Below are 115343 nucleotides of genomic sequence, written 5' to 3'. Positions count from 1 at the left end.
CAATATCGTTTAGAATACAACGTGTCGGAGGAATTAGAGGATGCCCCATATTAACAGCTGACAGTACGGGATGATCGTCTTCAATAAGTTCTGGAAATGTATAATTGGAATGATTATAATGAAAGGTTGCTAAAGAACTTATGGCATCGAATTCTGCTAAAGCAGAGAGCCATTGATCCAATTGTCCTGCGTTTTCATCAAGCCATTTTCCTATTGCTGTTAATTGTCTGAAATCCCAGAGTAAAAAACCATTAAGTATAGCAAAACCGATAGCATTATATCGTTGGTCGAGATTGCCGAGAAGTTTGGCCAATCTTTTTATTCGTTCAGAAACAGGCGTACCATCAATATTGATTTCTTGTTTAAGCTCTTGTAAGAGTTGACTTTTAAACTGAGTTTTCTCTAATGATTCGATAAGTTTGGTATATGAATTTAAGGACTGTAGCCCTTCGTTCAATTGTTTTTGTAATGTAGAAACTTTTTTACTTTTAATAGTTGCGTAGGTGAAACAAATAATGAATAAATACAAAATCCATGTACCAGTAGATATTCCGGCTATCCATAATAGAAGTAATATCGTGAATAATACGGGAATAATATATAGACTACATATTTGTATATATTTTGCCGGAATTACATTTTTTAAAGATGCTGTGTTGCGGATAGTATTTATATCTGATTTTTTTTCATTTGAAGTTAACCCATGTGCGAGAAAATCGATTCGTAATTCTGTCAGTTTAGATAATTCTTCAATAGCTTTTTGTCGCTTCAAAATATAATGTGTATCTTTTAAAGGCTTTTGTAATATTTCAGCCAGTCGGTTTCTTCCTAACAAAGATGCACTGCGATTGATATATGAGAAAAGAGATTTATGGCCGAATAAATCTAAGTCATTACTGAAATCATGTTCCGTATTTATAAATTCGTTTCCTTCATCAGTTTCATCGAATTGATATTGTAAAAGTTGGAGTTCTTTTTTGGCGATTGATATACGAGCCTCTTGGAGGCTTTTTTTTATAAAAAATCGATTGTGTACTTTTAATAATATGAGAAATAGTATGATACCGAATAGGCAAATAGGGATAAGGATATAAAGAGGAGAATCCCATAAAAAATATAATAGACCCAAGGTTATTAAGACAATAAGTAGCCGGAGGGTTCCGATACTGTATATCTTTTTCTGTGTTTTATTTAATTGTATATTCGTATCGCGGAGTATCGAATGATAATAATTTTCAGGTGTAATCACAAGAATTCATTTTTATGGTGAAAGTACAAATATACATTAAAAAATTGCGATAAATCAGGGTTCAATAACTAAAATATTATATTTAATAAATATTCTTTTTTTTGCAAAAAAAGAAAAAGATAAAAGTTTTCGAATGTAAATTATCATTGTTAATTTCGCACGCAATTAATAATCCTAAAATGTGAATTTATTAAAAAATAGAACTATGAAAAATGTATTCGTTGTTATTCTACTGGTGTCAAGTGTTTTTTCTTATGGCCGTAATCCGCAAAAGGAGATGGAGAAGAAATTAATAGGAACTTGGTGCAATCCATATACCTATGAATATAGTGGGGAATTAAAAGGTTTTACTTTTAAAAAAGGGGGTAGATGTGAAGCTGTGAATGTCCCTTCTTTAGATTTAAAGTCATGGGAAATTAAAGATGGAGCCTTAATTATAAAAGGTTTTATGACTGATGAGACTGGAGAGAAAGAAGAATATGAAACTATAGAAAGAATATTAAAATTAAATGATGATACTTTGCGGGTAGTAAGTAAGGAATCGAGTCCTCGTGTAACGTTTATGTATATGAATGCTAAGGTTATTAAAGAACGAATAACTCCTCAAGTTCAAAAGAGAAAAGAAAAGTAAATATATAACATTTTTTTTGCGGTTTACTCGATGAATTTAACTAACAAAGAGTAAACCGTTTTCTATTAGATGTAATGATGGCTATAGAAGAAGGATTGTTTCACATAAAAGTTTTATTTGTGATAAACTTTGTAAAGATAGGGTGGTTTAAGATATAAAAATTTGTATTTTTGTTTTCAGTTGAAATCATAAAAAAGTTATTTATGAAAAAGTCAATATTATTTCTGATTATGGTCATGATAAGTACCACTTCGGTTTTTGCTCAAAAGACAGCGAAGGTAGAATTCAGTGAAACCGTTTTTAATTTTGGGAATATAGCTGAAGTTGATGGAGATGCGACTTGTAAATTTGTTTTTAAGAATACAGGAAAGGTTCCGTTGATTATTACTCGGGCTTCGGCTTCATGCGGATGCACTAAACCTGAATATCCCGAAGCTCCTATAGCTCCGGGTAAAACTGGAGAGATAAGAGTGACTTATCATGCTAAAGGCCGTCCGGGAGCTTTTCAAAAGAATGTGTATATATATACAAATGCTAATCCAGAGAAATATACTTTATTGATTAAAGGAACAGTTATTCCTGAAAGTAAAAAGAAATAATTAATGATCAACAGGAAAAATATGAAACGTACAGGAAGTGTTTTATTGTTTGCTGTATTGTTTTGGCCGATGTTGGTATTGGCCGAGGGGAAGCCTGCAATAACATTTGAAAAAGAAGAACACGATTTTGGAAGTTTCGCTGAAAGTTTAGGAATGGTAACTTGTACATTTACTTTTACAAATACAGGTAATGCCCCGCTACTGATAACAAATGCTTCGGCTTCATGTGGATGTACTCGGCCAGTATTCCCCAAAGAACCTGTGGCTCCGGGTAAATCAGCAGAGATAACAGTAACTTTTAATCCTAAAGGCCGTCCGGGCGCATTCCGTAAAAATGTGTATATATACAGTAATACAGAGCCCTCTAAAACAACATTATATATTAAAGGTATCGTAATTCCTGAAGAGAAAAAGGAACACCCTGAATTTGCTTATGCTATGGGAAGAATAGCATTGAAAGTAAGGCATTTACCTTTTTTTGAAGTTTATACCGATGACCCTAAAAAACTTTCTGTTGAGTTTGTAAATAATTCACGTTCTCCTCTTACTTTATCGTTTGACCGAGTTCCTCGGCATCTTTCGGTAAAACAGATTCCGGAGAGTGTTGCACCAGGTCAGATTGGACTTATTGAGGTTACTTATAACGCCTCTAAAGCTAAGGATTGGGGAATACGTAGAGATGAATTTTATATTAGATTTCCGGGAGAACCTAACATAATTCCTGGGAATACAATCTCTGTTTCTGCAGATATAAGAGAGGACTATAGTAAGATGTCTTCAGAGCAAAAAGAAAGAGCTCCGAAAGCGTTATTAAGTGAGAACCGTATCGATTTTGAAAAAGTTCAAGGAACTACCCCTGTTGAGAAAATAATAAAAATACAAAATGACGGGAAAACGAATCTTCAGATACGGAAAGTAAGTAATGAATCAAATGTTGTTACTGCAGAAGTTTCTCGTATGAGTGTTCAATCTGGGAAAGCTGTTGACCTTAAAATAACTGTTTATCCGGCTAAAACTAAAAGTAAAGTTTTAAATCATCGTATTTTTATTATTACGAATGATCCTGATCATCCAACACTATCTATTCCTGTATTTGCGCGATTCGAATGACGTTTATTTCTTAAAATTGTAATATGGAACATATTGAGAATGATAAGCAATATGCCGGATTGGCTGTTAATAAAGGAATTGAGCAACCTCCTACAGTCAATCCTTATTTGAAAAGAATACGAACGGTAAAACGTCGTCATTATACGTCTGACGAATATGTTGAAGGTATATTAAAGGGAGATATTTCTATATTAAGTCAGGCCGTTACTCTTGTCGAAAGTAATTTATATGAGCATCAGATATTAGCTCAGGAGGTTATAGCAAAATGTTTGCCTTATTCGGGGCAATCTGTTCGCATTGGTATAACAGGAGTTCCTGGGGCGGGTAAAAGTACATCAATAGATGTGTTTGGACTTCATGTATTAAAACAGGGACATAAGTTAGCTGTGCTTGCAATAGACCCGAGTAGTGAGCGTTCGAAAGGAAGTATATTAGGGGACAAAACCCGTATGGAGAAATTATCTGTGCAGAATGATGTTTTTATTCGTCCTTCGCCTTCGGCGGGTTCTTTAGGAGGAGTGGCTCGTAAGACCCGGGAAACTATTGTATTATGTGAAGCAGCAGGTTTTGATACGATATTTGTAGAAACGGTGGGAGTTGGACAGTCAGAGACAGCTGTTCATTCTATGGTAGATTTCTTCTTATTGATACAGTTGGCTGGAACGGGCGATGAATTACAAGGAATAAAGAGAGGAATTATGGAAATGGCCGATGGTATCGTAATCAATAAAGCCGATGGGGATAATATAGAAAGGGCAAAATTGGCTCAGGCACAGTTTAGAAATGCTTTGCATCTATTTCCTCCGACACTTTCTGGTTGGCAACCTCAAGTCTTGACCTATTCGGGGTATTATGAAATAGGCATCTTTGAGGTTTGGAAAATGATTGATGATTATATCGATTTTGTTAAAAAGAGTGGATATTTTGAGTATAAACGTCAGGAACAGTCAAAATATTGGATGTTTGAGACTATAAACGAACGTTTGAAAGAGCACTTTTATCGAAATCCTGATATTGAAAAAATGTTATTTGATAAGGAACGGAAGGTTTTGAAATCGGAAGAAAGTTCTTTTATTGCGGCCAAAGAAGTTTTGGATTATTATTTCTCTTTACTGTCAAAACAGAAGTAAATTTATGTGAAACAGAAGAGCCCCAAAATGTTATTTGTTTTTATTTTGATGAAAAAAAACATAAATTCAAGGCTTCTTCTGGAAAATTAATTTTCAAATAATTTGTGTGCCTTTTATTAATTGTGTTACTTTGACGTCGCATAGTGCGAATCCTCTTATTTTGTGTTCTGATTTTCTTTTTTGGGAATATTAAGGCTCGAATTAAGTGTGAGATTAAGTAATATTTTATAACTTTGGCGTGCTAACTGATTAACTATGAATTCTGTGTTTCGAATTTTCGTCATATTGCTGTTTTGCTTGACTTTCACAATGTATCATTGTGAAAATAATACTTGGGCATACGGAGTCGATGAAGAGCAATGCTTGGAACAGGGTTTACAAGGTAGTAAGAGAGAGGCTTCAGGTAGAAATTTAATTGTTTTGTTAGGTTCTTTTGCAACGTATTTATTAACTGTTAATAATATAAATGTTCAACCGTCGGATACTGATAGGGAAATATCGGGTTCCGACGTTGTTTTTTTCTCATATGGAGAAAAATTTGATTTAAATATTTTTCATAACAGATACGTTAAAGTATCGTCTGCATATAGGCAAATGCCCCTTTTTTCTCAGAGATATCAGAGCCATTACTATATTTATGGTTTAAAAAAGATTGTAGTCTGATGATCTGATGAAGAGAGTAGTTTTAGATAAGATACCCGAATTCTATTATGATCTACTCTTTATTTTGAAGAAACAAACAATTAATAATTATATGTTATAACCTAAAATATGAATTCTGCATTATTTGTTGTTGTATTTATTACGGGGCTGGCTTTGGTAGCAGCTGCTTTGTGGATAGCCGGATTAATATCTCCACGTTCATTTAACCCGCAGAAAGGAGAGGCATATGAGTGTGGTATACCTACTCGGGGGACGTCTTGGATGCAATTTAAAGTCGGTTATTATTTGTTTGCCATTCTTTTCTTAATGTTTGATGTTGAAACTGTATTTTTGTTTCCGTGGGCAGTTATTGTTAGAGATTTAGGAGTGAGCGGACTGATTAACATTTTATTTTTCATGATAATCCTTGTATTGGGATTAGCTTATGCATGGAAGAAAGGAGCGCTGGAATGGAAGTGAAAATTAAATCAATGAAGTATGAAGACTTCAAAGATAATGAGTATATTGAACAGCTTATTAAACAGCTTCAAGAGTCTGGCACAAATGTCGTGGTGGGATCTCTTGATGAACTTATCAATTGGGGGCGTTCTAATTCGCTTTGGCCTCTTACGTTTGCAACCAGCTGTTGCGGTATTGAGTTTATGTCAGTGGGGGCAGCCCGCTATGACATGGCCCGTTTCGGCTTTGAAGTAGCTCGTGCTTCACCTCGTCAGGCAGACTTTATTATGGTGGCTGGTACTATTGTGCATAAAATGGCTCCGGTGCTTAAACGGTTGTATGACCAAATGGCTGAGCCTAAATATGTGATTGCAGTAGGTGGTTGTGCTGTGTCAGGTGGTCCTTTTAAGAATTCGTATCATGTACTTAAGGGGGTAGGTGAAATATTGCCGGTAGATGTATATATCCCCGGGTGTCCTCCTCGTCCTGAAGCCTTACTTTATGGAATGATGCAATTGCAGCGTAAAGTAAAAGCCGAACGTTATTTCGGTGATGTAAACCGACAAGAAAAGAAGCCAAAAGAGTTAGATAAATAAAAAAATATCGAGTTCGATTCATGGGAAAAATACAAGAAAAAATAGCCAGCTTTTTACCTGAAGCTGTTTTTGAAGAAGGACAATATCTTACAGTGACCGTTGCACCGCGTAAATGGCATGGTTTAGCTCGTTTTTTACATGATGATCCAGAATTACAATTTGATTATCTGGCATCGTTGATAGGTGTAGATTGGGGTGAAACGTTGGGTGTGGTTTATTACCTTAATTCTACGAAATATAATCATTGGGTTATCATAAAGACTGAAACTTCCGATAGGGAAAATCCTTTGTTGTATAGTGTCTCTGATGTTTGGGAGAGTGCTAATCTGAATGAGCGTGAGGTATATGACTTTTATGGTATCCGTTTTATAAATCATCCTGATATGCGTCGTCTTTTCTTGAGAGAAGATTGGGTAGGATATCCTTTCCGTAAAGATTATGATGCTAATCCCGATATAAATCCTATTCCGGTTTCTAATGAAGAGGCAAATGATAAAACTGTTGTTCTTGAAGAAACAGAAGAGGGTACAATTGTAGAAAAAGAGAAAATTCTTTTTGAGAAAGATGAATATGTGGTGAATATAGGACCGCAGCATCCTGCTACTCATGGGGTTTTGCGTTTCAAAACATCATTGAATGGTGAAAATATAAAAAAGATTGACGTTCATTGTGGGTATGTTCATCGTGGTATTGAAAAGTTATGGGAAAGCATGACTTATCCACAGACATTGCACATGACCGACCGTTTAGATTATTTATCAGCTCATAATAATCGACATGCATTGTGCCTTTGTATTGAGAAGGGGTTGCAACTTGAGGTCCCAGAACGTGCTGTTTATATTCGTACGATGATGGATGAGCTGATGCGTATATCTTCTCATTTGCTCTTCTTTGCAACTATGTGTATGGACTTGGGAGGGCTGACTGCGTTTTTCTATGGATTCAGAGATCGGGAGAAGATTTTGGATATTTTTGAAGAAACTTGTGGGGCGCGTATGACTATGAACTATAATGTGATAGGTGGAGTTATGGCTGATATACATCCGGACTTTCAACGCAAAGTAAAAGAGTTTATAGCTTATATGCCTGATAAGTTGAAGGAATATCATCAAATATTTACGGGGAATGTCATAGCACAGCAGCGTATGAAGGGGGTAGGGATACTTTCTTATGAAGATGCTATCAATTTTGATGTTACCGGACCGTCAGGTCGTGGTTCAGGATGGGCATGTGATGTACGTAAACGTACTCCTTATGCAGCTTATGATAAAGTCCAATTTAAGGAAGTATTACGCACAGAAGGAGATACCTTTGCACGTTATATGGTTCGTATGGATGAAATTAAAGAATCATTATATATTCTTGAGCAGCTGGTAGATAATATCCCGGCAGGAGATTATGCTGTTAAGACCAAGCCCGTAATTAAAGTTCCTGAAGGTCGATATTTCCAGCAAGTAGAAGCTGCTCGTGGAGCTTTTGGAGTTTATCTTGAAAGTCGGGGCGATAAGTTCCCATACCGATTAAAAGTCACGTCTCCGGGATTAACTTTGGTAGGAGCTGTAGACCATTTGACAAGAGGTGCAAAAATTGCCGACTTGATAGCTATTGGAGCCTCTTTAGATTATGTAGTACCCGATATTGATAGATAATTGTAGTTACAAACCAATATAATTGAAATATATCATGTTCGATTTTTCTATAATCACTCATTGGATAGATAATCTGTTGCGGTCTTGGATGCCTGAAAACGCAGCTCTTTTTGTCGAATTTGTACTGGTGGGTGTCGTTTTATTATTGACTTATGCAGTCATAGCTTTGGCGTTGATTTATATAGAACGTAAAGTGTGTGCCTTTTTCCAGTGTCGTCTTGGACCGAATCGCGTAGGACCTTATGGGCTTTTGCAGAGTGTTGCCGATATGTTTAAGATGTTGATAAAAGAGCTTATTGAAATCAAACATACTGATAAATTCCTTTTTAATTTAGCTCCCTATATTGTTATTGTATCGTCAATGTTGGCATTTGGATGTTTACCTTTTGGCAGAGGTCTTATAGCTATCGATTTTAATATTGGGATATTCTTTATTATGGCTGTTTCTTCGATTGGGGTATTAGGAATTTTACTCGCAGGGTGGGCAAGTAACAATAAATTTACATTGATTGGAGCAATGCGAAGTGGTTCTCAGATGATTAGTTATGAATTGTCTATCGGACTTTCATTTTTAACAATGGTTGTATTTGCAGGAACTATGCAGACCTCAGGAATTGTAGAAGCTCAAAGTTCTGGATGGTTTATTTTCCGGGGGCATATTCCTGCTATAATAGCTTTCTTGATATATCTTGTAGCTGGTACAGCAGAGACGAATCGTGGTCCGTTTGACTTACCTGAGGCTGAGTCAGAGTTGACTGCAGGTTATCATACCGAATATTCTGGTATTCATTTTGGCTTTTTTTATTTGGCAGAATATTTGAATCTTTTTATTGTTTCAGGTATTGCTACCTTATTATTTTTAGGAGGGTGGATGCCTTTTCATATAGGAGGCTGGGAAGGTTTTAACCAGATTATGGATTATATACCTTCTGTAATTTGGTTTTTTGGTAAAGTATTTGTGGTAATGTTTATTATTATGTGGTTCAAATGGACATTCCCCCGTTTACGAATAGACCAATTGCTTCGTCTCGAATGGAAATATTTGGTACCCATTAGTCTTGTCAATTTGTTGTTGATGGTATTAGTGGTTATTTTCAAATTGCATTTTTAAACCGATAACGGTTTGTCATCATATAGTATAAACAGTTTTAAACGATAAATTATGACGGATAAATTTGGATATATAACTCAGGTTATCGGTCCTGTTGTCGATGTGATTTTCGAAGGTGAGGGTAATGAATTGCCCCCGATTTATGCTGCATTGAAAATTGAGCGAGGCAATGGAACAGATCTTATCGTTGAAGTAGAACAGCACATTGGTGAAAATACCGTACGATGTGTGGCTATGGATACAACAGATGGTTTGAGAAGAGGCATGAAGGTAATAGACTTACAACGTTCGTTAGCTATGCCTACAGGTACACAAATTAAGGGTCGTCTGATGAATGTTATTGGTGATGCTATCGATCATCTGCCTGCATTAGATTATAGTAATGTACAATCTATTCATCGTCCTTCACCTAAGTTTGAGGATCTATCTATTAACACAGAATTCTTATTCACAGGTATTAAAGTAATCGATTTGCTGGAGCCTTATTCTAAAGGTGGTAAAATTGGATTATTTGGTGGCGCGGGCGTAGGCAAAACTGTGTTGATTATGGAAATGATCAATAATATAGCCAAAGGTCATAATGGATTTTCTGTTTTTGCCGGAGTGGGAGAGCGTACTCGTGAAGGTAATGACCTGTTACGTGAAATGATTGAATCTGGCGTTATCAATTATGGTGACGAATTTAAGAAAGAAATGGATGAAGGAAAGTGGGATCTTAGTAAAGTTGACATGGAAAAACTAAGTACCTCACAGGCAACTTTAGTCTTTGGTCAGATGAATGAACCTCCTGGAGCTCGTTTGCGTGTTGCTCTTTCTGGGTTGACTGTTGCCGAGCAATTCCGTGATTCGAATGAAGGTGGTAAGGAGATATTATTCTTTATCGATAATATATTCCGTTTTACGCAGGCTGGTTCAGAAGTGTCTGCACTTTTAGGTCGTATGCCTTCAGCTGTAGGTTATCAGCCTACATTGGCTTCGGAGATGGGTGCATTACAAGAACGTATTACTTCTACTAAGTATGGTTCTATTACTTCTGTTCAGGCGATTTATGTGCCGGCTGATGACTTGACCGACCCTGCTCCTGCAACGACATTTAGCTTCTTGGATGCGACGACTGTACTTAGTCGAAAGATTGCAGAGCTGGGTATTTATCCGGCTGTAGATCCGTTGGAATCTACCTCACGTATTCTTGATCCTCTGATTATTGGTGAAGACCATTATAATACAGCTCAGGCAGTAAAACAATTACTTCAGCATTATAATGAGTTGCAGGATATTATTGCGATTCTAGGAGTTGATGAATTGTCTGATGAAGATAAATTAGTTGTAGCTCGTGCTCGTAGAGCACAACGCTTTTTGTCACAACCATTCCATGTGGCAGAACAATTTACTGGTATACCGGGAGTTATGGTACCATTGGAAGAGACCATCCGTGGGTTCAAGATGATTTTGAGTGGAGAAATGGATGGTTACCCAGAACAGGCATTTATGAATGTCGGTACGATAGATGAAGCTATCGCCAAAGGAGAAAAGATGATGCAGCAAGCTAAGGAAAATAAATAATAAGAGCTATGAATCTAGAAATTATTTCTTCAGAAAAAGTTCTATTTAGAGGGGAAGCTAAAAGGGTTACGATGCCAGGAGCGTTAGGGTCTTTTACAGTTCTTGACGACCATGCTTCGTTAATGTCTACTCTGACAACAGGAGTTGTGGAATATGAAACTGAAGGAGAAGTAAAAACTATGCCTATTGAGGGAGGATTCGTAGATGTGAATAATAATCGTGTAGCAATATGCATTCAGTAGCTTGGATTATCAGGTAATGACCAAAAAGGAATGAGATGAAAAAGTTAATAATTTGTTGTATTGGGATACTCTTTTTTATTGTAGGTACGACATTTACCGCTGTTGCAAGTGAAGAGGAGAAGCCGTTTGATGCCAAGGAAGCAATTTTTGAACACTTACTTGACAATTACGGATGGGAAGTCCCTTTCTCTCATAGCACACGTATACCGTTACCGGTAATTATTCGAGACAATGAAGGAAGCTGGCATGTTTTCAGCTCTAAGAAGTTAGAACATGGAGGTAATTATAATGGTTTCTACATTGCTTCAGAAGGAGATAATAAGGGGAAAATAGAAAGTCTTGATGCTGATGGTAATAAATATCGTCCTTTGGATATCTCTATCACAAAGAATGTATTTGCTTTGTTAATAGCAGCATTGGTGGTTTGTATATGTATTTTTCCTTTAGCTCGGTTTTATAGGAGAAACAAATTTAAAGCTCCTCGTAAGGGATTGGGTGCTATCGAGTTTGTTATAGATATGGTCTATAGTGATGTGATACGCCCTATATTAGGTGTTGAAGCCCGGCGTTTTGCTCCTTATTTATTAACTTTGTTTTTCTTTATTCTGGCGATTAATATTTTGGGGATGATTGTAGTGTTCCCTGGAGGAGCGAATCTGTCAGGAAATATTTCGATAACTTTAGTTTTGGCATTATGTACTTTCCTTGTTGTTAACTTTATGGGTACGAAGCATTATTGGAAAGATTTATTTTGGCCGGAAGTCCCTATGTGGATGAAATGTCCGGTTCCGATTATGCCAGTTATTGAGGTTTTTGGGGCGATTACAAAGCCTGTGGCTCTTATGATTCGTCTTTTTGCAAATATGTTGGGAGGCCATCTTATAGTTTTGGTGCTTATTTCCCTTATATTTATTTTTGGAACAATGGGAGCAGCAGTTTTGGCAGGAACAACCGTCTTATCAGTGTTGTTTTCTGTGTTTATGAATCTGTTGCATTTTCTGATATGTTTTATTCAGGCTTATGTATTTACAATGCTTTCAGCGCTCTTTATAAGTTTGGCAAGAGTGAAGGGAGAAAAAGAGATAAAAGAATAAAATTGATGTGTAACTTAAAAAAACAAACACTATGTTAGGAATGATTTTATTACAGGCAGCAGCCGGTGCAGGTTTGGCAAAAATCGGGGCATGTATAGGTGCAGGTATCGTAGCAATTGGTGCAGGTATAGGTATCGGTAAAATCGGATCTTCAGCGATGGAGTCAATTGCTCGTCAACCAGAGTCTACTAATGACATCAGAACCAATATGATTGTGATTGCAGCTCTTGTGGAAGGTGTAGCGTTGTTTGCTATAATTGTTTGTCTGTTGGCTATTTTCTTATAATAAGCAACCATGGAACTGTTTAAGCCTGAATTTGGGTTGGTTTTTTGGATGTTTTTTGTCTTTGTGGTATTATTTGCCATACTGGCTAAATATGCATGGCCTTTTATTATCCGTAATATTGATGAACGTGCGGAATTTATAGATAAAGGGGTTGCTTATTCTCAGGAGGCAAAAATGCAACTGGATCATGCAACTGAAAATGCCCAAGCCCTTTTGGCTGATGCGCATAAACAGCAAATGGAAATTCTTAGGGAAGCTGCTCAGATGAAATCTCAAATTGTTGAAGAAGCTAAGAAGGCAGCCTCAGAAGAAGCTAAAAAAGTAATGGATGCCGCAGCCGTGTCGATAGAGCAGGCTCGGAAAGAGTCTGAGCAGCAATTCCGTAATGAAGTTAGTGCTTTTGCATTACAAATTGCGGAAAAGCTGATGCGTAAAGAGTTGTCGAATGACAAAACTCAGCTTGAGATGATCGACAAACTATTGAATGATATAGAGACTAAAAACTAAAATGACATGAACGAAGGATTAGTTTCACGCAGATATGCTAAGGCTTTGCTTAAATATGCACAAGACCAGCATTCTGCCGATCAGATTTATGAAAAGATGAAAGTCCTTGAAGTGAATTTTCTGTCTCATCCAGAATTGGAAAAATCGCTTCAGAATCCTGTGCTTTCTGCTCGGGATAAAGAGGCTCTTCTCTCAGCTGCCGTCGGTGATGCTGCAGGAGAAGAGTTCCTTCGCTTCATTCGTTTAGTAATCAAAAACCGACGCGAATCTTTTATGCGCTCTATCGGACTGATGTATCAGAAGTTATATCGGGAATTGAATAATATATCTTTGGCTCAGATAATTACTGCCATTCCAGTGGCAGGTGAAATTCTGGATAAGATAAAACAATTAGTATCTCAGAAAGCCGATCAAACAGTAGAGTTTACCTATCGGGTGGACCCTTCTATTATTGGAGGCTTTGTACTTAAAATCGATTCGATGCAACTCGATGCTTCAGTAAATAAAGAGTTAAAATTATTGCGTTTAAAATTACTGAACAGCAAGAAAAGATTATGATAAAACCTAACGAAATATCTGATATATTAAAACAACAGCTTGAGGAAGTAGACACTAAAGTCAATTTCGAAGAAGTGGGTACCGTGTTAGGGGTCGGTGACGGTGTTGCACACGTCTTTGGTCTCGATAATGTACAAGCCAGTGAGCTTCTCGAATTTGAAAATGGTGTGAGAGGTGTTGCAATGAACCTTGAGGAGAGTAATGTTGGAGTTATTTTATTGAGCTCTTCAGATAAGGTGAAAGAGAATATGAGTGTACGCCGTACCGGAACTATTGCGTCTATACCTGTGGGAGAAGGACTTATTGGTCGTGTTATTAATACGTTGGGGGATCCTATCGATGGAGCCGGACCATTAGGAGGAAATATGATTCCTTTACCGCTCGATCGTAAAGCTCCTGGTGTAATTTTTCGTCAGCCGGTAAATCAACCTTTACAGACTGGTATCAAGGCTGTAGATTCTATGGTGCCTATAGGGCGGGGACAACGGGAGTTGATTATTGGTGACCGTCAGATAGGTAAGACGTCTATAGCAATTGATACAATTATCAATCAGCGTAAGAATTTTTTGGCAGGTGACCCTGTATATTGTATATATGTAGCAATTGGCCAGAAAGCTTCATCGGTGGCTACTTTAGTAAATACTTTGCGTGAACATGGAGCTTTGGATTACACTATTGTTTTAGCTGCTAATGCTTCAGATTCGGCAGCGATGCGTTATTATGCTCCGTTTGCAGGTGCTGCTATTGGCGAGTATTTTCGGGATAGTGGTCGCCATGCATTGGTGGTATATGATGATTTGTCAAAACAGGCTGTAGCTTATCGTGAAATTTCCTTAATTTTACGTCGTCCATCAGGTCGTGAAGCATATCCGGGTGATATTTTCTATTTGCATTCCCGTTTATTGGAGCGTGCAGCAAAAATTATAGATAATGATGAAGTTGCCTCTACAATGAATGACCTCCCTGACGAATTGAAGCCTATGGTTAAAGGTGGAGGTTCATTGACTGCTTTACCTATTATTGAGACTCAGGCAGGGGATGTTTCGGCATATATTCCAACCAATGTAATATCAATTACTGATGGTCAGATATTTCTTGAAACAGGATTATTCAATGAGGGTACACGTCCGGCAATTAATGTGGGTATTTCTGTGTCTCGTGTGGGAGGTAATGCTCAATTAAAAGCAATGAAAAAGATTGCTGGTACATTGAAAATTGATCAGGCCCAATATCGAGAGTTAGAGTCATTTACTAAGTTTGGTGGTGACTTGGATCCCGTGACTGCAATGGTGATTGACAAAGGTCGTAAAAATGCTAAAGTTTTGGTACAGCCTCAATATTCACCTATGGCAGTTGAGGATGAGATGGCAATTATTTATTGTGGGACAAAGGGATTGTTACAACAAGTACCTTTGGATAAAGTTGCTGAGTTTGAGAAATTATTTTTACAAATGCTAAAATCCAAATATCAGAAAGAAGTCTTGGATGAATTAAAGGCCGGTCATCTTGATGATAAAGTAGAAGCTCTATTAAAAGAAGTAGCAGCAGATGTAGCAAACAGATTTAAGGCTTAATGAATTATGGCATCAATGCGCGAATTGAAGGGAAGAATCGGATCTGTTAACTCTTCCCAAAAGATTACCGGTGCGATGAAAATGATTTCATCAGCTAAGTTGCGGAAAGTCCAATCGGCTTTAGAGCATCTTATGCCTTTCCGCAACCAGTTGCAGAACACCATAAATAATTTGCTGGGGGCCGATAGTGAATATCAATCGCCATTGACCGAGCAACGCCCGGTTCACCGTGTTGCATTTGTCGTATTCGGGTCGGATGAAGGTTTATGTGGAGCTTTTAATGTATCGTTGTTCAAGTTTTTATTAGAAGCAATAAACCGTACAAATAATGAGTTGGGAACTAAAACTGAGTATATTGTTTATCCTGTAGGTAAGAAAATACTATCATCGGTTTCCAAGATGAAGGATGTTGAGATTGCTGATGTTTCTTATCTCAATTCAAAGAGTGGAGCAGATGCAGTGAAGCGTCTGACCGATGAGCTGACCAATCGTTTTTTGTCTCATGAAATCGACAGGGTAGAGTTGTTATATTTTCATTTTAAAAGCATTGGTTCTCAAGCATTGGATTCGAGAATATTATTACCTGTAAGTGTTGCCGATTTGGCGGGTGGAGAACTTCTCTCTCATGCAAAACCATATATTTATGAGCCTGATAGTGAAACAATTTTTCGAACGGTGATTCCTCTTTATGTAAGGTCCAATTTGCATGAAACTTGGTTGGAAAGTCGGACTTCAGAGCAGGCTGCACGTATAATGGCAATGCAGATGGCAAATGATAACGCAAAAAAGTTGCTTGACAGCTTACAATTAGAATATAATAAATTAAGACAGCAAAACATTACAGCTGAGCTGCTTGATATATTGGGCGGATCGGTCCAGTAAAAAGAATCTTCATGATAAAAGAGGGCTTCCGGAGCCGGAAGCTCTTTGTCATGAATTTGAAAGTAGAAAATAATTTAATATTCATCATAAATATAGATAGTATCAAATAACAATTTATGGAAAGTTTTAAAAATTACTTTGTCTCTTTCTGGAAAGGCTTGTGGAGCCTGTTGGTGGGCATGAAAGTGACAGGGACTGAATTTGTCACAAAAAAAGTGACAGAACAGTATCCCGAAAATCGGGCGACGTTAAAAGTTGCCGACCGGTTCCGGGGCGAACTCAAACTGGTATATGAAAATGGCGAACATAAATGTGTAGCTTGTGGAATTTGCCAGATGAATTGTCCTAACGGTACCATCCAAGTGATTGCCAACAAGGTGACTACAGAAGACGGTAAAACAAAACGTGTGTTGGATAAGTATATGTATGACTTAGGTAGTTGTACTTTTTGTCAACTTTGTGTGGTAACGTGTCCGCATGATGCTTTGGAGTTCGATAATGCATTCGAACATGCCGTGTTTACTCGGGAGAAATTAGTGAAACAACTCAATCATGCTACAGATAAATCTGTAGAAAATAAATAGTATTATGGAACAAGTAGCTAATCAAGTAATCTTTTATTTACTTTCGGCGGCAATAATTATATTTTCCGTACTAACGGTAACGACGCGTCGTATTTTGCGGGCCGCCACATTCCTCCTTTTTGTTTTATTTGCAACAGCCGGGTTATATTTCCAACTTGATTATCATTTTCTGGGTGCTGTTCAGTTAGCTGTATATGCAGGAGGTATCGTCGTATTATTTGTATTCTCTATATTATTAACAAGTGGTCCGGGCGAAAAATCTGAACGCCTTACCAATAAGAAAAGAGCATGGGGGCTTATAGCTTCAATTTCTGGAGCGGCTTTATGTCTATATGCCTTACTTACACATGTATTTCCGGTATCACAGTTTCAAAACGGTGGAGCTCTTGATATGAAGCAAGTAGGGCATACGCTTATGGGAATGGAAAAATATCAATATATTCTTCCTTTTGAGGCGCTTAGTGTGTTGTTATTGGCTTGTATAATCGGTGGCATCATGATTGCCCGTAAAAGATAAAAAGTATGGAAATACCTATGATTTATTATTTGGTAGTAAGTGCCATTATGTTTTTTGCCGGAGTATATGGATTTGTGACTCGTCGTAATCTGCTGGCAGTACTTATTTCTTTGGAATTGATGCTGAATGCTGTAGATATTAATTTTGTGGTGTTCAATCGTTATCTTTTCCCGGGTCAGCTTGAAGGGTTTATGTTTACGTTATTCGCTATCGGTATAGCAGCTGCAGAAACTGCTGTCGCTATTGCGATTATTATAAATATTTACCGGAGCATACACAATGTGCAGGCAAAGAACCTCGACGATATGAAATATTGATTATTGCTTTAAACAACAAACTATGGAATATTCTTTGATTATACTCTTATTGCCGATGGTCATGTTTCTTGTACTTGGCTTGTTCGGACATAAAATGTCGCACCGTGTAGCTGGTCTTTTAGGGACTACAGGGTTGGCCGTTATTACGGCATTGGCTTATACGGTAGCTGTACAATATTTTTCGATGCCGCGAATTGATGGTAAATTTACAACGTTAATTCCAGTGAATTTTGAGTGGTTGCGATTTACTGATGCATTACATATTGATCTCGGCATCCTTTTAGACCCGATTTCAGTGATGATGCTTGTTGTCATTACGACAGTATCTCTTATGGTTCATATTTATAGTATGGGCTACATGCATGGAGAAGTAGGTTTTCAACGTTATTTTGCATTTTTGTCGCTATTTAGTTTTTCAATGTTAGGATTGGTTGTCGCTACCAATATTTTCCAGATGTATATTTTTTGGGAGCTGGTGGGTGCATCATCCTATTTGCTTATCGGGTTCTATTATACAAAGCCTTCAGCTGTGTCAGCTTCGAAAAAGGCATTTATTGTGACTCGTTTTGCCGATTTAGGATTCTTGATAGGAATTCTTATTTTGTCTTATTTTGCACAAACTTTCGATTTCAATACGCTTACCACGGGAAATGCTTTGAGTTCAATGGCTGGTAAGACGTTTATGGGGTTGTCTGTTGGGGTTTGGGCTATGTCTCTTATATTTATGGGAGGTGCTGGGAAATCTGCTATGTTCCCATTACATATTTGGTTGCCTGATGCAATGGAAGGGCCTACTCCAGTATCGGCTCTTATACATGCTGCTACTATGGTGGTCGCAGGTGTTTATTTGGTGGCTCGATTGTTCCCAGTATATTGCCAAGTACCGGAAGTCTTGGATTTAATAACTTATGTGGGAGCGTTTACTGCATTGTATGCAGCTGTAGTTGCTTGTGTACAAACTGATATTAAAAGAGTGTTGGCTTTTTCTACGATTTCTCAGATTGCATTTATGATGGTAGCGTTAGGTGTCGCAAGTGCTGACCACGGGTTAGGATATATGGCTTCAATGTTCCATCTATTTACACATGCAATGTTCAAAGCTCTATTATTCTTGGGTGCTGGAGCTATTATCCATGCAGTGCATTCGAATGAAATGTCTCATATGGGTGGACTTCGTAAATATATGCCTGTGACACATATAACATTCTTGATCGCTTGTTTGGCTATTGCAGGTATACCTCCGTTTTCAGGTTTTTTTAGTAAAGATGAAATTCTTGCTGCAACATTCCAGAAAAGTGCATTTTGGGGTATTTGGATGACGGTAGTTGCTGGCCTCACTGCATTTTATATGTTTAGGCTGTATTATAATATATTTTGGGGGAAAGAAGCTAATCATGAGCATACACCTCATGAAGCTCCGAAGTCAATGTATTTCCCTCTGATTTTTTTGGCTTTAGTAACTTGTTTGGCAGGATTTATTCCTTTTGGGGAGTTCGTAACAAGCGATGGGCTACCATACCATATACATATTGAGATGTCTGTTGCTGTTACTAGTGTCATTGTTGCCCTTATTGGTATAGCGATTGCAACATGGTTGTATAAGGATCCGAACGATAAGCCTGATCGTATGGCTACTGCCATGAGTGGTTTGTATAAATGGGCTTATCATCGTTTTTATATTGATGAAGTATACCAGTTTATTACTCATAAGATTATTTTTAACGGCATTTGTACGCCAATTGCATGGTTTGACCGCCACGTGGTTGACGGAACAATGAATATGTTTGCATGGTTGACTCAGACTGTTTCTTACAAGATTCGAGGTTTACAGTCAGGACAATTGCAGTCTTATGCATGGATATTCTTAATGGGAGCTTTGGTAATTGCATTACTGGTAATTTGCTTATAAATACAATTGGTTGCAAGATATTAAAATAAAGTAATTATGAATTTTTTATCATTATTTGTGCTTATACCCCTGTTGATGATGGTCGGATTGGCTTTGTCAAAAGGGATGAAACAGATACGGTGGGTAGCTGTTGTAGGCTCCTCCATTCAGTTATTACTGGCAATAAGCTTGGTTTTTCTTTATTTGCAGGAACGAGCTTCTGGTAATACTGCAGAGATGTTATTTACTGCAAGTTCTATGTGGTATGCTCCACTAAATATTCATTATGCTGTGGGAGTGGATGGAGTATCCGTTGCAATGCTTTTGTTGTCGGCAATAATTGTTTTTGCAGGGGTTTTTGCCTCGTGGAAAATATCCCCGTTGCCTAAAGAATTTTTCCTTTGGTTGATTCTTTTGTCAATTGGAGTATTTGGATTCTTTATTTCTATCGACCTTTTTACCATGTTTATGTTCTATGAGGTCGCTCTTATCCCGATGTATTTGTTGATTGGAGTTTGGGGGAGTGGAAATAAAAATTATTCGGCGATGAAATTGACATTAATGTTGATGGGTGGTTCAGCTTTCCTATTAGTCGGAATTTTAGGAATCTATTTCCATTCTTCAGCTGATGGACATTTTACAATGAATATTCTTGAAATAGCAAAGAACCATGCTATTCCGATGAGTGCTCAATATCTGTTTTTCCCTCTTACTTTTGTTGGATTTGGAGTTTTAGGAGCTATGTTCCCATTCCATACATGGTCTCCTGATGGTCATGCATCGGCTCCGACCGCAGTGTCTATGCTACATGCTGGAGTGTTAATGAAACTTGGAGGGTATGGATGCTTTCGAGTAGCTATCTATTTGATGCCAGAAGCTGCGAATGAATTGGCTTGGATTTTCCTTATTTTGACCGGTATTAGCGTCGTTTATGGGGCATTCAGTGCTTGTGTACAGAAAGACTTAAAATACATTAATGCTTATTCATCTGTAAGTCACTGTGGTTTAGTTTTATTTGCTATATTGATGCTAAATACTACGGCAATGACGGGAGCGGTTTTGCAAATGTTGTCACACGGTTTAATGACAGCTTTGTTCTTTGCCCTTATTGGTATGATATACGGCCGTACGCATACTCGTGATATTCGTGAGATGGGAGGATTGATGAAAATTATGCCGTTTTTGTCTGTATGTTATGTGATTGCTGGTTTTGCTTCATTAGGGCTTCCGGGATTAAGTGGATTTATTGCCGAAATGACAGTATTTGTTGGCTCATTCCAGCATACAGATACTTTCCATCGCGTATTTACGATTGTAGCTTGTACTTCGATTGTAATTACAGCGGTATATATACTACGAGTAGTAGGAAAGTTGCTGTATGGACCTGTACAGAACGAAGCACATCGTCAGTTGACAGATGCTTCTTGGTTTGAACGTCTTTCAGCAATAACACTGATTGCTGCAGTTGCAGGATTGGGGATGATGCCGTCGTGGGTATCCGATATGATTAGCCAAAGTATAAACACGATTATTGAACGCTTATAATATATAGAGTATGGATTATTCAAATTTCTTATTGATGCGCGGGGAGCTGTCGTTGATAGCGGTTATTGTGCTGCTGTTTTTTTACGATACATTCGGCTCAAAGAAAAGCCAAAAACTTTTTTCCGTGACAGCTTGTGTCTTATTGGCTGCGCAGACTATTTTTAATATAATACCTTCCGTGTCAGATTCATCTTTTGCTGGAATGTATCAGATATCTCCTATTATTTCGATTGTAAAAACCATACTCAATATAGGTACATTATTGGTATTTATCCAATCGATTGCGTGGACCAAGCTGGAACATGTCGTTGTGCGTAGAGGTGAATTTTATATATTGACCCTGATGACACTATTAGGAATGTACTTGATGATTTCGTCAGGGAATTTCCTTTTATTCTTTGTTGGGCTTGAGACAGCTTCTCTTCCTATTGCTACATTGGTCGCAATGGAAAAGTTCCGTCATGACTCTTATGAGGCTGCAGCAAAATATGTATTTATAGCTGTGTTCTCTTCAGCTCTTATGTTATTGGGACTTTCTTATGTTTATGGGGTTACTGGAACATTATATTTTGAAGATATTGCAGCTCGGATAGGAGATACTCCATTGGCAATGGTAGGATTGGTATTCTTTTTGGCTGGTATGGGATTCAAAATTTCTTTGGTTCCATTTCATCTTTGGACAGCAGATGTATATGAAGGTGCGCCGACACAGGTTACATCCTATTTATCAGTCATATCAAAAGGTGCGGCAGTATTTGCTTTAGCATTGGTTTTGTTTAAGGTATTTCCTGCAGTAGAGTCCGTATGGCAACCAATCTTGTATGGTCTGATAATAGTTACTATTACAATTGGTAACTTGTTTGCTATTCGTCAGAAAAATCTAAAACGTTTTTTAGCTTTTTCTTCTATTTCTCAGGCTGGTTATATTATGTTAGGTATTATTGCGGGCAGTGCAGCAGGTATGGGATCTCTAGTATATTATGTATTGGTATATGTATTCTCTAATTTAGCAGCCTTCGGAGTTATTTCTGCAATAGAAAATAAAACAGATAGGGTATCTATGGACGATTATAATGGGCTCTATCGGACTAATCCGAAATTGAGTTTGGCTATGATGTTGGCAATGTTTTCTTTAGCAGGTATCCCTCCCTTTGCCGGATTTTTTAGTAAATTCTTTATTTTTGCTGCTGCTGCTGAACAAGGATTTTATATTTTAGTATTGATAGCCCTCATTAATACAATCATTTCGTTGTATTATTATTTGTTAGTTGTTAAGGCGATGTTTATACATCAAGATGATTGTGTAATTCCTTCTTTTCAATCTTCAGGAGCTTTGAGATTGAGTATCTCGGTTTGTGTATTGGGTATTGTATTGTTAGGAATTATTAGTGTTATCTATACCCAGATATATCAAGTAAGTTTTGGCGTATTTGGTTTATAATTAGGTAATTTTGAGAGAGTTTTTTAAATAAATATTTTTTGTTGACGACGTATCGGATATCCGATACGTCGTCAATTTTTTTGAAAGTACAGTCATGGATGTTTTAGAAAATCTTACAAAAGAACAATTGGTAGATTACGTGCGTATAATGGCTAAAAACATGTCAGCATTGGATGGAGTGTGGTTTCAGTCATTGGAAAGAAAGAAGGGAATGGATGATGCTATGTGGCATGATTGTGATGTTTGGCAACGATTTACACAAGCGGAGGCTCGTCGAATAAAAAAGTTTTTGAAATTACCGGAATATCCCGGATTGGAGGGTTTATCTCAAGCATTGAATTTTCATTTTAATTCATTGCTAAATCATACAGAGACGACGATAAATGGAAATAAATTGATATACCGTATTGTTGATTGTCATGTACAAAATGCGCGTTCGAGAAAAGGTATGTTGTATCATCCCTGTTTAGCTGCAGGTTTTATGGAGTATAAATATTTTGCATCTACTATTGATTCTCGTATAAATTGTGAAGTTATAAGCTGTTTCCCAGAAGTGAAAGATCCTACTTGTGCTTGTGCTTGGGAATTTACATTGAAAGAAGATGTATGAATCTCTTCGTTTATTGGGATAATAAACTAATATGAGATAGGCTTTTAGTAGATGTATAGTTCGAGAGATGATTTGCTGAAGAGTATAAAATCTTATTTTTTCAATATAGCCTTTCTCTGTTTTATTTAATAAAATTATATACAGTATGATTAAAAAAAACTATATTTTGTCTATAAGTTATTGAAAATAAGATATATAAAAATAAAACATTCATTTGAAGTACAAAGTGGAATATTTGCATATTAACATAATTTGTTTTTAATCGGATGTTTTATTAACATTTATGTCTGTATTTTATCTCTATATTTGTCATGTAAATGAGAATAGAAATTTAAAATGGGAATATATATAATATTTATTGTATTTGCTTTGATCAGTTTTGCCGTACAGAAAATGTTACAGGCAAAGTTTGATAACTATTCTAAAGTTCCTATTCCGAATGGTCTTACGGGAAAAGATATTGCCGAAAAGATGTTGCGAGATAATGGAATAAATGATGTAAAAGTGATTTCGGTAGAAGGACGCCTTACCGATCATTATAATCCGGAAACTCATACTGTAAATTTGAGTCAGGATGTATATTATAGCAATAGTATAGCAGCTGCAGCAGTTGCTGCCCATGAATGTGGACATGCTGTTCAGCACGCACGGGCATATTCTTTTTTGACAATGCGCTCCAAATTAGTACCTGTTGTGAGTTTTGCATCACAATGGATGCAATGGGTATTATTAGCTGGGATACTGACATTACAAGTATTCCCCCAATTGATGTTATTTGGTATTATATTATTTGCATTGACTACCTTATTTAGTTTTGTAACGCTTCCAGTAGAAATAAATGCTAGCCAGAGGGCTTTAGCATGGCTTGAGAGTGCAGGTATAACAAATATGAATACCCATGATAAAGCAAAAGATGCTTTAAGGTGGGCTGCTTATACTTATGTGGTAGCAGCATTGAGTTCATTGGCGACTTTGGTGTATTACATTCTCATATTTTTGGGAGGAAGAAGAGATGACTGACTAGCTTTTTATATATTTTCTTTGAATAAAACGAATCAGGCTGCTTGTGTAAGCAGCCTTTTTTGTATTATAGAAGAAAAGACTTATGACTGTGTTGTAATAAAGAATGTAATAGTTACTATGTGAGTAGTACAAAGGAGTGGAAAATTGATATGATTTCAGAAAAAGTATTCAGTATAGCATTTGACATATAGTATTTTCTTTTTTCAATCATCAATTTATTAAAAATATGAGGCTGCCTAACAATGAAAAAGTTAGATAATTTCGTTTTTGTTGTTAGGCAGCCTCATATTATCTTTTATAAAATTTGATTTAGACTTTAGTTGTCGTTTTTGAAGAAACCGTAGCTTTTGTATTTTTATTGGCTGTGACTTTTGCTTTAGATTTCGAAGTTTCGACCTTGGTTTTAGCCTGTTGTTTCTCAAGCTTTGCAGATTTTAGCTCTTTTTGTAAGATTTCTATCTCCGAAGCCTGGTTTTTAATCGTTGTAATTAAAGCATTTAATTCTTCGTTTTCTATTTCTGCTGGATATTGGGCTTCTACTCTGACAATAAAATCACTCAATACATTCATGTAATTGGTGAATGCTTCGTAGGGAGTTTCGTATGGGCTATAGTGACTATGTACAGCTCCATCATTGAAGTGTTTAGTACACATATAATAAAAGTGGTCACTGGTTTGTAAATAGTTCCAGTCTTGTTTTAGTCGGCGATCGTCACATAATCGAACACGTTCTGCAACTGAATAAAGTTTTTCGAAAGCTTCGTTTTGAAGAACATTTCCCAGCCAGGCACTCGTATCTCTTTCTTCATCGGCCCAAGAAATCGGATATGGCATAGATAAAGAGTCTACGGGTTTTACTTTTGATATAATCTCTGTTGGAGTTGCAAAGCCGATTCCTTTTTCTTCGGCAAAACGAGGGAGGGCTTTCATAAACTCGAATATACCTGTTTCACGAGGCTGTAGTTCTCCTAATGTTTCATAATTCATGAAGAGATTTACAATCTGTTCAGATTCAGGGGTGTTAGCAATCCATCCAATAAATTTGTCTGCTGTAAGAGGGTATTCACTCCATTCATAGTTAGAAAAACGAAAGGATATGTCGTCACTTACTTTATAGTTTTTCAATAATAGTTTTAGTTTGGGAGCTGCAGCTGAATTGTATAGGTAATTGGGACTTTTCCACCCGAGAATATGTTTTGCACCTTCAGTGATACAACCTTTAAATCCCATATCTGCTATTTGACAAGCTATATCGTCAGAGTAGATTAGCTCAGTATTGCGAAAGACTTTGGGGCGTTGTCCAAACAAAGCTTCTATCTTGTCATCATGCATTTTTACTTGATTAGCAAATTCTATAGGATCCTTTAGTGAAGCCAATGAGTGGGCATATGTTTCAGATAGAAATTCGACGCAACCAGTTTTGGCCAATTCTTTCATGCTATCAATAAATTCTGGAACATAAATTTCTAGTTGTTCAAGTGCTATTCCTGAAATAGAAAATGCTACCTTAAATTTGCCATTTGAGTTTTTAATCATCTCTAGCAAAGTATAGTTGGCTGGTATATAAGATCGTTGTGCAATACGGTGCATGATTTCTTCATTGTTGAAATCATCATAATAATAATGGTCGTTACCGATGTCGAAAAAGCGATAACGTTTCAGGCGGAATGGCTGATGGATTTGAAAATAAAAACAGATAGTTTTCATATATTTATAGCATTTAATTCATTAATAAAAGAGTTATTTTTTTTGTATCACTTTGTGATAGATGTCGATGACTTTTTGTCCGGCATATTTCCATTTGATTTCGTCAACTTCGAGTTTCCCTTGGACTTTAAGCTGTTGATACATTGCAGGATAAGTTATGATAGAATATATAGCATCGGCCATAGCATCAATATCCCAATAATCAGTTTTGATGACATTTGTTAAGATTTCGGCGCATCCTGATTGCTTAGAAATAATAGATGGTACACCCACTTGCATAGCCTCTAGAGGTGAAATTCCAAAAGGCTCTGAAACCGATGGCATGATATACACATCACTGGCTTTCAACATTTCGTATACTTGTTTCCCTTTTAAAAAGCCTGTAAAATGGAATCTATCTGAGATATTTCTTTGTGCTGCTAAACGTATCATTTTATTCATCATATCACCGCTTCCTGCCATGACGAAACGTACATTATTACTCTTTTTTAGAACTCGAGCAGCAGCTTCGACAAAATATTCTGGGCCTTTTTGCATTGTAATACGGCCCAAAAATGTCACAACCTTTTCTTTAGTATTTTTAGGTACTTGTATGGCCATAATGTCTTCGCTCAATGGTTCGACGGCATTATGTACAGTTGTAACTTTGGCTGGGTCAATGTGATATTTTTCTATAACTGTTTGCCTTGTTAAATTGCTTACAGTAATGATATGGTCAGCTTGATCCATCCCATCTTTTTCAATTCCGTAGACCGTCGGATTTACATTCCCGCGACTTCGGTCGAAATCAGTTGCATGCACATGTATAACTAATGGTTTGCCAGTTACCTGTTTTGCATGGATTCCGGCTGGATAAGTAAGCCAGTCATGGGAATGTATGATATCACAAGGATAAGTTCGAGCGATGACTCCGGCAACGATTGAGTAATTATTTATTTCTTCAAGCAAGTTATCGGGGTAACGTCCGGAAAATTCAATACATCCCAAATCATTAGTATGCATATAGCTAAAGTCTGCATATATATGGTCTCTCAAGCTGTAATATTCTTGAGGATTCATGCAGTAGCTGAGACGTTCACAAGCTGTCTCCCAAGGAATGTCGCGCCAAACAACCGGAGTATTACCAGCGCCTACGATATGTGCAAAACTTTTATCTTCGTCTCCCCATGGTTTAGGAATAACAAATGTAATTTCCATATCACCGCATTCGGCCATACCTTTAGTAAGGCCGTAACTTGCAGTGCCCAAACCTCCGAGGATATGTGGAGGAAATTCCCATCCAAACATCAGTGCTTTCATACAGCGTGGTTTTTATATGTGGTTGTACTTTTTCAATAAATTAAGAACTCTCAATATTTCACCGACATTCGCCGCGAAACTTATGGCGCCACGCCCTGTGAAAGGCGGATTACCGTCGAATAATTCAGATATACTACCAATACAGTTATTCGACATTTCTTCTTCAAATCCTATCAGCATTCTTTCTAAAAAAGAGACTCCACTAAATCCAAACACTTTCAGGTAGGCATCGGTGTAGGCTCCCATCAGCCATGGGCGTGAAGTTCCTTGATGATATGCGTTTTCTCTTTCTTCTTGTGAACCTACGTATGTAGGATTGTAACCATGACTTTTCGGGCTCAGAGTTCGAATGCCTTTGGGCGTCAATAACTCTCTGGTAACGACTTCAAGAGCGATTTTCCGCTCTTTTTTATCTAAAGGTGAATAATCGAGAGATAGGGCAAATAACATATTAGGACGTACGCTCCAATCTGCATAGTTCCCGTCTACATAATCATATAAATAACCGCAGTCATTTAAAAACATGTCTTTAAATGAAATAGCACATTTATCAGCCAATTCGTTCAATATATCTGCTTTGACATCGTGAGCTTCATCTGCATCGATAGATGCTGCAAATCGCAATGCGTTATACCATAGAGCGTTAAATTCAACTAAATATCCACTGCGTGGTATAATAGGGTGACCATAGCGAGCAGAATTCATCCAAGAGATAACTTTTTCTTTTCCGTTGCTGTATAGTAGACCATTTTCATGTAAAAACAGGTTTGGATGCTTGCCTTTTCGGATATACTCGATTATAGATTCAATGAATTTTCCATATTTGGCAGTACATGTGTTTAGAGATGTCTCTTTGGCATACTGCTGTAAAGCCCATATGCACCAAAGCAATGTATCTGGTGTATCTATTTCCTGTATTACGGCATCTGATTCTCCAGTTGCCATGAAATGTTTGAGAGCTTTTTCTGCCGTATTCATAATGGACTCAAACATATTCTGGTCTCCAATTGCCAATGTACATCCTGGGAGAGCGATGAAACTGTCTCGTGCTCTGACTTTGAACCAAGGATAACCTGCCAATAAATAATTGTCTTTGCCTCGTTTTAGATAAAATTGTTGTGCAGAGTTTTTTAGACAATTAAAGAAACTGGTACGGCAAGTACGCATTCCGATTTCTTTGTTATACATTGAGGCTAAAGAACGAGGCTTTATTTCTCCCACACCTGCTGAAAAGATGATGCTTTCTCCTTTTTTTATCGGCAATTCGAAATATCCGGGAACATAGAGATCTTCTTTGTATTCAAATCCACGTTCTTGATCTTTAATGTACTCTATACCTTTATTCCAATTAGGTTGATATGTAAAAGATACTTGTTTGTTGAATTGCATGTATAACCGAGGATATCCGGGGTATAAGCAACAACTGATGCCATTTTCTGCAATTTCGTAACTCTTATTAATTTGGTCGTTTTCTATACATAAAGAGTTGGCGTTGCGGAAAGCCAGAAAAGGTCTAAATTGTAAGGTCGTTTCTGAATGTGCGTCTACCAAAGTATACTTAATGAGTATTCTATTTTCATGAGAAATAAATACTTTTTCTTTGGTCAGAATCACACCTCCTACTCGATAGACTGTTTGTGGAACTGATTCGCAATTGAATTCGCGGATATACTTATGTCCGTTGGGACTGTAGCAATCACCTTGGTATTTGTGTAATCCCAAGTTGAAAGGTGCACCGTGTTGAATTACGGTTTCGTCTAATGAGGATAACAATACATGATTATCATTGTCCAACTCAGGAATCGGTATTACCAATAACCCGTGTTGCTTACGGGTATTGCAATCGACAATTGTTGTACAATGATAAGCTCCCGATTTGTTTGTACGTAACATCTCTTTTGGAAGAGATTGTTCCAGATTGATCATTAAACTTTTGTCAAACTTCAGATAGCTCATATTTATTAATTGATAAAATGTCGGTTAACAAAATAATGTATTAGATTTTACATTTCTTACCGACGAATATATGTATTGTAATTAAATAATCAAAATTTTTAGAGTGCTTATTTTAAGAAAATGAAACATTTTTCATATAAATTATTTTTACCGTTTTTTTTATTGTTTCTTTATAAAAAAATTAGTATATTTGAGAATCTATATGTTATAGAAAATGAAAATATTTTGGTGACATTTGTGGTTTCAGAACCTAAAAAAATGATTTTAGCCTTTGTCCCTCCTTTTCTCTATCTCTTTATACTTTGGATGTTTACTTTTTTGGAGTGGGGGATGGGATGGAATTTTTACCATTTAGGGATAAAACCTCGAAAAGCGGAAGGTCTCTTTGGTATTGTTACTCATATATTTATCCATTCAGATTTTTATCATTTATTGGCAAATACTATTCCCCTTTTGGTTTTGGGTTGGCTGCTATTTTATTTTTATTCTGATATAGCACCTAAAGTCTTTATATGGATATGGTTTTTGTCTGGGATTTTTATTTGGGTAGCTGGACGTCCAGGTTGGCATGTCGGAGCTAGCTCATTGATATATGGATTTATCTTCTTTCTTTTTTTGAGTGGGATAATTCGAAGGCATGCTCCGGTTATTGCAGTTTCTTTAGTGGTTATATTTTTATACGGAAGTATTATTTGGAATATGTTTCCTATTGCGGAGTTGGTTAATGTGGAGACATCATGGGAAGGACATTTAGGCGGAGCTTTATCCGGAGCTATTTTGGCTGTTGCTTACCGAAAGCATGGCCCGCAGAGAAAGAAATATATTGATGATGATGAAAAATGTGATGAAGATGGGCCGGAAAATGTAGATTCGGATTTGTGTTCAAATACAAATAAGCCATCATCTCCCGAATGGGAAAATAATAATGATTGAAGTTTGTGGTAAAGTGGAAATATAGAAAATTACTGTTTTTAAGAAAGAGTAGCCAATAATTTTGCCAGATTATCAATAAACATTCTTACAGAAATAGCGAGAAGAATGATACCAAAGAATTTTCTTAGTACATATACTCCGCTTTTACCTAATAATTTTTCAAGAATATGTACATTACGTATAACAATATATATGATAATAATATTTAGAACTAATGCAATAAGGATATTGGCCAAGCCGTAGAGTGCTCGTAATGATAATAATGTCGTAAAAGAGCCGGCTCCGGCGATAAGAGGAAATACTATAGGTACAAGCGTTGTACTTCCTGCAGGCCCGTCCATTTTAAAAATTTCCACACCGAAAATCATTTCAATAGCCATTACAAATATAACTAACGAACCAGCTATGGCAAAAGATGAAATATCTACGTGAAATAGTTGTAAAATCACATTACCCATGAATAGAAAAGCTATAAATGTTGCTAAAGAGTAAAAAGCCGCTTTTCCTGCATTTATATCGTTCCCTTTCTCTTTCAGACTAATGATTATTGGGACCAGTCCTGTAATATCAATGACAGCAAACAATACAATGAAAGCACTTGCAATTTCTTGAAAATTAAAGTTTAAGCTAGGCATAGGTCTATTGTTTTTTATTAATGGCTACAAAGTTAACGAAAAAAAAATAAATCAATAGTTTCTAAACAATTAAGATGATTTTATGTTTAGTTGAGTAAGGATATGATTATTATTTATAAATTTGGCTTACTAAAACGATGAATATAATGGATAGTATGTACGAAGTACTTATGCAGTTGCCCTTATTCCAAGGAGTAAGTAGAACTAGCATTTCGGGGATAATCGAAAAAACTAAATTTCACTTCCTCAAATATAAACCTGGAGAAGTAGTAGTTTCTAGAGGTGAAGAATGTACACATCTTAAATTCTTGATATCTGGGAGTGTACGTTCCGAGATGGTTAATAGAAATGGAAAAATCCGAGTATCAGAAGTCTTACATGCACCCAATGTGTTAGCTCCGAATCATATGTTTGGACGTAATACTTATTATCCTGCTGATATTTATGCAGTAGAAGATACAGGGATTATGCAGTTGGATAAACAAACATTTGTAAATATCTTACAATCTGAGTCGATTGTTTTAATTAATTTGTTAAATATAATATCTCGACGTTCACAAAAAAGTATCGAGACATTTCTATCTTTGTCTTCGGGTAGTGTGAAGGAGAAACTGGCATTTTGGGTACTTTGTTTTACTCAACGGAGGTCAACAGATATCAAAGTTATTTGTAAACAGAAGGATTTGTATTCTTTCTTTGGAGTGCAGCGTTCAGTTTTCGTCAGTGCCTTGAATGAACTGAAAGATGAGGGAATCATTGATTATACTACTCGTGAGATTATGATTCTGGATAGAGATAGGTTGAAGGCTTTGTTGAGTGAGGATACTGTAGACGAAGATGTAGAAGAGTAAATACACTAAATTAAATAAGGACAAAAAAGAGGCTGAAATTCTAAAATTTCAGCCTCTTTTTTGTCCTTATTTATTGCTTCGTTTGCGTTCAGTTTCATCTAAAATAATTTTACGTATACGCAAGTGATGAGGAGTCACTTCGACGTACTCATCTTCTTTGATATATTCTAGAGCCTCTTCTAGACTAAATACAATTGGTGGGATAATTTTAGCTTTGTCATCAGCCCCTGAAGCTCGCATATTGGTTAGTTTCTTTGATTTGGTAACATTTACAACAATATCACCTTCTTTTGCATTTTCTCCGACAACCTGACCGGCATATACTTCTTCTTGTGGGAAAATAAAGAATTTACCTCTGTCTTGTAATTTGTCTATAGCGTATGCATATGCAGTACCGGCTTCCATGGCAATAAGAGAACCGTTTGTCCGGCGTTCTATATCTCCTTTCCAAGGCTGGTACTCAAGAAAGCGATGGGCCATAATGGCCTCTCCAGCTGATGCTGTAAGAACATTATTTCTTAAACCGATGATTCCACGGGAAGGAATGGTAAATTCCATATGTATACGGTCATTCTGTGTTTCCATTGATTGTAGCTCTCCTTTTCGGCGAGTAACCATATCGATGATTTTACTGGCATATTCTTCGGGAAGATTAACTGTTAGTTGCTCTACAGGTTCACATTTTACACCATCTATTTCTCTGATGATTACTTGAGGTTGTCCTACTTGAAGCTCATACCCCTCACGTCGCATAGTTTCTATAAGAACGGATAAGTGTAGGACACCTCGTCCATATACTGTCCATACATCTGCGTTTTCTGCTTTTTCAACGCGTAATGCTAAGTTGCGGTCGAGTTCCTTAGTTAGGCGTTCTGCGATATGGCGGGAAGTGACAAATTTACCATCTTTTCCGAAGAAAGGAGAGTCGTTATTGGTAAAGGTCATTGACATCGTAGGTTCATCAATTGCTATACGGGGCAAAGGTTCTGGGTTTTGCAGGTCGGTGATTGTGTCTCCAATTTCAAATCCTTCAATTCCAACTAAAGCACATATATCACCAGAACTGGCTTTTTCAACTTTTGTTCGTCCTAAGCCTTCAAATAAGTGCAATTCTTTGATACGGCTTTTGGTGAAAGACCCGTCCTTTTTGCATAATGCTACATCCATGCCTTCTCGAAGTTCTCCTCGGTGAATACGGCCAATGGCAATACGTCCTACATAAGATGAGAAATCGAGAGAGGTAATTAGCATTTGAGGTGCCCCTTCAAGATATTTGGGTTCTGGGATATATTCAATAATAGCGTCTAATAAAGGAGTGATATTATTCGTTGGTTTTCTCCAATCTGTTGACATCCAGTTTTGTTTAGCAGAACCATAAATAGTAGGGAAATCGAGCTGTTCTTCTGTTGCGTCAAGGCTGAACATCAGATCGAATACCATTTCATTTACTTCATCAGGACGACAGTTGGGTTTGTCTACTTTATTGATAACGACTACAGGCTTTAATCCCATTTGTATAGCTTTTTGTAAAACAAACCGGGTTTGAGGCATAGGGCCTTCGAAAGCGTCAACTAGTAGCAGACAACCATCAGCCATATTGAGAACTCTTTCTACTTCTCCTCCGAAATCTGCATGCCCAGGAGTATCTATAATATTGATTTTATAGTCTTTATATCTGATTGAAACGTTTTTGGACAGGATTGTGATTCCTCGTTCACGTTCAAGATCATTATTGTCGAGAATTAACTCGCCGGAGTTCTGGTTCTCTCGAAATAACTGTCCGGCCAAAAGCATTTTGTCAACCAGTGTTGTTTTACCGTGATCGACATGAGCAATAATTGCAATATTCCTAATTTTCTGCATATAATTTATTTTGAGTCGCGCAAAGGTAGTATAATTTTTTTTAGAATGCGTTTAATAATCAGTAGTTTTAAAAGATTGAAATCATTATTTAATACATTTATCAAACAAAATTTCTTGTTTAGGAATAAAAATAGCAATAAAATATTGTTTTTCAAAAACAAATATATACCTTTGTGCCCTCAAAGAATTTATTAACAAAAAAATCAGCAGAAAATGTATTTAACTTCTGAGAAAAAACGAGAAATCTTTGAGAAATACGGAAAGTCCAATACTGATACTGGCTCACCTGAAGCACAGATAGCATTATTCTCATACCGTATCTCTCATTTGACTGAACATTTAAAGTCAAATCACAAAGATTATAGCACAGAAAGAGCTCTTAAAATGTTAGTAGGTAAACGTCGTCGTTTGCTTGACTATTTAATCAAAGTGGATATCAATAGATATCGTGCTATTATCAAGGAGCTTGGAATCAGAAAGTAAGAAATTGCTTTTTTAAGCGAAAAAGGACATCTTTCAAAGATGTCCTTTTTTATTGCTTTAAAATTTTTTATACTTATAAAAAGTGTTCATTTTTTTTTATAAAATATAATTAAAGAAGATATGCTGGTTCACGATGGAAAATTAGTGGAAATCGTATTTAGACTTCGGGCAAAGTTTTGTATTTTTGTAAAAATTTGCCGTTTTATGTTTTTATTTTTCTGCTATTATTGTAAAATGTAGAATAGAAGGTAGGCATAATATATAGTTTTCCAATAAGATAAATAATTTTATTGCACATGAATATATTGGACTTAAGTGAACAGGAGATAATTAGACGTAATAGTTTGCAGGAATTACGGAATCTCGGTATAGAGCCATATCCGGCCGCAGAGTATAAAGTGGATGCTTATACAGATGAAATAAAATCTTCGTTTAAAGATGATGCAGAACCTCGTCAAGTGTCTGTTGCTGGACGTATTATGAGTCGCCGTATTATGGGAAAAGCTTCGTTTATGGAGTTACAAGATTCCAAAGGTCGTATACAGGTTTATATTTCAAGAGATGATTTATGCCCGGAAGAGAATAAGGAAATGTATAATACTGTATTTAAGAAATTGCTTGATATTGGAGACTTTGTAGGTATAAGAGGATATGTGTTCCGTACACAAATGGGTGAAATTTCTGTTCATGCTCAAGAGCTGACTGTCTTATCTAAATCGCTACGGCCATTACCTATCGTAAAGATGAAAGATGGTGTAGCATATGATGCTTTTGAAGATCCAGAATTACGATATCGCCAAAGGTATGTCGATTTAGTAGTAAATGAAGGAATTAAAGATATATTTATCAAGCGAAACAAAGTGTACAACTCGATGCGTGAGTATTTTAACGCACAAGGGTATATGGAGGTAGAAACTCCTATTTTGCAATCGATTCCTGGTGGAGCTGCTGCTCGTCCGTTTATTACTCATCATAACGCTTTAGACATACCCTTGTATTTGCGTATAGCAGATGAGCTTTACTTAAAGCGTCTTATTGTGGGAGGCTTTGAGGGAGTCTATGAATTTTCAAAAAATTTCCGGAATGAAGGCATGGACCGTACACATAATCCAGAATTTACTTGTATGGAAATTTATGTTTCATATAAGGACTATAATTGGATGATGGATTTTACAGAGAAGATGCTTGAGAAGATTTGCTTAGATGTAAATGGTTCCACAGAAGTCAAAGTTGGTGATAATGTTATTAGTTTTAAGACGCCTTTCAAGAGAGTAACGATGATTGATTCCATTAAGGAATTTACAGGAATTGATATTTCTGGTATGGATGAGGCTCAATTACGTGAAGTTTGTAAAAAAATAGGAGTTGAGGTAGATGATACTATGGGCAAGGGAAAACTGATTGATGAGATTTTTGGTGAGAAATGTGAGGGTAATTACATACAACCGACCTTTATTACCGATTATCCGATTGAGATGTCTCCTTTAACCAAAAAGCATAGAAATAATCCCGAACTGACTGAGCGTTTTGAATTGATGGTTAATGGTAAAGAACTCTGTAATGCTTACTCTGAGTTGAATGATCCGATAGACCAACGATTTCGCTTTGAGGAACAGCTTCGTTTGTCTGAGAAAGGAGATGATGAAGCTATGTTTATTGATAACGATTTTATTCGTGCTTTGGAATATGGTATGCCTCCGACTTCTGGGATGGGTATCGGTATGGACCGTTTAGTTATGTTGATGACAGGGCAAACCACAATACAAGAAGTTCTATTTTTTCCGCAAATGCGTCCGGAAAAGACAAAGAAGAAAGATCCTGAATCAAAGTATGTAGCTGTTGGGATACCTCAAGAATGGGTAGCACCTTTACAAAAAGCGGGCTATTTGACTGTTGATATGCTTGTGGAAGCTAATCCGAACAAATTGCATCAAGAAATTTGTGGCGTAAATAAAAAATATAAACTTGAGTTATCCAACCCGACTATTGATGAGGTAAGGGCTTGGGTCGAGAATGCAAAATAAAAAGCTTCAGAGACATGAGTTTTCCCGGAAGAGTCGCTATATTAGGTGGTGGAACGTGGGCCACGGCTATTGCAAAATTGGTATTGTATAATGCCGAATCGATAAATTGGTATATGCGTCGGCGCGACCGAATAGATGATTTTAAAAGATTAGGGCATAATCCGGTTTATTTGTCGAGTGTAAAATTCGATATAAGTCGTATAAATTTTACTACTAATTTAAATAAAGTAGTAAAAGAATCAGATACACTTATTTTAGTTACTCCATCTCCTTATTTAAAACAGCACCTGAAGAAGTTAAAAGAGCCGTTGGATAAGAAGTTTGTAGTATCAGCTATAAAGGGTATTGTCCCGGACGAAAATATGATTGTTACGGATTATTTGAAAAAGTTTTATAATATACCCGATAGCAATCTGGCTGTTATAGGGGGGCCGTGTCATGCTGAAGAAGTTGCATTGGAAAGACTTTCATATTTGACAATTGGATGTCCTGATACTCTAAAAGCAAGAAAGATAACAGAATTGTTGGGTAACCATTTTTTGAAAGCTAGTACATCAAAAGATGTTGAAGGAATAGAGTATGGGTCGGTTTTGAAAAACGTTTATGCAATTGCTGCGGGTATCTGTTATGGATTGAAGTACGGAGATAATTTTCAGGCTGTTTTGATATCGAATGCTATACAGGAATTGGATCGTTTTTTGAAAGCTGTACATCCCATGAGACGGAATATCTGTGAGTCGGCATATTTGGGTGACTTATTGGTGACTGCATATTCTCGTTTTAGCCGTAACCATACCTTTGGAACTATGATAGGAAAGGGATATTCAGTAAAGACAGCCCAGATAGAGATGGAAATGGTTGCAGAGGGGTATTATGGGACAAAATGTATCAAGGAAATAAATGAGCAGTATCATGTAGATATGCCGATTCTTGATACAGTATATAATATTTTGTATAATAAGATGTCATCATTTGCTGAAATAAAGCGGTTGACAGAAACATTTAGATAAAAGAGTTTAAAGGAGATATTGAATAACAATATCTCTTTTGTTTTTATAAAGAATAATATCTAATTTTGATATCGGTAAATAACCGAACAATAACAACTAAAAATAATCTTTGCATGGAGACGATTCAATTAAACATTGACAAAGCATTAAGTTCTGTTACTAAAGAGCAGGTTTTCGCTTATGAGAAAGAGGTAGCAGAAAGTATGGAAAAATTACATAAAGGTACTGGAAAAGGGAATGATTTTCTGGGATGGTTACATTTGCCGTCATCTATTACAGACGCTCATCTTTCAGAAATTGAGGCTGCAGCTAAGCAATTGAGAGAGCGGTGCGAGATTGTGGTTGTAATTGGCATTGGTGGAAGCTATTTGGGTGCTAAAGCTGTAATTGAAGCTCTTTCTGATACATTTGCTCAAATAAAAGGAAATGGAAACAATCCTCAAGTTCTTTTTGCTGGACAGAATATAGGAGAAGATTATTTATATGAGTTACAGCAAGTATTAGCTGGGAAGCAATTCGGATTGATAAATATCTCAAAATCAGGAACAACGACAGAGCCAGCTATTGCATTTCGTTTGTTGAAAAAGCAATTGGAAGCACAGGTAGGAAAAGAAGAAGCAAAACATCGTATTATTGCTGTGACTGATGCTGCTCGTGGTGCATTACGTAAACTAGCTGATATGGAAGGTTACAAANCCTATTGCTGTTGCTGGATTTGATATACGTTCATTGGTGTCTGGTGCAGCGTCGATGGAGCAGTTATGTGGAGCAGAGGTCCCTTTTGAAAAAAATCCGGCTGCTATATATGCTGCAACTCGAAATGCCCTTTATAAGATAGGCAAGAAAATTGAAATCTTAGTGAATTTCAATCCTAAACTTCATTTTTTTGCAGAATGGTGGAAACAACTTTATGGCGAAAGTGAGGGCAAAGATCATAAAGGTATTTTCCCGGCCTCAGTTGATTTTACTACCGATTTGCATTCGATGGGACAGTGGATACAAGATGGGGAACGTTCTATTTTTGAGACTGTTTTGTCGGTAAATAAAATGAAATATAATGTAACTATTCCGACTGATGAAGATAATTTGGACGGTCTGAATTTTTTGGCGGGAAAGAGAGTTGACCAAGTAAATAAAATGGCTGAATTAGGTACACAAATTGCGCATGTAGATGGAGGGGTTCCAAATCTAAGAATTGAGATGCCGGAAATTACTGAAAAGTATTTGGGGGAACTTATCTATTTCTTTGAAAAGGCATGTGGCATTAGTGGTTATTTGTTAGGTGTGAATCCGTTTGACCAACCAGGTGTGGAAGCCTATAAGAAAAATATGTTTGCTTTGCTTGAGAAACCGGGGTATGAGGAAGAGACAAAGGCTATTAAAGCTAAGCTCTGATAATAAATGAAATCCTTATAAAATCATGTGTCTTTTTGAATTTATCGGAAGGACACATGATTTTTTTTATATTTTTTGTTGTTAAAATATTCTTATATTCTATATAAAATCTTTTTATTGAAAGAGATAAGAAATTTAATTACTAGTATAAATGTATATTATGAAATATAAAAAAAATTATTTTAATATATAATTTAATAATGAAATATTTTATCAAATGTGTGGCTATTAATTTAAGTCAGCAAACTAATATATTTTTAATTATAAACATATGCAATAAATGAAGAGAGTTTTCGTTAATATTATATATTGAATTCTCTTTGTTATAAGAAGTAGGAGCTCAATTTATATTTTTACTGATTAATATCTTATGATGTAAATTAATAAGATTGTATTTATTTGATAATCATTTATTTTGATTAATAAAATATTTTATTAATCTTTTTGGGTCGATAAATAATTGTTATCTTTGCGCATAGTAGTACATCTGAAACAAATATAAATATGAATGGAAAATTATTGTCAGAACTCGAAAAAGGGTCGAAGAATGCTCAAATAAAAAAGCGTATTATTAATTATTATATAGAGAATGGAGATGCTACTATAGCAGACTTGTCAAAGGAATTGGATTTAAGTGTGCCTACGACAACTAAAATTATTGCTGAAATGACCGATGATGGTTTTGTCATAGATTATGGTAAGATGGAGACTAGTGGTGGTCGTAAGCCTTTTATATATGGTTTGAATCCAGCATCCGGTTATTTTGTTGGAGTGGATATTCGGCGAACTTTTCTGAATATTGGTTTGATAAACTTCAAAGGAGAGGTTATGGAGTTGAGAATGAATGTCCCGTATTTATTTGAAAATACTCCTGCCGCATTGGACGAGTTGTGCAGTATTGTATCGTCTTTTATAGCTGAACAAGGTAAGAAGAGCGATAATATATTGAATATTACAATTAATATTTCAGGTAGAGTAAATTCTGAAACAGGATATTGCTATAGTGCATTTTATTTTGAAGAAAGACCTTTATCTGAAATTTTGTCAGACCGTTTAGGGTATATGGTATCTGTCGAGAATGATACACGTGCAATGACATTTGGTGAATTTATGTGTGGTATTGCTCGGGAAGAAAGGAATATTATTTTTGTCAATATCAGTTGGGGAGTTGGTATTGGGATTATTATTGACGGAAAAGTATATTATGGGGAGTCTGGATACTCCGGAGAATTTGGTCATGTCAGTGTTTTTGATAATGAAATTTTATGTCATTGTGGTAAAAAAGGCTGTTTAGAAACCGAGGCTTCTGGCTCGGCTATCTATCGGATATTTATGGAACGTTATAAAAATGGAGAAAATTCTATCTTGTCTAAAGAGCTGGATAAAGGGAAGACAATAAATTTAGGGGATATAATTAATGCAGCTAACAATGAAGATATTCTTTCTATTGAAATTATAGAAGAAGTTGGCGACAAAATCGGAAAGTATATTGCTGGACTTATCAATATATTTAATCCTGGGATGTTGGTAATTGGAGGTTCTTTAGCTGCTACAGGAGATTATATAGCTTTACCCATAAAAAGTGCTATTCGTAAATATTCTTTGAATCTGGTGAATAAAGATTCCCGTATTGTAATTTCTAAATTGAAAGAAAAAGCGGGAGTGATTGGTGCTTGTATGCTGGCTCGGAAAAAGGTACTTGAACTTTCCCGTTAAGATTAGGAGCATAAAAATAAAGAAGTTATCTCAAAATAAAAAAATAAAACAGCTTTGCTTATAATTTGCAAATTGGATTGCAAAAATCCCTTATTTAACCCCATTCTTTTAAACAAGAGAGGGGAAAATAAGGGGATTTTATTTGGAAAGGGACCAATCTATAAGTTTCTCATTTCTGAAATTTTATTTGGGACAACCTCTTTTTTTATTGTGTTATTTTATAAGGAAATTTTATTTAAAACAATATCATCCATGCAGAAATAAGCAGCTGTGTTCATACCGAATTCTCCGGTATCACTTGACGTGAGAGAGAACTGTATCTTGACAGCAGCCATTAAAGGGGACATGTCAAACCATATCCACTCGGTAACAGGTTTATCGTTATCACTTTTATAATTTGCCAGATAAATTTCGGCTGTTCCGGTTACATTATTATTTGCATCGAAACCGGTTGCTGTCAATTTGAAATAACTATCTTTTTTGAATGCAGTAGCATAACTGTCTCCTATAGTCATTGAATTGTAAGCATAAGTACTGTTGGTGACCCATGCTCCATTTATGGTATAAATAGACGGATTGTTGATCGTCATAATGGCAGGACTATAATCACTTGGATTTACGGCTAAATATACTTTTCCTGTTTTAGCTTTTTTGCAGTAGGGTACAGGACTGTTTGATGCAGAGTTGTCGGTTTTATTCATATAAGTGAAGGCTGAAAATGAATATCCTGACCCCCAGTCTGCAAAATAGTGATCAAAAGTGAGTAATCCGTTTGAATCTTGAAATGTGTCTAAGGTTGATGTTCCCGGGGTTATTTCTTTTTCTGAAATAAATTCTGTATTGTCTTCGGTCAATTTGTTTTCTAAACTGATAGAAACTGGGACAACTGTAGTTGTATTTTCATCATCTTTGTCACAGCTACAGAATATGAAAGCAGATAAACATGTAATAAAAAATAAAGATAACTTTTTCATGTTGTTTTTAATTTTTGATTAGTAATTATATATTTATTGTTTTTGTATGAGATGTAAATCAATTATTCCCAGTACTTCAGTCGATGTTTCACCTATCCAGCCACAAGTTTGGTTTACTCCTGTATAAATCATAATGAAATCTATCCCCGGAAGGGTTATTGGGTTTCTATTTTTGTCTATAGCCCAGTCTATATCAAATTCTGCAGCGGTGCTATTATTAGGTTGGTTATCAGCATATCCCCAATCAAAAGGAGTTAATTTCCAGCTCTTTATCCCATTATTTTCAGTTACAACAGCATTTTTTCTCAATAGGGTTCCAGTAAATGACATTTGTTGATTGGTTACCCATTGAGGGTAATAACTTTGGGTGTGATAAGATACTTTGCTTATATATCCTTCTTGTCCTTCGCTATCACTCCATCGGATATATTGTTCTTCCGTAGCAGACACATTCTCTGACGGACGATAATAAGTGATATTATAATTTTGAATAGTAGCAGGGTTGGAATGTTCGCTTCCGGCCAATTCATACCATTCATTTTCGTCAGGTATTCCATTTTTATTTTGATCATATGCTACTCTGACTATACCGGGTTCACTATTATTGTTAAATGCATTTCCTAGTATTTTAAAATCATGACTTCCTGAAACATTTTCAATAGTATGGTCAAATCCTACCACGATATATCCGCCATATCCACCGAGAGAAACTGTACCTTGGTTATTGTTTTTTAAGGCTTCACAAGCTTTGGCATTCATAATTTCCTGATTGTCACCATTTTCGTATTTGGGTAGTAAATTTACAAATTGACCAGGTGCTGGATGGTAGTCTAAAACCTTTGAAATATAAGGAGATGGGCCTGAAGGCTTTTCTTCTGGAATTTCATTAGGACCTCTGAATTTTTTTTTCGTAAAAGCAAAACGGGAGGGAATATCTCCGGTTGTATGACTCCATAATTTTTTACCTTCTTGAGAAAAGCAGTATAATGTCCCGGGAGTGACATAGTCTTTAGCGTCGGAAACTAATATTTCTCCGGTTTCGGGATTTACGGCTAATCCGTACGGGACATTTATTTGCTTATCAGTTCCGTCAGTGATAAAATTTTCAGTTATAACTTTTTCTATACGAGAATCTACGATAGAATATAAGGTGTTCTTTTGTGAGCTGTTGATATTATCATCATATCCGAGCAGATATAATATATCGTTATGCATCCATAATTGGCTTGTTTTTACATTTAAATTTCCTTTTGCCAAATCATTTTCTGTATCGATGATATATGTATCGGACGATATGGAGTTTTCGTCACCTCGAGAAGAAACGTAGATATTATTTTGAGAGTTTACCGCTATACAATGAAGATTAGGTGCAACGTCTATTTTTTTTATCTCTGAAAAAGTATTTAGGTCAATGACTGAGACTGTACGGTCATAATTCGGTTTGTTGTATCCTCCAGAATTTGCGACATAAAGTTTTTCTCCGATAACGGCCATTTGTTCGGGCTGGTATCCGACTGTCACTTGACGAGTGATTTGCATGGTTGCGGTATCTACTTCTGCAACTATGCCTAAGCGGGAGTCAGATGGATTAGGAGACACCGGACCGTTATATGATGATATGTAGGCATATTGTTTATGGAAAGTAATATATCTGCAATTAGGTATTTTTATTTCACCGATATGTACAGCCGTTTCTACATCCATGACTTCTACGTATCCCGATACATTGATGACTGCATATAAACGATTTCCATAGATTTTCAAATCATTACCGACATCTCCCAGTTCCTTTACAATCGTTGGATTTATTTCGGCATAGATATTCCGATGATATATTCCAGTAGTGTAATCAAAAAAGTCAAGAGTGCATTTATTACTTCCCATATTCCCTTCATTAAGGATATAAACCCCTTTGATTGATGCATCGGGACGGGGTACTACTCCGTCGGGAATTTCATTTTCAGAAGGAATAATAAAATTTTCATCTCGACAACAGCAAAACACTGCAGTGAGAAAAATAATCCATAAATATGAATATATATATTTCATAATTAATAGTTTATAATGTTACGCTCAACGTGATTCTGAAATTAGTGCCGGGCATAGGGTATGATCGGACAACTTCATATTGTTGATTGAACAAATTATTGACTTCTATCATTATTTTAGACTGAATACCTTTTAAACTCATTTTTTTGGATATAGATAAGTCGCTTGTATACCAAGGCTGTATATAGTTTGCAGGAATATTTGCTCTTGAATCATACCGTTCCCCAGTGTATATAAAACTATAATTGATATTCCAGTCTTTGTATTCGATACCCGCTATGGCTGTCCCGCTGTGTATTGGTATGTACGGAATTTGCCCCTTATAATAAGTATCTTTTGGATCCGTAAAATCTTGAGCTTTTTGATAAGTATAATTTATTCTCGTATTTAATTGCCATGATTTGCCAAATAGCCAACTCCCTTGTAAAGCAACATCCATACCTTTTATTTTTACTGTTCCTAAATTTAGCATCATCCATCTGAATGGATTATTGGAGGGCATGGCTACAATTTTATTATTTACTTTGTTATAATAGACATCTGCCTGTATTTCTATATGTTTAAACGATAGGGAGGGAAAATTTTTCTCGAAGGTGATTCCTATATTATACTGAGTGGTGTATTCAGGATCGAGATGAATATTTCCGATAGTGGTGTAGTATAAGTCGTTCAAGGTGGGCAATCGAAATATCTTTTTATAGAAAGCCCGAAAATTCACACCACCTTTTTCCCATGGACGATAAAAAATCATTATAGTAGGAGTATATTGGGGGTTATGATGGGCTGTATTTTCCTTTGTTTTTGCTTTTTCTTTGATAAAAGTCCCTAATATACTGGCTTGTAATTTTATTTTATTAAAATCTAATGCTGTAGCAAAGGCCGCTAAAGTAGAGAAACGGCGAGGATAGGCAAAATCAATCAAATCAGCATCAAGCCGGTTCCAAAGAAAATCAATCGATATATTTGTTGTCCAAAAAGGAAAAATTGTAAATTGGTTAGCCGCAGAGATATATCCTTCTTGTTGTTTATAGTGATTGTCGATGTTATTTAGTGATTCTGCTTCACGCTGGTCTGATAGATAGTGCAAATAGTCATATGCAAATTTTCCATTGAGTAATAAACTGTAAAATGTATTAAATTTTTTACGAAATGAGGATTGAAGAAAAAAATTTGTATCCCATTGGCGGTCTTCGTTACTGAATCTGTTTTTTACTACAGCTCCGGGATAACCTCGTTCAGAATTATAAGCATATATACGAGTGCGCCAATTACCATCAGGAATTAAGCCGAATAGTCCGATTTCTGCTCTTAAAGCTTTTACATCTCCATTGTGCCGTATTGCTGTTGTATCATAGCCGTCTATCTTTTTGTATCTGAATTTGTATCTACCTGTAGTATACATATATTCGGCACTAAAACTGCTTGATATATTTTTATTCAATTTTTGTTCCCAGAGTATTGAAGGATTAGCTAGCCCGAATGACCCGGTTTTGAATGTGGCTCTGATGTTGTATTTTTTATCTGTATCGAAAAATGGAACTTTCGATTGGAGATATACTGACCCGGAAGAGCCATAATCTTTGGCTGGTTGGAAAATATTGCTTTTCTGTCCGTTATATAGGCTTATTGCTTCCATGTTATCTAAGGAGAATCGTCCGAGATCTATAACTCCGTTTTGAGCATTACCTAACTCAATCCCGTCATAAAATACCCCTACATGATTACTGCCCATACTTCTGATATTCACGGTCTTTAATCCGCCTATACCTCCATAATCTTTAATTTGTACCCCGGAAAAGTAACGTATGGCGTCTGCCACAGAATGGGCATTTAGTTTTTCAAGTTTTTCACCAGACAGGCTTTGTACAGGAAAAATATCTTTGGTGAGTACACGACTTTTGAAGACCACCTCTTGAAGGTGGTAGATTCGAGTGCTGTCTGTTTCTGCATTATCGGCACATAATGTATAAGAAGTGCAGATATATAACAAAAAAAACAAGCATACTACGACATGGTTGTGTATATGCACCATTTTTTTATTATTGGGTACGTTTCTTTTTCATGTAAAGTCTTATGCCTCGCAAGACCTTACTTTTAGATTTTATACGGCAGGTCTTCTGACTTATCTCTGGAGAAAAAACGCCTTCCCGAACGTCAGGTTCAGTGGCGGAGGGTATTTGTTAATCTCCCTTTTTTATGAGAATTACAGCAGCGGGACTGTNTTTATGAACCGTGGGTACAAAGGTATGAAAAAATATAATATATGGAATGATGTTTCTTTTTGTTCTTTGATATGAAATCTGTAATGAATAGTGTGAAGGAACTTAGTATTTAAAATTTGAAGCCGTTTTATCTGATTGTTTTTGTTATAAATGGACTTATTGATATTAAATTTTGTAGTATAAAATATTAATATCAAATAGAAAATGTCGATTGTATTATAATGAAGCAAGAAAAAAATAAAAAAAATAAAGTATTGTAAATTAAATCCTTTAAGGACGTAGTTATGGTATTAAAGTTATTGTTTAATTGTGATTTAATACAGATTTAAGGTGCCGTCAATATATTTGTTACAAAATATATAACGATATTTATTTACCTAATCTTATGATTTTTCGATATATTCTTGTCCATTCGAGTTGAAAGGAGAAGTATTGTTATATGTAAAAGTAGTATTTTATGAAGTTTGAGAAATTAGTTATAAGTTGTGCTGTATTAGTTTCTATAATGTGGCTCTCATGTAGCCCGATAAAAAATCAAAAAATAACTCCTGTTGATTATGTCAATCCTTATATTGGGAATATAAGCCATATGTTGGTGCCGACGTATCCGACTGTTCATCTTCCTAATAGCATGATGCGTGTTTGCCCCCAAAGGGCTGATTTTACTGGGAACGTATTACATGGTTTACCGGTATTTCTTTCAGGACATCGAGGCTATAATGTATTTAATATATCTCCGTATCAAGGGAAAGAGAATATATATACTCATATTGTTGATTATGAATATGATAATGAGATAATAAAACCTTATTATTATAGCGTATATTTAGATAATATTGCAACAGAAATACAATTTGCTCCTTCTTGTCAATCTGCGTTGTATGAGATGGATTTTAGAGGAACAGATACTCCTTATCTGATAATAAATACATATGGAGGAATGCTCAGGGCAGTTAAAAATACAGTATCCGGATGGCAGTATATTAAAGGTTCGAAAACAAAAGTTTATCTTCATTTAGAGGTAGAACAGAGCCCAGAAGAAATTATTCCGTTAGGTATTCCTGAAGAGGAAAAAAATACGATATTGTCTGCAAAAAATAGGAGTATTGTTTTTAGATTTGCTCCAGACCAACGAAAAGTAAAAGTACGTTATGGAGTTTCATTTATCAGTGAGGAACAGGCAAAAAGAAATGTAGATAGGGAAATAAAAAGCTATGATATAAATGTGTTACTCAAAGAAGGACGGAATACGTGGAATAGAGCATTGGGAAAAATTTTAGTTCAGAGTGATTTAGAGAAAGATAAGCAAGTCTTTTATACCTCTTTGTATCGATTTTACGAACGAATGATATGCATTTCGGAAGATGGGAAGTACTATAGTGGTTTTGATGGAAAAGTTCATAATGATGAAGGTATTCCATTTTATAATGATGATTGGCTATGGGACACTTATCGTGCAGCACATCCACTGAGAGTAATTATCGATTCAGAGAAAGAATCCTATATGGTAAATTCTTTTGTTCGAATGTCAGAACAAATGGAAAATTGTTGGATGCCTACTTTTCCAGAAGTTGTGGGAGATACCCGGCGGATGAATTGTAACCATGGAGTTGCAACTATAATAGATTGTTATGAAAAAGGGATAAGGAATTTTGATTTGGGTAAAGCATATAAAGCATGTAAAGGAGCTATTACAGAAAAAACATTATCTCCGTGGTCAAAGGCAAAAGCGGGGAAATTAGATGAATTTTATAAAGAGAACGGTTATTTCCCCGCCTTATCTTCTGGAGAAAAAGAAACTGTTCCTGAAGTTGATTCTTGGGAAAAACGTCAGCCAGTAGCAGTTACTTTAGGTACGGTCTATGATGAATGGTGTTTGGCTAAGATGGCTCAAAAATTAGGGTATAATAATGATTATGAATATTTTGTGAAAAGAAGCTTGAATTATCGGAAAATATTTAATACACAAACAAGATTTTTTCATCCCAAGGATGACAAGGGTGAATTTGTAAAACCCTTTGATTATAGTTTTTCAGGGGGATTGGGAGCGCGAGACGCTTATGATGAGAATAATGGGTGGATATATCGCTGGGATGTGAGTCATAATATTAAGGATTTGATAAAATTGATGGGGGGAAATAAGGCCTTTGTACAAGAACTTGAGCGTATGTATAGTACATCTTTGGGTAGGCCTAAATATGAGTTCTATGCGATGTTGCCTGATCATACAGGTAATGTAGGGCAATTTTCTATGGGCAATGAGCCGTCATTACATATTCCATATTTGTATAATTATGCAGGGGAACCATGGAGGACGCAAAAGCGAATTCGTAATTTATTGAATCAGTGGTTTCGTCCTGATGTAATGGGGGTTCCTGGAGATGAGGACGGTGGAGGGATGTCCGCATTTGTAGTGTTTTCTCAATTAGGATTTTACCCTGTTACTCCAGGATTGCCTATGTATGTAATAGGTAGCCCGACATTTGAGCGAGCCTCTATCTGTTTAGATAATGGGAAGACATTTGAAATAATATGTCATAATTATGCTCCAGAACATAAGTATATTCAATCAGTAAAATTAAATGGTAAATCTTGGGAAAAGTCTTGGTTTAGTCATGATGAACTGATGCAAGGAGGAGTATTGGAATTTACGATGGGAAAATATCCGAATAAAAATTGGGCGGTTGCGGAAAGTGCATTTCCTCCATCCTTTGAAATGAAATGATACCAGAGTTTTTAAATAACAGAAAAATTTTATGATGAAATCTTTAGTTTCTTATTTATGTTTGATGCAGTGTAGTTTAATGTTGTTTACACTGATTGCTTTCCCTGTTGGTGTTATGGCTCAGACTCATTTGTCTAAGTCTGATTATGATGATTTTAATCATGGACAGACAGATAATGAAGATTTTAGCGATTGGATACAAGCTATACAAGTATTGCAACCGTCTTATAGGAGTGATGTTAAAGGTGTATTTGTTGTAAAGCTTGAAGCTAAAGGGATGACTGTAGCCAAAGCTTTTTGTTGGAGTGCTCCGGATAAGAATAATCAGAGTAAATGGGGATATGATGTAAATTTGACTCCTGGAGGGATAAAATTGGACAAAAATGGAAAAGGTACTTTTGAAGTAGATGCAGACATGTTCCCTTCAGGTCCGATGAATATTCGTATTTATGCAAGTAATGAAAAGGGACTTAAAGATTTGTGCGAATTGCAACTATATAATGTTGGAGGAGTAAAGTGGAACCAGGGAATCCCGTCAGAAAAACCGGTTGGAGCTCGAGATATGGATTTGGTTTATTTTGATGATTTCGATGGACCATTATCTATTTCGAATGATGGACGCAATGCCAAATATAATGCACATAAACCTCGTTTTGGAGATTTTAGTGGATGGCCGTTTTCAGATGTAGACGGGCAAGATAATCCGTTTGAACAAAGAGATACTTACTTGAAAATAAAAGCTCGAAAGAGACCTGGAACTAAAGGAAGTACAGGGTTGATAGCTTCTGTTAATATGGATGGAGAAGGCCTCTGGACGAAAGCTCCGTTTTATATGGAATGCCGGTTGACAGCACAGTCAGCAATCGGCACTTGGCCTGCATTTTGGACTATTACAGGGCTTGACAGAGGATCGAATGGAGATGAGTTAGACATAATAGAGGCTTATGGGGGAGTTGGAAAAGGTAATCCGAATCATACAGGATATGCTGTAACCAGTCATTTTTGGGGACAAAAAGATATTAACGGAAATAGAAAAAAAGAATATGACCGTATGGTTCCTATGATGGAAATGGGAGGGAAATCTTTTTGGTCTACAACATTTCACACGTATGGATTATATGTAGGTAAGGAAGAGACTATTTATTATTTCGATGACATGGAAGTCCTCCGGCATCCGACCAATGATGTCTCATATGAAAGCCCTCATGTATTTTTGATAAATTATGCTATTGGGGGGATTAGTGGTTGGCCTATTGACTTGGAACGCTATGGAAATGGTTCAGATATGTACGTTGATTATGTTAGAATTTATGCAGAAAAACGATTGGAGAATTATTCGGTCCCGAGACCGGAAAAATAAATTATAAGTTGATGCTGAATGTAGAGACAATAGATAAGCCATTTTTTGTCTCTACATTTTTAATTAAGTCTTACTGTTTCGATATCGGTCAAAATGAAAAAGCTGCAATATTTGTTATTTATAATCAGTGGAATTTTGTTTTCCCCATTGATTTCCGCTGCTGAGGAAGTGTTATTGGAGGCAACACCATCCTCCTATTTATCAAAAAATCGGTGGTCAGCTCGTTGGATAACTTGTCCTGAAGTTTCTGTGTATGATTATGGAGTTTATCATTTTCGTAAATCTGTAGAATTGGAAGAAAAACCAGAATCATTTGTGATTAATATATCCGCTGATAATCGATATCGATTGTTTGTAAATGGGACCCCAGTTTGTTTTGGCCCGGCACGAGGGGATATTTCTCATTGGTATTATGAAACAGTTGAACTGGCTCCTTTTTTTAAAGAAGGGAAGAATACGCTTGCCGTTGAAGTTTGGAACTTTGGAGAATATAAGCCCGGAGCGCAAATGTCTTTACGAACAGGATTGATTGTACAGGGAAATTCTCCAAGAGAAGAGCTTGTTAATACAGATGATTCCTGGAAAGTAATAAAAAATAAAGCCTATTCCCCTTCTTTAGAATATAGAGCTGATGTGGGATGTTGTGATATCGTTCTGGGTAATTTGTATCCGTGGGGATGGCAGGATGTAAATTATGATGATAAAAATTGGAGTAGAGCTCGGATGATGGAATCAGGAGAGCCTTACGGGACAGGAGTTTTCTATCACTGGGTGTTGGCTCCTAGGGATATTCCTTTGATGGAAGAAAAAAAGTTAAGGATGAAAAGAATTCGTAGAGTTGAAGGTGTATCTGTACCTGAATCTTTTTTAGAGGGTGAATCATCTATAAAAATTGAAGCTAATAAAAAGGTCTCGTTTTTGATAGACCAGACTTATTTGACGACAGCTTATCCCGAGATAACTGTTTCAGAAGGAAAGGGAAGCCAGATACGATTGATTTATGGAGAAACTTTGTACAAAGATGGGAACAAAGGAAACCGGAATGAAGTCGAAGGTAAGACGGCTGTAGGATTGACCGATTATTTCTATCCGGATGGAGGAAACCTGAGATTATTTAGGCCGTTATGGCTCAGAACGTATCGGTATATTCAGGTGGATATTGAGACGAAGGATGAGCCCTTGGTCTTGCAGGATATTTATGGGATGTATACGGGTTATCCGTTTGTTGAAAATGGAAGTTTTGGGAGTAATGATATTTCTCTTAATAAGATATGGGATGTCGGATGGCGTACAGCACGCTTATGTGCACATGAGACCTACTTTGATTGTCCATATTATGAGCAGTTACAGTATTTGGGAGATACCCGTATTCAAGCTCTTATCTCTTTATATGTTGATGGAGATGACCGGTTGATGCGTAAAGCGATAAAGATGTTCGATTATTCTCGAACGTATGAAGGGTTGACAGCAAGTCGTTATCCGGGGAATACTCCACAATATATACCTCCGTTTTCTTTATATTGGATCAATATGGTACATGATTATTGGATGTATAGGGATGATAATGAATTTGTAAGGTCTTGTATTCCGGGGATTAAGTCCGTATTGGAATGGTTCATATCAAAAATAGATGATAAATCAGGAATGTTGGGAGCTCTTCCTCATTGGAATTTTGTGGATTGGGCAAAAGAGTGGCCATGGAATGATTGGAAACCGGTGGGAGGAGTTCCTCCCGGAGGTCGCACAGGTGGTTCGGCTATCGTGTCTTTACAATTAGCTTATACATTGAAGGATGCAATAGAGCTTCTGTCTGTATTTGGCGAAAGGAATTTGGCTGAGAAATATAAGGCTGTATATACAAATTTGTGTGATAATGTGTATGAAAAATGTTGGGATCATAATCGGGGTCTATTAGCAGATGATTTGAATCATACAAGTTATAGTCAACATGTAAATATTATGGCTATTTTATCGGATGCAGTGCCAATAGATATGCAGACTGATTTATTTGATAAGTTAAATATGGAATCCGATTTGATCCAATCTACATTTTATTATAAATTTTATCTTTTTCGAGCTATGAAGAAAGTAGGAAAAGCAGATTTATATATTACTATGTTAAAGCCTTGGTATGATATGCTCGATATGGGGTTAACTACTTTTGCAGAAAATCCAGAGCCTACCCGGTCCGATTGTCATGCTTGGAGTGCCAGTCCTGTATACGATTTATTGGCTACGGTTTGTGGAGTTGAACCGGCTGAGCCTAACTTTAGATCGATTAAGGTAGAACCTCATTTAGGAGTATTAGAGACAATCTCAGGAAAAGTACCTCACCCCAAAGGTATAATTTCTGTAAATTTAAAGAAAAAGCGGAATAAGTATGTCGGAAGTATAATTTTGCCTCAAAATGTAAGAGGTAAATATATTTTAGGGAGTGAAATACGACAGTTGAAACCTGGGAATAATATTATAGACTGAATCTTTTAGAAGAATATTTCGCCCATACAGACTTAAATGTTTATATCTGTATGGGCATAAATGTATTTTTAGAGAGAGTTTATATTGAGGCTGTTCCCATCTGCATATAATCTTTAGGTAATTTTCCGAAATGTTCGAAGAAACATTTAGAGAAGTAAGAAGGAGAATTGAAGCCTACTAAAAAGCATACCTCATTGATTCGATATTTACCACTTCCTAATAATTCGGCACTTTTATTTAGTCGTATGAGTTTTATATAGTCATTTGGAGTAATACCGCTTATATTTTTTATTTTGTTATTAAGATTGGTTCGACTTATGGCAAACTGACTGGCTATATTATCAATGGAAAAATGTTCATCAGACATGTTCTCCAAGATGAAAGTATTTAGCTTTTGGATAAAATCGATATTATCTTTGTTATCAGGATTTTGTTTAAAATATTGTAGCGGAGATTCAATGAAATTTTTTCTTATTTTATCTCGGTTTTCTATGATACTGGCAATTTGAGCTTCAAGTTGTTCGATAGAAAAAGGTTTTTCCATGTATATATCAGCACCTTTTTTCAAACCTTCTATCTTGGTAGAAGTATCTGTTTTTGCAGAAAGAAGTATAAGTGGCAAATGAGAATAAGCTATGTTGCTTTTTAGCTCATTACATAGCTCCAATCCATCCATAACGGGCATCATAATATCGGAGATAATGATATCTATATTTTTGTTTTCTATAATTTTTAAGGCTTCAATACCATTGTTCGCTTCTGTGACAGTATATTTGTCTGACAGACATTCTTTTATGAAAATACGGAGTTCGCTGTTATCATCTACAATTAGGATATTTTGTCCCGTTTCTGCTAATTCTGAAATATCGGTATCATTTATACTTTCATTTATCTCTTGGGGGAGAGTTTCTTGGCTTTTAATAGGGAGTGCCAATGTAAATATAGACCCTTTACTATAATTGGATTGGACAAAGATATCTCCGCCTAATTTTTGAGCGAGAGCTTTAGATAGAGATAGGCCTAAGCCAGAACCTTTGTTCATAGTATTGTCTGTTGTCTGTATTTGATAGAAGGTTTCGAAAATTTTATCGAGATGAGCTTCTTTTATGCCTATTCCATTGTCTTCTACAGATAAAAAATAATTGTTGCCATTTACCGATAGTTTTATTTTTATTTTGTCTTTAGTAAATTTTATAGCATTTGAGATTAAATTACTGATTATTTTATATAACGCTTCAGAGTCGACGTAACTAATGACATCTTTCTGTATTTCAATCGTCATTTTTATATTATGCAGTTTGGTGTCTTGTTCGTATTGTTTAAAAACTTTCTGTACAATTTTTTCGATACTTTGTAGACGACAGTTTAATATAAACATATCGTTTTCTATTTTTCGGAAGTCGAGTAATTGATTTACCAAATCGAGAAGACGGTTTGTATTTCGTTCGATTGAGTTTAAGTGCTTTTGAGTCTGTTTATTTCCATCTCCGGAACGTATTATTTTTTCTAAAGGAGCTGTTATTAGAGAAAGAGGAGTTCTTATCTCATGAGCTATATTAGTAAAAAAATTGATTTGAGACTCATAAACCTCCTTTTCTTTAGCAATTTGGAATTTATATTGTTTTTCTTTATTTACAGCGTCAAGATGTTTATAATATTGTTTTATTATATAGAATATGGAGCTTCCAATCAATGTAATATATAGGAGAATCATGTACCATTCTTGCCAAAGAGGAGGTTTGACGAGAATATTGATGCGTGTACCAGCTTCATTCCAGATGCCATCATTATTCGAACCTTTTACCCGAAAAGCATATTTCCCTGGAGGAATATTCATATATTGGGCTGTATTATCAGTTATATAGTTCCATTCTTTATCGAATCCTTCAAGGATATATGCATATTGGTTGGCCTCAGGAAATACATAACTTAAGGCTGTAAATTCAAAGCTGAAGTTAGATTGGTTTCGTTCCAGAATGATTTCTTGAGTTTGGCTTAGAGGAGCCTTTAGAGGAGATAATTTTTTACCGGGAAACATTTCTTTATTGAATATTTTAAATCCGGTTATTACGATAGTTGGCTTTATATTATTAACTGCCATTTCATTAGGATTGATTGATATAAATCCATTAGCACCTCCAAAATATAATATTCCGGACGACGTTCTTAATATGCATTTAGAGTTATATTGAATCTCTTTTCCAATATATCCGAATATTTTTAAGTCATTTATATTATCAACAGTAATTCGGACAATTCCTTTTTGAGTACTGACCCATATATTCCCGTTTTTATCATTTACGATTGAGTAGGTAATATTAGATGGCAAGCCATTTTGAGCATCAAATGTTTTTTCAATTTTATTGGTTTCAGGGTTGAAAAGTATGACACCGTCATTTTTAGTACATATCCAAATTCTGTTTTTCTGATCGCATAATAACCCATTGAATCCTCTGATTCCGGAGAGTTTATTGTCATATTCTTCAGAAGAAAAATTGATCCAGTTACCATTTTTTTTCAAACAAAAAAGTTCGTAAGAATGTGTTGCAAACCATATGTTTCCCGTGTTATCTTCAATGATGTCTGCAATAAGTTTACCTTGTAATTGTTTTATTCGTTTGATTTCTCCTTGTTGGTTAAGCCAGGCACTTCCGCCTTCTTCTAAAGCTAAGAGCAATCTGTTGTTGGATATCTTGAAGATTGATTTACCTTCAATTGTATTGATTGCAAGATTTCCGATTTCTTTTCCGTTTTTTATAGATAGTATAGATATCCCTCTGCCATAAGTACTGACATATAATTTGTCATTATCTTTAAATATGTTTTGAATATTGGAGTGGGGCATTTTAAAAACTTCCTTTGTAGTATGATTCTGGGGACTAAATTCATAAATAATATTATTATTATGAGTTGCTATCAAAATATTTCCATTATAGTTTTCAGTCATACTACTGACAATATATTTGTTCGTCTTACTCTCCGATAGATTACTGAAATATAGAAATTTACTGACACTTGGAGAGAAATAGTTTATTCCATTGAAATAAGTCCCTATCCAGAAAGCTCCTTCTCTATCTTTAGTAATTGAGAAAATAGAGTTATCTGTTATGTTTTCATATCCAGATTCCTCTTTGGGAATATTGTATTTCCCTGATTCTTTATCAAAAATGATTAAGCCATGATCTGAACCCATAATAAGCTCTTTATTGGAAAAGGCGATAATAGATTTTATATTTCCAGTATTGTTGAGATAATGTGTTGCATTGCCATTAATAAAATTGTATTTGAAAAGTCCTTTTGTTGATGTCCCAATCCAAAGGTCGTTGTTTCTATCACAATGAATACTGTATATTGACTGGTCAGATATATTCAGATTTTTCCGGTCTGTTATTGGAGTAAAGACTTCATTTTTGGGATCGAAGTGTACAAGACCTTTACCAGCGGTTCCTAACCATAAATTTCCTAAATGATCGGTAACAACAGTCCATATATAATTAAGAGATGTTGTTTGGGGAGAATCATTGAGCGAAAAATGTTTTTCGACAGATAAGTCTTGATTTAGTTTGTACAATCCATTTCCATGTGATGCTATCCATATATTTCCATAACTGTCTTCAGTTATATCGTTGATATTGATATCTTGTTTTTTGCTTTTTGACAAGTTGATGCAAATAAAATTATCTAATTTTTTATTGTAAAGATAGAGTCCGTTTCTGGTGCCTACCAGCATTCGATTTTTAGAGTCTTCCTGTATACAATGTATGAAATTATGTCCTATAGATGTTGAATCATTAGGATTGTGTTTGTAGACCTTAAAGTGCTTACCGTCAAATCTGTTTAATCCGTCATTTGTTCCGAACCACATAAAACCATCGCTGTCTTGCATGACATACCATACACTGTTGTGGGATAGACCATCATCTACCTGGTAGTTTCGGAAGTTAGATCCGTAACAGGCCATAATTATAAGTAAAAAAATGGGAAGTAAGATTAGTGTGCGTTGCATGGCGAAAATGATTTTAAGCATAATATCAATCAAAACAAAGTTAATCAATTTTCTATTGTCATATAGTAGGTAATTTTTTTATTTTTGTATTTGAAGTGTTTTTGATATTTTGTAAATGTTTTATTATTAGCAATTTGTATTATTGACATAAATTTATTTATATAGATATTTGTTGTATATTTTTATTTTTCTGTTCTAATTTTTTATTTTTCTGATGCTTTTGGGATATTTATGTTAGTAATTTCTACTTGAAAAATTTCTATATTATTATTTTCATATAGTAGGTTTTTTGCCTTAGTTTTTATTTTTATAAATAGCTGATTGTTAGATTATTTATTCAGAGTGTTCTATATTTCTATTTTTCTGCAATATTTTTTTATAGCCTTAAAAAGTATCTCGGTACATTTGTCTATATATTTATAATTAAAAAAATATCATGAAGAAAAAAAGACTTATCCAATTGCTATTTGTTATTGCAGTTTTCTTTTTAGGTATCAGGCCCTCTTTGGCCGTTGTTGCTAATCCTCCAGAAAGTTTGCCGGCAACTCCGACTCACGATGCGAGCAAAGTGTTATCCTTGTATAGTGATTTTTATACACCCAATGTAGTCGGTATAAATAGTTTTACAAATATAAGTGGTGCTACTATTTCAGGCTCTCAGCTTTCTGTACTTGGAGATAATATGATTTATTTGGAAAAAGCTTTGAATCCTTGGTCTTTTATCAACTTTGACAAATCTATTGATATTGACGAGTATGATGTTCTGTATGCGGATATTTATGTTATAGAAGGTGAAACACCGGTGAAAGTAATGTTTAAGAGCAGCGATAATGTCAATACATATAATTTTGTTGTTGCGACATTGAAAGAAGGTTGGAATAAGGTTGAGATAAAGTTGGATGATTATAGAACTCCGACAGGAGGAAAAATTGCTCCAAATTTTAAGGATGTGTTAAAAATAGGATTTCAAGATAATAAAGGAAATCAACGTTCTATATATATAGATAATATTTATGCTTATAGTTCAGAAGATATAACCATAGATCCTAAACCGGACCCAGAATCAGATGTCCCTACAAATTCAGCACCGAATCCTACACAAGACGCAGATATTGTTACGAATATATTTAGTGATGCATATTTGAATTCTTCAAATATTACGTTTTCTGGAACTGGAACAGGCTCTATTGAAACTTTATTTGGAAATGATAATATGATAAAATTGTTTGGGGGAATGAATTCTTGGGCAAATGTTCATTTTTCTTCGGTAGATTTTTCGGAGAAAGAAACGCTGCATGTGGATATCTATACCTTCCGTACAAGTGCAGGAAAATATAAGTTGAAACTCAATGCTACTTCAAATGAGGTTGTTGTATCGGTAAATGGAGGATGGAATAGTTTCGATATCCCCATTTCGGATTTTGCTGGTGCCAGTTCTCAATTGATGTTTAAAGATGTGACTCAATTGTGTTTAATTGCATCTAACGGTTATGTCCAAAATATTTATATAGATAATATTTATGCCTATGGTAAGGTAGAGGCTCCCGAGCCGGATGCGACAGCTCCGTCTGTGTCCGCTCCTCTTCCGACTATGGCGGCTGGTAATGTACTCTCCGTTTTTAGTAATGCTTATATGACTAATAAAAGTATTTCGAGTATCGATGGAGCAGGTACTGGAATAATAAATATGGTAGTTGGCACAGACGAAATGATAAAGTTGGTAGGCTTGGAAGACTGGATAAATATTAATTTTGGTAAAGCTGCTAATATTACAAATTATGCAACTTTACATACCGATGTTTATATTCCGGGAGAGTCTGGTACGGTTGATTTGAAATTTAAACTATCCAGTGGAAATGAAGTGGCTCGTACTTTGAATGAGGGATGGAATAGTGTGGATATCAAAGTTTCTGAATTTGATACTGATCTTTCAGCTATTAATAAGCTGAGTTTATGTAATTCCAAAGCTGAGGTTATTACTGTTTATGTAGATAACATATATGTATATGGCTTGCCTGCTGCTGCACCTGTTCCGACCCGTGATGCTTCTGAGGTAAAATCTATTTTTAGTGATGCTTATTCTAATCTGACAGAAATCAAGGATTTTTCCGGTACAGGAACAGCATCTATAATAACTCCATTTGAAAAAGATAATGTAATTAATCTTGTCGATGGTCTAAATATGTGGGCTTATATAAATTTAAGTTCAGAAATCAATCTGAGTAACATGGGTAATCTCCATTTGGATGTTTTTGTTGTAAGAGAAAGCGGTACTGTCAATCTAAAAATAAAATTTGATGACGGTATAGAGGTTAAACGAACGTTGAATCCTGGCTGGAACAGTCTTGATATTCCTATGTCGGAGTTTAAGGATGATCCAGATGCTTCTTTGTTTACGACGGTAAATAAATTACATTTTATTCGCGAAGGAGGATATGCTCAGACTATATATATTGATAATATTTATACTTATGGTATTAATGGGGAAGAGATACCTCCTGTGGACCCAAAACTTCCGACAGTAGCTGCACCTGTACCTGAGCATGAGGCTAAAGATGTAGTGTCTATATTTAGTGATACTTATGAGAATGTAACTACATTAACACAATCCAATCCGGGTTCTCCAGCTGCTACGATGGATGTAGTTACTCGAGTGGAAGGAGATAACTTATTGCGTTTTAGCTCTTTGAACTGGACATTGATTAAAATTGATCCGGCAATAGATTTAAGTGATATGGACTACCTGCATTACGATGTGTGGGTTCCTTCTGGAACACCTCGTTTAATATATGGATTGAGTGACGGGACAACTGAAGGCCGTGTCCCTGAGTATAAAATAGAAAAATCCGGTACTTGGGTGAGTGTGGATGTCCCGTTAAATGCGTTTAAAGATACACAAGACCAGGAAAAACAAGGACCTCTTACTGGTTTGAAGCAGTTACGCATATTTAGTGCAAGCGGATTTGCTGTGGATCGGCTCTATTACGATAATATTTATGCCTTTAAAGGTGAATCTTCCGATTCTTATACTTATGAAATTGAATCTGCTTATGAGCCGATTATGGCTCCGGAAACTGTGAAGCCTATTTATACCGAAAAATCTGTTTATAAAAATATTACCGATTTGGCGTTGGCTGCAGTAAATGGTGCTACGGAATTTAAATTTAGAAAATTAAGAGCTGGAGATGAATCAGTAATGAGGATGTTTTCGTTGGATAAAGCGGTAGTAACTGCTTTGACTCCGATAAATGTGGATGATATGGAATATATCCATTTCAATATATATAAAAATGTGGATGTTACAGATGCATCTTTGAAGATAGGGTTCCAAGCTGCAGGTTCGGAGAATGTATATTATGCCGATGAAGTTCTTGAACTGAAAGATAAGGATTGGGTATATTATAATATTTCAATCAATGCTTTGAAAAAAGCCGGTCTTGACTGTACGGCAATTGAGAATATAGTATTTGAAGGCAAAGGAAACCTTTATGTCGATAATATTTTTGCATTCAAAGGTGAGTATACGTTAGGATTGGGTGAAGAAGGCAAGGTTTCTGTTGATTGGGAAGCTGCAGCAGAAGGTGATGTTTTGCCCGATATTGATACTCCGCTTATTGGTGTTAATTTGGCCAGTGCTTGTGGTGGTTCCGTTCATGGTAAGATTGGTACTGAATATTTTTATCCCTCATTTAAGGATTTGTATTATTTCAAATCAAAAGGTGTTCGTCTATTTCGTTTTCCGTTCCGTTGGGAACGTATCCAGCATGAGTTGAATGGAGACCTTGACCTTGATTCGGATATTCAGGAAATGAAGAAAGTGATTGCTGAAGCTGAACGGCTTGGAATGTATGTAATGATTGATATGCACAATTATTGTCGTTATACGATTAATGGTACGAAGCATACATTAGGAGAAGGAGTTCTTACGCAGGAACATATGGCAGATGTGTGGAAAAAGTTGGCTGCTGAGTTCAAAGATTATAAGAATATCTGGGGATACGATATTCAGAATGAACCTTATGGATTGCAAAAAGGTGTTTGGCTAAATGCTGCTCAGGCTATTATTAATGCTATTCGTGAAGTAGATACTAAGACGGCTATCGTTGTAGAAGGCGAAAGTTATGCTTCATCATCGACTTGGCCTACGACAGGAGGACATCTGATAGATTTGGTTGATCCGGCAGATAATTTGATATTCCAAGCTCATTGTTATTTTGATTTGGATAAATCAGGTTTATATAAATATGGAGATTATGATAAGGAAGTGCGTAGCTCTAATCAGCATATCTCTCGTTTGAAGCCTTACGTAGATTGGTTGAAGACAAATAATAAAAAAGGGATTCTTGGTGAATTTGGTGTTCCGAGAAATGACGTACGTTGGTTAATTATGTTAGATGAAGTGTTGACGTACCTGAAAGAAAATGGAGTTTCCGGGACATATTGGGTTGCTGGTACAGGGTATGATAATGATCATGTAAGTGTCCAACCAAAAAATTTAAATAAGGATAATATAACATCTTATTTTGAACCGGCACAAATGAGGATTCTTCAAGAATATTTTCCAGTATCTGAAGAGACGAATATTCAATCGGTTAATGGTAAGGGTAATGTAATTTCTATATATCCAAATCCTGTGCTTAATAATATAAATATAAATTCCGAATTTGGAATAGAACGTATCCAAATATTTAATATGTCGGGAAATTTGGTAAAAGAGAGTGTTTTAGGTGGAGTTAACCAGACGAATGTGAATGTAGAAAATCTTACATCTGGTATTTACATGGTGCATGTTTTGTGTTCAAATGGTAATGTTGAAACCCAGAAAATGGTAAAACTTTAATTATTGAGATGTAGAGGAGAGAACAGGGTCTTCTTTGGGACTCGTTCTCTTCTTCAAAAGATTGAAAAACATAAATCTGAAATTTATTGGGAGTTCACTACTCATTAGAAATTAGAAAGTAAAAAGATATTTATTTAAAAATATTTGGTATAGACCATGAAAAATAGATTATTTATCGGTTCAGTTATTTTTTTATTATTGGCTGTACTACCTGTTGCTGCCAAATCTAAGGAGGAAAAAGGCCTTGCTGCTTTGTCTGTAAAAGAAAATGTTTTTGTTGATGAAAGTGGCCGGGTTGTGCGGTTAGCAGGTGTTAGTTTTTCGGATCCGGATAAATTGGAAAAAGAAGGTCATTGGAATTTTAAGTATTTTAAAGAAGCTAAAAAATGGGGCTGTAATGTAGTTCGTTTTCCTGTACATCCGTATACATGGAGATATCGCGGAGCTGAGGCCTATATGCAGTTACTTGATAAAGGTGTTAAGTGGGCAGAGAAAGCAGGTTTGTATGTGATTATAGATTGGCATTCTATAGGAAACCTTCCGGGAGACAAATATCCTCATTTTAATTATGCGACCAATTGGGATGAAACAGTCAAGTTTTGGAAGCTAATGGCAGAAAGATATAGAAATAATTCTGTCGTTGCTTGTTACGAATTGTTTAATGAGCCGATTGAAGAAGAGCATTCTTTGAATTGGGAGATATGGCGTCCGATGATGGAGAAGTTAATCGATGAAATACGGAAGATAGATAATCGGAAAATTTGTCTGGTGGCTGGGATGAATTGGGCTTATTTATTGGATGAGGTTATTGAAAATCCGGTGAATCGTTCAAATGTAGCTTATGTGACACACCCTTACCCGCAAAAACGGGAGCAACCTTGGGAAGATAAATGGGACGCTGATTGGGGAAAAGTTACAAAGTATTATCCTGTCATTGCAACAGAGTTGGGTTTTGTGGGGGCAGGAGAACGGGGAGAACATATTCCCGTAATCGGAGATGAGACCTATGGAAAAGCTATTATCGATTATTTTGATAAAAAAGGTGTATCATATACAATTTGGTGTTTTGACCCGGATTGGGCTCCTACTTTAATTGAAGACTATGAATTTACTCCTTCTCGTCAGGGGGTGTTTTTCAAGAAAGTATTACAAAAGAATAAATAAAATTAGCTGATTGAGTTAAAAGTGTATAGAAATAATTATTTAAAAATCTCCATTATGAAAAAATTTTTATGTTCTTTATTTTCTGCTGTTTTGCTGAGTTCAGGTATCTCAGTATGGGCACAACAAGATTTGACTATTAAGAAAGTTTCTGCAGAAAATGCAGCCATATCAATGGATGGTTCTGCTGATGAACCGATTTGGTCACAGATAGAAGCTATACCTATTGATAAACCGTTTAAGCAGAATGAGACGGTCACAGAAGAACCTTCGGTGACAGCATATTTTAAAATGTTCTATCAAGAAGACAAGACCAATTCAAAATACAATTATTTGTATGTTTATATTGACGTAACCGATGATGTGCTCTATCCACTTTGGAAAAATCCGGATGATGTGAAAAATAAACATATTTATGATAAAGTCGAAGTGTATTTGGATGTAAATGATGTGCTGAATGACGGTAAATCTCCGGCTTATGTGAACGGACATATGGATAAAGGTCATTTCCAGATGGCTCCGGATATGGATGATGAGTATGGTTATGGCTATGTTACTTATCCCAGTGGTCTTCTGTATGGCTCTTTGTCAGAACAAGTAGGAGTTGCTTATCAGTTGAAAAGTGATGGAACAGGTTATGGTATTGAGTTTGAATTTCCTTTAAATGCATTTACAAATGATAAAGATGAAGCTTTGAGTATTGAAGCATTCCAAAATCTTCCTCAAGGGATGGGGTTTGATGTTGTGATTGTAGATAATGATAATGATGGGAAAGGCCGTAAAAGAATGGCATGGAAAAAGAATGGACCTGTAGAACCTTACAATAATATGGACAATTGTGGTGTCGTTCGTTTTGGAGATGAAGGAGGAACCGTAGGAATTTTTGAAACGAAAAAGGATATTTCAGCAGTAAGAGTTTATCCTAATCCGGTAGTCGATTTATTAACTATTGAAGGTGACTTTGATAATGTATCGATATTTAATTCGTTAGGTCAGAAAGTAAAGTCAGACTCAAATTCTATTGTAAATATGGAGGATGTTGTTTCTGGTATCTACATAGTAAAAACCTATAAGGATGGAAAATGTAATGGATATACTAAGGTGATGAAAAAATAAAGAGGACTTATAATAAATTGATTTCGCAAACAAATAATCTATGAAAAAAACTCATTTAAGAGGCTGTAATTTTAGTCGCAGTATGAGGACTTTTGTTTTTAGTATACGGATTGTGACTTTGATAGCAGTATTGGGATTATCTTTAGGGAGAGCACAAGCAGCAGATATGATATCTGTTCTTCAGCAGACCTTAGGAGATATATCCGGTTCCGTTTTAGATAAGAGTGGAGAACCTATTATCGGGGCATCGGTTCTGGTAAAAGGAACGACGACAGGAACTGTTACGGATTTTGATGGAAAATTTATATTGAAAAATGTTCCTCAGAATGCAATTTTGGTGTTTAAATATGTGGGAATGAAAATGATTGAAGTTCCGATTAAAGGTAAGACTTTATTTCGTGTAGTTCTGGAGAGTGATGCAATAGATATTGATGAAGTGGTGGTCGTTGGTTATGGTACCCAGAAGAAAGTCAATCTGACGGGTGCCGTATCGGCAGTTAAATTTGACGAGCAGTTGTCCAGCCGTTCTTTACCTAATGTATCTATGGCTCTCCAGGGAAAAGTCCCTGGGCTGGCGATTAGTCAGAACTCTGGTGTTGCCGGAGATAAAGGAATGACTATGTTGATTCGAGGGATGGGGACGGTAAATGATGCCAATCCTTTGATTGTCGTGGATGGTATGCCTGATGTGGATATTAACCGGTTGAATATGGATGATATAGAAAGTGTTTCGGTGTTAAAGGATGCAGCTTCTTCGGCTGTTTATGGATCAAGAGCTGCGAATGGAGTTATTTTGATTACGACTAAAAGTGGTAAGGGCTCGAAATCCAAAATTAATGCATCGGCATCTTATTCGATAGGGATACCCGTTCATGCTTGGGAGTATATGAGTGATTATGCTCGTTCGTTGACTTTGTTGCAACGAAATGCGGCAGTCTCTACTGCTCCTGATAATTTTCGTTTCAAAAATGGGACAATTGATCAATGGATGGCTATGGGTATGATAGACCCTTTGCGTTATCCTAATACAGATTGGTATGATGTTATCTTGCGGACAGGAGGTATCCAGAAGTATAATATTTCAGCTTCAGGAAGTAATGATAAATCTAATTATTTTGTTTCCGTAGGGATAATGGATGAGGATGGGCTTTTAATGAATAACGATTATACTCAGTATAATGCGAGAATGAGTTATGATATGAAAATATTTCCTAATCTGACAATCGGAACGAAATTTTCAGGAAACTGGTCGAAAATGCAGTATGCTAATACAAATGACTTTCAAGGAACAATCAATGCCGCTTCAATGAAATTTGCTGTTGCGGGTATTACCCCTTATGACCCGGTTACTGGATATTATGGAGGTGCAATGGCATATGGAGAAGATTCTCAGGTATTTAATCCTTATTCGGCATATACAAATCAATTGTCCCAAAAAGATCGGCAGGAAGCAAATGGTAATATTTCTTTAAGTTGGGATATCATTAAAGGTTTGAATGCCAGAGTGGATTATACGATTAATTACTATAATCAATTCCGGTATCAAGCCGATATTCCGACACGAGCTTATGATTTTCAAAAGGGAGTATTGACCGATCGTCGGTTTGTAGAGGATAATGCCGGTGTTTCCAATTATACCAATACAGGTTATAAGACTCAATTAAATGCTCGATTGGGATATGATGTGACTATTAAGAAGAATCATAATTTAAGTGTTATGGCGGCATTTAGCCGGGAATACTGGTTCAATCGTTATCAAATGTCGTCAGCTAAAGACCGGATTCATTCCGACTTACATGAAATAAATGCGACATTAAATGTAGACCCGTCTGTAGAAGGATATTCTAGTGCGCAAGGATTGATGTCTTTTATTGGTCGTATCAATTATGCAGCATTCAATAAATATCTTTTTGAAGTGAATCTTCGTTCTGATGGTTCGTCTAAGTTCTTATATGGTTATAGATATAGCTTTTTCCCCTCTGGATCGGTAGGATGGATATTTTCAGAAGAGCCATTTATTAATCGTTGGGCTGGGTCATGGTTATCCCGGGCCAAATTACGTGCATCTTATGGAAAGTTGGGTAATAATAGTGCCGTAGGGGAGTATGAACAACTTGAAACATTGAGCTCGTCTTCTTATTTTGTTAATGGAGCTCTTATTAAAGGGCTGGTGAATAAGAAAATGATTAATCGGGATTTGACATGGGAAGAAACTGCAGTGACGAATGTTGGATTAGACTTGGGCTTTTTGAAAAATCATTTATCTGTCGAAATAGATTATTATGACCGATTTACGACAAAAATGATTAGGCCTTCTGATTTTTCTATTCTTTTATCAGGAGCTTATTCTTCTCCTCGTAAAAATATTGGCAATATGCGTAATAAGGGAGTTGAAGTAAATGTGACTTATCAAGGAGCCAAAGGTGATTTTAATTATATGGTAAATGTAAATGCTTCTTACAATGCGACCATTTTGGAGAAGTGGAATGAATATTTGGGAAGTAATACGACTTATACGAATAAAGACGGGAATGCGGATTATGTTTTTGTAGGTATGCCATACAATTATGTTTCGGCTTATGAGGCAATTGGAATAGCGCAGACATGGAACGATATTTATAACGCCACACCACAGGGAGCTCGTCCCGGAGATCTTTTATATAAGGATTTGAATGGAGATGGCAAGATAGATGATAGCGATAAGAGAGTTTATCCTCGCCTGCAAAGAGACCGCCCGACAACTAATTTTGCTTTGAATAGTAATTTTGAGTGGAGAGGCATTGATTTGTCAATTATGTTTCAAGGTGCTGCAGGAAGAAAAGCTTTTTGGTTACCATCCAATAATAATACGTCATTGGGTAACAATGAAGGGCGAACAGCCACAACTTGGGATTTGTGGAACAAGACGTGGTCGGTGGAAAATAGAGACGGAGGATGGACTCGTTTAGGTGGAGGCAATAATCGTAAAGAATCGACTTTTTATCTTGATAATTTAGCTTATTTGAGATTAAAAAATGTGCAGTTGGGGTATAGTATTCCAAAATCTGTAATACAAAAAATAAGAATAAGTAATATACGTGTTTTTTTCTCAGCTGATAATCTTTTGACTTTTTCTAAATTCCGGGGACTAGACCCAGAAAAGTTAAATGTTAATGATGGTTATCCATTGATGAAAACTTTCACATTCGGTCTCAATGTCGAGATTTAAAAAGGAGTATTATTATGAATAATATAAAAAGTAAATTAGTAAGTATTTTTTTGCTGGGGACACTTTTTGTGTCGGTTTCGTGTCATGATGATTTATTAGATCAGCTTTCGACAACAGAGATGCCTGGTGTAGAATTTTGGAAAACCGAAGAAGACGCTACTACTGCGTTAATGGGAGCGTATTCACACGTTCGGGGACTATTTCATCGAGATTATTATTTTGATGGTCAAGGTGACTATGTGCGAATATATGATGGTTCTGGGATTTTGAGTTGTTCTGAAACGAATATAACACGTGGAGGTGCAGCCTATTACAAAGGGTTGTATTTCCCAGACCCAATGTGGAATTTCGGAAGTCGTTTTGATAATTATTTCAAATATTGTTATGGGGGTATCCATCGAGTTAATTATGTGATAGATAACGTAGAACGAATGTTGCCAAATGCAACTTCCGAGTCGAAAAAAAATTTGGAAACAATTATTGGAGAGGCTAAGCTGTTACGTGGCATGATTTATTTTCGGTTGATATCGATGTGGGGAGATGTTCCCTATATTGAGCATATCGTATATGATAATTNTGAAGTTTTCCCCTAAAAGCCAAAGCCGCAGGTTTTGCCGCACGTCCAGATATTTCACTTCTATTCGGAGGTCGTAAACCTTTCGCGTATGCCTATTGCTCAAATTAAGGAAAAAATTATGAGTGATTTTACCTATGCGTTTAATAAGCTTCCGGATAGAAGTGAAATATCTGGACGTGCGGCAAAACCTGCGGCTTTGGCTTTTAGGGGAAAACTTCAATTATATTGGGCTTCTTGGAATAAATATGGCTGGCCTGAACTCAGTACGTTTACTCCCGATCCTGAAGAAGCCAAAAAGGCTTTCAGTGCAGCTGCTGAAGATTTTAAGCATGTGATAGAAGATTATGGATTGAATTTGTTCCGTAATGGAGAACCTGGAGATTGGGGGACGATGGGAAATGCTGAAGTTTTACCCAATTATTATTATATGTTTATTCCTTCTACCGGGAATGCTAATGATGGAGGTGAAATGATATTTTATTTTACGCATGGAGGAGTCGGCAGTGCTCAGGGAGATCCTTATATGCGTGATTTTGGAGGAAGAAGCCAAGAAAATTCTCAATGTTGTTTAACTCCGGCTATGCGATTGGTAAATCGTTATCAGTCTACTAAAACGGGAGATTTCTTACCAGAAGTGGTCGGTATGAATCCTTCGGACCCGAATGCTCGGACTGCTGAAAATTCAGCACTTAATCCGGAAAGTTATGCTAATCGGGATTATCGAATGAAAGCTACAATGTTGTGGGATTATGAGATGATTATGAGTCTTAGTAGCCAAAAGGAGACTGGATATGTACCCTTCATATTTAAAAATTGGGGTGGTAAAGTTGAGATTAATGGAAAAGAGTATACGACTTATCGTACAGACCGTTCGGTAGACGGTTATGTGTTCCGAAAATTTATACGGAATTATGGTGGAGCCGGCCGGGATGAAGGTGATATGAATTGGCCGGTAATACGGTTAGCTGATGTATTTTTGATGTACGCAGAAGCCGATAATGAGGTAAATGGTCCTCAACCATATGCTATTGACCTTGTAAATCGTGTTCGTCATAGAGGAAATCTCCCTCCGTTAACTGCAGATAAAACAGCTAATTATGACGCTTTCTTTTCTGCTATTGAGCAGGAACGCATTGTTGAGTTAGTTGCAGAGGGTCAGCGTTCGTTTGATTTGCGTAGATGGCGTGCAATAGAACGTGCTTGGGGTATTTATGTAGGAGGACCGGCTGTATATAATTATGATTCTCATGGTGCTCAACGGCAAGGTTGGTTTTTTGGTTTGTCGGCATTGGCTTTGAGGCAGGCTTATATATTCAAAATTCCACAGTCTGAAAGAGATCGGAACCCAAATCTTACACAGAATACGCCTTGGTTATAAGTTGATTCTATATTGTATTGAGTTCATAAAAATAATATATCAATAAGATGAAAAAATATCTTTTTACCATACTGACTATATTTTTGATAGTAGTGGGATGTACTAAATTTCCCATCGATGAAGATGGCTTATTAATAACCGACCGAGAGGATTGTTATATTAGTAACCTTGAGTTGTTAGGAGCAGACCAACGTTCTGTGTTGACAGAAAAATTAGTCGTAATTGATGAAGAAAAACTTACGATTAGTGCGGAAGTGCAATTTGGTACGGATTTAAGAAATATTTATCCTCAATTCTCTTTAGCAACGGATGCTAAGCTCGATCCTAAAATTGTGGGGAAAGTAGATTTTTCAGATTTAGAACATCCAAAACAGTATACGGTGATTTCAGGTAACCGAAAGGTTCGTAAAACATATACTGTTTTGATTACCGTTCAGCAACCATAAAATAGTAGTAATTATGTATTTTAAAAATTTTAGTATATTATCTGTCATATGTTTGGCTTCTTTTCTGTTTGTTTCCTGTAGTGATGAATATGAGGTACCGGATGGAGTAACTAAGCTGACCAATGATTGTATCAAGAGGTCTTTAGGTCCGAATGTTGTTGGAGGACAGATTGAATTTGCATACGCTATGGCTCTTCCGAGAGAGAAAGGAAGATTGGTTTCAGCTAGAGTACAAGCTTCTATTTCTGGTGCTGAAGGAACATACATGGAACATCGTTCATATCATACAGATGATGTTGGTACTGATGTCGGGGTAGAGATTGGGTCTCCGTCTGAGACTAATGGAGGTGTGACTGAGGTACATTTTACGGTAGATACTTGTGCTTCTACACTTCGTTATTATTATATAATTCCGGAAGATGCAAGAGGAAGAGAAGTTTCATTTACTTTTTCTGCCGAGATTAGTAATGGTCAGGCCGTAAACTATAAAATGGGTCCGTATAAAATATCGAATATGGATATGAAATTGGATATCGAATTGAAGAATAATACCTACTTTTCGATTGAAGATATGAGGACTTATACACCGGCTGAGGCTGCTCAGCATCCTGAAAAGATAGATTTTATATATCTGTTTAGGCAAATGCGAGGTGTAAAATTTTTGCATGCTTTTGTATCTCCTACTGCAGATAAAGATTACCTCCCGGGAGTAACTGTTCCGGAAAGTTTTACAAACTCTACAAAAATGATGAGAGTATATGCCTCAGCAGATCAACAGCTGGCAAGAAATGAGTTTGGAGTGTTTGTGGATGATGTGGATTTGCAGCAAATAGATGTATCTAACTCTCCTATTTTTGTTATAAATATGGTTGAGACTGGGGGAATATGGGCCGAGACGGCAGATGGTAGATATAAAGCATATATTTATATTAACTCTGCACCTGAGACAAGAGCTGGTATGACGGTTAGTATGAAGAGGTTGAAAGTGCGGTAATATCTTATAATTATTTGATTTATTGTTATTTATATTGTTACTCCAGAAAAACAGGTTTTACCTGTTTTTCTGGAAACCAGCTCTTATATTCTTATTATTATCGTATTTATAATTCCATTATATAAATTTTATGTTAAAATATTTTTTCTTTTTTTCAGTGGGGTTGTTGTGTCTGTCTATTGATATGGTAGGCCAAAATTGTCGGATGGATGGTTATAAAGGAATCTGGTATACAATAGGGCAAAGTTCAGAATACGGATATAAGTATTCTGGAGGGTTGGGAACTTATACGGCCGACCATGTACCGGTAGCCATATATGCACCAGAAGTGGAAAAGACTTTTTTCGTATATGGGGGTACGACTCAAAAAGATGAAAGGCATTTATTGGTAATGGCTTCATATTATGACCATAAGAAAAAGGTGGTGCCAAGACCTGTCGTTGTTTGCGATAAAAATGGTGTAGATGATCCGCATGATAATGGCTCTATATCGATTGATAAAGATGGCTACATTTGGGTATTTGTCAGTGGAAGAAATGTTAGCCGCTTAGGGACTGTATATAAAAGTAGGGAACCTTATTCAATTGATAGTTTTGAGAAAATGTATGAAGCGGTTTTTACCTATCCGCAGCCTTGGTATGTTGAGGGTGAGGGTTTTATGCATTTGTTTACAAAATATACGGGAAAGAATCGTGGGCGAGAGTTATATTGGTCAACCAGTTTTGATGGTAAAAAATGGTATCCTGATCAAAAATTGGCAGGGATAGAAGGGCATTACCAGATTAGTAACATAGTGGGGAATAAAATTGTAACAGCATTTAATTATCATCCAGAAGGTTCAGCTGATACACGTACAAATTTATATGTAGTACAGACGATGGACATGGGAGAAAATTGGCAGACTGTTACAGGAGAAAATATTCGAGTACCTCTTACTGAACCGGTAAATCCTGCTTTAGTATATGATGGTAAGAATGAGGGTAAGTTGCTTTACTTGAATGATATGAACTTTGATAGGTTTGGTAATCCGATAATTTTAGCTGTTGTAAGTAGACATTTTCAACCGGGACCTCAGGGCAATCCCCGAGAGTGGGTTGTTTTTCATTGGACCGGGAAGCAGTGGGAAAGGCATAAAGTCTGTGAGTCGACACATAACTACGATATGGGGTCTATTTATGTGAGAGGGAAAGAATGGGTTATTGTAGGGCCTACGGAGGCTGGTCCCCAAAAATGGGGTACTGGAGGAGAGATGGTACTTTGGAGAAGTAAAGATGAAGGTAAGAGTTGGATTAAAGTGCGTAATGTAACAAAGAATAGTTTATTCAATCATTCCTATGCGCGTAGACCGGTAAATGCTCATGATGATTTTTATGCTTTTTGGGCAGATGGAGATGCTGACCGTATGTCAGAATCGAAATTATACTTTACAAATAGAAAGGGTAATAAGGTGTGGTTATTGCCTTATGATATGGATACGGAGTTTGCAACTCCAGTGCAAATTAAGTGATTTATTTTTTAGTAGTTAAGATAAAATATAATAATTATAGGTTTTAAGATGATCAGATCGAAGTTTCTTTTATTGTTGTTGATATTTGTTCCTTTTGTATCGTATTCTGCGTCTAATAAAGGAGAACAACCTTATGGAATAAATTTGGCATGTGCAGAGTTTGCAGAAGGAAATATGCCGGGCGTGTATGGAAAACATTATCGGTATCCTGGGATTGAGGAATTGGATTATTTTAAAAAGAAAGGTCTGACTCTCGTACGTTTGCCTTTTAAGTGGGAGCGTTTGCAGCCTCAGTTGTTTGGACCACTGGACGTGGTGGAATTATCTCGTTTGAAAGAATTTGTATCGGCAGCTGAAGAAAGAAATATGAAAGTTATTCTTGATTTGCATAATTATGCACGTCGGAAGATGGATGGAAAGAGTATTGTTATCGGTACGAATGGGTTAACAGCCGAACATCTTGCGGATTTTTGGAAACGATTGGTTAGAGAGATGAGTGGGTATACCAATATTTATGGACATGGCATAATGAATGAACCTCATGATTTAAGCGATTCATTAACTTGGTTCGAAATGGTTCAGACATCTATTATAGCTATTCGCGAAGTAGATATGAAAAATACGATTATTGTAGGTGGTAATGACTGGAGCTCGGCAGAGCGCTGGCCTTATATGAGTGATACGTTGAAGTACCTTTTTGATCCGGCAGATAATCTGATGTTTGAGGCTCATGTATATTTTGATAAAGATGCATCAGGAAGTTACAGGGGGACATATGATGAAGAAGAGGCATCACCTTTTAAAGGTGTCGAGCGGGTAAAACCGTTTGTGAAATGGCTTAAGGAAAATAACTTCAGAGGACTTATTGGAGAATATGGTGTCCCGGATAATGATGAGCGATGGTTGGTAACATTAGATAATTTTCTTTCTTATATTCAGGATGAAGGTATCAACGCTACGTATTGGGCAGGAGGTCCTTGGTGGGGAAAATATAAATTAAGGATAACTCCTGATAGAGGAAAGGATAGGCCTCAAATGAAAATTGTAGGAAAATATCTTTATACAGAATCGGATTTATCAGAACAAGTTTTTATAAAATAATATAGGTATGGTGGGCAGAATTGTAGTACAAATGTTGTCTGTGTGTTTACTTTTTCTATTTATTGTAGGTTGTCACCATGTAGTGAAAGAAGATGAATGGGTAGAAGAGTCCTTAGATAAAGCAAGGAAACAGTCCTTAATGATGGCAAGAAAAATAGATAATTTAAGAGGTCAGTTACCTCGTTCAATTGACGAAACTGATTCTTTGATTACCTCTGGTTCTGATTGGTGGTGTAGTGGTTTTTTCCCGGGGACATTATGGCTTCTGTATGAAGATAAACATGATCCGGAGATTCGTAAGTTTGCTGAAAAATATACAGGACGATTGCATGAAGAACAATATAATGAATCTACACATGACCTCGGTTTTATGATGTATTGTAGTTATGGAAATGCGTATCGGCTGACAGGCGAAGATTCGTGTCGCAGTGTATTGATAAATGCTTCTACTGCTTTGACTAAAAGATTTAATTCCAAAGTAGGTTGTATCCAATCTTGGGAACCTTGGGGCGAATTACATTTTCCGGTAATCATTGACAATATGATGAATCTTGAAATGCTTATGTGGGCGTATAAAGAGACGGGAAAGAAAATATTTAAAGACATTGCCATTAGTCATGCAGATAAGACAATGGTAAATCATTTTAGAGAAGATAATAGTTCTTATCATGTGGTGGATTATTTCCCTGAAACTGGAGATGTTGCATTTAAAGGAACAAATCAAGGATATAGTGATGATAGTGCTTGGTCTCGAGGGCAAGCGTGGGGACTTTACGGTTATGTAATGATGTATCGTGAGACCCTTGATTCTAAATATTTGCAAAAAGCACATCAAATAGCTCGATTTATTTTGGATCATCCTCGTTTACCGGAAGATAAAATACCGTATTGGGATTTTGATTCTCCAAACATCCCGGATGAATTTCGGGATAGTTCGACGGCAGCAGTCATTGCTTCAGCTTTATTAGAATTATGTACATATTCTGACAGGGAACTTGCAGAAGAATATCTATCTGTTGCTAAAAAACAATTACAAGTATTATCATCAGATAAGTATACGGCAGAGTTTGGTACTAATGGTCATTTTATATTAAAGCATGGTGTTGGAAATATGCCTGCTGGTTCTGAGGTTGACGCTCCATTAAGTTATGGTGATTATTATTATGTAGAGGCTCTTCTACGATATAAAAATTATATAAAAGGGTACCAAGGCCAGAATTGATTTGCATATGAAAAAGAAGATAAAGATATCGATGATGTTTCTTTTCCTGTTTGTATATACAGCCTTCAGTCAGTCTATCATACAGTTTAATATGGATACACTGCCTTCTCATCCGCGGCTACTTATGCAACAAGGAGAAGAAAAAGCGTTGATGGAAAAGATAAACAAGTCTGCAACATGGCGTCAAATCCATGAGTCCATTATATCAGCCGGAGAAGATTTGTTGACACGTCCCCCGTTAGAAAGGAAAAAAATAGGCATGCGGCTGTTGGATGTCTCCCGGGAATCCCTTCGCCGCATCTTCTTTTTATCCTACTCCTACCGGATGACAGGAGAAGAGAAATATCTGCAACGCGCAGAAAAAGAACTGATAGCAGTTTGTCGTTTTACAGACTGGAACCCGTCCCATTTTCTGGACGTGGCCGAAATGACCCTGGGAGTCTCCATCGGTTACGACTGGCTGTACAAGGAATTACCGGAAGACTCCAAAAAAATCATACGGGCAGCCATTCGTGACAAAGGTCTGCGGCCCTCATTCGATGAATCGTGCAATTGGTTTCTGAAAACGGAAAACAATTGGAACCAGGTATGCAACGCCGGTATGACCTTCGGAGCCTTGGCCACCTATGAAGAAGACAAAGAATGGAATAAAAATATCATTCTCCGGGCGTTACGCTCCTTGCCCCTCGCCATGAAAGAATACGAACCCGACGGAGCCTATCCCGAAGGATACTCCTATTGGGAATATGGGACGACCTACAACGTATTGCTGCTTGCAGCATTAAATAAGATATTGGGAGAAGACATCACCGGAAGCTTGGGACGGAACTTCATGCAAACAGCCAGCTATTATGAACACATGACAGGCCCCACAGGCCAGAGCTTTAACTATTCCGACTGTGAATTTTCCCCAAATCTCTCCCCCACCATGTATTGGTTCGCTCAAAAAGGAAATGCCCCGTCATTACTATGGGTAGAGAAAAACTATTTATCAGAAACAAACCGGGCAAACAATACGGCCAACCGATTCTTGCCTTTGGTACTGTTATGGGGAGGAGACATAAACATAGAAAAGCTCACCCCCCCACAAAGTTTGAAGTGGACAGGGGGTGGAAGAACCCCCGTTTCCATGATGCGAACGAGCTGGACTTCTCCCGAAGCCATATACGTGGCCATCAAAGGCGGCAGCCCGTCAAGCAACCATGCCCATATGGATATCGGCAGCTTTGTCATGGATGCAGGCGGAGTCCGCTGGGCCATGGACCTGGGCAAACAAGATTACGAATCATTGGAATCCCGGAACATCAATCTCTGGTCCATGACACAGGAATCGAGTCGCTGGCAAGTCTACCGATACAACAATTACTCCCATAATACCCTGACCATCAACAATGAGTTACAGCAAGTATCGGGCTATGCCCCGATAGAGCACACCACCCATGACACAACATTTATGAGTGCCGTATGTGATTTGTCATCCGTTTACGCAACCACCGTATCCTCCTGCAGAAGAGGCATTGCCCTGGTAGATAAAAAATATGTCATGGTTCGCGACGAAATCTCGGCACCTGCAGATACACCCTCCACCATAAGATGGACGATGCTGACGCCCGCCAAAGTAAAAAAGATAAAAAAAGACCGGATAGAACTGGAACAATCCGGGAAGAAACTCACCCTGAAAGTCGTCGGCAAATATCCTGTACGGTTACAGACATGGGACACCCGTTCCCCAAATGCCTATGACGCCTCTAATGCAGGCACAGTCAAAGTAGGCTTTGAGAGTGAAGTTCCGGCCGGAGCAACCGGACACTTTACCGTATATCTATTGCCCGAGGGGAGTACCTATGATTCAGGAAAAAATATGCCGTTATCACAATGGACTGAAAATATAACCGATAACTAATTATAAAAAATATTGAAATGAGGAAAACAATATTGTTATTTATTTTTTGGATGAATATAAGCGTACTTATAGCGGAAAATTATAAAGCTGATTGGAATTCACTCGACAAGCGGCCGATACCGGAGTGGTTTCAGAATGCCAAGTTTGGTATTTTTGTTCATTGGGGACTTTATTCTGTTCCGGCTTGGGCTCCTAACACTGGTGATGTATATTCGAAATATGCAGAGTGGTATTGGCACCGTTTGAATCCGGAGGATAAAGATGGTGAATTATTTCGAGTTCATCATGAGAAAATGTATGGAAAAGACTTTCGCTACCAAGATTTTGCCGGGAATTTCAAAGCCGAAATGTTCAATCCGGAACAGTGGGCAGAAATATTCAGTAATTCGGGAGCTAAATATGTAGTATTGACATCAAAACATCATGAAGGCTTTGCACTATGGCCCAGTGCGCAAAGTGTGAATTGGAACAGTGTAGATATAGGCCCTCATAGAGACATTTGTGGGGATTTGGCCAATGCTGTTCGGCAAAAAGGAATGCGTATGGGCTTTTATTATTCTTTATATGAATGGCATCATCCTTTATATAAGAATAATGTAAATCAGTATGTGGAAGAACATATGCTACCTCAGTTGAAAGATCTCGTTGTACGGTATAAACCTGATGTAGTTTGGGCTGATGGGGAGTGGGAGCATCCCAGCAGCACTTGGAAAAGTGAAGATTTTTTAGCCTGGTTATATAATGAGTCTCCGGTATCGAGTACTGTGGTTGTGAATGATCGTTGGGGGGAGGAAACCCGAAGTCGACATGGTAGTTTCTATACTACAGAGTACGATCTTATTCATGATAATAATTCTAAAGATGCTGTATTTACACATCCATGGGAAGAGTGTAGAGGGATAGCAGGTTCTTTTGGATATAATCGGAATGAAAATTTGGAAGATTATTCTTCTGCTGAGGAATTGATACATATATTGATTGACAAGGTTTCTCGAGGAGGGAACTTACTATTGAATGTTGGTCCTACGGCAGATGGCCGTATCCCGGTCATTATGCAACAACGTCTTGCTGAAATTGGGGCATGGCTTCGGGTAAATGGTGAAGCAATCTATGATACAAGAAAATGGGATGAAAACTTAGAAAATGAAAATTCTGGGATACGTTTTACTTGTAAAGGAAAAGATTTGTATGTATTTGTTGATAAGTGGGATGACAGACCTTTTTCTATAAAGGGAGTGGGAAAAGTAAAGAAAGTGACGATGCTGGGAACAGATGAGAAAATCAAATTTTCTTATAAGAACAACACTCTCACTATTGTTCCACCTAAATTGGATATGCATTCGGTTCCTTGTTCTTATGCTTGGGTATATAAATTAGAAAATGCTTTTTTAGAAAAATAAATTTCCCCAATAATAAAATTCAGTAAAGCGATGAATAAGTATATTAAGAATTTTGAGATGCTCAAACAAGAACAGGAAAAGTTGTTATGTTGTGTAAATGAAGAAATACTACCAAGCAATGGAATTTACGAACGATATAAAAATCCGGTATTGACACCTGCTCATGTACCATTGTATTGGCGATATGATTTGAACACCGAAACGAATCCTTATATGATGGAGCGCATAGGAGTAAATGCAACATTTAATGCCGGTGCAATAAAATGGAAAGGGAAATACATAGTGGTTGTAAGGATTGAGGGTAATGATAGAAAATCGTTTTTTGCTATAGCAGAAAGTCCGAATGGTATAGATAATTTTCGTTTTTGGGACGAACCTATAACAATTCCTGAAACCGAATATCCAGATGTAAATGTATATGATATGCGTTTGACTTTGCATGAAGATGGCTGGATTTATGGAATATTTTGTAGTGAACGGAAAGACCCGTCTGCTCCACAGGGAGATTTATCTTCAGCTGTTGCAACGGCAGGCATAGTTCGTACAAAAGATTTAAAGAGCTGGGAAAGACTACCTGATTTAGTTTCAAGAAGTCAACAACGTAATGTTGTTTTGCATCCTGAATTTGTAAATGGAAAATATGCTTTATATACCCGTCCTCAAGATGGATTTATTGATGCAGGAAAAGGTGGTGGAATAGGTTGGGCACTTATTGAGGATATTACAAATGCAGTGATTGAAGATGAAAAGATTATTAATTACCGGTATTATCATACGATAAAAGAATTAAAGAATGGAGAAGGACCTCATCCGATACGTACATCTAAAGGATGGTTGCATTTAGCACATGGAGTAAGAGGTTGCGCATCTGGATTACGTTATGTATTATACTTATATGTTACTGCCCTTGAAGATCCTGCAAAAGTCATTGCTGAGCCTGCCGGATATTTTATGTCTCCTCAAGGAATGGAATATGTGGGAGATGTGGCGAATGTTTTATTTTCGAATGGTTGGATAGTCGATGACGATGGTAAAGTGTATATTTATTATGCATCGTCAGATACGCGATTACATGTAGCAACTTCTGATGTTAATCGGTTATTAGATTATTGCTTTAATACTCCTGCCGACGGTTATCGGTCTGCTATATCAGTAAAAAATATAAAGGAACTGATAGCATGTAATAGACGGTATTTATAACTAAATGAATGATAGAATGATGAATACATATAAAATTTCATTAAAAGAGAAAATCGGATATGGATTTGGTGATGCAGCAGCATCGATGTTTTGGAAATTGTTTACAATGTACCTGATGTTTTTTTATACCGATGTATTTGGTATTTCGGCTGTAGTAGTGGGTACAATGTTTTTGATAACCCGTATTTGGGATGCTATTTTTGACCCTTTTGTGGGAATATTGGCCGACCGCACTCAAACTCGTTGGGGTAAATTTCGTCCATATTTGCTTTGGATGATGGTGCCGTTTGGTATTTTGGGCATACTTATGTTTTCTACTCCGGGGTTGAGTGAAAATGGAAAGATAGTATATGCATATATAACATATTCGCTTATGATGATGGTTTATTCGTTGATAAATGTTCCTTATGCGTCATTATTGGGGGTAATGACATCAGATGGGAAAGACCGTACATCGTTGGCGACTTATCGTATGACATTTGCTTTTGCTGGAAGTTTGTTGGTTTTAGGTGCAGCAGAGCCTTTAGTAGATGTTTTTAGCAAAATAAAAGGCAATGGAATAGATTTGGCTGCAGGATGGCAATATGCGGCAGTAGTCTTTGCCATTGTTGCAGTCATCTTTTTTTATCTATGTTTTATATGGACAAAAGAAAGAATAAAACCTGTTGTAGAAAAAACTTCGTTAAAAGATGATATTCGGGATTTATGGGGAAATCGACCATGGTTTATTCTATTAGGTGCAGGTATATCTGTTATCTTTTTTAATTCGATACGTGATGGTGCGGCTATATATTATTTTAAATATTATGTGACTGTGCAGGATGCTTTTCAGTTAAATTCATTCAATATGACTATCTCACTAAGTAGTATGTATTTTGTGTTAGGGCAAGCTGCGAATATTGTTGGAGTTTTATTGACTATTCCGGTTTCTAATCGTATGGGGAAAAAAGGAACATTTCTTACTGCAATGGTAATTGCTACATTGTTAAATATCTGGTTTTATTATATCGATAGGAGTAATGTTTCCCTCATCTTTGTATTACAATTCTTTATAAGTCTATGTGCTGGAATTACATTACCTCTTATCTGGTCAATGTATGCCGATGCTTCTGATTATTCTGAATGGAAGACCAAACGGCGGGCTACTGGATTAGTATTTTCGGCATCCTCTATGTCTCAAAAATTTGGATGGACCATTGGTGGTGCACTTACTGGTTGGTTGTTGGGATATTATGGATTTCAAGCAAATGTGGTTCAGACAGAGTTTGCTCAAAATGGCATACGTATGATGCTTAGTTTTTTCCCGGCTATAGGTACTTTCCTGGGCGTCTTATTTATGCTTGTTTATCCATTAAGTGAGAAGAAGATGGCAGAAATAGGAATTGCCCTAAAGAATAAGAGAGAAGAAATATAATAATGGGTAATATAATAGTAAAAGATTATGAAATACGGATTTTTTGATGATAATTGTAGGGAATATGTAATTACTAATCCTCGTACGCCATGGCCTTGGATAAATTATTTGGGAACAAAAGATTTTTTTAGTTTGATTTCTAATACAGCAGGAGGATACTCTTTTTGTAAGGATGCAAAATTTCGTCGTATTACACGTTATCGTTATAATGGGGTTCCAATGGATAACGGGGGTAAGTATTTTTATATAAATGATGCCGGAACAGTTTGGAATCCTGGGTGGAAACCTTGTAAAACAGAATTAGATGATTATGAGTGCCGACATGGGATGAACTATACCATTATAAAAGGTGAAAAAAATAAGTTGAAAGTTGAGGCTCTTTATTTTATACCTTTGGAGACTTGGGCAGAAGTTCAAAAAGTGACTTTACAGAATACTTCGGATAAAGTGAAGAAAGTACAATTTTTTTCGTTTGTAGAATGGTGCCTTTGGAATGCCCAAACAGATATGGAAAATTTTCAAAGGAATCTTTCTATAGGAGAAGTTGAAATCGAAGGTTCTGTTATTTATCATAAGACAGAATATCGGGAACGTCGTAATCACTATGCTTATTATTCAGTAAATGTCCCGATGGATGGATTTGATACGGATAGAGAATCATTTTTGGGATTATATAATGGATTTGATGAACCGGAAGTGGTATTGCAGGGTAAAGCGAGAAATAGTGTCGCTCATGGGTGGTCTCCTATAGCATCACATTGTATAGAAGTAGAGTTACAGCCAGGAGAATCGAAAGACTTGATTTTTGTATTAGGATATGTTGAAAATGATATAAACGAAAAATGGGAGAAGAAGAAAATCATTAATAAGACCAAGGCTAAAGATACAATTAAACGTTTTCAGTCAGTTGAAGATGTTGATAAGGCGTGGTTTGATTTGAAAAAATATTGGGATGATTTATTGAATGTGTATGTCCTGAAATCGGAAGAGAATAAGCTGAACCGGATGGTTAATATCTGGAATCAATATCAGTGCATGATTACGTTCTGCTTTTCACGTTCTGCATCTTTTTTTGAAAGTGGAATCGGCCGGGGAATGGGATTCCGGGATTCGAATCAGGATTTGGTTGGATTTTTGCATCAGATACCGGAAAGGGCTCGTGAACGTATTATCGATATTGCTTCTACTCAATTTCCAGATGGAGGATGCTATCATCAATACCAGCCTTTGACAAAAAAAGGAAATAATGAAATAGGGCAGGGATTTAATGATGACCCGATGTGGCTTATTTTTGGTACAGTACACTATTTAAAAGAAACGGGGGATTTTTCGATTTTGGATGAAATGGTTCCGTTCGATAATGAACGAGGTTCTGAAAAATCTCTTTTTTATCATTTGACAGTATCTTTTAATCATGTTATAAATAATTTAGGGCCTCATGGATTACCGTTGATTGGACGGGCTGATTGGAATGATTGTTTAAATTTGAATTGTTTCTCTGATAATCCGGATGAAAGCTTTCAGACGACAGAAAATAAAACTGAAGGAAGTAAAGCCGAAAGCTTGATGATTGCTGGACTATTTGTTATGTATGGAAAGGAATATGCCGATTTATGTGATTATTTAGGCAAAAGAGAAGAAGCAGTTCGCGCCCGGCAACATGTAAATGATATGACAGAAGCTGTAAAAAAGTATGGTTGGGATGGAGAGTGGTTTTTACGTGCTTATGATTTTTGGGGGAATAAAATCGGCTCCAATGAAAATGAAGAAGGTAAAATATTTATAGAATCGAACGGTTGGTGTTCTATGGCCGGAATAGGTCTTGAAGAGGGGTTGGTACAGAAGGCATTGGATGCGGTAAAAGACAGGTTGGATTGTGAATATGGAATAGTTTTGAATAATCCTGCTTATACAACATATCATATTGAGTCAGGCGAAATATCGAGTTACCCGGAAGGATACAAAGAAAATGCAGGAATATTCTGTCATAATAATCCATGGATTATTATTGGCGAAACTATTTTGGGGCGGGGTGATCGTGCATGGGAATATTATAAAAAAATATGTCCGACTTATTTAGAGAAAATAAGTGAGTTACATAAAGTTGAACCCTATGTATATGCACAAATGATTGCCGGTAAAGATGCATATTGCCCGGGTGAAGCGAAAAATTCATGGTTAACGGGTACTGCGGCTTGGAATTATTTCGCTGTTACACAATATATTTTGGGAATTCGGCCACAATATGATGGATTGTTGATTGACCCTTGTATACCTTCTGACTGGAAATCTTTTACAGTTATTCGTCGTTTTAGAGGAACTACTTATGAGATTAAAGTAAGTAATCGAAATGGAATGATGAAAGGTGTTAAACAGATTAGAATAGATGGTAAATCTCTTTCAGGAAATATTCTTCCACTGATTCATACGGAGAAAATTGTAAATGTAGAAGTAGAAATGTAGGTATGAAAGTATTTAGAATTTTAGTTTTTATTCTGTTGAATATATTATGTTTTCCGACCAATCTTGTGTCGGAAAATCTTTTTGCAGGTGTATCTTCTCCAATGATAAAAAGTGATTTGGATTCTTTGATATTAACTGTCGATTCGAGTGATGAAGATATGATATTTGTGTCACCCCAAAATATTGATTTAAAAATTGGAATTAAAAGTGTTTCTAATCTGAAACGAGATGTTACCTTAATATGTAAAATAACGACAGATGACTATAACAGTGTAGATTCTCTTTCTTATAAAATTAAATATAAAAATAAAGAGATGTCGTTTGACGGGATTAAGTATACACCTTTGCATGCTGGTTTTTATCGCTTTACTATATATGCAGAGGGGAAAGATATCAAGAGTAATGTCTTGCATTTCAATGTTGGATTCAATCCTGAAAGTATAGTCTCTCCAGTTGATGCTCCTGCCGATTTTGAAACTTTTTGGCAAAAGACTAAGGAAGAACTGGGAAGGGTTATTCCTCGGTATAAGATGACTTTGATGGAAGATAAATCGTCGGATAAAAAAAATATGTATCATGTAGAGATGTATTCATGGGGAAATGTAAAGATAGAAGGGTATTATTGTGTTCCTAAAAAATCAGGGAAATATCCTGTTATTGTGGCATACATGGGATATGGAGCATCACCTTATTTCCCTGATGCAACAGCCATGACTGATTTTTGTGAATTTGTTCTTTCTGTCCGGGGACAGGGGATACAAAAAACAAAAAATATTTATGGTGATTGGATTACTTATGGTTTGAAAGATAAATATGATTATTACTATCGAGGAGCATATATGGATTTGGTGCGGGCTATAGATTTTGTTTGTTCGAGACCGGAAGTCAATAATCAGAAAATAGCAGTTGAAGGAGGTAGTCAGGGGGGAGCTTTTTCTTTAGTTGCTTGTGCCTTGGATAAGCGTATAAAAGTTGCAGCGCCACATATTCCTTTTCTAACTGATTTTCGGGATTATTTTAAGATATGTCCTTGGCCAAAGTCCTCTTTTGAGCATTATTTAAAGAAAAATCCGGATAAAACTTGGGATGATATTTATGGGTTGTTGGCTTATTTTGATGTTAAGAACTTTGCACCTCGGATACAATGCCCTATCGTTATGGGAATAGGTTTACAAGATAATACATGTCCTCCTCATACAAATTTTGCAAGTTATAACTTGATTCCGTCAGAGAAAAAATATTATGTTTATCGAAATCAGAAGCATAGTGTTGATAAAAGCTGGTGGCCTATGCGTGCCCATTTTTTCAGAGAGGTGTTGGGCCGTATTCCGGATAAGTCAGTAGTTACTTTGGATGATGGGAACCATGTTGTGATAAATAATGTGTTGACATTATCTAATGATATTTGTATACCTTCTCGGTTATATATGCTTGCTGATACGGAAAATGATATTTTTATTAAGCCTTTTCTCAAAAGATGGTTTCCGTATGAATATTTTGTAAGGTTTGGTGGAAATATACATTTTTCTCAAATACTGGGCGATAGAGTGGTAGTGGATAAACCTCAAAATAATGGGAAATTAGTTGTGAATTTGATTGAAGGGGAAAATTTTGAGGTTATAAAATCTGTAGAGACCTCAGTTTTGACAAGTAATAAATCTAAATATGATGGTGATATTTTTATTCAGATTTTAGGGGACAGTTATGTAAATGGAGCTTTTTTTAGAGATGCTTTTTTTACAAAAAAATATGTGCCGGGAGTTCGATTGATAGGAATGAGGAAAGTTCAGGGAGAAGAAGGACAATATGATGAAGGACGTGGAGGATGGAGATTGGCCGACTATTTTAAAATACCCAAGGATAAAACATCTTTTCATGGTTTTATGCAACCAGATGGTGATTATTATTATTGGGGAGCTACAGGTTTTTGGAAAAATAGTTATTTAGTTGCAAAAGGGAAAACAATAGATTTTATGACTGTATATCATTGTGGAAGATACGATGATTATATTGGGTGGTTTGACGAAAAGACAGGTTACTTATCTTCTCCGAAGAAAAATGATTTGCAATATGATAATGAACTTGAATCTTTTGTGAAGTATGATGGTAGAAAATGGGTTCCGGTTAAAGAGACAGATTTTAGCTGGAATTTTGACTATGGAAAATATTTGAAAATGTGGAAAATAAAACCTCCTCGTTTTTTATTTGAATTATTAGGACTAAATGATTTTAGATATGATATTAACGCAGACTTTTCAGAATGGAATGCGATGCTTGAAGATATGAAAAACTCATATCTCAAAGCAGTTCCTGATGGAAAATTTGTTATTCTTATTCCTACCACGACTTGTGGTTCTATAGATAATGTTTCTGGCGTATTTACTCCTTATCAGAATGCAGCGATGTGGCGTCTGCGTAAAAATATTATAGATGTATTTGATGATAGGGAACATGATGGATATTATATGGTAGATATAGGAATTGTTGTGGATGAAAATGGTGGATATGATAGAGAAAATGGAATCCAGAAGGGGTTGCCACATCCATATCGAAGTTATCCGAAAATGGGCATACCTTTAGCCGCATTTATTCAATATTATAGATAATTTTTAAGAAATGTACTTTTAATAAAATAATTATTACATTTATGCCGTTATCAGGCTGAGTGTAATAAATGTAAAATAATTTTTTGTTTATGAAAAGGACACGGTGTTTTATAACGATTCTATTATTATCCGCTTTAGTCTTCTCAGTACAAGGCTCAGTAATTAAAGTTTTGGCTGTTGGAAATAGCTTTTCGGAGAATGCCATAGAACAAAATTTATATCAGTTGGCTGAAGCAAATGGAGATACATTGATTATTGGAAATATGTTTATTCCCGGATGCACTATCAATAGGCATTGGGAATGTGCGCAAAGTGAAGAAGCAGCTTATCAGTATCGAAAAATTGTGAATGGGAAAAAGGTAAATACCTCTAATAAGTCCATGCTCGAATGTATACGAGATGAAGCATGGGATTATATTTCTTTTCAGCAGGGAAGTTATGATTCAGGAAATTATGCAACTTATACGAATCTATCTTTATTGATGAAGTTTGTAGCTGAGAATGTAATTAATATTAAAGTTAAATATATCTTTCATGCGACTTGGGCTTATGCTCAAGATACAAAACATTCTGGTTTTAAAAATTATAATTCAAATCAGATGTGCATGTATAATGCTATTATTGAGACTGTGGATAGAACGGTAAAAGAAATCAATGAAGATAGTTCGAACCCTAATAAGATTACATTTATTATACCATCGGGAACTGCTATCCAAAACGGGAGAGCTTCTTCACTCGGAGATATATTTTGTGGTTCTGATGGTTATCATCTGAACGCGTTAGGAAAGTATACTGCAGCATGTACTTGGCTTGAAATGATTACAGGAAAGGCAGCTGTTGGAAATTCTTATAAACCTTCTGATATTACTACACAACAAGTAAGAATTGCTCAGCAGGCAGCACATAATGCAGTCCTATGTCCTGATAGAGTAACATCATGGTAAATCATTGGTAATATTATAAAACACTGTCTAACATACAGTTTGAATTTTAATGATTTTACCCCTGTCACATTACAATATGTGTGTGGCAGGGGTAAATATTGGGGATGAAGATTATCTATGATATTAGTTATAGAGTAAATATAGATAATATTTAAGGAGTAACCTGTACAATTTGTTTTAGCCTGATATCTTCAGATGAGGCTCCGAGCATAAATTCGAATTCCCCAGGCTCTACTGTCCAGTTCATATTCTTATCTAATATCATTAAATCTTCGGGATGAAGAGTGAATTCTACCTTTTTTGTTTCTCCGGGTTTTAAGTTGACTCTTTCGAATCCACGTAGTTGGGAATCATATGTTATTACACTACTTACCTTATCGCGAATATAAAGTTGGACAATTTCATCTCCGCTTCTTTTGCCTGTATTGGTAATATCTGCTGTTATTTTGAAATCTCCTTTAGTTTTTTGCGAAGTTGGGGTTATTTTTAAGTTTTCATATTTGAATGTCGTATAACTTAAGCCATAACCAAAAGGATACAAAGCTCCGTTTACTCGGGTTTTCCCGTAGCCGTTAGGCCCTTCCTGATGTTGTCCTGCTTGGGAACCGGGTTTGAATGGAAAATTCAATTCTATTTGTCCTATTGTTTTGGGAAAAGTTACTGATAATTTCCCTCCTGGATTATAGTCTCCGAATAAGGTTTCTGCTATTGCTTTACCCCCTAAGTGGTTAGGAAACCATGCTTCCAAAATAGATGGTATAAACTTGTTTGCCCAGTTTATAGTTAATGGTTGCCCATTGATAAGTACCAGCACTATAGGTTTCCCGGTAGAGTAAAGTGCTTCAAGAAGTTGTTGTTGTCGTCCTGGCAAATTAAGTCCCGTTCGGGATTTACTTTCTCCGGTACATTCTTCATCCTCACCGAGCACGGCAATAATAATATCATTGTTTTGTGCCAGAGAGACAGCTTCCTGTATATCTTGTTTTTCTTTATCACTTAACGGATAATGGATGATTTCACTTTCTGGCCAGTATTTATCAGTTGTTTCGCAACCTTTAGCATAAGATAAGGTTATATCATTTCCAACATAGTCTTTTATTCCGTCATAGACGGTAATATTGTTAAGCTCCTGTGGTCCGTATCTGCTAATCATGTAATTTGTCTCTTTAGCCAACGGGCCGGTTATTAAAATATTTTTTATTTCTTTTTTATTTAATGGTAATAGATTGTTGTCATTTTTAAGTAATACTAAGGATTGTTTTTGTATATCAAGTACAAAATCTTGATTTTTATCGGCACCGACGATTTTATCAGCAGCCTTAATGTCTGTCACATATGGTGAGTCGAACAGACCTAATTCGAATTTTACACGCAATACATCTGCAACCAAATTATCGATAGTTTTCATGGAAATACGTCCGTTTTGAATTAGGTTACGCATGGGCAGAATGTAATCATGTGGAGGAGTAAAGTGGGTCCTGACATTTAATCCGGCTTCGGCTACTTGCCGTACTGCATCTTCATAATCAGGGGCAACATGGTGCTTTGATGCCACAAATTCAACTGCTTCGCTGTCGCTCACAACATATCCTTTGAATCCGAATTGTTGTCTGAGCAATTCGGTTAGGAAATAATAACTGGCTGATACAGGTTCTCCATTCCAATCATTATAACTGCTCATTACCCCCATCGGTTGGGCCTCTTGAATGACTTTTTTAAAAGGATACAAATATAATTCATGTAGTTCTCGGGGGCTGACGTGGGGGTCTGTTCTTGCATTTCCGTCACGACCGCCCTTAGGGACACTATAAACGGCAAAATGCTTTAGTGTAGATGCTACACCCTGTTTTTGTATTCCTTTAACCATTTGAGTACCTAAAGTCCCGACTAAATAGGGATCTTCTCCATAACATTCCAATACCCGGCCCCAGCGGGGATCACGAGCAATATCCAGTATAGGAGCATATACATTTGTGTAACCTAAAGCTTTAGCTTCTTTTCCGGCAATTTCACCCGCTTGTAAGATTAACTTCCTATTCCAAGTACATCCTATCCCAATGGGTGCTGGCAAGGGAGTCGCTTTTGTATGGTTTAGACCATGTATACCTTCGTTCGAAAAATCGACGGGAATACCCAGGCGGGTTTCTTCGATGAACCATCTTTGGATTTTGTTTATGGCTTTGGCATGATTACTGAAAGGATATATGAGGTGCGGTGCTATTTGTGCTCCTTTTCCAATACCATTTAGTTGTTCATCAATATTTGCAATTCCGTCTTTCCATATTTCGTTTTTCCAGTTATCGGTCGGTAGAGAATCGTTCAATACTCTTTTATAACCATATAATGTTGCTAATTGGCAGGTCTTTTCATCGACAGACATTTGGGAAAGTAGGTCTTGGATTCTTTTTTCGATGGGCTGTTTGGTATCTTCATAAATATCCATTTTCCCGTTTTTGTTAAAATCTATCCAATCTTTGTGGTAGATATCCGTTCTTTCTTTGGCAAGAACCATGGAATGGGTGAGTAGTCCTATCCCGATGAGTTGTAATAAATGTTTTTTTTTCATGTTATTATAGTCGTGATTTGATACAAAAATAACATTTTTGTTAGGAATTTCTTAATAGATGCAGGACAAGATATAATTGTTATACTGTTAAAGTATGTAATTATTATTTGAATTTTTTTCAATAGTTGAGAGACGTTTTGTTTCCCCGTTTTTTTATCTATAAAGTAATTATTGAGGATTGTTCAACTATATGTTGTATTATCTTCATAATGATAAATTTTACACATTATATGGAAACATATTTATTTTATTATGTTTATTAAAAAAAATCATATAGCTTTATAGATATTTCCGAATACATCTAATGTTTAACTTAAAATCTAATAAATGACATGAGTTCAAAAATGAATCGAAAAGATTTCTTGCGCCTATCTGCATTAGGGTTAACATCTTTAATTGCTCCTTGGCAGGTGTCTGCCGCTTCAGTGCCAACTTCAGCAAAATCTAAAAAGACCGAAATTAATGATAAAATCAATATCGGTTTTATTGGTTTGGGACAACAGGCAATTCATTTAATGGCGGGATTTATTACTATTCCCGAAGTACGTATTGTTGCCGGTTGTGATGTTTATGATATTAAACGAGACCGTTTTAAGAACCGAGTAAATAAATATTATGCTGCTCAAGGTATTAAGAACAAATTAGACATGTATATTCATTATGAGGAATTACTCGCTCGTAAAGATATTGATGCAGTGGTGATTGCGACGCCCGATCATCAACATGCGATTATGGCTATTGCAGCTTGTCGTGCAGGTAAGGATGTATATCTTGAAAAGCCGCTTACATTTACTATTTATGAAGGGCAACAATTAGTTAAGGCTGTCCGTGAGAATACACGTATTTTACAGGTAGGTAGTATGCAGCGTTCAATGGATGAATTTGTTCATGCGGCCAATATTGTACGGGAAGGGGCTTTGGGTAAAATATCACTTATGAAAGCTCATGTAGGAGAAGGGCCAAAACCTTATAACTTGCCAAGACAAGAAGTTCCTAAAGGACTTGACTGGGATTTGTGGCTTGGCCCTTTGGATACAAAATGGTATTATAATCATGAACTGAATCCTTTACTTGATGCTGATGGCCGTGATGAATGTTGGGGTGCGTGGCGTTGGTATCAAGGAATGGGAGGAGGCTATACCACCGATTGGGGGGCACATATGTTTGATATCGGTCAATGGGCTATTGGTAAGGACGGCTCTGGTCCTGTAGAAATTCTTCCACCATCAGCGAGTCCTTATGATTGTCTTACTTTCCGTTATGATAATGGTATTGAAATGACTCAACAAAAGTTTGATGGTGGTAAACTTGGAATTAAGATTATTGGCGAAAATGGTTGGATTCAAGTATGTCGTGGAGAATTTCTTGCTTCTTCTCCTGAGTTCATGCCTAAGAAAGTTGATGAAAAGGCTGTTTATGAAACCAATGTACCGCATTACCAGATTTTCATTGATTGTATTCGTTCACGTCGTGACCCAAATGTTCCTGTGGAAGTAGGGCATAGTTCTTGTACGGTATGTACTTTAGGGAATATTGCTTATGAGCTTGATAGACCTTTGCAATGGAATCCTATTGTTCAGAAATTTGTAGACGATGCTGAAGCTACAAAGAGACTCCATTATGACTATCGCAAACCATATACGTTAGATTAGGGCTTTTTAGAAAAGTAAAGGTTTTCTGCTTTAGACAGCTATTCAAATTTTCATGTTTATAGAAAAATCTACTCGGTCATAGAACTTTATATAAGTAATAAAGTTCTTTTATACATATTATATTCCAAGAATCTTGAGTGGGAATAAGACAAGGGGAGGGAGTCAAAGCTAAAATGACCAATTCGAAAAGTTATAGATTGTAACTATGATACCTAAAAAGGTCGTATCATTACTCAAAGCAGAGATTGATACGACCTTTTTTGTCTTTTAGAATGCTCAAATTTTAAATAGAAAGTTCATATTTTCAAAAATTGAGATTTGACAACCCTCCTGTATATGAATCAATTAATTTTGTATTTTAAGGCTTATTATTCCCGGGAGTTAGGTTGGTTTTATTGTTTAAGTTATTTGTATCATTATTTCTCATCTGAGATGTATTGTTAGTTGAGTCAGTATTGACGGTTGAAGTTGCAGAAGTATTTTCTTCCCAATGGAAAGGTTCGAACTGGCTATCCGCACTTGACCATGAAGGTTTTTTAGAGGCATAGATAATGAAGGGTGCAACAACAACGATAATACAGCCGATAACTAAAACTGAAAACCATACAGTACTATTTCCGGTTGCAATTTGGCTGGGGGGAATAAAGCTTAAAGAAAATGCCAGTAAAGACCCACAAAATCCTAATCCGGCAATAAACCACATCAATCCATTACCTTTATTACCGATACGGAATGGTCGATTTGCTTTCTTCATATTGTATCTTAAATAAATGGCTGCAGAAAACATGAGCATATACATTATCAAGTATAGTAATACCGTCAATTGGGATAATATTTGATAGAAACTTTGTACAGAAGGCATGACAACAAAGAGTAAACTTAATAGAGTAACGGCTAATCCCTGAAGATATAAAATATTTTTTTGAACACCTATTTTATTGGTTTTTTGGAAATATGGAGGTAGATACCCCGCTTTGCCTACGGCAAATATACCTTTTGATGGTCCGGCTACCCAAGTTAATACTCCTGCCAAAACACCAAATGCTAAAGCAATCGCAATAATCGGAGATAGCCAGGACATTCGTATAAAGTTGAAATAATTATCAAAACCTTCGAGAAGGCTTTGAGTCAGGTTTATATCTTTTTGAGGAATAATAATCCCCAAAGAAAATGTCCCTAAAACAAAAATTAGTACAGTAATAGCTGAACCGATAAATACTGCTTTAGGATAGTTCTTAGCAGGATTTTCTATATCTTTTACATGAATACCTCCCATTTCCATACCTGCATAAAATAAAAATATGCTTGAAGCCAATACTAAGTTGTCGAATTTGGTAAAGTCAGGGAAAAAGTTTCCGGAAAAGTCCATTTGTGATTGGCCTCCCATAGCCAAATATACGATTGCCAATATGATTAGTAAACCTGCTGGAATAATAGTGCCTATCATACCTCCTACTTTTGCGACTTTCCCTACCCAGCTCAGACCTTTTAACGAAATAAAGGTGGCCAGCCAATAAATAATTAGGACGACCGCTAATGTGTAATATTTATTTGATGCTAAAATCATATCTTGAGAATGGTCCATTCCAATAAATGCGATTGAGACTGCTCCGAATGTAAGGACGGTAGGATACCAGATTGTACTTTCTATCCATTGTAGCCAAATAGCTAAAAATCCGGCTTTCTTTCCGAATGCCTCACCGACCCACCGAAAAACTCCTCCTTGTTTGTCTTGAAACATGGCTGCCAGTTCGGCAGCGACTAATGCTGTGGGAATTAAAAATACAAGTGCTGCAAACAGATAATAGAATGCAGAACTTAATCCATATTCGGCTTCGGCAGGTAGACCTCGTAAGGATACGACAGCCGTTACGTTCATAATAGCGAGAGTAAATACTCCTAATTTTACTGTTTTTCCAATATTTGCCATAATGCATTTTTGTTAATGGTTTGTTTCATAAGTTTCAAATATGAGTTTATAACAAATACTGTCTGGGTTGGTTTAAAATATAGTGTAAAACATTTTTAATTAATAAATGGAGAGTGAAAACAAACAGGATTCCGAATTGTTCTTATCATGATATTAAGTACTCATCTAAAAAATGGAATATGAAGTCTGCATTATCTGATTTTGTGTATCAAAAAAAGGGAATATATGGTATATTACATGTTATAATCTTATTGTTATCGCTTTTTTTGATTATTAGTATCTCTGTTGATACCTTTAAAAATATACCTTTTGTATCTCAGAGTTCGTATCTGAAACTTCAAGGTTGGATATGTCTGTTTTTTATGTTTGATTTTATATTGGAGTTTTTTTTAGCTAAAAGAAAATGGCATTATTTGCGTACACATTTCGTATTTTTTTTAGTATCTATCCCTTATTTGAATATTATAGATTATATGCAGCTGGCCTTTTCTCCTGAAACGACTTATTTCCTTCGTTTTATTCCTTTACTGCGTAGTGGATATGCTTTGGCTATTGTTGTAGGGTGGTTGACAGCAAGTAAAGCTTCAAGCCTTTTTATTTCATATCTGACAATGTTATTGGCTACAGTCTATTTTTCAAGTTTGATTTTTTTCGTGCTGGAGCATAAAGTCAATTCTGAAGTATCATCTTATAGCGATGCATTGTGGTGGGCGTTTATGGATGTTACTACAGTAGGGTCAAATGTTTATGCAGTAACAGTAACCGGGAGAGTGTTATCTGTTCTATTAGCAGCTTTGGGTATGATGATGTTTCCGATTTTTACTGTTTATGTGACGAGTTTAGTACAAAAAACAAATCAAGAAAAGCAGCAGTATTATGATAATTCGCAAAAAAGAGAGACGATTGTTTCGCCTTTAGTAAAGGAACAATCGTCTCCAAAAAGTGACAATATCCAGCCAGGCTAATTTATAATGGAAACTTGTTCACCTCCAAATATATTTAAATTTAATTTATTCATAATATATTTGATAGCTAATTGGGCTTTTACGGAATTTCCAGCGTTGTCGATAGGAGGGGCGAATGCAGCTATTCCGAATACTCCGGGCAGGGTACCCATTACACCTCCACCAACCCCGGTTTTGGCAGGAATTCCAGATGTATATAACCAGTCACCTGTATGTTCATAAAATCCCACAGTAGCGATTAATGAGGTAATTTTAGGAGTTAGTGATGCATCGAATATCTGTTTTTTTGTGACAGGATTGGTCCCCTTATTAGCTATTGTTGCGCCACATACAGATAGTTGGGTGGTAGTGATGCCCAAAGAGCATTGTCGTGTGTATAAGTCGAGTGACATCGAAGGGTCATCGTAGATACGATTATAGTTTTTTAGTAACCATGCAATAGATCGATTATTAAAATTAGTATCTGATTCTGATTTATATAGTTCATCGATGAGTTGAGGGGCACTGCCACATAAATCAGTAATATTTTCAACAATAGCCTTCCATTTTTTATCTGAGTTTCCTATAGGTTTTACCATGCTGCAGGCAGTAATAGCTCCTGCATTAACCAGTGGAGTAGAAGGGTGGTCATTTTCCAGTAAAATAGCAAAAATCGAATTAAATGGTAGTCCTGTAGCATCAGCCCCGATTTGTTCCAAAAGCTTTTGTGCCCCATATTGGCGAAGAATAAGTACTGCTGTATGAACTTTTGATACAGATTCTATACCGAATTTATATTCAGAATCTCCGAATTGAATAATTTGTCCATCCATCAAACAAATGCTGATTCCAAAAAGGCTTTTGTCAATATTGGCCAGATAAGGAATATAATCGGCATTTTTACCTTCGGTGTTTCCTTTTACTTGTTCGTAGGCTTCTTGTGCCGCTTCTTTTATTTGGGCGACTGAAATTGTTTTATTCATAAAAAATGGTTTTAATAAGTAGGTAGACGAAATGAGGATGTTCCGAAGTATTTATTCTCAGACATCCTCATCTTGCCATAGATTTTTCGTAAAATTATTTTTTCTTACATGATCCTGTATGAGTAAATACAGACCCTTTAATTTCTATATTTTTGTCTTGGGCAATACGAGTTGGTGTTGGGTATTCTAGTTTTTCCAATTCGGTTATGGCATTATTTATATCATTGAGTAACATATCTGCCATGTCGCGGCTGAATCCTTGACGAACCACAATACGCATTACTATGTAGTTTTGGATATTTTCAGGCAATGTATAAGCCGGAACCATCCACCCGCCTTGTTTCAATTTATCTTGTAAATCATAAAGGGTCCATTTGGCATTTTGAGCATATTCAGGTTTCATATACCAAATGAATAGTGGGTTTACTACATCTTTGCTGTAGTTCACGAATGGTTTCATTTTTCCGATTTGTTCGTGCAAATATTCAGCAACTTTCATACAATTGTACTGAATGTTTTTGTATCCTTCGAATCCAAGACGGATAAACTGATAATATTGTCCGAGTATTTGTGCCGCAGGGCGAGAGAAGTTTAGTCCTACTTGGGTAATGTTTGCTCCCAGATAATTTACGCTGAAAGACATTTCTTCCGGCAAATATTTTTTATCTTTCCATACAACCCAGCCAAGTCCCGGATATACCAGCCCGAATTTATGTCCGGATGTACTAATAGATAATACCCATTTTAGACGGAAATCCCATTTTAGTTCAGGTTGTAAGAATGGCAAAATGAAGCCACCAGAGGCAGCGTCGACGTGTATGGGAATATCGAATCCTGTTTTTGCATTGTAAGCATCGAGAGCTTTGTCTAAAGCTTCGACATCGTCATTCAATCCTGTCCATGTAACGCCTTCGATAGGAACGATGCAGATTGTATTTTCGTCGCACATTTTTAATGCGTCTTCAGGGTCAAGAGTTGTTTTTTCGAGAGTAAGGGGAACCTGACGCATTTCGATTTGCCATAGTTGTGCAAATTTTTCCCAAACGACTTGAAATCCGGAAGAGATGACAAAATTAGGTTTATCTGTAGGCTTACCTTGTGCTTGTCTTTTTTTACGCCAACGTAGCCAAGCAGCAACACCCCCTAGCATACAAGCTTCCGATGAGCCGATAGCTAATGCTCCTGATTTCCATTTTTCCGGTTCTGGTGTGTTCCATAGATTAGCAACAATGTTGATACATTTTCCATTCATGACAGCAATACGAGGATATTCGGTTTCGTCAATATAGTTGATATTGATAGCTTCGTTCATTAATTTGGTTGCATAATCGTCCATATATGTAGTGACAAAGGTTGCCAGATTCAGACGAGGTTGGGTTTGAGCATAAGTCTCATCTTTTACCATTTGGTAAGCGATTTGCGGAGTCGTAGGACCATCGGGGATTTTATCGACAGGTGATGGTTGTAACATTTCTTCAGAACCGAAAATTGCAGTTTTGGCATCGCCATTTCTAAAATTTACATCTTTCATTTTTCTATAATTTTATGATTAAACAGAGGGTAAAATCCTCTTGGATTTCTATTTCCTTTTAAGCCAAAACACTGTTTGGAGATAAAAGTTTTTTGATTTTTGTTATTCATGCATAATTTGGATTTTATTAAAAATGAAGAGTAAATGATTAGTAAGAATCAACTTAATTTTATAGAAATATGCTTTTGATTGCTTTTAGTTTTGAGTTTATAATTGCAGATTAAACATTCACTTGTAGATTTTGTTTTTAATACGTATTTGTCTTGCGAAGACAGATATTGAGAAGGTATAAATATTTATTATTACGTAGATGGAAATTCAGACAGGGCGAGGAAATATTCCTCTTATTACTCTTGTAGGCATTTGGTCGATATCTGCATTGAATGCATTGCCGGGATTGGCAGTGTCTCCTATTTTAGGTCAGTTATCTGTTATTTTTCCCGATGCGACAGAACTTGAGATTCAGATGGTATCATCTTTACCATCTTTGTTGATAATTCCTTTTATTATATTATCTGGACAGTTGACAGAAAGAGTAAATAGTATAAAGCTTTTGCAGATAGGATTATCTATCTTTTTATTAAGTGGTATTTTATATTTACTTTCAAATAAGATGTGGCAACTTGTTGTAGTAAGTGGATTGTTAGGTATAGGTTCAGGATTGATTGTACCTTTGTCTACTGGACTTATATCTCATTTTTTTACCGGACCATATCGAACAAAGCAGTTTGGATACAGTTCTGCTATTACAAATGTGACTTTAGTTTTGGCAACTGTTCTCACTGGATATTTAGCTGAAGAAAACTGGCATCTTCCATTTTTGGTCTATTTATTTCCCATTGTATCTATTTTTTTATCGTTTTATCTCAAGAAGAATATAGAGCCAAAATCTTCAGTGTCTGATGCTTCTGATATTAGCCTCTCTGAGAGTAATATGAATTCTTCTTTTGGTCGTTTGGGTATTCAGATTAAACGGTTGATAGGGATAATGCTTTTTTATGGGCTTAGTACTTACTTAGTGATTATTATTAGCTTTAATTTGCCTTTTTTAATGAAAGAATACGGGTTTTCAAGTGGTATATCAGGTATAATGATTTCACTTTTTTTTCTGGCAATAATGGCTCCTGGACTTATTCTGAATAAGATAATTGAGAGGCTGGGCAATCTGACCGAATTTTGTAGTATGTTGTCTATTGCTGTCGGTATATTATTGATTCTTATTTTTAGAACTGAATGGCTGATAGGATTAGGATGTATTTTGGCAGGATTAGGATATGGAGTAATACAACCGATAGCTTATGATAAAACGACCCGTACGGCCATTCCTCAAAAAGTAACTTTAGCTTTGGCTTTTGTTATGTCTATGAATTATTTGGCGATATTGCTTTGTCCTTTTATAATAGATACTATCAAAGATATATTAAATATTGAAACACAACAGTTTGCTTTTATTTTTAATATGATTATAGCTGTTATTACGGCATTATTTACTTATCTGAAACGTAATACATTTTTATTTAGATATATATATGAAAAATAAATTTATATAGAAGGGAAGACTTGTTGGGCTGTTTCCATACAAGCGTAAACATCCTCTTTGTTTCCATCAAAAGGCCCCATATATCCAATTTTCAATGTTGACATAGCGGCTGCGAAACGAGCAGATTCTTCTGGTGGAGTATTATGTGCTCTTTGATATAAATATCCAGTCATATATGTGTCACCGCATCCGGTTGTATCAATAATTTGCTGGGGGATATAAGCGGGAATGATGAGGTAAGAATGACCGTCATAAACGACAGACCCTTGGCTCCCAAGAGTAATCAATACTTCTTTTACTCCCCATTCATATAATTGTATGGCAGCTTTTTTTACATCAGAATAGCCGGTCAATGCTTTTGCTTCAACTTCGTTAGCTTTAAGGATATGTATATATTTTAGAGCTTCTATCTTATCTTTCCAATCAGTAGAATATACATGTGTATTTATTACTTTTCTTAGATATCCTTGTGAGTCTACAGATACAATCCCTTTAGTTGATAGATATTTGATAGTGTCAGTTGTAAAATCATCGGACAATAGAGTTCCCAGATGATAGATATGTGCATTTATATCTTTTAGATGTTCAGTAGTAAAAGGGTCAGCTTTTGCCAATACTCTTTGAATTCGATTGTCTGGATTTTCTCCATAAATATTTTCAAAATATACAGATTTACGGCTAGGCAGTACTTTTACTTTTATTCCGCTATTACATAAATTATCTATCGTTTTCATTTCTGTAGGGCCTACAGCTGTGACCAATAGATAGTCTATATCTTTAAATTTATTGATAGCGTAAGAGAAATAATAAGAAGTCCCTCCTGGCAAAAAAGCTGTTTTTTGGAGAGTAACTATTTTATCTAAAGTAATATGACCTATGCAGCAAAGCTCGTACATGACCTATTTTATTTTGGGGTACAAAAATAGAAAAAAGAGTTATTAAAATAAATAATTTGGAGTGAGTATATATATATGTTTGTTTGTTTTTCTTATAGAGAATATTATCTCTGGGGCTCTTGTGAATATAATAACCTAAAATAATATCTGTTATGAGAAAAATACGTAAAGTCTTTATCCTTTTGTGGTTCCCTGTTATTTTTTGCTGTTTTTTTATTGAGCAGGTTTTTTCAATGAACGATACACATTCTTGGACATTTGCTCAAAAAGCTATGGGACAAAATTATTCTAGTGGGCAATTGATGACTTATACTGTGCCGGAAGAATATCCTTTGGAAGGATCTCAAAAATTCAATGTCTCAGTAAATGGATATTATACAGGTATTTATAATGACAATAATCTGTGGGGAGGAAATGTAAATTTTGGGTATTTTGATTTTGAAGCAGGAAATTCGGTAAATATTGTTGTATCTTATAGCGGTTCGATCGATTCATTTGAGATATTACCAAAAGGATTTAATATACAAGCCGAAAAAGTATCTGATAACGCTTTATCTTTCCAGATTAGTAACGTAGAACAGTATATAACCGTAATAATAAATGGCAATTATAAAGGCGATGTTTTACATTTATTTGCAAATAGTATAGATAAGAATATTCCTAATGTTGCTCAAAAGGAAGGGTATTATTTTGATAAGAAACAAGGTATCCATTATTTTGGACCGGGATATTATAAATTGAGTGAAATGTTTAGTAATGGCACATTATCGGTCAATAAAAAAAAGGTAATTTACCTTGCAGGTGGTGCTGTTTTGGATGGACAGTTGGGTTTCAATCAAAGTTCTTNCGAGGGATGATTATGAATAAGGAAGAAAAAGGTATGGATAATCGTGTCGTTTTGTCTGTATCAGCATCGACAGGAGGAACTATAGAAGGAATAATTATTCATGGACACAGAGCTCCGGGTTGGGTGTGCACAAATGATAAAAGTTCAGGGTTGTCGTATCGTAATGTAAAAATTATAAGTACCCGCTATGCGAGTACCGATGGTATTGACATTAATCAATGTACCGATTTTACATTTGAGAATATGTTTATTCGAAGTTGTGACGATGCAGTTGCCATTAAAGGTTTAGATGCCGAAACGTCTGCTCCAGTAGATTGCCGGCCGAATAAAAATCTCTTGTTTGAGAAAATGCAATTGTGGAATGATTGTAATAATGCTTTTGGAATGGGGGCAGAAACTCGGGCTTCGCTATACGAAAATATTTCTTTAAGAAATAGCGATATATTATTTTCATATGATGACCCCAATTATCATGAAACTTTAGATGAACGTTCGGCAATGAATATATGTGCTTTACATGGGACATATTTTAGAAATATAGTTTTTGAGAATATTCGAGTCAATAGATGTGAGCGTTTAATAGGACTTGGCTTTAAAGATAATTTTTGGTTTGGTTCCATACAGGGAGACCAAAGTTATCCTGGAGGAATTGATGGTGTCATATTTCGGAATATAATCTGTGAATCGAATAGTGGAAGTAAAATTGCAAACGATATATGGCTTTATGGATGGTATAAGGAGGGAACCCCTACGAAACAAGTGAAAAATATCACTTTTGATAATGTAATAATAGAAGGTAATTTATTGCAAAATGACCAGAGTATCAAAACAAATAATGTCTCTGGGATTATTTTGGTTAAAGATTTGTTTTTTAATACCGGTTTAGATGTTACAGAAGTTCGAGAAAAATATGCAGTAAAAGTATATCCTACGATATTGAATCAAGGTGAAAATATTTATTTGGAGGGAGACCCTATTCTTAAATGTAGTGCTTATTCTTCATTGGGTCAGTTATTGGGTGATTATTCGGGAAAGTGTATTATCTCTACAGCTGAGTGGCCCAGCGGAATCAATTTTATTAAAATATTGGATGGGCGGTTATCATCTCAAGTGACGGCTATTATAGTACGGTAATTTTATAGGTTTGATTTATATTAAAATTGTTTATGAAAAAGGCAAATCTTTTATTTTGTTTAGGGATAATTTATTTTTTTAATGTCGTTTTGGTATTTGCCATTGAAGATACATCTAAGTGGTCTTTTGCCAGAAAAGCAGCTGGGCAGAGTTACAGTGATAATATAATTTCAACCTATATTCGTCCGTCGGAATATATATTAGAGACGACTGCGAGTATTAATGTGGCAATAAATGGAGTTTATACTGGAGTGTATAATTATAAGGATGACAAAGGAAAGGTGATACATTTTGCATCGCTGGAATGTGATGATGTTGTATCATCAGAAATTACTGTATCATATAGTACGACGATTAAGACGTTTGAGGTGTATACAGGTGAGGAACTTGTGTCGGTACAAAAGAAATCGGCAAAAGTGATAGGGTTTAAATCTCCGGCAATTGATAGAGAGCTGATTATTGAGCTTATAGGAAATACTCGAAGCGATATATTGCATTTATTTATTAATAGTAAGGGAAAAGGTTTTCCTCAGGTTGAAAGTCCTCAAGGATATATTTATGATGAGAGTTCTGGATTGTGTATTTTTGGTCCAGGATATTATGATTTGAGCAAGATGTCTATTAATGCAGAACTGCGTAAGGCAAAAAGTATCTATATAATGGGAGGTGCATTGGTAGATGAGTGGATTGGTTTTGATGGAAGTTTGGATGACCGGGTATATGGAAGAGGTCTGTTCATGGGTAATAAATCTTTAGGAATGAAACTGGTGAGTCCTGTAAATTCAAAAATTCAATTGAATGACGATATTTGGGAATTTGCTATAAAAGCTATTGGAGAACGTACAACAGATGAGAATCTTATAACTTATTCCAGGCCTTTGGAATATCCGATGGAGGGACCGGCTCAGTTTACGGTTTCGGTAAATGGCAAATATACAGGTATTTATAATGATAATAATTGTTTTGGAGGAAATGTCAATTTTGGATATTTTGATTTTAAAGAAAATGTTCCAGTGACTATTGATATTTCTTATGCTGGTATATTGGACGATTTTGATTTGATCCCTGATCGTTATGGGGTAAGGGCATATAGAAAAGATGACCGAACGATTACTTTTACATTGAATGAGGCGGATGTAAATTTAACTTTAATAGTAAATGATGATTATCGAGGAGATGTATTACATCTATTTGCAAACAGTATAGACGAAGAGGTTCCGGAATCGGTAAGAGGAAAAAGTGGATATATTTATGAACCTACGTCAAAATTGCATTATTTTGGTCCGGGATATTATGATTTGAGTGAATTTTTCTCGGAAGGAAAACTGACATTGAATAAAGACCATAGGGCTTATCTTGCTGGAGGAGCCGTTTTAGATGGTCAGTTGTGTATATCGTCAGGGACTTCGGCACGTATTTTTGGTCGTGGTATGGTGATGAACCAAGAACATAATAAAGGTATGGTAACACAAGTGAAGTGGTCTTCTGGCGCTACAGTAGAAGGCATTATAATACATGGGCACAGAGCAAAAAGTTGGACGACAGGTGTAGATAATAGTTCTGATATACATTTTAAAAATGTAAAGATTATTTCTACCCGTTATGCTAGTACCGATGGATGTGATATAAATCTTTCGACCGATTGTACGTTCGAGAATATGTTTATCCGAGCATGTGACGACGCAATAGCAATAAAAGGCATGGCTCCTTCAACGACCCTGCCTTCGAATTATAAACCTAATCGAAATTTGACATTTGAACGTATTCAGTTGTGGAATGATGCGAACAATGCGTTTGGCTTGGGAGCAGAGACCCAGGCCTCAATATATGAGAATATTTCTTTGAAAAATAGTGATATATTGTTTTCGTATGACGACCCGAATCACCATGAGCAGTTAGACGAACGTTCGGCAATGAATATTTGTGCTTTACATGGAACGTATTTCAGGAATATTCTTTTTGAAGATATTCGAGTATATCGTTGTGAACGATTGATTGGTCTTGGATTTAAAAATGATTTTTGGTTTGGCTCTCTTCTGGGAAATCAAAAATTACCGGGAGGAATAGAGGAGATAACATTTCGGAATGTTACTTCGATGTCGAACAGTGGGAGCGAGATTGCGAATGACATCTGGCTTTATGGCTGGTATGAAGATGGAACACCAATGAAGGAAGTAAAAAATATTGTTTTTGATAATGTCATAATAGAGGGAAATTTGTTGACAGGAGATGATAATATGCATATAAAAACAAATAATACGGATGACCATGAATTGGTGAAAAATTTAATATTTAAGAATTCCGTTTCGGATATGAATTTATTTGTAAATGATAATCGTCAAGTTTCGATGTACCCGATTGCAACGGATGCGGGAAGAAATATTTATGTTATTGGAATATCATCTCCATGTTGGCAGGCATATAATGTTAACGGATATTTATGTAAAGAAGGAGTTGGAAATATGATTCCTGTAAATGGGTGGAGTCCGGGTGTTTATTTGGTAAAAATTTATGACACTGATAATAATATAATAAAAGTTGGGAAGATTATTATTAGATAATAATATAACGGTACAACTGTTTATAAACGGAGTTTTATGAAAATAAAATTCCGTTTTTATTTAAACTGATATGAAGATTATTTATACAAATAAGATAAAATATTTTCAAGAAAAATGAGTATGAATATAAGTTCGATTGTTAATCTAATATAAAGGCTGAAATATAACTTTATTGAATCTGTTTTTATGCGCCAATAGAAACAAATTAATTTTTATTGTTAACTTTAAATTATGCTACAATGAAAAAGAAGTATTACTTATCTTTTGCGTTCGTATTATTTTGCGGAGTTTCAGGGAATACATGGGCCGAAGGCCATACATTTACGGGTGGAGCAGGTACGACAGATGACCCGTATCAGGTAGTGACAGTAGATGATTTGAAAGCTGTCGGTGATTATACGGCTCAAAGTTCTGTTTGCTTTAAATTAATGAATGATATCGATCTTACTGGAGTGGTTTGGAATCCAATAGGCTCTACTATCGATAATGCTTTTGAGGGCACATTTGATGGTAATGGAAAAGTGATTACAGGCTTGGAAATGACGGGTGCGAGCGATGGATTGGGATTCTTTGGTCGTATACAGGCTCCGGGTGTTGTAAAAAATTTGACAATTTATGGGGCATACATAGAGGGAGGAAATTGGTGTGGTATTATATGTTCTACAAATGGAAATTGGGAAAAGAAAGGCGGTTCGATAGTAAACTGTAAGGTGATAAACAGCCAAATTGATGGCCTTGATAATATTGGAGGTATTGTTGGCGTAAATGAAGGAAATATCGATAATTGCCAGGTACTGGGGGTAACAGTAACAGGTGGGGCTGGTATTGCCGCGGTTTCGGGATTTAATCAATGCATTGGGACTGGACGCTATGTTCGCAACTGTGTGGCTACCGGGTCAGTCGAGGGTACAAAACAAGTAGGAGGAATTATTGGTTTTTTGCAGCTTGAGCAAGCTGTAGAAGATAATCCTGGTGTTCAAAATTGTGCAAATTATTGTACGGTTACTGCCAGTGAAGATGCTGTTGGTGGAATTGTTGGATATCAACAAGGAATTAAAACAACGGTTATAGACAATAATTTCAATTGTGGTAAAATATCAGGACCGGGAGCCGGAGGTATTGGTGGTTCTCCAATTGATGGTATTGTACAGAACTGTTATTCTACAGGAGATGTTGTAGCATCGGCTTTGAATACAGCAGTTTGGTCGGGAGGAATTACAGGAACATCGTATCAGTCAATTTCCGGTTGTTATGCTGCAGGGTCGATAACCGGTTCGGGAGATATAAAGATTGGAGGCATTTGTGGGCGTAATTGGCCATCTTTGACTGTAACAAATTGCTTCTATAATAAAGATGGTGCGGTAATGAACATGGGGGAAGGACATGATGAAGTTACTTTTGATGCACAAGGTCTTGCGTTGAACGATATGAAATCATTATCAAACATGAAATTTAATAATGCCGATAAATGGCAAATTATTGAAGGACAGACATTCCCGTTTTTTGTTAATCAAACGGCTCCCGTATCTGTAGAGAAATGTGCAAAAAATGGTGCCGAGGGTTCTTATACCGGTAATTTATCTCAATTTTATGTATTATCTGCTTATGGGGAGTTATTGGATATTACGACAGAAATTGGAGATGGAAAATGGAGTGTGCGTTGGGATGAAACATTTGTGTTGGAAAAAGATAGAATAACTTTTATAGCTATGGAAGACGGTAAGATGCCTTCATATTCGGTTATAGGTGTTGTAAATGATGAGATGTTACCGGTGGGTATTGAGGATGTTAAGGCCGAATCGGGTGTGACAATTAATATTGGAAAAGAATCAATTGATTTGTCAGTTCCTGAAAACGTGGCTAATGCGCAAGTATTTTTATATAATATCGGTTCATTGGCATGTGTTTATGGTTCTGGTTTGAATTGTGGTTATCATACTATTTCTACGGCAAATTTTGTTTCAGGAGTGTATGCTTTGCTAGTCCGGACAAATCTTGGTACTTCAGTTATAAAAATAGTACGATGATAATTATATAATATAAAAATATAATTAAATTTGGGACATGCTATTATTTTTTATAATAGTATGTCCTTTTCTCCTTTATAATTAGATTTCAGTCACAAAAATTGTTGGAAAATAGTCCGATACATGAGTATATATTAATGATAAAATACTATTGAAAAGCAAGATTTTTTATGATAATAATATAAAAGAAAAAGGTGGTCATAGGTCTGAGTTTATAATTTTATGAAGAGGGTGACAGATGCCGGATATTATAGAAAAATATAAGAAGTTATATTTAGAGAATGCTAAGTCATTGATTCGATTTGCATGTCGTTTTGTTGACAGGTATTCAGCAGAGGATATTGTTCAAGATGCATTTATAAAATTGTACGAAAAGAAATTTTGGGATTTTCCGGATGTTGATTTATTAAAGTTATTATATACGACAGTCAGGAATTTATGCATTAATCAATTACAACATCAGTCTTTCGTTTCAGATTATAAAGCTCGGAAGACAGCAGAATTATTATTAAAGGAGATAGATGGGTATTGTATAGAAAAGGAGATTGTAGATAGGGATTTATTTCAAAATGTACAGAAAATTATAAATTTGCTTCCTTCTAAAAGATTGGAAATATTTAAATTATATTATATTAAGGGGTTAGATTCTAAGACTATTGCAGAACAACTTGGATTATCACAGCGAACAGTGGAAAATAATTTGTACAGAGCCCTTGTATTTTTGAGGCAGCATATTCCGGCAGAGCTTTTATTTTGTTTTATTTTGATATTTCGAATGTAGTAATATTTTTTATTCAAATGAGTATTTTTTGAGTGTCAAATGTTAAATATATAAAGATGAAATACTGATGAACGAATCGCAGGAAGATATAGATATTTTGATTATGGAATTTCTGGAAAATAAACTTTCGGAAAAAGAGTTGCGTCATTTTTTTGAATGGGTATGTGCAGATAAAAAAAATGAGAAATACTTTTTTGACTTGAAAGCCATACATGATTCGAGGTCTAATTTTTCTGTTGATATAAATGAAAGTTGGTGTCGGCTAGAGATTAAATTGCAGCAGAAACAGGAAGATATACAAAAGAAGAAACGTTTTATCATACGATGCATTTCATCTGTTGCAGCAATTTTTATTTTTCTTGTAGGACTTTCTTGGTATTTTGTTTCAAATGGATTTGGGATAGGGGAGCCGGAGACTTATTCTTATTTTACAGGTGGTGCTCCGGGGGAAGTTCGTTTGCCGGACGGTACTTGTATAAAATTGGGAGCGAATACCAGTATAAGTTATACGTCGGAATATGGGGTAAAGAAGCGTGCGGTCATATTGGATGGAGAGGGCTTTTTTGATGTTGCGAAAGATGAGCAGAAACCATTTGTTGTAATTTCGGGGGATCAATGTATTAGTGTATTAGGAACAAAATTTAATGTACGTTCTTATCCGTCTGATACTGTATTTATTACAACTTTGTTAGAAGGTTCTGTAAAATTTGTTGCATCAAATTTTGAGAGTGGAAAAGTGTTGAGACCGGGAGAACAACTAAAGTATAATCGGTCAAATACACAAGTAGAAATAAGTGTGGTTGATACTGACGAGGTGGTCTCTTGGTTAAATAATTATTATACTTTTCAGCCACAATCATTGAAAGAGATTTTGGCCCGTATGAGTCATGTATATGATGTTACGTTCGAGTGTCTTGATACTACGATTGTGAATAAGTCGTTTCGGGGAACATTTTATCAAGGACAGGATTTGAGCGACTTTTTGGATGTGATAGGATTGGCTACAAATCTTAAGTATGAAAAACAGGATGGGAAAATAGTATTGTATAAGGAATAAAAATCATATTTTTTAGAAAGATGTTTTTAAACGAAGTTTTTTGAGAAATGTATGAGTTGGCGCACATACATTTCTCAGAGCAGATACCATGCGGTTATATTTCTTGCCTTTTACAGAAAAATAAAAAAATCTTAAATTACAAATTATGATAGCTAACAACCGATTATTTCTATTTTCGATGGTGAAGAGGCTTGTCTGTACAGTTCTGATGTTGTCGATAGTAGCTATATCTTTATTGGCGGCGAATGAACCTCCCCTTCAGACAAAGTTGACGATACGGATAGAAAAACAAACACTAAAAGATGCTGTTAAAAAAATAGAGTCGCAGTCGGAATATTTGTTTTTTTACAATGCAGATGAGATTAATGAAAATACGATAGTTTCTGTAAAAGCAGAGAATGCGACTATTAATAAGGTTCTTGATCTGTTATTGCAGAATACAGGAATTAAATATACTGTAAAAAATCGTCATATCGTTTTGGCAAAAGCAGATGTAAAAGTGAAGCGGAATATGCCGCCTAACTCTTCACAAGGTAAGAAAACGGTTACAGGACGGGTATTGGATATAAATGGAGAGCCTCTTTTAGGAGCAACTATAAGTATTAAGGGGTCTAAAAATCGGGTCGTTACTGATATGGATGGTTATTATACAATAACTGTTCCAGAAGAAATTTCCAATCCGGAAATATCCGTGACGTATATTGGTTATGATGAGGTGTCCGAAAAACTTGATGGTCGTTCGGATATGACGATACGTATGAGGGAAAATCAGGAGCTTTTGGGTGAAGTTGTCGTTGTCGGATATGGTACTCAAAAACGAGAATCAGTAACAAGTGCCATATCTATGGTCGGCTCAGAAGATATATCGCGGTCGGCAGCGACGAATACATCAGGTGCTCTGGTTGGTAAAGTTGCAGGTATCAATAGTCGTATGTCTGATGGACGACCGGGGAATTGGACAACATTGAATATTCGCAATATGGGCACACCTCTTTATGTTGTAGATGGGGTGCAAATGGAGGAAGGACAATTTAATAATATAGATTTTAATGATATTGAAAGTATCTCGGTATTGAAGGATGGCTCAGCTTCTATTTATGGTGTACGTGCAGCGAATGGTGTTGTGGTGGTAACGACAAAATCGGGAAGAAGGAATATGCCGAATACAGTTAATATCAATATGTATTATGGTTGGCAACATATATTTCGTTTTCCAAAACCGGCTTCTGCTGAGTCTTACGTAGAAAGTGAAATACAATCTAATACTATACAAGGAACTCAAGGAAAGTTTACAGTAGAAGATCTTACAAAGTGGAAACAAGGAACTGAAAAAGGTTATATTCCTTTTGACTGGTATGATTATGTGTTTGTAACTTCTCCGCAGTGGTATGTCAGTGCCAACACTACGGGGGGATCTGAGAAGATAAATTATTATTTAGCCCTGAGCCATATGAATCAAGATGCAGTCATTCGAAATTATGGCTATTTTGCTCGGACCAATATTCAGGCTAATATAGATGCTAATATAACTCGTAATTTTAAGGTTGGAGCATCTATTAATGGTCGTATACAAGAGACGAAGCATCCGGGGGTTGCGATGGATGATGACTATTGGACCGCAATGTATGCTGTATATGCTAATCTACCGACAGTGCATCCGTATGCCAATGATAATCCGAATTATCCGGCTCAAACATCTTCTGCAGGTTATACGAATTCAGCGTTGATGACGTATGATAAAGGTGGTGTGCATGTTGACCGTTGGAAAGTCTTGCAGACTACATTTAATGCCGAATGGGAGCCCGTAAAGAATTTAAAGATAAAAGGAATATTCAGTTATTATTATTCTAATCGGAGGATGGATAATCAAGAATATAGTTATAAATTATATGACTATAATGAGAAGACCGATTCCTATTCTGTCGTATTGAATTCTACCGGACGGTTCAAAGAAAGAGACATCCGTAATATCGAAGAATTGAATGGACAGATAAATGCCAGTTATAAATTTACAATAGAAGGTCATTCAGTAAATTTGTTCGCTGGAGCTGAAAGTTATAAACGAAACACTCCGGGCTTTTATATACAGTCAAGTCCTACATCAAATGCTTTGACTTTATTTTATCTTGATAATATCAAACAATTTAATGATGAGGGTGATAATACGCAGGCTCGGTTAGGATATGTAGGCCGTATCAATTATGATTATAAATCGAAATATTTACTTGAACTTGCTGCACGTTATGACGGTTCATGGAAATTTCCTAAAGGTCACAGATGGGGTTTTTTCCCCTCGGTTTCAGCAGGATGGAGAGTTTCTGAAGAATCTTTTTGGTCTGAATCGAACTTTAGTGATATTTTTTCAGATTTGAAAGTTCGTGCATCTTATGGTGAAATGGGAGATGACAACGTTTCGGGGTACAATGCTTTTGATTTCTTGGATGGATATAACTATAGTAAAGGAGGTGCTGTTATTGACGGGGAATGGGTTGTCGGGAGTCAAGCGCGGAATTTGGCGGTAACCAATCTTTCATGGATTAAAGCTAAAATTGTCGATGTAGGTCTTGATGTAGGCTTTTTTAATGGGAAATTGACCGGAGCGATAGATTATTTTAGAAGAATGCGTACCGGGTTACCTGCTTCTCGTTATGACAAACTTGTACCATCAGAGGCAGGGTTTAGTTTGCCTTATGAGAATTTGAATTCTGACTTGACAACGGGATTTGACGGCTCTTTAATCTGGCGTGACAAAGTAGGTAAGGTTGAATATTCAATTGGAGGAAATTTCACATTTGCCCGCCAATTAAATTGGCATCAGTATAAACCTCGTTTTGGGAATAGCCTCGAATGGTATGTATATTCTCAACATGAAAGGAATGCAGGATGGAGTTTTACGTATCAGACAGATGGACAATTTCAAAGTTGGGAAGAAATTGCGAATTATCCTATTGATATTGACGGAAAAGGTAATACTACATTACGTCCTGGGGATTTAAAGTATAAAGATAATAATAAAGATGGAATTATAGATGATCAGGATCAACGACCTACTGGATATCAGGGTTATGATTCTTCAACTCCGCCTTACCTGAACTATGCAATAAATGGCTCCTTGGCATATAGGGGCTTTGACTTGTCATTTGATTTTACGGGAAGTGCTTTTGCTACATTCTTTTTTAATTATGAGCAAAGATTTCCGTTTCATGGTGATCGGCCTAATCCTGAATATTATTTGAGTGATCAGTGGCATTTGTCTGATATTACCAATCCTGATAGCGAACTTATTCCCGGTACATTCCCTACGGTGTTAATGGGAAATTCCAATCATTCAAATTATAAAGCAAGTGATTTTTGGATGCGTAATGTGCGGTATTTAAAGCTTAGAAATTTAGAGTTTGGATATACTTTCCCAGATAAATGGATGAAAAAAATGCATGTAAAGAAGCTGCGTGTTTATACCTTGATGCAAAATTTATTTTCAATTGATAATGTACATGATAGAGGTATAGATCCGGAAATTTATTCGGCTTCGGCGATTAATTATCCGACCAATAGAGTGATTAATTTTGGTTTGACCTTAACTCTCTAAAATGAATAATGATGAAAACAGTATGTAGAATTTTTTTGAGTATAGTTTTGATTGTATCGATTGTTTCATGTTCAGATTTTCTTGACCGGGAATCGGATTCCATATTTACTGATGACCAGATTTTCTCGGATGAAGCTATGATTAAATCAGCTCTTGCTAATTTTTATGGACGTATCAATTGGGGACAAAGTTTTGATAATGAGGGAAACCAATTTGGTATGATAGATGAGGCCTGTTTTGCAAATGGGATAGATAATTCTATTACTTTTGCCGATGATTTGTGGAGAGTTTATCCTTATGAGCTTATACGCAATTTAAATCAGTTTATTCATGGAGTACGTACAACGACTGTATTGGAGCAAGCTGATAGATTAAAAATAGAGGCAGAGGCTCGTTTTATACGAGCTTGGGCCTACTTTAATATGGCTCGTTGTTTAGGTGGAATGCCGATTGTGGGGGATAATGTATTTGAGTATGACCCTAAGGGAGATATTGTTGCTATGCAATTTCCTCGTTCGACAGAGGGCGGAATTTATAATTATGTTATAGATGAGTGCTCTTGGGCAGGAAAATACCTATCGGATAATCCGTCAGAGAATATCAATGCGGCTCGGGCGAATAAATGGGTGGCCTTGTCCTTAAAAGCTCGTGCTGCGATATATGCAGGGTCTTTGGCTAAATATAATAATCAGGTAACTCCACAGATAAAGACCAATGGTCCGGGTGTTGGAATTAGTGCTGATTCTGCAGCATATTATTATAATATAGCGTATGAAACGGCCGATTCTATCATTCGTTCGGGGAAATATCAATTGTATAATAAAGAAAGTGACAAAAGTCACAATTTTTATATGGCAACAGCGTCGAAAAATGATAATCCTGAAGTAATATGGGCCTTGGATTATAAATATCCGGATAAAGTGCAGGATTTTTCAATAAAGAGTTGCCCTAAGATTTTAGCAATGTCTACTACTTATAATCGGGTCACGCCTTTACTCAATTTAGTGGAAGCTTATGAGTATTTAGACAATCGTGATGGTCGGTTAGATGTTGGTACGGAAGAGTCTCCAAGGTTTTTTGATAGCCCGGCAGATTTATTTGACAATAAAGATCCTCGAATGAAAGGAACTATCATTTGTTCAGGTGATGAAATGTTGGGGACTCAAATAGATTTTCAGGCTGGACAATATTATTATAAAGGGAGAAAGTGGGCAACGAGAGAGTCTGCAGTCGGTTCTTTAGACGATCAGGGAGATGTGATTACATCTATTAATGGACCTAAATCATCTTCAAATTGGTTTGATAATCAGACCGGTTTTAGTTTTCGGAAATTTTTAGATGAAGATAAATCTGCCTATGATCCGGCTCATGGGAGTGAAATTTGGTATGTTCGTATTCGTTATGCTGAAATATTACTGATAGCATCAGAGGCAGCATTGGAGTTGGGAAATGATGATAAAGCATTGGAATATATCAATGATGTGCGGGAACGTGCGGGTTTAAATGATTTGGAATCGATGACCTTGTTAGATATAGAACAGGAGCGTCGGGTAGAATTTGCCTTGGAAAATCAGCGGTGGTGGGATTTGAAACGTTGGCGTAGATCTCATATAATTTGGGATGGAGTTAGTGAGTCAGCTCGACATTGGGCATTGTTCCCGTATAGAGTAAAAGACCCTCGTCGTCCTGAAAATGGAAAGTGGGTATTTATTCGTGTCAAGTCGAATGATATGCCCAATTATCGGACTTTTAAAATGCAAAATTATTATAACTTCTTGGATAATAGTTGGCTTACAAATAATCCTAAATTGATCAGAAATCCATATCAGTAATCAAGTAAAAAAATAAAAAGATGAGTAAAATAAATGTAACATATAAGGTATTTGGATACTTGTTTTTTATAATAAGCATTCATGGTTGCCAGATAGATAATTATGATGAACCTTCGAGTTTGTTGAAAGGCCACGTTGTTTATGAGGGTAAACCTATTGGAGTAAAAGCCACTGATGGGACAGTGCAATTGCAACTTTGGCAATCGGGATATGGTACAGAGACGCCTATTGCAGTAAACGTTGCTCAAGATGGCTCATATTCAATTATGCTTTTTGACGGAGAATATCGTTTGGTGGCAAAAGATGGGAATGGTCCTTGGGAAAATCGTCATGATGAGATACATTTTACGTTAAAAGGCGGTGCAATATTGGATTACCCGGTAATACCTTATTATACGATATCAGATGTCCAGTTTATTCCTAATGATAATAAAACAGAATTGACTGCAAAGTTTACGGTAACTCAAGTTGGAGAAAGTCAGGGCCTTGCATCGGTATTTCTATTAATCGGGAAAACTCGATTTATAGATTTAGCCACGACAGTAAAACAAGCAACCTCTTCTGGCATGACTGGTGAGGTAACGTTGACGGTGGACCTTTCTGATCTATCAAAGGAGAAAGCTCTTTTTGCCCGAGTTGGCGCAAGAATTAAAAATGTGGATGAGGCTGTTTATTCAACAGAAATATACTCGATTAGGTAATGATTGTTTATATACTGGTCTGGTTTCCCGGACCAGTATAAATCTGTTTTTGGGAAAAGAGTTATAGCCATGAATAATACAAATTTTTGAAATATGAAGAATTTATCAGTTATCTTTTTTGGGGTGTTACTATCAGTTTGTATATCATGTAGGGACACACAAAGCATTGTTAGAAATAGTGCTATGAAGAATGATTTACGAGCACCTGCATATCCATTAGTGATGATAGATCCATATACTAATGCTTGGATGTTTGGGGATACGCTTTATAAGGATGAAGTAAGGCATTGGACAGGCGAACCGTGTCCGTTGACCGGAGCTTTGCGTGTAGATGGTACGACCTATAGATTTATGGGAACTTCGAAAATCTATCCCGGTAATAAAGAGTCTGTTTTGACTCAAACAGCTGTGCAGAAAAAGGTGGATGTCCAGGCTACTCAAACATATTACGAATTTGAATGCGGACCGGTTTCTCTAAAATTGATTTTTACTTCACCATTATTATTGGATAATCTTGAGTTGTTGTCGCGACCGGTAAATTATATAACTTATGAAGTCTCATCTCTTGACAAAGCACCGCGACAAGTGGAAATTTATTTCGAGGCTTCCCCTTTTTGGGCAACGGATTCAGTAACACAGCCGGTAACAGTGGAGAGAGTGGAAGAGGATGGAATATTATGTTTAAAAACAGGGACAAAATCTCAGAAAATATTGAAAAAAAGTGGAGATAATGTGAGAATCGATTGGGGGTATTTTTATTTGGCTGTGCAAGAGGAAGACAATGTATCTGTGTGCATAGCACCGGCAGAAAACCTACGAACAACATTTTATAACGAAGGAAGAATTGAGGAAAAGGATATTAATTCACCGGATAATAGAAGTGGGGTTTGCATTAATTTAGGAGAGGTAAGTACTTCATCATCAGGAAAGGTAATGATTGGATATGATGATATTAATTCCATACAGTATTTTGGAACCAATCTTCGTCCTTATTGGAACAGATATGGTGATAAAAATATATTGGATATGATATCCGGAGCAGAGAAAGATTATGAAATGATAATGTCTCGATGCTATCAGTTCGATAACGAGCTGATGAGTACTGCAAGGTCTGTAGGTGGAAAAGAATATGCTGAGTTATGTGCCTTGGCTTATCGTCAGGCGATAGCAGCACATAAGTTAGTAGAGTCTCCTGATGGAGAGTTAATGTTTCTATCAAAAGAAAATTTCAGCAATGGTTCTATCGGTACGGTAGATATCACCTATCCTTCCTCTCCCTTATTCCTTCTATATAATGTGGAGTTAGTCAAGGCCCTTTTGAATCCAATTTTTCATTATAGTGAAAGTGGAAGATGGTCTAAACCTTTCCCCGCACATGATATAGGTACTTATCCGTTGGCCAATGGCCAAACGTATAATGGAGATATGCCGATAGAAGAATCTGGCAATATGCTTATTCTCACCTCAGCGATATGTTCATTGGAAGGAAATGCAGACTATGCATTACAGCATTGGGAAACTCTGACCAAATGGGTACAATACTTAGAAGAAAAGGGTTTAGACCCCGAAGAGCAATTATGTACTGATGACTTTGCTGGACACTTTGCTCATAATACGAATTTGTCGATAAAAGCGATATTGGGCATTGCCAGTTATAGCAGACTGGCGAGACAGTTGGGAGAGGAGAGTCTTTCTGATAGATATCGAAAAGTAGCATTAGAAATGTCAGATAAATGGATTCGGATGTCAGAAGATGGAGACCATTATCGGTTGACATTCGATAAACAGGGAACATGGAGTCAGAAATATAATTTGATTTGGAACAAAATCATGAATATGGGAATCTTTCCGGATTCTATAATAGATAGAGAGCTACGATATTATCGGACGCAACAGAATCGGTATGGCTTGCCGCTAGATAATCGAGCTACTTATACAAAGACCGATTGGATTATATGGACAGCGAGTTTATCATCAGATACAACAACTTTTCGAGAATTTGTAAAACCATTATATCGATTTATGAATGAGACAGAAGACCGTATTCCGATGTCAGACTGGATTTTTACCGATAAGCCTCATCATAAAGGGTTTCGTGCTCGGTCGGTAGTAGGAGGGTATTTTATAAAAATGTTAGATGGTAAGTTGAATAGGCATCCTTGAATTTTTGTTTGAAAAGTTTAACTTTGTATTATCTATAACTTTGTCTGTTAACAATAATTCTATAAAATATGGAAAGTGCAAAAAAGAAATTGAAAGTAAAATGTATTTTGAGTGGGATATTATCTATTTTATTATGTATGGCTTGTGATACGGGTGAAAAAATGTCTTTGACGAGTCCAGATAGTAAGGTGTCGGTAAACGTTTATTTAAGAGAAGGAAAATTATTTTATGATGTTGAATTAGAAAATTCTCCTGTCCTTGAAGCATCCCCATTGGGAATTACGACAAAGAATAGCGATTTTACTAAAGATTTGATTTTTGAAGATATTTCAGAATTGAAAGAAGAGAACCAGCAGTATAGTTTACTTCGAGGTAAAAAATCTCAAGTTACACAATCTTATAAAGAACAAATGTTTAATGTAAAAAATAAGGAAGGTAAACAACTGGGAGTAATATTTCGAGTGAGTAATGATGGAGTTGCCTATGCTTATAATATAAAAGGAAATGGGGAAGAAGAAGTATTATCTGAAAATTCGGGATTTAATTTTCCGGAAAAGACAACTGCATTTATGGCGCCATTGGCAAAAGCCAAGTCTGGGTGGGCTAAGACAAATCCGAGTTATGAAGATCATTATCAGTTAGATATTCCTATAGGAACTCCATCTGATTATGGACAGGGGTGGGTATATCCGGCCTTATTCCGTATAGGAGATGAAGGTTGGGTTTTGATTTCAGAGACAGGGGTTGATTGTAATTATGTAGCAACACATTTAGCTGATGATTCTCAAGGAGGGTTGTATAAAGTGGAGTTTCCCCATGCAGATCATAATTTGCCAGAAGACCCAGCGACAGCTGCAGTTACTTTGCCTTTTACAACACCATGGAGAACAATAACGATAGGAGAGAACCTGAATACTATTGTTGAGTCTACTATGGCTCAAGATTTGGTTACTCCTTATTATAGTCCGAATGGCGATTATAGGTCTGGAAAGGCCAGCTGGAGTTGGTTAGTGTATAATGATGGTCATACGACTTATAAAGATACAAAAGAGTTCATTGATTTAGCAGATAGTTTAGATTTTGAATATTGTCTGATTGATGCTATTTGGGATACACAAATAGGTAGAGATAAAATAGAAGAACTGGCGAAATATGCTGCAGTTAAAAATATAGGACTTATCCTTTGGTACAATTCTAATGGAAATTGGAATGATGCTCCACAGAGTCCTCTGAACCGAATGAATACACGTGATGCCAGAAGAGAGGAATTGGCTTGGATGCAAAAAATTGGAATAAAAGGAATAAAAGTTGATTTCTTTGGGGGAGATAAACAGAGTGGAATGCAACTATATCAGGATATTTTGGAAGATGCAAATGATTTTGGCATTGCTTGTAATTTTCATGGGGCAACTCTTCCCAGAGGGTGGGATCGTATGTTTCCAAATTTTGTGACAGCTGAAGCTGTTATGGGGATGGAATTCTGTAAATTTGACCAAAAAAATGCGGATTGGCAACCAAAACATTGTACGATATTGCCATTTATTCGTAATGTGGTAGCCCCGATGGATTTTACACCGGTCGTTTTAAATCCTACTCTTGGCGAGGTTCCGGGTACAGGGGCCAAGAGAATGACTAC

Annotated in this window: 79 protein-coding genes, 1 pseudogene and 1 riboswitch (1 of these 81 only partly in view); of the genes and pseudogenes, 65 read left to right on the top strand and 15 right to left on the bottom strand. The window is 36.2% G+C overall.

All coding sequences use genetic code 11. From position 1 onward, the window contains the following. Positions 1–1249, bottom strand: the 5' portion of a protein-coding gene (locus BN2628_RS09545) for a MutS-related protein (protein WP_052431403.1). Its footprint begins 554 nt before the window's first position; the window shows 1249 of its 1803 coding nt (coding positions 1–1249); the start codon lies at positions 1247–1249; its stop codon lies beyond the left edge, outside the window. A 205-nt stretch (positions 1250–1454) separates the two neighbouring features. Here BN2628_RS09545 and BN2628_RS09540 point away from each other — a divergent pair, with 205 nt between their 5' ends. The 24 genes from BN2628_RS09540 (at position 1455) to BN2628_RS09420 (ending at position 23804) form a co-directional block, all read left to right on the top strand. Continuing rightward, a complete protein-coding gene (locus BN2628_RS09540) occupies positions 1455–1880 on the top strand; it encodes a lipocalin family protein (protein ID WP_044225828.1) in 426 nt (141 codons plus the stop codon). Positions 1881–2083: 203 nt separating this feature from the next. Beyond that, a complete protein-coding gene (locus tag BN2628_RS09535; protein ID WP_044225826.1) occupies positions 2084–2479 on the top strand; it encodes a DUF1573 domain-containing protein in 396 nt (131 codons plus the stop codon). Positions 2480–2500: 21 nt separating this feature from the next. Further along, complete coding sequence (locus BN2628_RS09530) at positions 2501–3589, top strand: DUF1573 domain-containing protein (protein WP_257606446.1); 1089 nt, start codon at positions 2501–2503, stop codon at positions 3587–3589. Positions 3590–3612: 23 nt separating this feature from the next. Then, positions 3613–4719 (top strand): methylmalonyl Co-A mutase-associated GTPase MeaB, encoded by a 1107-nt coding sequence (gene meaB / locus BN2628_RS09525; RefSeq protein WP_044225824.1) that lies wholly within the window; start codon positions 3613–3615, stop codon positions 4717–4719. A gap of 771 nt (positions 4720–5490) precedes the next feature. Continuing rightward, positions 5491–5841: an NADH-quinone oxidoreductase subunit A gene (locus BN2628_RS09515; RefSeq protein WP_044225819.1), complete on the top strand. Its 351-nt coding sequence runs from the start codon at positions 5491–5493 to the stop codon at positions 5839–5841. Next, positions 5832–6416: an NADH-quinone oxidoreductase subunit B gene (locus BN2628_RS09510; RefSeq protein WP_021930625.1), complete on the top strand. Its 585-nt coding sequence runs from the start codon at positions 5832–5834 to the stop codon at positions 6414–6416. Before BN2628_RS09515 ends, BN2628_RS09510 begins: the two co-directional genes overlap by 10 nt. A gap of 20 nt (positions 6417–6436) precedes the next feature. Further along, the gene (locus BN2628_RS09505; protein WP_044225817.1) at positions 6437–8065 is read left to right on the top strand and encodes an NADH-quinone oxidoreductase subunit D-related protein; all 1629 of its coding nucleotides are present in this window, start codon (positions 6437–6439) and stop codon (positions 8063–8065) included. A gap of 34 nt (positions 8066–8099) precedes the next feature. Further along, entirely contained in the window at positions 8100–9176 is a 1077-nt protein-coding gene (gene nuoH, locus BN2628_RS09500) for an NADH-quinone oxidoreductase subunit NuoH (RefSeq protein ID WP_044225813.1), read from the top strand. Positions 9177–9227: 51 nt separating this feature from the next. Further along, positions 9228–10739 (top strand): F0F1 ATP synthase subunit beta, encoded by a 1512-nt coding sequence (atpD, locus tag BN2628_RS09495; RefSeq protein WP_055096982.1) that lies wholly within the window; start codon positions 9228–9230, stop codon positions 10737–10739. 8 nt (positions 10740–10747) lie between these two features. Next, positions 10748–10981 (top strand): ATP synthase F1 subunit epsilon, encoded by a 234-nt coding sequence (gene atpC / locus BN2628_RS09490; protein WP_021930629.1) that lies wholly within the window; start codon positions 10748–10750, stop codon positions 10979–10981. A 35-nt stretch (positions 10982–11016) separates the two neighbouring features. Further along, positions 11017–12075, top strand: coding sequence for a F0F1 ATP synthase subunit A (gene atpB / locus BN2628_RS09485; RefSeq protein WP_021930630.1), 1059 nt, complete (start codon positions 11017–11019; stop codon positions 12073–12075). Between the two features lie 31 nt (positions 12076–12106). Next, a complete protein-coding gene (gene atpE, locus BN2628_RS09480; protein WP_021930631.1) occupies positions 12107–12361 on the top strand; it encodes an ATP synthase F0 subunit C in 255 nt (84 codons plus the stop codon). 9 nt (positions 12362–12370) lie between these two features. Further along, the gene (gene atpF, locus BN2628_RS09475) at positions 12371–12868 is read left to right on the top strand and encodes a F0F1 ATP synthase subunit B (protein WP_021930632.1); all 498 of its coding nucleotides are present in this window, start codon (positions 12371–12373) and stop codon (positions 12866–12868) included. 6 nt (positions 12869–12874) lie between these two features. Continuing rightward, entirely contained in the window at positions 12875–13426 is a 552-nt protein-coding gene (locus tag BN2628_RS09470) for a F0F1 ATP synthase subunit delta (protein ID WP_021930633.1), read from the top strand. Further along, on the top strand, positions 13423–15000 hold the full coding sequence (gene atpA / locus BN2628_RS09465) for a F0F1 ATP synthase subunit alpha (protein WP_021930634.1): 1578 nt from the start codon (positions 13423–13425) through the stop codon (positions 14998–15000). The genes BN2628_RS09470 and atpA overlap by 4 nt, the downstream gene beginning before the upstream one ends. 6 nt (positions 15001–15006) lie before the next feature. Beyond that, a complete protein-coding gene (atpG, locus tag BN2628_RS09460; protein WP_021930635.1) occupies positions 15007–15882 on the top strand; it encodes an ATP synthase F1 subunit gamma in 876 nt (291 codons plus the stop codon). A 116-nt stretch (positions 15883–15998) separates the two neighbouring features. Beyond that, a complete protein-coding gene (locus tag BN2628_RS09455) occupies positions 15999–16466 on the top strand; it encodes a 4Fe-4S binding protein (protein WP_021930636.1) in 468 nt (155 codons plus the stop codon). Positions 16467–16470: 4 nt separating this feature from the next. After that, positions 16471–16983, top strand: coding sequence for an NADH-quinone oxidoreductase subunit J family protein (locus BN2628_RS09450; RefSeq protein WP_021930637.1), 513 nt, complete (start codon positions 16471–16473; stop codon positions 16981–16983). Positions 16984–16988: 5 nt separating this feature from the next. Then, positions 16989–17300, top strand: a complete 312-nt coding sequence (nuoK, locus tag BN2628_RS09445) for an NADH-quinone oxidoreductase subunit NuoK (RefSeq protein ID WP_021930638.1) — start codon at positions 16989–16991, stop codon at positions 17298–17300. A 22-nt stretch (positions 17301–17322) separates the two neighbouring features. After that, entirely contained in the window at positions 17323–19209 is a 1887-nt protein-coding gene (gene nuoL, locus BN2628_RS09440) for an NADH-quinone oxidoreductase subunit L (protein ID WP_021930639.1), read from the top strand. Positions 19210–19245: 36 nt separating this feature from the next. Then, the gene (locus BN2628_RS09435) at positions 19246–20733 is read left to right on the top strand and encodes a complex I subunit 4 family protein (RefSeq protein ID WP_021930640.1); all 1488 of its coding nucleotides are present in this window, start codon (positions 19246–19248) and stop codon (positions 20731–20733) included. Positions 20734–20743: 10 nt separating this feature from the next. Further along, positions 20744–22174: an NADH-quinone oxidoreductase subunit N gene (locus BN2628_RS09430; protein WP_055096977.1), complete on the top strand. Its 1431-nt coding sequence runs from the start codon at positions 20744–20746 to the stop codon at positions 22172–22174. A 94-nt stretch (positions 22175–22268) separates the two neighbouring features. Beyond that, the gene (locus BN2628_RS09425) at positions 22269–22784 is read left to right on the top strand and encodes a DUF6125 family protein (protein WP_055096975.1); all 516 of its coding nucleotides are present in this window, start codon (positions 22269–22271) and stop codon (positions 22782–22784) included. A gap of 336 nt (positions 22785–23120) precedes the next feature. Further along, on the top strand, positions 23121–23804 hold the full coding sequence (locus BN2628_RS09420; RefSeq protein ID WP_021930644.1) for a zinc metallopeptidase: 684 nt from the start codon (positions 23121–23123) through the stop codon (positions 23802–23804). 312 nt (positions 23805–24116) lie between these two features. On the opposite strand, the gene BN2628_RS09415 is transcribed toward BN2628_RS09420, so the two are convergent. From BN2628_RS09415 to BN2628_RS09405, 3 genes are read right to left on the bottom strand one after another with little or no spacing between them, the layout of a single operon-like run. Next, the gene (locus BN2628_RS09415; protein ID WP_021930645.1) at positions 24117–25514 is read right to left on the bottom strand and encodes a glycoside hydrolase family 57 protein; all 1398 of its coding nucleotides are present in this window, start codon (positions 25512–25514) and stop codon (positions 24117–24119) included. Positions 25515–25547: 33 nt separating this feature from the next. Then, the gene (locus BN2628_RS09410; protein WP_021930646.1) at positions 25548–26813 is read right to left on the bottom strand and encodes a glycosyltransferase family 4 protein; all 1266 of its coding nucleotides are present in this window, start codon (positions 26811–26813) and stop codon (positions 25548–25550) included. 12 nt (positions 26814–26825) lie between these two features. Then, complete coding sequence (locus tag BN2628_RS09405; protein WP_055096973.1) at positions 26826–28769, bottom strand: glycogen debranching enzyme N-terminal domain-containing protein; 1944 nt, start codon at positions 28767–28769, stop codon at positions 26826–26828. A gap of 258 nt (positions 28770–29027) precedes the next feature. Between BN2628_RS09405 and BN2628_RS09400 the strand changes: the two genes are divergently transcribed. Continuing rightward, the gene (locus BN2628_RS09400; protein WP_055097159.1) at positions 29028–29702 is read left to right on the top strand and encodes a rhomboid family intramembrane serine protease; all 675 of its coding nucleotides are present in this window, start codon (positions 29028–29030) and stop codon (positions 29700–29702) included. Between the two features lie 38 nt (positions 29703–29740). Here the strand turns inward: BN2628_RS09400 and BN2628_RS09395 are convergent, their stop codons facing one another. Continuing rightward, positions 29741–30337 carry a MarC family protein gene (locus BN2628_RS09395; RefSeq protein WP_021930649.1) on the bottom strand — a complete coding sequence of 199 codons (597 nt, stop codon included), beginning with the start codon at positions 30335–30337 and terminating at the stop codon, positions 29741–29743. A 137-nt stretch (positions 30338–30474) separates the two neighbouring features. Here BN2628_RS09395 and BN2628_RS09390 point away from each other — a divergent pair, with 137 nt between their 5' ends. Continuing rightward, positions 30475–31188: a Crp/Fnr family transcriptional regulator gene (locus BN2628_RS09390; RefSeq protein ID WP_055096972.1), complete on the top strand. Its 714-nt coding sequence runs from the start codon at positions 30475–30477 to the stop codon at positions 31186–31188. Between the two features lie 66 nt (positions 31189–31254). Here BN2628_RS09390 and typA read toward each other — a convergent pair whose 3' ends face one another. Further along, entirely contained in the window at positions 31255–33051 is a 1797-nt protein-coding gene (typA, locus tag BN2628_RS09385; RefSeq protein ID WP_021930651.1) for a translational GTPase TypA, read from the bottom strand. 213 nt (positions 33052–33264) lie between these two features. Here typA and rpsO point away from each other — a divergent pair, with 213 nt between their 5' ends. The 5 genes and pseudogenes from rpsO (at position 33265) to BN2628_RS09360 (ending at position 39679) form a co-directional block, all read left to right on the top strand. Further along, on the top strand, positions 33265–33534 hold the full coding sequence (rpsO, locus tag BN2628_RS09380; protein WP_021930652.1) for a 30S ribosomal protein S15: 270 nt from the start codon (positions 33265–33267) through the stop codon (positions 33532–33534). 296 nt (positions 33535–33830) lie between these two features. Continuing rightward, a complete protein-coding gene (gene lysS, locus BN2628_RS09375) occupies positions 33831–35558 on the top strand; it encodes a lysine--tRNA ligase (RefSeq protein WP_044225769.1) in 1728 nt (575 codons plus the stop codon). A 14-nt stretch (positions 35559–35572) separates the two neighbouring features. Next, on the top strand, positions 35573–36568 hold the full coding sequence (locus BN2628_RS09370; RefSeq protein WP_021930654.1) for an NAD(P)H-dependent glycerol-3-phosphate dehydrogenase: 996 nt from the start codon (positions 35573–35575) through the stop codon (positions 36566–36568). 113 nt (positions 36569–36681) lie between these two features. Further along, positions 36682–37963: pseudogene (locus BN2628_RS09365) on the top strand (glucose-6-phosphate isomerase). 504 nt (positions 37964–38467) lie between these two features. After that, positions 38468–39679, top strand: a complete 1212-nt coding sequence (locus tag BN2628_RS09360) for an ROK family transcriptional regulator (protein WP_021930656.1) — start codon at positions 38468–38470, stop codon at positions 39677–39679. Positions 39680–39897: 218 nt separating this feature from the next. On the opposite strand, the gene BN2628_RS09355 is transcribed toward BN2628_RS09360, so the two are convergent. From BN2628_RS09355 to BN2628_RS09345, 3 genes are read right to left on the bottom strand one after another with little or no spacing between them, the layout of a single operon-like run. Then, positions 39898–40653, bottom strand: a complete 756-nt coding sequence (locus tag BN2628_RS09355; protein WP_055096970.1) for a DUF4465 domain-containing protein — start codon at positions 40651–40653, stop codon at positions 39898–39900. A 33-nt stretch (positions 40654–40686) separates the two neighbouring features. Beyond that, positions 40687–42702: a YncE family protein gene (locus tag BN2628_RS17275; protein WP_055096968.1), complete on the bottom strand. Its 2016-nt coding sequence runs from the start codon at positions 42700–42702 to the stop codon at positions 40687–40689. A gap of 10 nt (positions 42703–42712) precedes the next feature. Continuing rightward, entirely contained in the window at positions 42713–44734 is a 2022-nt protein-coding gene (locus BN2628_RS09345; RefSeq protein WP_055096966.1) for a TonB-dependent receptor, read from the bottom strand. A 57-nt stretch (positions 44735–44791) separates the two neighbouring features. Next, positions 44792–45022, bottom strand: a riboswitch (cobalamin riboswitch). A gap of 359 nt (positions 45023–45381) precedes the next feature. Here BN2628_RS09345 and BN2628_RS09335 point away from each other — a divergent pair. The 3 genes from BN2628_RS09335 (at position 45382) to BN2628_RS09325 (ending at position 51487) form a co-directional block, all read left to right on the top strand. Beyond that, positions 45382–47649 (top strand): GH92 family glycosyl hydrolase, encoded by a 2268-nt coding sequence (locus BN2628_RS09335; RefSeq protein ID WP_021930660.1) that lies wholly within the window; start codon positions 45382–45384, stop codon positions 47647–47649. A 31-nt stretch (positions 47650–47680) separates the two neighbouring features. Further along, positions 47681–49009, top strand: coding sequence for a glycoside hydrolase family 16 protein (locus BN2628_RS09330; protein WP_021930661.1), 1329 nt, complete (start codon positions 47681–47683; stop codon positions 49007–49009). 93 nt (positions 49010–49102) lie between these two features. Next, positions 49103–51487, top strand: a complete 2385-nt coding sequence (locus BN2628_RS09325; RefSeq protein WP_044225752.1) for an alpha-L-rhamnosidase-related protein — start codon at positions 49103–49105, stop codon at positions 51485–51487. Positions 51488–51566: 79 nt separating this feature from the next. Here the strand turns inward: BN2628_RS09325 and BN2628_RS09320 are convergent, their stop codons facing one another. Further along, positions 51567–55514: a hybrid sensor histidine kinase/response regulator transcription factor gene (locus BN2628_RS09320; RefSeq protein WP_087880309.1), complete on the bottom strand. Its 3948-nt coding sequence runs from the start codon at positions 55512–55514 to the stop codon at positions 51567–51569. Positions 55515–55929: 415 nt separating this feature from the next. Here BN2628_RS09320 and BN2628_RS09315 point away from each other — a divergent pair, with 415 nt between their 5' ends. The 18 genes from BN2628_RS09315 to BN2628_RS09235 all read left to right on the top strand — a co-directional run bounded on the left by BN2628_RS09315 (position 55930) and on the right by BN2628_RS09235 (position 84973). Next, entirely contained in the window at positions 55930–60333 is a 4404-nt protein-coding gene (locus BN2628_RS09315) for a cellulase family glycosylhydrolase (RefSeq protein ID WP_055096961.1), read from the top strand. A gap of 156 nt (positions 60334–60489) precedes the next feature. Further along, a complete protein-coding gene (locus BN2628_RS09310) occupies positions 60490–61497 on the top strand; it encodes a glycoside hydrolase family 5 protein (RefSeq protein ID WP_021930666.1) in 1008 nt (335 codons plus the stop codon). Between the two features lie 54 nt (positions 61498–61551). Further along, on the top strand, positions 61552–62610 hold the full coding sequence (locus tag BN2628_RS09305) for a sugar-binding protein (RefSeq protein ID WP_021930667.1): 1059 nt from the start codon (positions 61552–61554) through the stop codon (positions 62608–62610). A gap of 40 nt (positions 62611–62650) precedes the next feature. After that, positions 62651–65818: a SusC/RagA family TonB-linked outer membrane protein gene (locus tag BN2628_RS09300; protein WP_055096959.1), complete on the top strand. Its 3168-nt coding sequence runs from the start codon at positions 62651–62653 to the stop codon at positions 65816–65818. A gap of 14 nt (positions 65819–65832) precedes the next feature. Then, positions 65833–66411 carry a RagB/SusD family nutrient uptake outer membrane protein gene (locus tag BN2628_RS17615; protein ID WP_257606445.1) on the top strand — a complete coding sequence of 193 codons (579 nt, stop codon included), beginning with the start codon at positions 65833–65835 and terminating at the stop codon, positions 66409–66411. A 72-nt stretch (positions 66412–66483) separates the two neighbouring features. Beyond that, positions 66484–67773 (top strand): RagB/SusD family nutrient uptake outer membrane protein, encoded by a 1290-nt coding sequence (locus tag BN2628_RS09295; protein ID WP_257606444.1) that lies wholly within the window; start codon positions 66484–66486, stop codon positions 67771–67773. A 47-nt stretch (positions 67774–67820) separates the two neighbouring features. After that, entirely contained in the window at positions 67821–68219 is a 399-nt protein-coding gene (locus BN2628_RS09290; RefSeq protein ID WP_021929207.1) for a hypothetical protein, read from the top strand. A 13-nt stretch (positions 68220–68232) separates the two neighbouring features. Further along, positions 68233–69213 (top strand): DUF4466 family protein, encoded by a 981-nt coding sequence (locus tag BN2628_RS09285; RefSeq protein WP_055096957.1) that lies wholly within the window; start codon positions 68233–68235, stop codon positions 69211–69213. 130 nt (positions 69214–69343) lie between these two features. Next, entirely contained in the window at positions 69344–70720 is a 1377-nt protein-coding gene (locus BN2628_RS09280) for a BNR-4 repeat-containing protein (RefSeq protein ID WP_021929205.1), read from the top strand. Positions 70721–70768: 48 nt separating this feature from the next. Next, complete coding sequence (locus BN2628_RS09275) at positions 70769–71821, top strand: glycoside hydrolase family 5 protein (RefSeq protein WP_021929204.1); 1053 nt, start codon at positions 70769–70771, stop codon at positions 71819–71821. 7 nt (positions 71822–71828) lie between these two features. Continuing rightward, positions 71829–73043, top strand: a complete 1215-nt coding sequence (locus tag BN2628_RS09270) for a glycoside hydrolase family 88 protein (RefSeq protein ID WP_021929203.1) — start codon at positions 71829–71831, stop codon at positions 73041–73043. Between the two features lie 7 nt (positions 73044–73050). Next, a complete protein-coding gene (locus BN2628_RS09265) occupies positions 73051–74946 on the top strand; it encodes a heparinase II/III domain-containing protein (RefSeq protein ID WP_055096955.1) in 1896 nt (631 codons plus the stop codon). A 17-nt stretch (positions 74947–74963) separates the two neighbouring features. Next, entirely contained in the window at positions 74964–76346 is a 1383-nt protein-coding gene (locus BN2628_RS09260; protein WP_055096954.1) for an alpha-L-fucosidase, read from the top strand. A 30-nt stretch (positions 76347–76376) separates the two neighbouring features. Next, on the top strand, positions 76377–77546 hold the full coding sequence (locus BN2628_RS09255) for a glycoside hydrolase family 130 protein (protein WP_021929391.1): 1170 nt from the start codon (positions 76377–76379) through the stop codon (positions 77544–77546). A gap of 19 nt (positions 77547–77565) precedes the next feature. Beyond that, positions 77566–78960, top strand: coding sequence for an MFS transporter (locus BN2628_RS09250; protein WP_055096951.1), 1395 nt, complete (start codon positions 77566–77568; stop codon positions 78958–78960). Positions 78961–78987: 27 nt separating this feature from the next. Beyond that, positions 78988–81423, top strand: a complete 2436-nt coding sequence (locus BN2628_RS09245) for a glycoside hydrolase family 94 protein (protein ID WP_055096949.1) — start codon at positions 78988–78990, stop codon at positions 81421–81423. Between the two features lie 2 nt (positions 81424–81425). Continuing rightward, positions 81426–84029 (top strand): acetylxylan esterase, encoded by a 2604-nt coding sequence (locus tag BN2628_RS09240; protein ID WP_021929388.1) that lies wholly within the window; start codon positions 81426–81428, stop codon positions 84027–84029. Between the two features lie 89 nt (positions 84030–84118). Continuing rightward, positions 84119–84973: a DUF4886 domain-containing protein gene (locus tag BN2628_RS09235; RefSeq protein WP_021929387.1), complete on the top strand. Its 855-nt coding sequence runs from the start codon at positions 84119–84121 to the stop codon at positions 84971–84973. 151 nt (positions 84974–85124) lie between these two features. Here the strand turns inward: BN2628_RS09235 and BN2628_RS09230 are convergent, their stop codons facing one another. After that, on the bottom strand, positions 85125–87539 hold the full coding sequence (locus BN2628_RS09230) for a glycoside hydrolase family 3 N-terminal domain-containing protein (protein ID WP_021929386.1): 2415 nt from the start codon (positions 87537–87539) through the stop codon (positions 85125–85127). Between the two features lie 332 nt (positions 87540–87871). On the opposite strand from BN2628_RS09230, the gene BN2628_RS09225 reads away from it, so the two are divergent. Further along, positions 87872–89191 (top strand): Gfo/Idh/MocA family protein, encoded by a 1320-nt coding sequence (locus BN2628_RS09225; RefSeq protein ID WP_021929385.1) that lies wholly within the window; start codon positions 87872–87874, stop codon positions 89189–89191. 358 nt (positions 89192–89549) lie between these two features. Here BN2628_RS09225 and gadC read toward each other — a convergent pair whose 3' ends face one another. Further along, positions 89550–91121 (bottom strand): glutamine/gamma-aminobutyrate antiporter GadC, encoded by a 1572-nt coding sequence (gene gadC / locus BN2628_RS09220; RefSeq protein ID WP_055096947.1) that lies wholly within the window; start codon positions 91119–91121, stop codon positions 89550–89552. A 179-nt stretch (positions 91122–91300) separates the two neighbouring features. On the opposite strand from gadC, the gene BN2628_RS09215 reads away from it, so the two are divergent. After that, positions 91301–92086, top strand: coding sequence for a potassium channel family protein (locus BN2628_RS09215; RefSeq protein WP_055096945.1), 786 nt, complete (start codon positions 91301–91303; stop codon positions 92084–92086). On the opposite strand, the gene glsA is transcribed toward BN2628_RS09215, so the two are convergent. Together glsA and BN2628_RS09205 are read right to left on the bottom strand one after the other, a co-directional pair. Next, complete coding sequence (gene glsA, locus BN2628_RS09210) at positions 92083–93048, bottom strand: glutaminase A (RefSeq protein WP_021931928.1); 966 nt, start codon at positions 93046–93048, stop codon at positions 92083–92085. The genes BN2628_RS09215 and glsA overlap by 4 nt on opposite strands. A 94-nt stretch (positions 93049–93142) precedes the next feature. After that, positions 93143–94579: a glutamate decarboxylase gene (locus BN2628_RS09205; protein ID WP_055096943.1), complete on the bottom strand. Its 1437-nt coding sequence runs from the start codon at positions 94577–94579 to the stop codon at positions 93143–93145. A gap of 310 nt (positions 94580–94889) precedes the next feature. Between BN2628_RS09205 and BN2628_RS09200 the strand changes: the two genes are divergently transcribed. Next, on the top strand, positions 94890–96119 hold the full coding sequence (locus BN2628_RS09200; protein WP_055096942.1) for an MFS transporter: 1230 nt from the start codon (positions 94890–94892) through the stop codon (positions 96117–96119). Between the two features lie 2 nt (positions 96120–96121). Here BN2628_RS09200 and BN2628_RS09195 read toward each other — a convergent pair whose 3' ends face one another. Beyond that, complete coding sequence (locus BN2628_RS09195) at positions 96122–97015, bottom strand: PfkB family carbohydrate kinase (protein WP_021931931.1); 894 nt, start codon at positions 97013–97015, stop codon at positions 96122–96124. An 859-nt stretch (positions 97016–97874) separates the two neighbouring features. Here BN2628_RS09195 and BN2628_RS09185 point away from each other — a divergent pair. From BN2628_RS09185 to BN2628_RS09140, 10 genes are all read left to right on the top strand, one after another. Beyond that, the gene (locus BN2628_RS09185) at positions 97875–98996 is read left to right on the top strand and encodes a glycoside hydrolase family protein (RefSeq protein WP_154668441.1); all 1122 of its coding nucleotides are present in this window, start codon (positions 97875–97877) and stop codon (positions 98994–98996) included. Positions 98997–99028: 32 nt separating this feature from the next. Next, a complete protein-coding gene (locus BN2628_RS09180; RefSeq protein WP_055096936.1) occupies positions 99029–101557 on the top strand; it encodes a glycoside hydrolase family protein in 2529 nt (842 codons plus the stop codon). Positions 101558–101796: 239 nt separating this feature from the next. Further along, entirely contained in the window at positions 101797–103584 is a 1788-nt protein-coding gene (locus tag BN2628_RS09175; protein WP_055096934.1) for a hypothetical protein, read from the top strand. A 238-nt stretch (positions 103585–103822) separates the two neighbouring features. Then, positions 103823–104365: an RNA polymerase sigma-70 factor gene (locus BN2628_RS09170; protein ID WP_055096932.1), complete on the top strand. Its 543-nt coding sequence runs from the start codon at positions 103823–103825 to the stop codon at positions 104363–104365. 67 nt (positions 104366–104432) lie between these two features. After that, positions 104433–105422: a FecR family protein gene (locus BN2628_RS09165; protein ID WP_021931936.1), complete on the top strand. Its 990-nt coding sequence runs from the start codon at positions 104433–104435 to the stop codon at positions 105420–105422. 145 nt (positions 105423–105567) lie between these two features. Further along, on the top strand, positions 105568–109011 hold the full coding sequence (locus BN2628_RS09160; protein ID WP_021931937.1) for a TonB-dependent receptor: 3444 nt from the start codon (positions 105568–105570) through the stop codon (positions 109009–109011). Between the two features lie 11 nt (positions 109012–109022). Continuing rightward, positions 109023–110843, top strand: coding sequence for a RagB/SusD family nutrient uptake outer membrane protein (locus tag BN2628_RS09155; RefSeq protein WP_055097155.1), 1821 nt, complete (start codon positions 109023–109025; stop codon positions 110841–110843). A 20-nt stretch (positions 110844–110863) separates the two neighbouring features. Beyond that, entirely contained in the window at positions 110864–111544 is a 681-nt protein-coding gene (locus tag BN2628_RS09150; RefSeq protein WP_055096930.1) for a DUF3823 domain-containing protein, read from the top strand. A gap of 93 nt (positions 111545–111637) precedes the next feature. Continuing rightward, on the top strand, positions 111638–113707 hold the full coding sequence (locus tag BN2628_RS09145; RefSeq protein ID WP_055096928.1) for a glutaminase family protein: 2070 nt from the start codon (positions 111638–111640) through the stop codon (positions 113705–113707). 68 nt (positions 113708–113775) lie between these two features. Next, positions 113776–115343 (top strand): glycoside hydrolase family 97 N-terminal domain-containing protein (locus BN2628_RS09140; RefSeq protein ID WP_055096926.1); only part of this gene is annotated, 1568 nt, incomplete at its 3' end.

Origin of the sequence: Gabonia massiliensis (assembly GCF_001403595.1) — a bacterium.
GTDB lineage: Bacteria > Bacteroidota > Bacteroidia > Bacteroidales > Coprobacteraceae > Coprobacter > Coprobacter secundus.
This window is presented reverse-complemented; position numbering and strand designations above follow the sequence as displayed.

Coding starts and splice junctions, on each gene's coding strand:
- BN2628_RS09540 (WP_044225828.1), top strand. CDS start 1,455: ATGAAAAATGTATTCGTTGTTATTCTACTGGTGTCAAGTGTTTTTTCT.
- BN2628_RS09535 (WP_044225826.1), top strand. CDS start 2,084: ATGAAAAAGTCAATATTATTTCTGATTATGGTCATGATAAGTACCACT.
- BN2628_RS09530 (WP_257606446.1), top strand. CDS start 2,501: ATGAAACGTACAGGAAGTGTTTTATTGTTTGCTGTATTGTTTTGGCCG.
- meaB (WP_044225824.1), top strand. CDS start 3,613: ATGGAACATATTGAGAATGATAAGCAATATGCCGGATTGGCTGTTAAT.
- BN2628_RS09515 (WP_044225819.1), top strand. CDS start 5,491: ATGAATTCTGCATTATTTGTTGTTGTATTTATTACGGGGCTGGCTTTG.
- BN2628_RS09510 (WP_021930625.1), top strand. CDS start 5,832: ATGGAAGTGAAAATTAAATCAATGAAGTATGAAGACTTCAAAGATAAT.
- BN2628_RS09505 (WP_044225817.1), top strand. CDS start 6,437: ATGGGAAAAATACAAGAAAAAATAGCCAGCTTTTTACCTGAAGCTGTT.
- nuoH (WP_044225813.1), top strand. CDS start 8,100: ATGTTCGATTTTTCTATAATCACTCATTGGATAGATAATCTGTTGCGG.
- atpD (WP_055096982.1), top strand. CDS start 9,228: ATGACGGATAAATTTGGATATATAACTCAGGTTATCGGTCCTGTTGTC.
- atpC (WP_021930629.1), top strand. CDS start 10,748: ATGAATCTAGAAATTATTTCTTCAGAAAAAGTTCTATTTAGAGGGGAA.
- atpB (WP_021930630.1), top strand. CDS start 11,017: ATGAAAAAGTTAATAATTTGTTGTATTGGGATACTCTTTTTTATTGTA.
- atpE (WP_021930631.1), top strand. CDS start 12,107: ATGTTAGGAATGATTTTATTACAGGCAGCAGCCGGTGCAGGTTTGGCA.
- atpF (WP_021930632.1), top strand. CDS start 12,371: ATGGAACTGTTTAAGCCTGAATTTGGGTTGGTTTTTTGGATGTTTTTT.
- BN2628_RS09470 (WP_021930633.1), top strand. CDS start 12,875: ATGAACGAAGGATTAGTTTCACGCAGATATGCTAAGGCTTTGCTTAAA.
- atpA (WP_021930634.1), top strand. CDS start 13,423: ATGATAAAACCTAACGAAATATCTGATATATTAAAACAACAGCTTGAG.
- atpG (WP_021930635.1), top strand. CDS start 15,007: ATGGCATCAATGCGCGAATTGAAGGGAAGAATCGGATCTGTTAACTCT.
- BN2628_RS09455 (WP_021930636.1), top strand. CDS start 15,999: ATGGAAAGTTTTAAAAATTACTTTGTCTCTTTCTGGAAAGGCTTGTGG.
- BN2628_RS09450 (WP_021930637.1), top strand. CDS start 16,471: ATGGAACAAGTAGCTAATCAAGTAATCTTTTATTTACTTTCGGCGGCA.
- nuoK (WP_021930638.1), top strand. CDS start 16,989: ATGGAAATACCTATGATTTATTATTTGGTAGTAAGTGCCATTATGTTT.
- nuoL (WP_021930639.1), top strand. CDS start 17,323: ATGGAATATTCTTTGATTATACTCTTATTGCCGATGGTCATGTTTCTT.
- BN2628_RS09435 (WP_021930640.1), top strand. CDS start 19,246: ATGAATTTTTTATCATTATTTGTGCTTATACCCCTGTTGATGATGGTC.
- BN2628_RS09430 (WP_055096977.1), top strand. CDS start 20,744: ATGGATTATTCAAATTTCTTATTGATGCGCGGGGAGCTGTCGTTGATA.
- BN2628_RS09425 (WP_055096975.1), top strand. CDS start 22,269: ATGGATGTTTTAGAAAATCTTACAAAAGAACAATTGGTAGATTACGTG.
- BN2628_RS09420 (WP_021930644.1), top strand. CDS start 23,121: ATGGGAATATATATAATATTTATTGTATTTGCTTTGATCAGTTTTGCC.
- BN2628_RS09415 (WP_021930645.1), bottom strand. CDS start 25,514: ATGAAAACTATCTGTTTTTATTTTCAAATCCATCAGCCATTCCGCCTG.
- BN2628_RS09410 (WP_021930646.1), bottom strand. CDS start 26,813: ATGAAAGCACTGATGTTTGGATGGGAATTTCCTCCACATATCCTCGGA.
- BN2628_RS09405 (WP_055096973.1), bottom strand. CDS start 28,769: ATGAGCTATCTGAAGTTTGACAAAAGTTTAATGATCAATCTGGAACAA.
- BN2628_RS09400 (WP_055097159.1), top strand. CDS start 29,028: ATGATTTTAGCCTTTGTCCCTCCTTTTCTCTATCTCTTTATACTTTGG.
- BN2628_RS09395 (WP_021930649.1), bottom strand. CDS start 30,337: ATGCCTAGCTTAAACTTTAATTTTCAAGAAATTGCAAGTGCTTTCATT.
- BN2628_RS09390 (WP_055096972.1), top strand. CDS start 30,475: ATGAATATAATGGATAGTATGTACGAAGTACTTATGCAGTTGCCCTTA.
- typA (WP_021930651.1), bottom strand. CDS start 33,051: ATGCAGAAAATTAGGAATATTGCAATTATTGCTCATGTCGATCACGGT.
- rpsO (WP_021930652.1), top strand. CDS start 33,265: ATGTATTTAACTTCTGAGAAAAAACGAGAAATCTTTGAGAAATACGGA.
- lysS (WP_044225769.1), top strand. CDS start 33,831: ATGAATATATTGGACTTAAGTGAACAGGAGATAATTAGACGTAATAGT.
- BN2628_RS09370 (WP_021930654.1), top strand. CDS start 35,573: ATGAGTTTTCCCGGAAGAGTCGCTATATTAGGTGGTGGAACGTGGGCC.
- BN2628_RS09360 (WP_021930656.1), top strand. CDS start 38,468: ATGAATGGAAAATTATTGTCAGAACTCGAAAAAGGGTCGAAGAATGCT.
- BN2628_RS09355 (WP_055096970.1), bottom strand. CDS start 40,653: ATGAAAAAGTTATCTTTATTTTTTATTACATGTTTATCTGCTTTCATA.
- BN2628_RS17275 (WP_055096968.1), bottom strand. CDS start 42,702: ATGAAATATATATATTCATATTTATGGATTATTTTTCTCACTGCAGTG.
- BN2628_RS09345 (WP_055096966.1), bottom strand. CDS start 44,734: ATGGTGCATATACACAACCATGTCGTAGTATGCTTGTTTTTTTTGTTA.
- BN2628_RS09335 (WP_021930660.1), top strand. CDS start 45,382: ATGAAGTTTGAGAAATTAGTTATAAGTTGTGCTGTATTAGTTTCTATA.
- BN2628_RS09330 (WP_021930661.1), top strand. CDS start 47,681: ATGATGAAATCTTTAGTTTCTTATTTATGTTTGATGCAGTGTAGTTTA.
- BN2628_RS09325 (WP_044225752.1), top strand. CDS start 49,103: ATGAAAAAGCTGCAATATTTGTTATTTATAATCAGTGGAATTTTGTTT.
- BN2628_RS09320 (WP_087880309.1), bottom strand. CDS start 55,514: ATGCTTAAAATCATTTTCGCCATGCAACGCACACTAATCTTACTTCCC.
- BN2628_RS09315 (WP_055096961.1), top strand. CDS start 55,930: ATGAAGAAAAAAAGACTTATCCAATTGCTATTTGTTATTGCAGTTTTC.
- BN2628_RS09310 (WP_021930666.1), top strand. CDS start 60,490: ATGAAAAATAGATTATTTATCGGTTCAGTTATTTTTTTATTATTGGCT.
- BN2628_RS09305 (WP_021930667.1), top strand. CDS start 61,552: ATGAAAAAATTTTTATGTTCTTTATTTTCTGCTGTTTTGCTGAGTTCA.
- BN2628_RS09300 (WP_055096959.1), top strand. CDS start 62,651: ATGAAAAAAACTCATTTAAGAGGCTGTAATTTTAGTCGCAGTATGAGG.
- BN2628_RS09295 (WP_257606444.1), top strand. CDS start 66,484: ATGCCTATTGCTCAAATTAAGGAAAAAATTATGAGTGATTTTACCTAT.
- BN2628_RS09290 (WP_021929207.1), top strand. CDS start 67,821: ATGAAAAAATATCTTTTTACCATACTGACTATATTTTTGATAGTAGTG.
- BN2628_RS09285 (WP_055096957.1), top strand. CDS start 68,233: ATGTATTTTAAAAATTTTAGTATATTATCTGTCATATGTTTGGCTTCT.
- BN2628_RS09280 (WP_021929205.1), top strand. CDS start 69,344: ATGTTAAAATATTTTTTCTTTTTTTCAGTGGGGTTGTTGTGTCTGTCT.
- BN2628_RS09275 (WP_021929204.1), top strand. CDS start 70,769: ATGATCAGATCGAAGTTTCTTTTATTGTTGTTGATATTTGTTCCTTTT.
- BN2628_RS09270 (WP_021929203.1), top strand. CDS start 71,829: ATGGTGGGCAGAATTGTAGTACAAATGTTGTCTGTGTGTTTACTTTTT.
- BN2628_RS09265 (WP_055096955.1), top strand. CDS start 73,051: ATGAAAAAGAAGATAAAGATATCGATGATGTTTCTTTTCCTGTTTGTA.
- BN2628_RS09260 (WP_055096954.1), top strand. CDS start 74,964: ATGAGGAAAACAATATTGTTATTTATTTTTTGGATGAATATAAGCGTA.
- BN2628_RS09255 (WP_021929391.1), top strand. CDS start 76,377: ATGAATAAGTATATTAAGAATTTTGAGATGCTCAAACAAGAACAGGAA.
- BN2628_RS09250 (WP_055096951.1), top strand. CDS start 77,566: ATGAATACATATAAAATTTCATTAAAAGAGAAAATCGGATATGGATTT.
- BN2628_RS09245 (WP_055096949.1), top strand. CDS start 78,988: ATGAAATACGGATTTTTTGATGATAATTGTAGGGAATATGTAATTACT.
- BN2628_RS09240 (WP_021929388.1), top strand. CDS start 81,426: ATGAAAGTATTTAGAATTTTAGTTTTTATTCTGTTGAATATATTATGT.
- BN2628_RS09235 (WP_021929387.1), top strand. CDS start 84,119: ATGAAAAGGACACGGTGTTTTATAACGATTCTATTATTATCCGCTTTA.
- BN2628_RS09230 (WP_021929386.1), bottom strand. CDS start 87,539: ATGAAAAAAAAACATTTATTACAACTCATCGGGATAGGACTACTCACC.
- BN2628_RS09225 (WP_021929385.1), top strand. CDS start 87,872: ATGAGTTCAAAAATGAATCGAAAAGATTTCTTGCGCCTATCTGCATTA.
- gadC (WP_055096947.1), bottom strand. CDS start 91,121: ATGGCAAATATTGGAAAAACAGTAAAATTAGGAGTATTTACTCTCGCT.
- BN2628_RS09215 (WP_055096945.1), top strand. CDS start 91,301: ATGAAGTCTGCATTATCTGATTTTGTGTATCAAAAAAAGGGAATATAT.
- glsA (WP_021931928.1), bottom strand. CDS start 93,048: ATGAATAAAACAATTTCAGTCGCCCAAATAAAAGAAGCGGCACAAGAA.
- BN2628_RS09205 (WP_055096943.1), bottom strand. CDS start 94,579: ATGAAAGATGTAAATTTTAGAAATGGCGATGCCAAAACTGCAATTTTC.
- BN2628_RS09200 (WP_055096942.1), top strand. CDS start 94,890: ATGGAAATTCAGACAGGGCGAGGAAATATTCCTCTTATTACTCTTGTA.
- BN2628_RS09195 (WP_021931931.1), bottom strand. CDS start 97,015: ATGTACGAGCTTTGCTGCATAGGTCATATTACTTTAGATAAAATAGTT.
- BN2628_RS09185 (WP_154668441.1), top strand. CDS start 97,875: ATGAATAAGGAAGAAAAAGGTATGGATAATCGTGTCGTTTTGTCTGTA.
- BN2628_RS09180 (WP_055096936.1), top strand. CDS start 99,029: ATGAAAAAGGCAAATCTTTTATTTTGTTTAGGGATAATTTATTTTTTT.
- BN2628_RS09175 (WP_055096934.1), top strand. CDS start 101,797: ATGAAAAAGAAGTATTACTTATCTTTTGCGTTCGTATTATTTTGCGGA.
- BN2628_RS09170 (WP_055096932.1), top strand. CDS start 103,823: ATGCCGGATATTATAGAAAAATATAAGAAGTTATATTTAGAGAATGCT.
- BN2628_RS09165 (WP_021931936.1), top strand. CDS start 104,433: ATGAACGAATCGCAGGAAGATATAGATATTTTGATTATGGAATTTCTG.
- BN2628_RS09160 (WP_021931937.1), top strand. CDS start 105,568: ATGATAGCTAACAACCGATTATTTCTATTTTCGATGGTGAAGAGGCTT.
- BN2628_RS09155 (WP_055097155.1), top strand. CDS start 109,023: ATGAAAACAGTATGTAGAATTTTTTTGAGTATAGTTTTGATTGTATCG.
- BN2628_RS09150 (WP_055096930.1), top strand. CDS start 110,864: ATGAGTAAAATAAATGTAACATATAAGGTATTTGGATACTTGTTTTTT.
- BN2628_RS09145 (WP_055096928.1), top strand. CDS start 111,638: ATGAAGAATTTATCAGTTATCTTTTTTGGGGTGTTACTATCAGTTTGT.